Annotated in this window: 115 protein-coding genes (2 of these 115 only partly in view); 68 read left to right on the top strand and 47 right to left on the bottom strand. The window is 34.4% G+C overall.

Annotated features, from left to right (window positions below; genetic code table 11):
• The 10 genes from wzy to Q1A01_RS02295 all read left to right on the top strand — a co-directional run.
• Positions 1–427, top strand: the final stretch of a protein-coding gene (gene wzy, locus Q1A01_RS02340; RefSeq protein WP_299675368.1) for an O-antigen polysaccharide polymerase Wzy. 1,019 nt of this gene lie to the left of the window's left edge; only the last 427 of its 1,446 coding nucleotides appear in the window; its start codon lies beyond the left edge, outside the window; its stop codon occupies positions 425–427.
• Positions 397–1,620: an O-antigen ligase family protein gene (locus Q1A01_RS02335; RefSeq protein WP_299675365.1), complete on the top strand. Its 1,224-nt coding sequence runs from the start codon at positions 397–399 to the stop codon at positions 1,618–1,620. The genes wzy and Q1A01_RS02335 overlap by 31 nt, the downstream gene beginning before the upstream one ends.
• Positions 1,607–2,686 carry a glycosyltransferase family 4 protein gene (locus tag Q1A01_RS02330; RefSeq protein ID WP_299675362.1) on the top strand — a complete coding sequence of 360 codons (1,080 nt, stop codon included), beginning with the start codon at positions 1,607–1,609 and terminating at the stop codon, positions 2,684–2,686. Before Q1A01_RS02335 ends, Q1A01_RS02330 begins: the two co-directional genes overlap by 14 nt.
• A 7-nt stretch (positions 2,687–2,693) precedes the next feature.
• A complete protein-coding gene (locus tag Q1A01_RS02325) occupies positions 2,694–3,623 on the top strand; it encodes an SGNH/GDSL hydrolase family protein (protein WP_299675359.1) in 930 nt (309 codons plus the stop codon).
• Positions 3,620–4,165 carry a putative colanic acid biosynthesis acetyltransferase gene (locus Q1A01_RS02320; RefSeq protein WP_299675356.1) on the top strand — a complete coding sequence of 182 codons (546 nt, stop codon included), beginning with the start codon at positions 3,620–3,622 and terminating at the stop codon, positions 4,163–4,165. Before Q1A01_RS02325 ends, Q1A01_RS02320 begins: the two co-directional genes overlap by 4 nt.
• Positions 4,166–4,369: 204 nt before the next feature.
• Positions 4,370–6,535: a hypothetical protein gene (locus Q1A01_RS02315; RefSeq protein WP_299675353.1), complete on the top strand. Its 2,166-nt coding sequence runs from the start codon at positions 4,370–4,372 to the stop codon at positions 6,533–6,535.
• A 53-nt stretch (positions 6,536–6,588) separates the two neighbouring features.
• A complete protein-coding gene (locus Q1A01_RS02310) occupies positions 6,589–8,769 on the top strand; it encodes a hypothetical protein (RefSeq protein ID WP_299675350.1) in 2,181 nt (726 codons plus the stop codon).
• 126 nt (positions 8,770–8,895) lie between these two features.
• Positions 8,896–10,119 carry a WcaI family glycosyltransferase gene (locus tag Q1A01_RS02305; RefSeq protein WP_299675347.1) on the top strand — a complete coding sequence of 408 codons (1,224 nt, stop codon included), beginning with the start codon at positions 8,896–8,898 and terminating at the stop codon, positions 10,117–10,119.
• Between the two features lie 60 nt (positions 10,120–10,179).
• On the top strand, positions 10,180–11,487 hold the full coding sequence (locus Q1A01_RS02300; protein ID WP_299675344.1) for a UDP-glucose/GDP-mannose dehydrogenase family protein: 1,308 nt from the start codon (positions 10,180–10,182) through the stop codon (positions 11,485–11,487).
• 2 nt (positions 11,488–11,489) lie between these two features.
• Entirely contained in the window at positions 11,490–12,479 is a 990-nt protein-coding gene (locus tag Q1A01_RS02295; protein WP_299675341.1) for a UDP-glucuronic acid decarboxylase family protein, read from the top strand.
• Positions 12,480–12,484: 5 nt separating this feature from the next.
• Here the strand turns inward: Q1A01_RS02295 and Q1A01_RS23870 are convergent, their stop codons facing one another.
• Positions 12,485–12,643 carry a hypothetical protein gene (locus Q1A01_RS23870; RefSeq protein WP_366520082.1) on the bottom strand — a complete coding sequence of 53 codons (159 nt, stop codon included), beginning with the start codon at positions 12,641–12,643 and terminating at the stop codon, positions 12,485–12,487.
• On the opposite strand from Q1A01_RS23870, the gene Q1A01_RS02290 reads away from it, so the two are divergent.
• Together Q1A01_RS02290 and Q1A01_RS02285 are read left to right on the top strand one after the other, a co-directional pair.
• A complete protein-coding gene (locus Q1A01_RS02290; RefSeq protein ID WP_366520081.1) occupies positions 12,579–13,835 on the top strand; it encodes an undecaprenyl-phosphate glucose phosphotransferase in 1,257 nt (418 codons plus the stop codon). The two genes, Q1A01_RS23870 and Q1A01_RS02290, sit on opposite strands and share 65 nt — an antisense overlap.
• The gene (locus Q1A01_RS02285) at positions 13,819–14,613 is read left to right on the top strand and encodes a glycosyltransferase family 2 protein (protein WP_299675335.1); all 795 of its coding nucleotides are present in this window, start codon (positions 13,819–13,821) and stop codon (positions 14,611–14,613) included. The genes Q1A01_RS02290 and Q1A01_RS02285 overlap by 17 nt, the downstream gene beginning before the upstream one ends.
• 15 nt (positions 14,614–14,628) lie before the next feature.
• Here the strand turns inward: Q1A01_RS02285 and Q1A01_RS02280 are convergent, their stop codons facing one another.
• Both Q1A01_RS02280 and Q1A01_RS02275 read right to left on the bottom strand, forming a co-directional pair.
• Positions 14,629–15,309: a helix-turn-helix transcriptional regulator gene (locus Q1A01_RS02280; RefSeq protein WP_299675332.1), complete on the bottom strand. Its 681-nt coding sequence runs from the start codon at positions 15,307–15,309 to the stop codon at positions 14,629–14,631.
• 115 nt (positions 15,310–15,424) lie between these two features.
• A complete protein-coding gene (locus Q1A01_RS02275; protein WP_299675329.1) occupies positions 15,425–16,732 on the bottom strand; it encodes a phenylacetate--CoA ligase family protein in 1,308 nt (435 codons plus the stop codon).
• A gap of 247 nt (positions 16,733–16,979) precedes the next feature.
• Between Q1A01_RS02275 and Q1A01_RS02270 the strand changes: the two genes are divergently transcribed.
• The gene (locus tag Q1A01_RS02270) at positions 16,980–18,002 is read left to right on the top strand and encodes a hypothetical protein (RefSeq protein ID WP_299675326.1); all 1,023 of its coding nucleotides are present in this window, start codon (positions 16,980–16,982) and stop codon (positions 18,000–18,002) included.
• A gap of 478 nt (positions 18,003–18,480) precedes the next feature.
• Entirely contained in the window at positions 18,481–19,749 is a 1,269-nt protein-coding gene (purD, locus tag Q1A01_RS02265) for a phosphoribosylamine--glycine ligase (RefSeq protein WP_299675323.1), read from the top strand.
• Here the strand turns inward: purD and Q1A01_RS02260 are convergent.
• A complete protein-coding gene (locus Q1A01_RS02260) occupies positions 19,744–20,007 on the bottom strand; it encodes a uracil phosphoribosyltransferase (RefSeq protein ID WP_366520080.1) in 264 nt (87 codons plus the stop codon). The genes purD and Q1A01_RS02260 overlap by 6 nt on opposite strands.
• Positions 20,008–20,093: 86 nt before the next feature.
• Between Q1A01_RS02260 and Q1A01_RS02255 the strand changes: the two genes are divergently transcribed.
• From Q1A01_RS02255 to Q1A01_RS02230, 6 genes are all read left to right on the top strand, one after another.
• Entirely contained in the window at positions 20,094–21,020 is a 927-nt protein-coding gene (locus Q1A01_RS02255; protein WP_299675320.1) for a DUF6427 family protein, read from the top strand.
• Positions 21,021–21,107: 87 nt separating this feature from the next.
• Positions 21,108–22,097 carry a DNA adenine methylase gene (locus Q1A01_RS02250; RefSeq protein ID WP_299675317.1) on the top strand — a complete coding sequence of 330 codons (990 nt, stop codon included), beginning with the start codon at positions 21,108–21,110 and terminating at the stop codon, positions 22,095–22,097.
• Positions 22,098–22,102: 5 nt separating this feature from the next.
• Positions 22,103–22,714 (top strand): DUF4254 domain-containing protein, encoded by a 612-nt coding sequence (locus Q1A01_RS02245; protein ID WP_299675314.1) that lies wholly within the window; start codon positions 22,103–22,105, stop codon positions 22,712–22,714.
• A gap of 70 nt (positions 22,715–22,784) precedes the next feature.
• Positions 22,785–23,798, top strand: coding sequence for a glycosyltransferase family 9 protein (locus tag Q1A01_RS02240; RefSeq protein ID WP_299675311.1), 1,014 nt, complete (start codon positions 22,785–22,787; stop codon positions 23,796–23,798).
• 53 nt (positions 23,799–23,851) lie between these two features.
• Positions 23,852–24,802 carry a nitronate monooxygenase gene (locus Q1A01_RS02235; RefSeq protein WP_299675308.1) on the top strand — a complete coding sequence of 317 codons (951 nt, stop codon included), beginning with the start codon at positions 23,852–23,854 and terminating at the stop codon, positions 24,800–24,802.
• A 210-nt stretch (positions 24,803–25,012) separates the two neighbouring features.
• Positions 25,013–25,231, top strand: coding sequence for a hypothetical protein (locus Q1A01_RS02230; RefSeq protein ID WP_299675305.1), 219 nt, complete (start codon positions 25,013–25,015; stop codon positions 25,229–25,231).
• 57 nt (positions 25,232–25,288) lie between these two features.
• Here the strand turns inward: Q1A01_RS02230 and Q1A01_RS02225 are convergent, their stop codons facing one another.
• From Q1A01_RS02225 to Q1A01_RS02210, 4 genes are all read right to left on the bottom strand, one after another.
• Complete coding sequence (locus Q1A01_RS02225) at positions 25,289–26,944, bottom strand: sialate O-acetylesterase (RefSeq protein WP_299675302.1); 1,656 nt, start codon at positions 26,942–26,944, stop codon at positions 25,289–25,291.
• Positions 26,945–27,217: 273 nt separating this feature from the next.
• Positions 27,218–27,904 carry an ATP-binding cassette domain-containing protein gene (locus Q1A01_RS02220; RefSeq protein WP_299675299.1) on the bottom strand — a complete coding sequence of 229 codons (687 nt, stop codon included), beginning with the start codon at positions 27,902–27,904 and terminating at the stop codon, positions 27,218–27,220.
• Entirely contained in the window at positions 27,901–28,194 is a 294-nt protein-coding gene (locus Q1A01_RS02215) for a hypothetical protein (protein ID WP_299675296.1), read from the bottom strand. Before Q1A01_RS02215 ends, Q1A01_RS02220 begins: the two co-directional genes overlap by 4 nt.
• Positions 28,195–28,366: 172 nt before the next feature.
• Positions 28,367–29,422 carry a ferredoxin--NADP reductase gene (locus Q1A01_RS02210; RefSeq protein WP_299675595.1) on the bottom strand — a complete coding sequence of 352 codons (1,056 nt, stop codon included), beginning with the start codon at positions 29,420–29,422 and terminating at the stop codon, positions 28,367–28,369.
• A 95-nt stretch (positions 29,423–29,517) separates the two neighbouring features.
• On the opposite strand from Q1A01_RS02210, the gene Q1A01_RS02205 reads away from it, so the two are divergent.
• The 25 genes from Q1A01_RS02205 to Q1A01_RS02085 all read left to right on the top strand — a co-directional run bounded on the left by Q1A01_RS02205 (position 29,518) and on the right by Q1A01_RS02085 (position 52,960).
• Positions 29,518–30,990 (top strand): DUF5687 family protein, encoded by a 1,473-nt coding sequence (locus tag Q1A01_RS02205; protein ID WP_299675294.1) that lies wholly within the window; start codon positions 29,518–29,520, stop codon positions 30,988–30,990.
• Positions 30,991–30,994: 4 nt separating this feature from the next.
• A complete protein-coding gene (locus tag Q1A01_RS02200) occupies positions 30,995–31,702 on the top strand; it encodes an ABC transporter ATP-binding protein (protein WP_299675290.1) in 708 nt (235 codons plus the stop codon).
• 25 nt (positions 31,703–31,727) lie between these two features.
• Positions 31,728–32,192, top strand: coding sequence for an SPFH domain-containing protein (locus Q1A01_RS02195; protein WP_299675287.1), 465 nt, complete (start codon positions 31,728–31,730; stop codon positions 32,190–32,192).
• 247 nt (positions 32,193–32,439) lie between these two features.
• Positions 32,440–34,941 (top strand): hypothetical protein, encoded by a 2,502-nt coding sequence (locus tag Q1A01_RS02190; RefSeq protein ID WP_299675284.1) that lies wholly within the window; start codon positions 32,440–32,442, stop codon positions 34,939–34,941.
• Positions 34,942–34,961: 20 nt separating this feature from the next.
• Entirely contained in the window at positions 34,962–35,369 is a 408-nt protein-coding gene (locus Q1A01_RS02185) for a polymer-forming cytoskeletal protein (protein ID WP_299675281.1), read from the top strand.
• Positions 35,338–35,559: an AtpZ/AtpI family protein gene (locus Q1A01_RS02180; protein WP_299675278.1), complete on the top strand. Its 222-nt coding sequence runs from the start codon at positions 35,338–35,340 to the stop codon at positions 35,557–35,559. Before Q1A01_RS02185 ends, Q1A01_RS02180 begins: the two co-directional genes overlap by 32 nt.
• A gap of 6 nt (positions 35,560–35,565) precedes the next feature.
• Positions 35,566–35,949, top strand: a complete 384-nt coding sequence (locus Q1A01_RS02175; protein WP_299675275.1) for a hypothetical protein — start codon at positions 35,566–35,568, stop codon at positions 35,947–35,949.
• Positions 35,950–36,057: 108 nt separating this feature from the next.
• The gene (atpB, locus tag Q1A01_RS02170) at positions 36,058–37,176 is read left to right on the top strand and encodes a F0F1 ATP synthase subunit A (RefSeq protein WP_299675272.1); all 1,119 of its coding nucleotides are present in this window, start codon (positions 36,058–36,060) and stop codon (positions 37,174–37,176) included.
• A gap of 71 nt (positions 37,177–37,247) precedes the next feature.
• Positions 37,248–37,469, top strand: a complete 222-nt coding sequence (gene atpE, locus Q1A01_RS02165; RefSeq protein ID WP_299675269.1) for an ATP synthase F0 subunit C — start codon at positions 37,248–37,250, stop codon at positions 37,467–37,469.
• A gap of 89 nt (positions 37,470–37,558) precedes the next feature.
• Positions 37,559–38,059, top strand: coding sequence for a F0F1 ATP synthase subunit B (locus Q1A01_RS02160; RefSeq protein WP_299675266.1), 501 nt, complete (start codon positions 37,559–37,561; stop codon positions 38,057–38,059).
• Between the two features lie 6 nt (positions 38,060–38,065).
• A complete protein-coding gene (gene atpH, locus Q1A01_RS02155) occupies positions 38,066–38,608 on the top strand; it encodes an ATP synthase F1 subunit delta (protein WP_299675263.1) in 543 nt (180 codons plus the stop codon).
• 33 nt (positions 38,609–38,641) lie between these two features.
• Positions 38,642–40,219 (top strand): F0F1 ATP synthase subunit alpha, encoded by a 1,578-nt coding sequence (gene atpA / locus Q1A01_RS02150; RefSeq protein ID WP_299675261.1) that lies wholly within the window; start codon positions 38,642–38,644, stop codon positions 40,217–40,219.
• 84 nt (positions 40,220–40,303) lie between these two features.
• Positions 40,304–41,164, top strand: a complete 861-nt coding sequence (atpG, locus tag Q1A01_RS02145; protein ID WP_299675258.1) for an ATP synthase F1 subunit gamma — start codon at positions 40,304–40,306, stop codon at positions 41,162–41,164.
• 905 nt (positions 41,165–42,069) lie between these two features.
• Positions 42,070–42,612 carry a hypothetical protein gene (locus Q1A01_RS02140; RefSeq protein ID WP_299675255.1) on the top strand — a complete coding sequence of 181 codons (543 nt, stop codon included), beginning with the start codon at positions 42,070–42,072 and terminating at the stop codon, positions 42,610–42,612.
• Positions 42,613–42,649: 37 nt separating this feature from the next.
• Positions 42,650–44,128, top strand: coding sequence for a polysaccharide biosynthesis C-terminal domain-containing protein (locus tag Q1A01_RS02135; protein ID WP_299675253.1), 1,479 nt, complete (start codon positions 42,650–42,652; stop codon positions 44,126–44,128).
• Positions 44,118–44,552: a dUTP diphosphatase gene (dut, locus tag Q1A01_RS02130; protein WP_299675251.1), complete on the top strand. Its 435-nt coding sequence runs from the start codon at positions 44,118–44,120 to the stop codon at positions 44,550–44,552. Before Q1A01_RS02135 ends, dut begins: the two co-directional genes overlap by 11 nt.
• A gap of 8 nt (positions 44,553–44,560) precedes the next feature.
• Positions 44,561–45,838 carry a tetratricopeptide repeat protein gene (locus tag Q1A01_RS02125; RefSeq protein ID WP_299675249.1) on the top strand — a complete coding sequence of 426 codons (1,278 nt, stop codon included), beginning with the start codon at positions 44,561–44,563 and terminating at the stop codon, positions 45,836–45,838.
• A gap of 28 nt (positions 45,839–45,866) precedes the next feature.
• Entirely contained in the window at positions 45,867–46,886 is a 1,020-nt protein-coding gene (locus Q1A01_RS02120; protein ID WP_299675247.1) for a sugar phosphate nucleotidyltransferase, read from the top strand.
• 28 nt (positions 46,887–46,914) lie between these two features.
• A complete protein-coding gene (locus tag Q1A01_RS02115; protein ID WP_299675245.1) occupies positions 46,915–48,291 on the top strand; it encodes a tetratricopeptide repeat protein in 1,377 nt (458 codons plus the stop codon).
• On the top strand, positions 48,292–49,068 hold the full coding sequence (locus tag Q1A01_RS02110) for a DUF4292 domain-containing protein (RefSeq protein WP_299675243.1): 777 nt from the start codon (positions 48,292–48,294) through the stop codon (positions 49,066–49,068). It begins immediately after the preceding gene.
• Positions 49,058–50,290, top strand: a complete 1,233-nt coding sequence (locus Q1A01_RS02105) for a peptidoglycan DD-metalloendopeptidase family protein (protein ID WP_299675241.1) — start codon at positions 49,058–49,060, stop codon at positions 50,288–50,290. Before Q1A01_RS02110 ends, Q1A01_RS02105 begins: the two co-directional genes overlap by 11 nt.
• Before the next feature lie 39 nt (positions 50,291–50,329).
• The gene (locus tag Q1A01_RS02100; protein WP_299675239.1) at positions 50,330–51,067 is read left to right on the top strand and encodes a hypothetical protein; all 738 of its coding nucleotides are present in this window, start codon (positions 50,330–50,332) and stop codon (positions 51,065–51,067) included.
• Position 51,068: 1 nt separating this feature from the next.
• Positions 51,069–51,668: a hypothetical protein gene (locus Q1A01_RS02095; RefSeq protein ID WP_299675237.1), complete on the top strand. Its 600-nt coding sequence runs from the start codon at positions 51,069–51,071 to the stop codon at positions 51,666–51,668.
• Between the two features lie 118 nt (positions 51,669–51,786).
• The gene (locus Q1A01_RS02090; RefSeq protein WP_299675230.1) at positions 51,787–52,311 is read left to right on the top strand and encodes a porin family protein; all 525 of its coding nucleotides are present in this window, start codon (positions 51,787–51,789) and stop codon (positions 52,309–52,311) included.
• Positions 52,312–52,456: 145 nt separating this feature from the next.
• Complete coding sequence (locus Q1A01_RS02085) at positions 52,457–52,960, top strand: hypothetical protein (RefSeq protein ID WP_299675228.1); 504 nt, start codon at positions 52,457–52,459, stop codon at positions 52,958–52,960.
• A 6-nt stretch (positions 52,961–52,966) separates the two neighbouring features.
• Here the strand turns inward: Q1A01_RS02085 and Q1A01_RS02080 are convergent, their stop codons facing one another.
• From Q1A01_RS02080 to Q1A01_RS02065, 4 genes are all read right to left on the bottom strand, one after another.
• Entirely contained in the window at positions 52,967–54,025 is a 1,059-nt protein-coding gene (locus Q1A01_RS02080) for a T9SS type A sorting domain-containing protein (protein ID WP_299675225.1), read from the bottom strand.
• Positions 54,026–54,398: 373 nt separating this feature from the next.
• Positions 54,399–54,908: an acyl-CoA thioesterase gene (locus Q1A01_RS02075; protein ID WP_299675222.1), complete on the bottom strand. Its 510-nt coding sequence runs from the start codon at positions 54,906–54,908 to the stop codon at positions 54,399–54,401.
• Between the two features lie 144 nt (positions 54,909–55,052).
• Positions 55,053–55,466 (bottom strand): hypothetical protein, encoded by a 414-nt coding sequence (locus Q1A01_RS02070; RefSeq protein ID WP_299675219.1) that lies wholly within the window; start codon positions 55,464–55,466, stop codon positions 55,053–55,055.
• 56 nt (positions 55,467–55,522) lie between these two features.
• On the bottom strand, positions 55,523–56,458 hold the full coding sequence (locus tag Q1A01_RS02065; protein ID WP_299675216.1) for an SPOR domain-containing protein: 936 nt from the start codon (positions 56,456–56,458) through the stop codon (positions 55,523–55,525).
• Positions 56,459–56,681: 223 nt separating this feature from the next.
• On the opposite strand from Q1A01_RS02065, the gene dprA reads away from it, so the two are divergent.
• Positions 56,682–57,785: a DNA-processing protein DprA gene (gene dprA, locus Q1A01_RS02060; protein ID WP_299675212.1), complete on the top strand. Its 1,104-nt coding sequence runs from the start codon at positions 56,682–56,684 to the stop codon at positions 57,783–57,785.
• 143 nt (positions 57,786–57,928) lie between these two features.
• On the opposite strand, the gene Q1A01_RS02055 is transcribed toward dprA, so the two are convergent.
• The 8 genes from Q1A01_RS02055 to Q1A01_RS02020 all read right to left on the bottom strand — a co-directional run bounded on the left by Q1A01_RS02055 (position 57,929) and on the right by Q1A01_RS02020 (position 65,655).
• Positions 57,929–60,085: a prolyl oligopeptidase family serine peptidase gene (locus Q1A01_RS02055; protein WP_299675208.1), complete on the bottom strand. Its 2,157-nt coding sequence runs from the start codon at positions 60,083–60,085 to the stop codon at positions 57,929–57,931.
• Between the two features lie 190 nt (positions 60,086–60,275).
• Positions 60,276–60,653 carry a DoxX family membrane protein gene (locus Q1A01_RS02050; RefSeq protein WP_299675206.1) on the bottom strand — a complete coding sequence of 126 codons (378 nt, stop codon included), beginning with the start codon at positions 60,651–60,653 and terminating at the stop codon, positions 60,276–60,278.
• Positions 60,654–60,755: 102 nt separating this feature from the next.
• Positions 60,756–61,379 carry a CatA-like O-acetyltransferase gene (locus tag Q1A01_RS02045; RefSeq protein ID WP_299675203.1) on the bottom strand — a complete coding sequence of 208 codons (624 nt, stop codon included), beginning with the start codon at positions 61,377–61,379 and terminating at the stop codon, positions 60,756–60,758.
• 10 nt (positions 61,380–61,389) lie between these two features.
• Positions 61,390–62,124, bottom strand: a complete 735-nt coding sequence (locus Q1A01_RS02040) for a hypothetical protein (protein WP_299675200.1) — start codon at positions 62,122–62,124, stop codon at positions 61,390–61,392.
• 81 nt (positions 62,125–62,205) lie between these two features.
• Positions 62,206–63,195 (bottom strand): aspartate-semialdehyde dehydrogenase, encoded by a 990-nt coding sequence (locus Q1A01_RS02035; RefSeq protein WP_299675197.1) that lies wholly within the window; start codon positions 63,193–63,195, stop codon positions 62,206–62,208.
• A 207-nt stretch (positions 63,196–63,402) separates the two neighbouring features.
• Entirely contained in the window at positions 63,403–63,810 is a 408-nt protein-coding gene (gene mscL / locus Q1A01_RS02030; protein ID WP_299675194.1) for a large conductance mechanosensitive channel protein MscL, read from the bottom strand.
• Positions 63,811–63,894: 84 nt separating this feature from the next.
• Positions 63,895–64,992 (bottom strand): alanine racemase, encoded by a 1,098-nt coding sequence (alr, locus tag Q1A01_RS02025; protein WP_299675191.1) that lies wholly within the window; start codon positions 64,990–64,992, stop codon positions 63,895–63,897.
• A 6-nt stretch (positions 64,993–64,998) separates the two neighbouring features.
• The gene (locus Q1A01_RS02020; RefSeq protein WP_299675188.1) at positions 64,999–65,655 is read right to left on the bottom strand and encodes a thymidine kinase; all 657 of its coding nucleotides are present in this window, start codon (positions 65,653–65,655) and stop codon (positions 64,999–65,001) included.
• Between the two features lie 102 nt (positions 65,656–65,757).
• On the opposite strand from Q1A01_RS02020, the gene Q1A01_RS02015 reads away from it, so the two are divergent.
• From Q1A01_RS02015 to Q1A01_RS01990, 6 genes are all read left to right on the top strand, one after another.
• Positions 65,758–66,618 carry a hypothetical protein gene (locus tag Q1A01_RS02015; RefSeq protein ID WP_299675185.1) on the top strand — a complete coding sequence of 287 codons (861 nt, stop codon included), beginning with the start codon at positions 65,758–65,760 and terminating at the stop codon, positions 66,616–66,618.
• A gap of 10 nt (positions 66,619–66,628) precedes the next feature.
• On the top strand, positions 66,629–66,994 hold the full coding sequence (locus Q1A01_RS02010; protein ID WP_299675183.1) for a DoxX family protein: 366 nt from the start codon (positions 66,629–66,631) through the stop codon (positions 66,992–66,994).
• Positions 66,987–67,667 (top strand): 16S rRNA (cytidine(1402)-2'-O)-methyltransferase, encoded by a 681-nt coding sequence (rsmI, locus tag Q1A01_RS02005; protein WP_299675180.1) that lies wholly within the window; start codon positions 66,987–66,989, stop codon positions 67,665–67,667. Before Q1A01_RS02010 ends, rsmI begins: the two co-directional genes overlap by 8 nt.
• Positions 67,668–67,752: 85 nt before the next feature.
• Positions 67,753–68,328 carry a uracil-DNA glycosylase family protein gene (locus Q1A01_RS02000; protein WP_299675177.1) on the top strand — a complete coding sequence of 192 codons (576 nt, stop codon included), beginning with the start codon at positions 67,753–67,755 and terminating at the stop codon, positions 68,326–68,328.
• An 87-nt stretch (positions 68,329–68,415) separates the two neighbouring features.
• Positions 68,416–69,579 (top strand): helix-turn-helix transcriptional regulator, encoded by a 1,164-nt coding sequence (locus Q1A01_RS01995; RefSeq protein WP_299675174.1) that lies wholly within the window; start codon positions 68,416–68,418, stop codon positions 69,577–69,579.
• Positions 69,580–69,681: 102 nt separating this feature from the next.
• Complete coding sequence (locus Q1A01_RS01990) at positions 69,682–70,821, top strand: acyltransferase family protein (protein WP_299675171.1); 1,140 nt, start codon at positions 69,682–69,684, stop codon at positions 70,819–70,821.
• Between the two features lie 19 nt (positions 70,822–70,840).
• Here Q1A01_RS01990 and Q1A01_RS01985 read toward each other — a convergent pair whose 3' ends face one another.
• The 4 genes from Q1A01_RS01985 to gdhA form a co-directional block, all read right to left on the bottom strand.
• Entirely contained in the window at positions 70,841–73,261 is a 2,421-nt protein-coding gene (locus Q1A01_RS01985; protein WP_299675168.1) for a TonB-dependent receptor, read from the bottom strand.
• On the bottom strand, positions 73,262–73,981 hold the full coding sequence (gene recO, locus Q1A01_RS01980; protein WP_299675165.1) for a DNA repair protein RecO: 720 nt from the start codon (positions 73,979–73,981) through the stop codon (positions 73,262–73,264).
• Positions 73,981–76,257: a two-component regulator propeller domain-containing protein gene (locus tag Q1A01_RS01975; RefSeq protein ID WP_299675162.1), complete on the bottom strand. Its 2,277-nt coding sequence runs from the start codon at positions 76,255–76,257 to the stop codon at positions 73,981–73,983. The genes recO and Q1A01_RS01975 overlap by 1 nt, the downstream gene beginning before the upstream one ends.
• Before the next feature lie 164 nt (positions 76,258–76,421).
• On the bottom strand, positions 76,422–77,765 hold the full coding sequence (gene gdhA / locus Q1A01_RS01970; RefSeq protein WP_299675159.1) for an NADP-specific glutamate dehydrogenase: 1,344 nt from the start codon (positions 77,763–77,765) through the stop codon (positions 76,422–76,424).
• A gap of 217 nt (positions 77,766–77,982) precedes the next feature.
• On the opposite strand from gdhA, the gene Q1A01_RS01965 reads away from it, so the two are divergent.
• The gene (locus Q1A01_RS01965) at positions 77,983–78,807 is read left to right on the top strand and encodes a glutamate dehydrogenase (protein WP_299675156.1); all 825 of its coding nucleotides are present in this window, start codon (positions 77,983–77,985) and stop codon (positions 78,805–78,807) included.
• Between the two features lie 92 nt (positions 78,808–78,899).
• On the opposite strand, the gene Q1A01_RS01960 is transcribed toward Q1A01_RS01965, so the two are convergent.
• Entirely contained in the window at positions 78,900–80,039 is a 1,140-nt protein-coding gene (locus Q1A01_RS01960; RefSeq protein WP_299675153.1) for a cystathionine gamma-synthase, read from the bottom strand.
• A gap of 581 nt (positions 80,040–80,620) precedes the next feature.
• Between Q1A01_RS01960 and Q1A01_RS01955 the strand changes: the two genes are divergently transcribed.
• Positions 80,621–84,331 (top strand): T9SS type A sorting domain-containing protein, encoded by a 3,711-nt coding sequence (locus Q1A01_RS01955; RefSeq protein ID WP_299675150.1) that lies wholly within the window; start codon positions 80,621–80,623, stop codon positions 84,329–84,331.
• Between the two features lie 122 nt (positions 84,332–84,453).
• Here Q1A01_RS01955 and Q1A01_RS01950 read toward each other — a convergent pair whose 3' ends face one another.
• Positions 84,454–84,912 (bottom strand): DinB family protein, encoded by a 459-nt coding sequence (locus Q1A01_RS01950; RefSeq protein WP_299675147.1) that lies wholly within the window; start codon positions 84,910–84,912, stop codon positions 84,454–84,456.
• A gap of 83 nt (positions 84,913–84,995) precedes the next feature.
• On the opposite strand from Q1A01_RS01950, the gene Q1A01_RS01945 reads away from it, so the two are divergent.
• Genes Q1A01_RS01945 through Q1A01_RS01935 form a run of 3 tightly spaced genes read left to right on the top strand, consistent with a single transcriptional unit; the run spans position 84,996 to position 87,374 of the window.
• The gene (locus tag Q1A01_RS01945; protein WP_299675144.1) at positions 84,996–85,346 is read left to right on the top strand and encodes an ArsC/Spx/MgsR family protein; all 351 of its coding nucleotides are present in this window, start codon (positions 84,996–84,998) and stop codon (positions 85,344–85,346) included.
• A 2-nt stretch (positions 85,347–85,348) separates the two neighbouring features.
• Complete coding sequence (locus Q1A01_RS01940) at positions 85,349–86,245, top strand: DMT family transporter (RefSeq protein ID WP_299675141.1); 897 nt, start codon at positions 85,349–85,351, stop codon at positions 86,243–86,245.
• Entirely contained in the window at positions 86,238–87,374 is a 1,137-nt protein-coding gene (locus tag Q1A01_RS01935) for a hypothetical protein (RefSeq protein ID WP_299675138.1), read from the top strand. The genes Q1A01_RS01940 and Q1A01_RS01935 overlap by 8 nt, the downstream gene beginning before the upstream one ends.
• A gap of 52 nt (positions 87,375–87,426) precedes the next feature.
• Here Q1A01_RS01935 and Q1A01_RS01930 read toward each other — a convergent pair whose 3' ends face one another.
• Positions 87,427–87,864, bottom strand: a complete 438-nt coding sequence (locus tag Q1A01_RS01930) for a DUF1761 domain-containing protein (RefSeq protein WP_299675135.1) — start codon at positions 87,862–87,864, stop codon at positions 87,427–87,429.
• Positions 87,865–88,016: 152 nt separating this feature from the next.
• On the opposite strand from Q1A01_RS01930, the gene Q1A01_RS01925 reads away from it, so the two are divergent.
• Entirely contained in the window at positions 88,017–88,388 is a 372-nt protein-coding gene (locus Q1A01_RS01925) for a nuclear transport factor 2 family protein (RefSeq protein ID WP_299675132.1), read from the top strand.
• A gap of 108 nt (positions 88,389–88,496) precedes the next feature.
• Here Q1A01_RS01925 and Q1A01_RS01920 read toward each other — a convergent pair whose 3' ends face one another.
• From Q1A01_RS01920 to Q1A01_RS01895, 6 genes are all read right to left on the bottom strand, one after another.
• Positions 88,497–88,976 carry an acyl-CoA thioesterase gene (locus Q1A01_RS01920; RefSeq protein ID WP_299675129.1) on the bottom strand — a complete coding sequence of 160 codons (480 nt, stop codon included), beginning with the start codon at positions 88,974–88,976 and terminating at the stop codon, positions 88,497–88,499.
• On the bottom strand, positions 88,966–89,820 hold the full coding sequence (locus tag Q1A01_RS01915) for an alpha/beta hydrolase (protein ID WP_299675126.1): 855 nt from the start codon (positions 89,818–89,820) through the stop codon (positions 88,966–88,968). Before Q1A01_RS01915 ends, Q1A01_RS01920 begins: the two co-directional genes overlap by 11 nt.
• A gap of 47 nt (positions 89,821–89,867) precedes the next feature.
• Complete coding sequence (locus tag Q1A01_RS01910; RefSeq protein WP_299675123.1) at positions 89,868–90,458, bottom strand: TetR/AcrR family transcriptional regulator; 591 nt, start codon at positions 90,456–90,458, stop codon at positions 89,868–89,870.
• 111 nt (positions 90,459–90,569) lie between these two features.
• The gene (locus Q1A01_RS01905; RefSeq protein WP_299675120.1) at positions 90,570–91,322 is read right to left on the bottom strand and encodes an SDR family oxidoreductase; all 753 of its coding nucleotides are present in this window, start codon (positions 91,320–91,322) and stop codon (positions 90,570–90,572) included.
• 24 nt (positions 91,323–91,346) lie between these two features.
• Positions 91,347–91,931 (bottom strand): NAD(P)H-dependent oxidoreductase, encoded by a 585-nt coding sequence (locus Q1A01_RS01900; protein WP_299675117.1) that lies wholly within the window; start codon positions 91,929–91,931, stop codon positions 91,347–91,349.
• 51 nt (positions 91,932–91,982) lie between these two features.
• Positions 91,983–92,564, bottom strand: coding sequence for a TetR/AcrR family transcriptional regulator (locus tag Q1A01_RS01895; protein ID WP_299675114.1), 582 nt, complete (start codon positions 92,562–92,564; stop codon positions 91,983–91,985).
• 167 nt (positions 92,565–92,731) lie between these two features.
• Here Q1A01_RS01895 and Q1A01_RS01890 point away from each other — a divergent pair, with 167 nt between their 5' ends.
• The 3 genes from Q1A01_RS01890 to Q1A01_RS01880 are packed head-to-tail and all read left to right on the top strand — an operon-like array spanning position 92,732 to position 94,894.
• Positions 92,732–93,724, top strand: coding sequence for an alpha/beta fold hydrolase (locus tag Q1A01_RS01890; protein ID WP_299675111.1), 993 nt, complete (start codon positions 92,732–92,734; stop codon positions 93,722–93,724).
• 57 nt (positions 93,725–93,781) lie between these two features.
• The gene (gene azu, locus Q1A01_RS01885) at positions 93,782–94,285 is read left to right on the top strand and encodes an azurin (RefSeq protein ID WP_366520079.1); all 504 of its coding nucleotides are present in this window, start codon (positions 93,782–93,784) and stop codon (positions 94,283–94,285) included.
• Between the two features lie 15 nt (positions 94,286–94,300).
• Complete coding sequence (locus Q1A01_RS01880) at positions 94,301–94,894, top strand: hypothetical protein (RefSeq protein WP_299675105.1); 594 nt, start codon at positions 94,301–94,303, stop codon at positions 94,892–94,894.
• A 71-nt stretch (positions 94,895–94,965) separates the two neighbouring features.
• Here Q1A01_RS01880 and Q1A01_RS01875 read toward each other — a convergent pair whose 3' ends face one another.
• From Q1A01_RS01875 to Q1A01_RS01860, 4 genes are all read right to left on the bottom strand, one after another.
• On the bottom strand, positions 94,966–96,201 hold the full coding sequence (locus tag Q1A01_RS01875; RefSeq protein ID WP_299675102.1) for a S8 family peptidase: 1,236 nt from the start codon (positions 96,199–96,201) through the stop codon (positions 94,966–94,968).
• Between the two features lie 260 nt (positions 96,202–96,461).
• Entirely contained in the window at positions 96,462–97,409 is a 948-nt protein-coding gene (locus Q1A01_RS01870; protein ID WP_299675099.1) for a TIM barrel protein, read from the bottom strand.
• A 90-nt stretch (positions 97,410–97,499) separates the two neighbouring features.
• Positions 97,500–98,141 (bottom strand): gluconate 2-dehydrogenase subunit 3 family protein, encoded by a 642-nt coding sequence (locus tag Q1A01_RS01865; protein WP_299675096.1) that lies wholly within the window; start codon positions 98,139–98,141, stop codon positions 97,500–97,502.
• A gap of 1 nt (position 98,142) precedes the next feature.
• On the bottom strand, positions 98,143–99,819 hold the full coding sequence (locus tag Q1A01_RS01860; RefSeq protein WP_299675592.1) for a GMC family oxidoreductase: 1,677 nt from the start codon (positions 99,817–99,819) through the stop codon (positions 98,143–98,145).
• A gap of 190 nt (positions 99,820–100,009) precedes the next feature.
• On the opposite strand from Q1A01_RS01860, the gene Q1A01_RS01855 reads away from it, so the two are divergent.
• The 7 genes from Q1A01_RS01855 (at position 100,010) to Q1A01_RS01825 (ending at position 106,430) form a co-directional block, all read left to right on the top strand.
• Positions 100,010–100,999, top strand: coding sequence for a TIM barrel protein (locus tag Q1A01_RS01855; protein WP_299675093.1), 990 nt, complete (start codon positions 100,010–100,012; stop codon positions 100,997–100,999).
• 6 nt (positions 101,000–101,005) lie between these two features.
• Positions 101,006–102,217: a nucleoside permease gene (locus tag Q1A01_RS01850; RefSeq protein WP_299675090.1), complete on the top strand. Its 1,212-nt coding sequence runs from the start codon at positions 101,006–101,008 to the stop codon at positions 102,215–102,217.
• 212 nt (positions 102,218–102,429) lie between these two features.
• Positions 102,430–103,569, top strand: coding sequence for a Gfo/Idh/MocA family oxidoreductase (locus tag Q1A01_RS01845; protein WP_299675087.1), 1,140 nt, complete (start codon positions 102,430–102,432; stop codon positions 103,567–103,569).
• Positions 103,570–103,733: 164 nt separating this feature from the next.
• Positions 103,734–104,786, top strand: coding sequence for a sugar phosphate isomerase/epimerase (locus Q1A01_RS01840; protein ID WP_299675084.1), 1,053 nt, complete (start codon positions 103,734–103,736; stop codon positions 104,784–104,786).
• Position 104,787: 1 nt separating this feature from the next.
• Positions 104,788–105,261, top strand: coding sequence for a hypothetical protein (locus Q1A01_RS01835; RefSeq protein ID WP_299675081.1), 474 nt, complete (start codon positions 104,788–104,790; stop codon positions 105,259–105,261).
• Positions 105,262–105,273: 12 nt separating this feature from the next.
• On the top strand, positions 105,274–106,026 hold the full coding sequence (locus tag Q1A01_RS01830; protein WP_299675079.1) for a DUF1080 domain-containing protein: 753 nt from the start codon (positions 105,274–105,276) through the stop codon (positions 106,024–106,026).
• 53 nt (positions 106,027–106,079) lie between these two features.
• Positions 106,080–106,430 (top strand): SdpI family protein, encoded by a 351-nt coding sequence (locus Q1A01_RS01825; RefSeq protein WP_299675076.1) that lies wholly within the window; start codon positions 106,080–106,082, stop codon positions 106,428–106,430.
• A gap of 85 nt (positions 106,431–106,515) precedes the next feature.
• Here Q1A01_RS01825 and Q1A01_RS01820 read toward each other — a convergent pair whose 3' ends face one another.
• The 10 genes in view from Q1A01_RS01820 to Q1A01_RS01775 are tightly spaced (at most 34 nt apart) and all read right to left on the bottom strand, a layout consistent with a single transcriptional unit that may run on beyond the window.
• Positions 106,516–107,130, bottom strand: a complete 615-nt coding sequence (locus tag Q1A01_RS01820; RefSeq protein ID WP_299675073.1) for a PASTA domain-containing protein — start codon at positions 107,128–107,130, stop codon at positions 106,516–106,518.
• A gap of 6 nt (positions 107,131–107,136) precedes the next feature.
• Positions 107,137–108,408: a PASTA domain-containing protein gene (locus tag Q1A01_RS01815; RefSeq protein ID WP_299675070.1), complete on the bottom strand. Its 1,272-nt coding sequence runs from the start codon at positions 108,406–108,408 to the stop codon at positions 107,137–107,139.
• Positions 108,409–108,419: 11 nt separating this feature from the next.
• Positions 108,420–109,139: a hypothetical protein gene (locus Q1A01_RS01810; protein WP_299675067.1), complete on the bottom strand. Its 720-nt coding sequence runs from the start codon at positions 109,137–109,139 to the stop codon at positions 108,420–108,422.
• Positions 109,140–109,151: 12 nt separating this feature from the next.
• Complete coding sequence (locus tag Q1A01_RS01805; RefSeq protein ID WP_299675064.1) at positions 109,152–110,258, bottom strand: hypothetical protein; 1,107 nt, start codon at positions 110,256–110,258, stop codon at positions 109,152–109,154.
• Between the two features lie 3 nt (positions 110,259–110,261).
• Positions 110,262–110,762, bottom strand: coding sequence for a hypothetical protein (locus Q1A01_RS01800; protein WP_299675061.1), 501 nt, complete (start codon positions 110,760–110,762; stop codon positions 110,262–110,264).
• Positions 110,763–110,767: 5 nt separating this feature from the next.
• A complete protein-coding gene (locus tag Q1A01_RS01795; RefSeq protein WP_299675058.1) occupies positions 110,768–111,652 on the bottom strand; it encodes a hypothetical protein in 885 nt (294 codons plus the stop codon).
• A 34-nt stretch (positions 111,653–111,686) separates the two neighbouring features.
• A complete protein-coding gene (locus Q1A01_RS01790; RefSeq protein ID WP_299675055.1) occupies positions 111,687–112,136 on the bottom strand; it encodes a hypothetical protein in 450 nt (149 codons plus the stop codon).
• Positions 112,136–113,944: a hypothetical protein gene (locus Q1A01_RS01785; RefSeq protein WP_299675052.1), complete on the bottom strand. Its 1,809-nt coding sequence runs from the start codon at positions 113,942–113,944 to the stop codon at positions 112,136–112,138. The genes Q1A01_RS01790 and Q1A01_RS01785 overlap by 1 nt, the downstream gene beginning before the upstream one ends.
• 20 nt (positions 113,945–113,964) lie before the next feature.
• Complete coding sequence (locus tag Q1A01_RS01780) at positions 113,965–114,516, bottom strand: hypothetical protein (RefSeq protein WP_299675049.1); 552 nt, start codon at positions 114,514–114,516, stop codon at positions 113,965–113,967.
• On the bottom strand, positions 114,516–115,343 hold the 3' portion of the coding sequence (locus Q1A01_RS01775; RefSeq protein ID WP_299675046.1) for a hypothetical protein. The gene runs 213 nt beyond the window's last position; 828 of the gene's 1,041 nt are visible here — the last part of the coding sequence; its start codon lies off the right edge, out of view; it ends in the stop codon at positions 114,516–114,518. The genes Q1A01_RS01780 and Q1A01_RS01775 overlap by 1 nt, the downstream gene beginning before the upstream one ends.

The following is a 115,343-nucleotide window of genomic DNA, read 5'->3' as shown; positions in this document are numbered from 1 at the left end:
TGCTTTTCTATTCTTTGTTCCTAGAGGTTTATGGAAAGAAAAACCCCTTTCTACAGGAGAGTTAGTAGGGAATCATCTTATAGACACATATGATTTTACCTATAGCAATTTATCAAACCCATTGGTTTCAGAAGGCTTTATAAACTTTGGTGTTGTGGGTGTTATTATTGCTCCGATACTGCTTGCTATTGTTTTAGTAAGGGCTGTTGCGTGGCTACAAAGTGATGATTATTTAAAGAAAATGATTGCTTTTTATTTAGCAATCCATTTAATCTTTTTACTTAGAGGTGATTTTACAAATGGGTATACATACTACATTGGAGCATTTCTTGGAGTAGTTATAATTCCTAAATTTATAAGAACTCTTTTAGAGTTTTTTATGTATAAACAAAAAGTATGGAAACAAACAAAAGCCTTACAGGAATAAAGATTGTCAGGATTGCTATCGGGCTTCTTTTTGCTTTGGTAGTGTTGCCATCTAATTTAAAATCGATTGCAATTTTATTATTTGGGGTTGCTGTGCTAATTAATGCTTTACAACGACCGTGGCACTTTGATAAGCGCTTCTTTATTACAAATGCGTTATTATATGTTGTTATAGCAGTCACTTATTTTTATAGCGCTGATGTTGATTATGGGCAGCGAAAACTCACCCAAATGTCGTCACTTATTGTATTTCCATTTGTATTTGCAATGCTTACAAAAACGGAAGGCAAAGAGATTTTTAAAAACCTTACTACATATTTATGGATATATGTCACAGGGGTTTTCTTATTTAATGTGATTTCTTTTATATGGTTCTTTTCTACTCAGTATTCTTTTCCAGAAATGATGGAGCACTTTGGAACTGTACTAAGGGTAAAGACGGGTAAGTACAGCATACATCCTATTTATTTATCAATGCATTGTAGTATTGCTATTTTGTTTTCTTTTTATATACTTAAAGAGTTACAATCTAAAATTAAAATAGCTGTTGTTTTAGGAATGGATATTACACTAGTGTTATTTCTATTACTCTACGCTAAAAAAGGACCATTAATTGCGCTTATAATAGTGTTTTCTTTATTTGTAGTTTTTCAGAGAAAACAAAAATTATTGAAACCTTATTTGCTAGCAGTTATAACATTAATAGTTTTAACAATTGCCATTCCGAAAACAAGAGATCGATTTGTTGAATTACTTAAAATAGAACATTTAGATAAAGGAGAAGTAACATCAACTAATATTAGGTACACTATATATGATACTGCTCAAAGACTTATTTTAGAATCCCCACTATTAGGATATGGTATAGGAGATTATAATGATGCATTACAAGAAAAATATACTCAAGACGGAAATACGTTTTTAGCAGAAAGAAAGTATAATGCCCACAATCAATACTTTAGTTTATTGTTAATAGGAGGGGTTATATGCCTGGTCGTGTTTTTATGTTTTACAGGAATCAATTTGATTTATGCTATTCGTTTTAATAACCAGTTATTGATTTTATTACTCATCTTTTATGCAATTGTCATGTTTACTGAAAATATTTTAGAACGAGAAGCGGGTATTATTTTCTTTGCCTTCTTTTTAAATTTCTTTAGCCTTAAAAGCCTTTATCTACGTGAAGAAAACTAAATCAATACTAATCATTGGTCCGTTTCCAGAGCCTACTACAGGAGTTTCTTTAGCAAATAAAGTAGTACGGGATATCTTAAATGAACAATCTAATTATAACGTAGCTAGTATTAATACCTCCTATTCAAGATTTGATGAAGCTATTGGGAAGTTTTCATTTCATAAGCTTTTTTTTAATCTTTCTTTTTATTCTAAAGCATATAAGATTCTATCTTATAAAACTATTTATATTACACCTGGACAGACTTTTTTTGGTGTTATAAAGTATACAGGTTTTATTATAATAAGTAGTCTTTTAGGCAGAGAGATTATTGTCCACGTGCATGGCAATCATATGGGTAATGAGTATAAAACCTTACATGGAGTTAAAAAGAAATTATTTCACTACTTACTTTCTAAAACCACAAAAGGTATCGTACTTTCAAAATCTCTAAAAGGAAATATGACTCCCTTTATCGCAGAAGAGAAGGTAAAAGTACTCCCTAATTTTGCAGAAGATTACTTACTCAATACAACAATAAAAAAATCTTTTGAAAAGCTTCAGATTATATATTTAAGTAATCTAATGGAAGAAAAAGGAATTTTCGACCTTTTAGATGCGCTTACACTACTTGAAGAAAGTAAAATTCCTTACGAAGCTAAAATAGCAGGCGCAATAGATTATACACAAAAAGAAGAAATAGAAAAGCGTTTTTATACCCTTCAACACACTACTTATGTTGGTATTGTAAAAGGAAACGAGAAGAATGATTTATTAAATTGGGGAACTGTTTTTGTATTACCTACCTATTATAAAATGGAAGGCCAACCCATCTCCATTTTGGAAGCCATGGCTACAGGAAATGTAATTCTAACAACCACCCATGCAGGAATTCCTGATGTAGTGACAGGTGGAATACATGGTCGTTTTTTTGAAAAGAAAAACCCTAAAGAATTATATAAGGCATTGGCTTATTTTGATACAAATAAAGACGAGCTATCTCAAATGAGTAATTCGAATAAGCATTATTTTAAAAAAAACTTTACGAGATTACAATTTAAACAAAGACTTCTAGAAATCATATAATCGTCTTATGAGATATTTTCTTCTACTTTTTATACTATGTTTTATAAGTAGTTGTGATACGCTAAAACCCGTTAAGCTTGTAGGGTGGGGAGACAGTATGATGAAAGGGTCTGGCGGAGAGTTTTCTATCCTAGAAGTAATATCTGATGAGTTAGATATAAAACATAAAAATTTTGGAGTAGGAGGATTAAAATCTAATAGTATAGCGTTATTACAAGGAGGAAAACCTATGCGACTGGTTTTTAAAGATCAAGAAATAAAAAAATCAGGCTCTTCAGAAATAATATATTATGATACAGAACCTATAAATTTTCAGACAGAACAATATAGAGAAGGGTTTATAAATGAAATTGAAGGAAAAATAGAACGTTTTTCAGAAATAGAAAACCCTAAAAAGACACTTGGATATACATTTACAGCTAGTAACCTAAAAGAAGATCTTTTAGTAAAAGACACTCTCAATTTTACCTTTAAAAATGGAATTGCATATGCAAATACATGGACTATTATATGGGCAGGTAGAAATGATAAAAAATCTGGGGATGCTATTTATAAAACAAGAGATAATATTCAAGCAATGATAGACCATTTGGGAGAAAATGCAAAAAAACACGTTCTTGTATTATCTATTTGTAATGGAATTGCCGATAAAGAATCTATAGGAAGCAATGCACATACCAATATTACTAGATTAAATACAGTTCTTAAAGAATCTTTTGGAGCTCATTTTATAGATATACGTAGTTATATGATTCACAAAGCAATTTATGATATGGGTATGACACCCACACCACAAGATTTAGAAGACATAAAAAAAGACTGTATTCCGAGAAGTTTCTTTAAAGATAACGTACATTTTAATACCTTGGGCTACGAAGCCACTGGAAAATATATAGCAAAAGTGATTAAAGAAAAGGGGTGGATACTAGAGAAATGAAATACCAAAACTTAGATCAATATAGGACACCATCAGATTTTAGAGGTAAATCTAAACTCACCGTACAATTATGGTGGATAGTACAAGCCACATTATTTAGATGCTCTCCTCAGTTCTTATATGGATGGAGAAGGTTTTTGTTACGATCTTTTGGAGCCAAAATAGGCAAAAACGTTATTGTACGCCCCACGGCAAAAATTACATATCCATGGAAGCTCACGATAGGAGATTATAGTTGGATAGGAGATGATGTCGTTTTATATACACTAGGCGAAATAGAAATAGGAGCACATGCTGTAATTTCTCAAAAGGGATACATTTGTACAGGAACTCATGATTATGAATCTCCTGATTTTAGAATTTATGCTCAAAAAATAACGATAGAAGAAAAATGCTGGCTCGCTACAGATACTTATGTTGCTCCAGGTGTAACTATAGGAGCAGGCACAGTAGTAGGAGCAAGAAGCAGTGTTTTTAAAGATTTACCGTCTGGTAAAATATGTATAGGAAATCCAGCAAAACCTATTCGAGATCGTGTATAATTCAAAAAAAAAAACTATCTTTAGTATTGAAAATTAGATTACTACACTAATTTTTTAATTTATTCGCACCACACATTTATTTTCATAACAGGCACGCACGCCTGATTAAGTCATTTTTTACATGTATATAAAAAAGGGACATTCTATTAGTCTTAATGAAAATTAAGATACAACTATTAATATTAACTAAAACAGATAGACTTTATGAAACAAAAAATGTATTTCTTACTAATAGTTTTTATACTATTGATGGGTATTCCTATACATATGGAAGCTCAGGTTGATCATGCAGTTACTCCTATAGAACAAATTACAGAGCAAGAGCGATTTGAGATAGAAAAGCCTCGTATCGGCATGACAGTTTATCAGACGGATCATCTTTCTGGTTTATACACTTTTACGAAAGATGGTTGGGAAGCTGTTCCTACGACGAATAAGCAATTAAAGGAGGTTTTGGCTTGTTCTCAAATTACGACGGTTGAGACTGTTTTTGATTTGAATACGATACACGATGTTTGCGGTACAGATGTTACTACAGCAATTGTACTGGGATATTATACTAAAGGAGATGGCGGAGGTGGTATTTTTGTTTACAATCCAAGTTTAGATAATCCAGATGTAGATGGCGAAGGCGATGGAGGTTTGGTTTTTGATGGCTGGGAACGTAGTGTAATTGACCGTGGGATCAATGTAAAATGGTTTGGAGCTAGGGGCGATGGTTTTGGGTCAGTAGGAGATGTAGTGAATGGGGTAACCCTTACGGAGGCTATTATTGTAAGTGAGAATACGATGGCATTTCAAAAGGTAGTTGATGTAGTAGGATCAGGAAGAGTAGCATCTCTTAATGACCCATCCAATGATATACCAGGTAGTGATTCTAATGTAATTGAAGATGCGAGTCCATTGGAAGTTACCTATGGTGTATTTATTCCATCAGGTGATTATAGTTTGGGAGAACAAGCTTTATTCAGAGAAGATTTTAATATTGGAGGCATAAAAGGAATCACATATTATTCAGATGGTAACGCTACCTTGACGTTTACTAATACAGGCAACACCTATGGTTTTTTTAATGATAGTGATGGTTTATTTTTCACTTTTAGAAATATTACTTTTAGAGGAGTAGATGCCAGTACAAATTTGATATTTTCGGATTCTCAAGGAAATGCACAGGATTACTATTTTGACAGATGTACATTTAGAGGTCAGTTTGATAAGATTTTTACAATAAGAGGAGGTGATAACGGAAATACGAATTCTGAATGGGGCTTTAACAAATGTACATTTACTAGTCATAATGCCTTGATATTAGATATAAAGGATTCGGATCAATTTTTAAATTATTGGTTTGATCAGACAAAGTTTTGGATGACAGGTAATGCTCGAGTATTAAAAGCTGATAATGGAGGACATTTCAAGTTTGTGAACTGTGATTGGTCAGGGTTTTCACCTAATGAAGACACGTATTTATTTGAGTTGAACGGTAATGGTGGTGGAGGTATTAGTGATTTCAGGATCACCAATGGAAGATTTGAGATGAAAACGGACCACGCAAAGGTTTTAAAATCTGAATGGATAAACGGAAACATAGAGATCAATGCAGACTTTGGATCACAAGCATTTCAACCTTTTTTTGATGATCCTAATGAGATTAATCATTTTGATATTAGAATGCGGGAGACAAGTGGTTTGAATGTGTCATTTAAGAATTCTGTATTAATGGGAACACATACCTATAGATATAGTCAAGGTTCTTTTAGAGGGACAGCAAGGGTTAAATATGAGAATTGTCTTTTTGCAGGAAGAGAATCTTTAGATGGGTTTATTAAGATACCAGATAATTTATCAAACAAGGCAGGGATATCTTTAATATCTATTGAAGATGCGATTTTACAAGGTCGTTCATTTACTGACATGAATGGTAATGTAGTTAATATTCCAGCTATAATTTCAAGTAGTGGTGAAAATCTTATTCCTGTTACTAATGTTGATTACTTCCCTTTATATAGTAATAGAGGACTCAAAAAGAAAGAATTTAAATTGGGTAATCCTGCCAGAGGAGGAAACCCTATTAATTTTGAATCAATTATCCTAGATTTTCCAGAGGATGCAGAATCTATTATCACTAAAATAAGATGGTTTTTACCAAGAGGGGAAGTGGTTAGCTTTCGTTCCGTAAACTTAGTATTAGAAGACTTAGATGGTAATTTAATCTCTAATGTTGCGGGAAATCCATCTAATGGCTTTAATAAAATAGAAGAAACATTTATTAATGTAAAAAATTTACGTGAAGGAAAGCTTGTTTTAAAGAACACAAGATTGAATTCTGTGACAAGTCCTAATTTCTTTTGTGTTATAGAATACTTTTAAAAGTATATCTGATAATCGATACAATTAAAATTCAATTTTTAAATAAAAAAACAATGAAACAAAAAACATATTTTTTATTAGTAATTATAGTAGTATTAATCATAGGTATTCCTGTATCTATGGATGCTCAGGTTGATCAAGTTGTTACTCCTGTAGAACATATTACAGAGCAAGAGCGTTTTTCGATAGAAAAGCCTCGCATAGGTATGACAGTATACCAAACGGATCATCTTTCTGGTTTATATACCTATACGAAAGATGGCTGGGAAGCTGTTCCTACGACGAATAAGCAATTAAAGGAGGTTTTGGCTTGTTCTCAAATCACGACAGTAGAGACTGTTTTTGATTTGAATACGATACACGATGTTTGCGGTACAGATGTTACTACAGCAATTGTACTGGGATATTATACCAAAGGAGATGGCGGAGGTGGTATTTTTGTTTACAATCCAAGTTTAGATAATCCAGATGTAGATGGCGAAGGCGATGGAGGTTTGGTTTTTGATGGCTGGAAACGTAGTGTAATTGACCGTGGAGTCAATGTAAAATGGTTTGGAGCTAGGGGCGATGGTTTTGGGTCAGTAGGAGATGTAGTGAATGGGGTAACCCTTACAGAAGCCATTATCGTTAGTGAGAATACGGTGGCATTTCAAAGGGTAGTTGATGTAGTAGGATCAGGAAGAGTAGCATCTCTTAATGACCCATCCAATGATATACCAGGTAGTGATTCTAATGTAATTGAAGATGCGAGTCCATTGGAAGTTACCTATGGTGTATTTATTCCATCGGGTGATTATAGTTTGGGAGAACAAGCTTTATTCAGAGAAGATTTCGGTATTGGCGGTGTAAAGGGATTCACGTATTATTCAGATGGTAATGCTACCTTGACGTTTACTAATACAGGAAATACTTATGGTTTTTTCAATAATACTAATGGATTGTTTTTCACTTTTAGGAATATCACTTTTAGAGGTGTAGATGCCAGTACAAATTTGATGCTTTCTGCTTCTGCAGGAGTAGCACAAGATTACTATTTTGACAGATGTACATTTAGAGGTCAGTTTAATAGAATTTTCACGATAAGAGGTGCTGAAAATGGTGCTAATACGAATTCTGAATGGGGTTTTAACAAGTGTACATTTACCAGTCATAATGCTTTGATATTAGATATAAAGGATTCCGATCAGTTTTTAAACTATTGGTTTGATCAGACAAAGTTTTGGATGACAGGTAATGCTCGGGTATTAAAGGCTGATGATGGAGGACATTTTAAGTTTGTGAATTGTGATTGGTCAGGATTTGAGCCTTATGAAGACACCTATTTATTTGAGTTGAATGGTAATGGAGGAGGAGGTATTAGTGATTTCAGGATTACCAATGGTAGATTTGAAATGAAATCTGCACACGCAAAGGTTTTAAAATCTGAATGGATAAACGGAAACATAGAGATCAATGCAGATTTTGGATCACAAGCATTTCAAGACTTTTTTAAAGATAACCCTAATGAGATTAATCATTTTGATATTAGAATGCGTGAGACAAGCGGGTTGAATGTATCATTTAAGAATTCTGTATTGATGGGAACACATACCTATAGATATAGTCAAGGTTCTTTTAGGGGTACAGCAAGAGCTAAATATGAGAATTGTTTTTTCCCTCAAAGGCTTTCTTTAGATGGATTTATTAAGATACCAGATGATCTATCAAATAAGGCGGGGATCTCTTTAATATCCATTGAAGATGCTGTTTTACAAGGGAATTCTAATACTACCGCAGTAGTTGATGGTACTTTTAGTCAGATTCCTGTAACAAGTGTTGATTATTTCCCTATTTATAGTAATAGAGGACTTAAAAAGAAGTATTTTAAAATAGGGAACCCAGCAAGAGGAGGTAATCCTATTGGTACTCAAAACATAGCTTTAAATTTCCCAGAAGATGCAGAATCTGTTATTACTAATGTAAGATGGTTTTTACCAGAAGATAGATTAACTTCTACCAGAAATGTAAGATTTGAAATTACAGATAGATTTGGCGCACAATTGAAAGATGTTAATAACGATAACATTTTTGTACAAGGAGTAATGAGAGATGGATACAATAAATCCCAACAAACATATATTAATGTGAAAGATTTACCTGAAGGAAAGATCATTTTAAGATCAGTAAGTGGTTTTGGAATTTCTTTACCAAATCAAACAGCTCCAGAATTTATATGTTTAATAGAATATTATTAAGAAATATTTTTTATAGTATTAAACAAAGAGGTCAAGTTCAGAAATTTGACCTCTTGTTTTTCAATAGAAATAAAAGATTAAAGTTTTCTTCAAAAAAATACGTTCTTTGTATTTTAATTATTTTCTTTGAAGAAGCGTACTCATATCACATTTATTGGACTCAATTTCTACCCAGAGAGTACTGCGATTGGTCTATACTCTACACAACTGGCTCAGTATCTAGAAGATCATAATATTCAATTAGATATCATTACAGCATTTCCCTACTATCCACAATGGAAAATAGCGAAGGAATATCAAAATAAAAAATCATATCTCAAAGAAGAATTAGGTACTATAAATGTATATAGATACAAGCAATATGTGCCTAAAAACCCTACGTTTTTCAAACGAATCATTCATATTCTTTCCTTTACTTGGGGTTCTTTTTGGAATCTCTGGAAGATAAAAGAATGCGATATTGTTATTTCTATCGTGCCATTTACTAGCTCAACTCTTTTAGGATATATTCAGAAAAGACGTTTTAATGCAACATCGTGGATTCACATACAAGATTTTGAGTTTGATGCTGCTTTTCAATCAGGACTTACAAAAAGTGGAGAAGAAAAAGGAGGAATGGTCTATCGTCTATTGATGTGGATTGAAAAATCACTTTTTTCAAAAGCAGACAAAGTGAGTACTATTAGCCACACCATGATTAAAAAACTGGAGAAAAAAACGACTGCTCCTACGTATTTTTTACCTAATTGGATAGATGAAAAGCAAATTGATCCCGCTTTCGCGAAAGCGCACCCATACCTGAAATCTTCAAAATTTAAAATTCTATATTCTGGAAACATAGGAGACAAGCAAGATTGGGAATTTTTCATAAAATTTGCTAGAGCAATAGATACGGAGCGTTTTGAAATTATCATTGTAGGAGATGGTTCAAAACGGGTATGGCTTGAAGAAGCAATTGCAGCGTATTCCAATATTACTATGTATGCTCCTGTTGCATATGAAGAATTATCAGACTTATTGTGTAGTGCAGATGTACATATTCTCTTTCAAAAACCTGAAGTTTTAGATACTGTTATGCCTTCAAAAATATTAGGAATGATGGCAAGTGCAAAACCTTCTATTATCACAGGACATGCACAATCTGAAGTTGCTACAGTAATGTCAAAATCTCAAGGAGGCTATTATAGCTCTGAAAAAGAGGTGAATACCGTAGTAAATCAGTTAGAAAAACTTGTAAATAGTCCAGATATTGCTAAAGAAATGGGAGCAGAAGCAAGGCAATATGTGGTTTCAAACTTTGCTAAAAATCAAATTTTAGACGCGTTTTTAGAACAACTCATGCAATTATAACTCCTATAGGCATAAAACTGTAAATACTTCCCTATTTTTGTGCTTTAACTCAGTTAAGATATGAAGATAACCGTAGTAGGAACAGGCTATGTTGGTTTAGTAACTGGAACGTGCCTTGCCGAAACAGGTAATGAAGTAGTCTGTGTAGATATAGACGAAAACAAAGTACAACGTATGAAAAACGGAGAGGTGCCTATTTATGAGCCGCATCTTGACGTACTTTTTGAGCGTAATATCAATGCAGGAAGACTCTCTTTTACAACAAAACTACAAGAAGGTCTTGATCATGGAGAGATCATATTTTTAGCATTACCTACTCCCGAAGATGAAGATGGATCTGCCGATTTATCATATGTATTAGGTGTTGCTAATGATATTGGTGAGCAAATGAAAAGCTATAAAGTAATTGTAGATAAAAGTACTGTTCCTGTAGGAACAGCAGAAAAAGTAAGAGCCACCATTGCAGAAAAAACAACAGTTGATTTTGATGTAGTTTCAAATCCAGAATTCCTTAGAGAAGGATTTGCTGTAGATGATTTTTTAAAACCAGAACGTATTGTCGTAGGATCTTCTTCAGAAAGAGCAACAGCACTTATGGAGAGACTTTATAAGCCTTTTGTAAGATCAGGAAACCCTATTATCATTATGGACGAGAAGTCTGCAGAACTTACAAAGTATGCTGCAAATTCTTTTCTTGCGACTAAGATTACGTTTATGAATGAGATCGCAAATTATTGCGAACTTGTAGGAGCCGATGTAGATAAAGTGCGTAGAGGTATGGGAACAGACTCTCGTATAGGAAAACGTTTCTTATTTCCAGGTATAGGATATGGAGGTTCTTGTTTTCCTAAAGATGTAAAAGCACTTCATAAATCAGGAAAAGAATCTGGATATGATTTTCAGATATTAGATGCTGTTATTGATGTTAATAATCACCAAAAAGTAAAATTGATTCCTAAAATTTTATCACATTTTAAAGGTGATTTAAGTGGAAAAACAATTGCTATGTGGGGACTAGCGTTCAAGCCAGAAACAGATGATATTAGAGAAGCACCTTCTTTATATATGATCGATGCATTACTTGCAAAAGGAGCAAAAATTAAAACATTTGACCCAGAAGCTATGGATAATGTTAAGGCAAAATATAATGATAAAATAGAATTTGCGACAACCATGTACGGAGCTACCGAAAATGCAGATGCATTGGTTATAAGTACAGAATGGAGTATTTTTAGAACACCAGATTTTACAAAACTTAAAAATAATCTGAATCAACCTGTGATTTTTGATGGACGAAACTTATATGATGTAAACGATATGGAAAAAGAAGCGTTCACATACATATCCATTGGTAGAAAAGAAGCTTAATTATGAGTAAACGAGTTTTAATAACAGGAGCCGCAGGTTTTTTGGGCTCCCATCTATGTGATCGATTTATAAAAGAAGGATATCACGTAATAGGAATAGATAATCTTATTACTGGTGACCTTGCTAATATCGAACACTTATTTAAACTCGAACAATTTGAGTTTTATAATCATGACGTTACAAAGTTTGTACATGTACCAGGAAAACTTGATTATATATTACATTTTGCATCACCAGCAAGCCCTATAGACTACCTTAAAATACCTATTCAAACACTTAAAGTAGGGTCTTTAGGAACCCATAATCTTTTAGGTCTAGCAAAAGAGAAAAATGCGCGCATCCTTATTGCTTCCACATCAGAAGTATATGGAGATCCATTAGTACATCCTCAAACAGAAGATTACTATGGTAATGTTAATACTATAGGACCTAGAGGTGTATATGATGAAGCCAAGCGCTTTCAGGAATCTATTACCATGGCATATCATCGTTTTCATGGTCTAGAAACCCGTATCGTACGTATTTTTAATACCTATGGCCCCAGAATGAGACTCAATGATGGTAGAGTAATTCCGGCTTTTATGGGGCAAGCATTAAGAGGCGAAGATTTAACTATTTTTGGAGATGGTTTACAAACACGTTCTTTTTGTTATGTAGATGATCAAATAGAAGGAATATATAGATTGCTTATGAGTGATTATGCGCTGCCTGTAAATATTGGAAACCCCGATGAGATTACTATAAAAGACTTTGCAGAGGAGATTATAAAATTAACAGGAACAGATCAAAAAATTATTTATAAAGATTTACCTGTAGATGATCCGATGCAACGCAAACCAGATATTAGTCTTGCTAAAGAGATTTTAGGATGGGAAGCAACAGTACCTCGTAGCGAAGGAATGAAAAAAACATTCGAATATTTCAAAAGTCTTACAAAAGAGCAATTACACAAGAGCGAACATAAAGACTTTTCAAAGCATATTGTAAAATAAATGGCCTACAAAAAAGGAAGATATTCTGGCTTTATTAGGCCTATCGTATATAGCCTTGATCTTTTGATCATTGTTATACTCGCAAAGTTGTGTCTTGTGATGGAGGCACATCTATTCCTTTTTGTTGGATTTATAACATTTACCTGGATTGTTTCGGCGATCAAGTCTAATTTTTATGAGGTATATCGGTACACGCCTCTTATAAGAATCTTTTCTTTATTAGGAATTCAACTGGTTTTATTTACCCTATTGGTTTTTGCTTTTTTCGGATTCTTCCATGAGATTAATAGTACTCCTCAACAAATTATCTATTATATTATTTATGTATTTATAGGTATAACAATTGTTAAATTAGGCATCTTTTATCTTCTTAAAAAATATAGAACCGTTTTAGGAGGAAATTTTAGACGTGTTGTTATTTTAGGAGCCAACTCAAAAACAAAGCAACTAGAAAACTTCTTTAATTCTAATAAACCTTATGGATATCAAGTAATTCGTAAATTTGATATACGTCCCTCTGGAGATGATTCGTTAGAGTCATGTTTTGCCTTTATTGTAGAAAACAGTATTGATGAGATTTATTGCTCTATTTCAGAATTTACAAACGAACAAATACGAGAGATATCAGAATTTACAGATAATAACCTTAAGATACTTAAGTTCATTCCTGATAATAAAGAGATCTTCACAAAGAAGCTTAATTACCAATATATTGGAATTACACCCATATTATCATTACGTACCATACCTATAGACACCCCACTTAATCAGTTTATCAAACGTACCTTTGATATTGTGATGTCTATAGTAGTACTCGTTGGTTTACTTTCGTGGCTTACACCTATTATGGCCATTTTAATAAAACTAGACTCAAAAGGACCTGTGTTTTTTAAACAAAAACGAAATGGTCTTGATTACAAAGAGTTCTATTGCTATAAATTTAGGTCTATGCAACCTAATCCAACGGCAGATCTCCATCAGGTGAGTAGAAATGATCAACGTATCACACGTTTAGGACGTGCTATACGACATACAAGTATTGATGAATTACCGCAATTTATCAATGTTCTTAAAGGAGAAATGTCTGTAGTTGGCCCAAGACCCCATATGGTAAGTCATACACATATGTATGCAGAACGTATCGATAAATTTATGGTACGTCATTTTATTAAACCGGGTATTACAGGACTTGCACAAGTAAGCGGATATAGGGGAGAAGTAGAAACCGATCACGATATTATAAATCGCGTAAAGTTTGATATTTTTTATATTGAAAACTGGTCATTACTTCTAGATATAAAGATCGTTATTCAGACCATTATAAAGGCATTAGCAGGAGATGAAAAAGCCTATTAAAAATGTACCACTTGTTTCTATCATCACTCCACTGTATAATGCAGAAAAATATATCATAGCGACCTTAAAAAGTGTGCAAGCACAAACCCATACTAACTGGGAACAACTTGTTGTAAATGATTGTTCTACGGATAATTCACTACAGTTGGCAGAAGAACTTGCCAAAAAAGATACCCGTATTAAAGTAATTACGCTTTCGCGAAATAGTGGTGCTGCTCAATCCCGAAATAAAGCGACAGAACTCGCTACTGGAGATTATATTGCTTTTTTAGATGCAGACGATTTATGGCATCCTGAAAAACTCGAAAAACAACTGAAGCTCATGCAAGAGCACCATGCGGCAGTTTCCTATACGAGTTATACGCATATCAATGAAGAAGGAAACGCATTAGGAAAACGCATCAAAGCATTGCCAAAACTCACGTATCAAAAACAGCATAGCAATAATTACGTTGGTAATTTAACGGGTATGTATAAAGCTGCTGAAATAGGCAAAATAATAGCCCCTAACATACGAAAACGACAAGACTGGGCAGTATGGCTAGAAGCTATAAAAAAATCAAACAGACCTGCTCTAGGTATTCAAGAAGATCTAGCCTATTACAGAATTCATGAAAGCTCTATGAGTTCAAATAAACTCAATTTAGTAAAATATAATTTCAAGTTTTATAAAGAGTACCTTGGATACTCTTGGATCAAATCTGCGTTCTATTTATTGCGATTTTTTTATGAGTACTTTTTTGTGAGAACAACTTGGGTTGAGAAGACAGCATCTTAATTACAGGTCTAGCTTCTAAAAATGAAAGGAACGGTTTTGTTTCTTCATTTTTAAATCCGTAATTATAGCGAGGGTCATTGCTAAAATCAAAGCTAGAATCACACCAAATTTAATCGTATAGTCAATTTTATTTTGACTCATAAAACCAACTGTAAAAAAACTAACAGTAAATGAAATTCCAAAATTAGCTGTCCAGAATGTGTAAAAATTTGAAGGAACAAACCTTAATTTGTTTTTCAGATATTTTCTGAATTTAATAAGCTTCTTCTTATATATTTCATTGCTGAATGAAGGTATTTTTTCAAGTTCTAAATACCTTAAATAACTCTCAATTCCTTCAAGTTGTTCTGAGCTTAATTCTTTTTCTTTAAGCCTTTCTAAAATATTGATGAAATGTTTGAAGGTCCTGATTTCAGATTTTTTGATGGTTTTGCTAAGTTGTTTTTTTAAAAAAACAATCGTCGCTTTGATATCTACTGTTTCTGAGATAGTGCTTGAACCAGATAATTCGCTCAATGCTACATTTAGGGCACTTGTAATTCTTTTAATAGTCTCACCGGTAGGTGTAGATTCATTATTTTCTATTCTTTGAATTGTTCGTAAGCCGACTCGTGATTCTTCTGCTAAATATTCTTGAGACATTCCTCTCAAAGCCCTTAATTCTTTTAATTTTTTTGCTAAATTTTTAGTTTCCATATGTAAATTCTATTTCAGCAAATGTATTTTGAGTTTGCTATTAATGATAACGCCAAGTTTACGTCACATTTACGCCAACCAGATACAACGTTCTATATCAAATGTTCAATGCTTCTTATAACCTACTCACAAACTGCTTCAACTTCCCACGTTTACTACGATCCATCTTTTCAACTTTTTCAAAAAGCACCCTAAGACCTCCTTCTAGGTACTTATAAGTCGCTTGTTTGATCGTTTCTTCCTCTTCTGATGTCAATGTTCTTTGTGCTGTATAGATCACTTTAAACGTGTCTAAAGCGATTTGTTCAATGACAAATTCAGAGACATTTCCATCTTCTTCAATGACACTTTTAGTGACATAATAAAAGGTAAGACCCGGTACAACTTTTCCGCTAGGGAGGCGTGCAATATCATTGGTACGACCTGTGAGTTTTTTTAGAATGGGTTTTTTAGGCGTACTTTTTCGCGAAAGCGTGCCCACATCCCCAATATCATAGCGTATAAATGGATGTGCTTTATTATATAAAGAGGTGATGACAATTCGACCAGATTCTCCATGAGGAACAGGCATATTTTGATCATCCAAAATCTCAACATATAATAATTCGCTATCTACTTGAAATTCATCGGAGGTATTTTGAAATGCAATAAGACCTAGTTCTGAAGCGCCGTATTCATTAATGATTGGAATATCAAACTGAGTTTCCATAAGCACTTTATCACTTTCAAAAAGCATTTCACTAGTTACAATACACGCTTTAAGAGATGGACATATGTCTTTAAGAATAATCTTGTGCTGTTTTAAGTACTTGGCAAATAGTACAATACTACTCGTGTATCCGTTGAGGTATTCAAAAGCAGTGGTTGTAAATTTTTGATGTATTTTTTTGAGCTGGATATCACTTAAATCAAAAATAGGAAAGCGATATCTATTGCCTAACCAATCTTTAAGACGTTCTTTACGATAGCCTATAAAATCAAGCGGGATTCCATAAAAACGAGCTTGTTTTGAAGTATTTACATCTAGACCGAACCATGTATACCGATCCTGAAAACTTGCCCAAGAAAGTGCATGAGAGACCTTGTCTTTAGCAAAAATAAATGGATGTCCAGAAGAGCCTGATGTTTTATTTACATATACGTTTTTAGTAGTATACCTTGTAGAGAGTCGCTCTTGTAATGGCTGTTGTAAATGGGCTTTAGTGAGTACAGGTAACGAATTCCAAGTATCATTTTGTTGTTGCTTAGCAAGTTGTTTATAGAAAGAATTATGCTGCTTGTGATAGGCTACAATAGCTTGTTTTTTTTCTTCTACATAGGCAAGGTATTGATCTTCGGGAATAGATTGGATGCGAGCTAATTCCGCTTTCGCGAAAGCGATATCAAATCCTTTAAACTTTAATGTCCAATTAAATAAATTCACTAATCAAATGTACCGAATTTATTGGTGACATTCAATGTTGAGAAATCTGAAAATGAATTCAAAAATGGAGTAGTTTGATTGTTATATTTATATTCATAACAAGCTCGTTTTTAAAAGGTAACTTAAAAATAAGATTCTGTCGGATTGATAATTTTTAAAAGTAAAATTGTTTAACCTAAAGAGACAAATAAATATTTAAATTAGACAGAATCTAAAATAGCTATTTTAGTAAAAAACTAATTTGTATATGAGAATAATGCATAGATATTTAAATTCCAATAGTCATTTAAATGTCATTGGACCTGTTATGAAAATTCTTGATGAATATTCTCATAGCTATAAATATAAGGAAGACCTTAATTGCGTAATTCCAAGTTTTAAATATAATATTGAATTTTATTTATATGAAGACAATTCAGATTTTATCGTACTAAAAAAGAAGTTAAATGAATATCTAGAACCCCAAGTTATAGGAACCGAATATGATAAAGAAGATGAAAAAAATGCTGAATGGTTTTTAATAAGAACTGGAGAATATCAATACCCTCAACCTGAAAAAAAGTTTGTCTATAGAGAATCTACATTTAACTTAGAAAACTATTGTAAATTTTGCGATATAGGGAAAGTTCAGAACAATGTATATAGACTTAAGTCAGAACCTAAACAAAAGCAGCTTCAATTTTGGGGATTACATTGGGAGTTTGGAGCAGTTTTTGTTCGTGATGTTGCTAAAAAACTAATTGAAAGAGAGGGGGTTAGAGGGGTAAGGTTTACGCAACCTGTCTTACATAAAGAGAATGTTAAAATTAAAGACTTCTATCAATTACATATAGACACAGTTCTTGATAAAGGATTTAACAGTTATAATACTGATACTATTACCTGTAGATACAATAATGAAGAAGGGTTAAATAAAAGTAAAGAAAATAATTATTGTGGGCGAATCAAGTATCATCACCCTTTTATTGGAGGTTACTGCTTCGACAAGAATATATTCAATTCTAATTTTGATATTGTTGAGACATATGAATATTTTGGTGGTGGAGGTAGTGCTCAAAAGTTGCAGATAGTTTCTAAAAGATTTAAAAACTTAATAGAGAAAAAGAAACTTAAAGGGTTAATCTTTATACCTGTAATGCATGAGGAATATAATCATGTACTAAATATAAAGAATAATGTAGTCCATGCTAAAAAAAGTAGATATTCTAATTTCAGAATTAAAAAAAATATTTCATTAATAATAAAAAGGCTTCTTAAAATTGTAGATTAAAACTAAATAAGATTAAGTAATGACCTACTCAAAAAGCTTAAAAACCTCTAAACCACCTTTAGTTACTATTCTTTTGTCATATTACAAGAGAGGTACAATAACACGATTTTCAGTAATAGCAATATTGACGCTAATGGAATTAATTCTTTAATAAATAGTCTGAAAGAGATTTTTTCGAATCAAAAAGCCGATCGTTTGTATAAGCTTTTATACATATTATAGCGATAACATACTATTAGTTTTTGAAGTTGTGTTCAGATCCGTGGTAAAACGCACCGTTTCTTCTTTACGAAAATCAATAATATTGTACAGTTATTTGATAATTTTTGAATGATTCTTTCTCGAAATCATTACTTTAATACAGTTGTGGTGCAGTAAACAGATGTTTTTAAAAAATAATGTTATAATACTATCCTTTTGACTTGCCCTAAAAGTATAGACAAACTACTTTTGTATTTTGATACAAAAACACGACTCAATGAATATTTTAATCTTAGGATCTGGAGGAAGAGAACACACATTTGCATATAAAATGGCACAAAGTCAGCTTTGTGATAACTTGTTTGTAGCGCCTGGAAATGCAGGGACAGCTCAAATAGCAACTAATGTTGCTGTAGGTGTGACAGATTTTGAAGCTATTAAAGCGCTAGTGATTAAAGAAAACATTGAGATGGTTGTTGTAGGGCCAGAAGATCCTTTAGTGCAAGGGGTGTATGACTTTTTTAAATCAGACGAGGCATTAAAACATGTAGCAGTCATTGGTCCTTCAAAAGAAGGGGCAACGCTAGAAGGAAGTAAGGAACGTGCTAAAGAATTTATGATGGCTCATGGAATTCCTACAGCAGCATATCAAAGTTTTACTCCTGAAACACTTACTGAAGGTCAGGCGTTTTTAGAAACATTACAACCTCCTTATGTATTAAAAGCAGATGGTCTTGCAGCAGGAAAAGGGGTATTAATTATTCAAAATATTGAAGAAGCTAAAATAGAACTTGCCAATATGCTAGACGGAAAGTTTGGAGATGCAAGTACAACTGTAGTGATAGAAGAGTTTCTTGATGGAATAGAGTTAAGTGTTTTTGTACTTACTGATGGAAAAGATTATAAAATTCTTCCAACGGCCAAAGATTACAAACGTATTGGTGAAGGAGATACAGGATTAAATACAGGAGGAATGGGAGCTGTAAGTCCAGTTCCTTTTGTGGATGTTGCTTTTATGCAAAAAATAGAAGAGCAAATTGTAAAACCTACAATTAATGGTCTTGCTAAAGAAGAGATAGAGTATAAAGGATTTGTGTTTATAGGGTTGATTAAAGTAGGAGATGACCCTAAGGTGATAGAGTATAATGTTCGTATGGGAGATCCTGAGACAGAGGTGGTTTTACCACGTATTCAGAGTGATTTGGTAACCTTGTTTCAAGCAGTTTCTCAAGGAAAATTAGCTGAGCAGTCATTACAAATAGATGAGCGTTCTGCGACAACAATTATGCTCGTTTCAGGAGGATACCCAGAAGCTTATGAGAAAGGAAAAGTGATTACAGGAATAGAAACGATAGAGGATAGTATTGTGTTTCATGCAGGAACAACACATAAGAACGAAGCTGTTGTCACTAATGGAGGTCGTGTTATAGCAATTACATCTTTTAATGCAAACTTTAGAGAAGCCATAAAAAAATCCTATCAAAATATAGAAAAACTACACTTTGATAGGATGTATTATCGTACAGATATAGGTTTTGACCTATAATTCGTGTTCTAAATTACTGTCTTTGCCTAAGAAACCATGAGAGATGGCGTCTCGTCTCTCTTCACCTTCTTTATTATGATCTACAAGTTGACGCATCCAGTAACCAATGGCTACACAACAAATAATCATAAATATCCAGTTGATGCCGTTTGCACCCCACCAGTTTGTTAATTCTGTTTCAGCAAGAGCGTTAAACGGTGCAAATAATGTTTCTTCTGCAAATGCTTGAATTCCTTCAAAAAATCCTGTCAAACTCATAAGTTCGTATGTTTACAATAATGGTATCTTAGCTATACGTAGTTATATTATTTACTACGATAGCGCAAAAATAGAAAAAACCACCTATGCTCACAAGCTTTTTTAGCACATCAAAGCCTATACATACCATTATTGTTTTGGTATATATGTCTATAAGTTACTTTACGGCAAATAATCAACTGTTTTTTGGTGACTTTACATGGAAAGGGTTTTTACAAGTTTTAGGGATATGGTTGTTGTTTATTATGACACTATTTATACTAAATTTTGTATCTCAAAAAAATGAACTGACTAAGAGAACATCTTATAGAATTTTATTATTTGCTTCCTTTGCTTCTACGCTACCAGTAGCGTTACAGACACCTAACATTATCATTGCAGGGGTGTTTGTGATGTTAGCAATGCGACGTATACTCAGTTTTAGATCTGGGTTGCATATGGAGCGTAAATTGTTTGACGCAGGTCTTTGGTTATGCCTTGCAACCATCACTTATTTTTGGACAAGCACATTTTCTATTCTATTACTAGCAGGACTATTATTTTATGGAAGTACTATCTTAAGATATTGGTTTATTCCATTGCTTGCTATTATTTGTGTAGGGGTATTATGTACTTGCTATGTTATTTTTATAGGAGAAGACCAATCTTTTATACTTACCATTATAGACGATTTTTCTTTTGACTTTTCTTCATACACATCATTGACATTATTAGTTCCTATAGCTGTTTTTTCAACACTTTTTTTATGGACTATTCCTAGGTATATACAGGATTCAAAAAGAGCAGTTATCGCACAAAGACCCTTATACTTATTGGTTATTTTTATGGCGATTATCGCAGTAACTGTTGTGATTATTACAAATAATAAAACGGGAGCCGAATGGTATTTTTTCCTAATCCCTTTAGCGATTATAATGACAAATTATCTTGAAAATGCCTCTGGAAAATTTTTTAAAGAATTTCTACTATGGATTGTCGTGTTACTACCTTTTACGCATTATTTTTTATCATAGTCACGCATATACATGATAGAATATAGGAACTCCTTACATTTGCAGCCCGTAACTATATCACCTAAGATATAGTATCTAGGAAACACCATGAATTACATAGGATCAAAACATAGACTCTCTGATTTTATAAAAACAACTGTAAAAGAAGTCTGTGGAGATGATTTAAGTCAAAAAACATTCTGCGATCTATTTGCAGGAACAGGAAGTGTAGGGCGCAATTTCAAATCTATTGTAAAGTCTGTTATTGCAAATGATCTGGAATATTATAGCTATGTTTTAAACAGAAATTATATTGGGAATCATAAAGAACTTAATATTGAATCATATTTTCAAGAACTCAATACCATAAAAGGCACTCCTGGTTTTATATTTACACATTATGGAGAAGGAGGTGATAGTGATCGTTTGTACTTTTCAAAAGAAAATGCACAAAAAATTGACGCAATTCGCCAAAAAATAGAAACTTGGAAACAAAACCAAGTCATTACAGAAGACACTTATTTTTTATTACTGGCTTCATTGATAGAAAGTGCTGATAAAATTGCAAATACAGCTTCTGTATACGGCGCATTTTTAAAAAAAATTAAAGTGGCAGCAGCAATTCCTATACTATTGGAACCGGCATGTTTTGATACAACGCCTAATAGTCATATGGTATTTCAAGAAGATGGAAATGCACTTGTAAAAAAAATAGAAGGAGACATTTTATATCTTGATCCTCCGTATAATGTGAGGCAGTATGGCTCAAACTATCATATACTAAATACTATTGCAAAATATGATACCTTTGCACCCAGAGGAAAAACAGGTTTACGTAACTATGAAAGGAGCGCCTATTGTAGTAGCGTAAAAGTAGTAGCCGCTTTTGAAGAACTCATAAAAAATGCACAATTTAAATACATTTTTTTAAGCTATAATAATGAGGGACTAATGCCTCCAGACATTGTAAGAAAGGTAATGCAACGTTATGGAAAATATGACCTTGCTACCACAGATTACAAGCGTTTTAAAGCAGATATGAATAGAAAGCATAAAGCCAAGCGTACTACAGAATATTTACACATTTTAGAAAAGTAAGAACTATGTTTACAGACAAAGCAAACCGTATTTTTAGAGAAGCAATAGAAAATTACCATATTATCAATACGGTAGATCAAGCTTTTGAAAATAAGTATAACAAAAACGAAGATGTAATTTCTCATCTTTTATATCGTAAATGTTGGATTGATACTGTACAATGGCATTATGAAGATATTATTCGTGATCCTCAAATAGATCCTGTGGCTGCTCTTACTTTAAAACGTAAAATAGATGCTTCTAATCAAGACCGTACAGATATGGTGGAGTATATAGATAGCTATTTTCTAGATAAATATAAGGACGTAAAAGTTAAAGAAAATGCAACCATAAATACAGAAAGCCCAGCATGGGGAATAGATCGTTTATCTATTCTTGCGCTTAAAGTATTTCATATGCATGAAGAGGCTACTAGAGAAGATGCTTCTCAAGAACATCGTGATGCCTGCAAAACAAAATTAGATGTCCTTATTGAGCAACGTGCTGATTTATCTACGGCTATCGACACGCTATTAAGTGATATCGCACATGGTGATAAGTATATGAAGGTATACAAGCAAATGAAAATGTATAATGACGATGAGCTAAACCCTGTACTTCGTAATATTAAAAAGTAATTGTCCGTTCGAGCGCAGTCGAGTGGTCTTGGGTTCTCGACTGCGCTCGAGGAGACGTGGAGGTGATCCTATGCAAAAACCACAACATATCCTTATCATTCGACTTTCGGCTATGGGGGATGTGGCGATGTTAATTCCTGTGATATACGCTTTCGCGAAAGCGTACCCAGAAACAAAAATTACCGTACTGTCAAAACCTTTTTTTAAGGCTATTATAGACACCATTCCTAACGTACATTTTATAGCCGCCGAAACCAATACACGCCACAAAGGAATTGTAGGTATATGGAAACTCTCTCGCGAACTCAAACAACTAGGAATTACACATATAGCAGATACGCATAATGTACTTCGCTCTAAGGTGTTGCGGTTTTTTTTAAGACTTCCAAATGCCAAGATAGATAAAGGTAGAGCTGAAAAAAAGGCATTGACATCTCCCAATAATTCTTTTTTCAAACCCCTTAAAACGACTGTACAACGCTATGTTGAGGTTTTTAAACAATTAGGTTTTTCGGAGATAATACCTCAGATACTTTCTAGACCAAATATTGATAGAGAGGTAATTGAAATCGTAGGTAAAACGAAAAAGAAACTTATTGGAATTGCACCTTTTGCGGCACATCAAGGAAAACAATATCCGTTAGATCTGATGAAAGAAGTACTTCAGAAATTAGACCAACAATCCGGAATACAGTTATTTTTATTTGGTGCTCCTAATGAAAAAGAAGTTCTAGATTCACTTACAGAAGATTGTGAAAATGCTATAGTTGTAGCAGGTGTTTTGAGGTTTCCTAAAGAAATTAATCTGATCGCTCAATTAGACGCAATGCTTTCTATGGATAGTGGTAATGGGCATTTAGCAGCGATGTATGGAGTCCCTACAGTAAGTGTATGGGGAGTAACGCATCCTTATGCTGGATTTGCGCCTTTGTATCAAGAAGCACATTGTTTACTTTCTGATAGAGATCAGTATCCTGCCATTCCAACTTCTATTTATGGTCATAAAGTCCCTGAAGGATATGAAGAGGTTATGCGTACCATCACACCTCAAACGATCGTAGATAGATTAATGAGTTTGCTATAATTTGTTATGCATGCATACTATTTTTGTATCTTTGAATACATAAATCCATAGGTATGACCCAGAAAACACCACTTACAGAACTTCTTGATATAAAGTATCCTATTATTATGGCGCCTATGTTTTTGGTGTCTAATGTAGCGATGCTTACCGCTGGAATGGAGTCTGGTATTGCGGCTTGTGTTCCTGCACTTAATTATAGAACCATAGAAGAACTAAAGGAGGCAATTACACAATTGAAAGCTGCAAAAGTCCCAGGAGGCGCCTTTGGAATTAACCTTATTGTCAATAAATCAAATTTAAAATATCCAGCACAGTTAGAAGCTGCTTGTGAATTAGGCGTTGATTTTATTATTACTTCGTTAGGAAGTCCAAGACAAGTGATAGAGAGTGCAAAACCTAAAGGAATTAAAGTGTTTTGTGATGTCGTAGATCTTGCATACTCTAAAAAAGTAGAAGCTATGGGCTGTGATGCTTTAGTAGCTGTAAATAATCAAGCAGGAGGACATAGAGGTGATGCTACCCCAGAAGCATTAATTAAAGAATTGAATGAAAATTGTACCATCCCAGTGATTTCTGCCGGAGGTATTGCAGATAAGAAAGACCTTGATAATATGATCTCTTATGGCGCAATAGGTGCAAGCATAGGAAGTCCTTTTATTGCTAGTGAAGAAGCACCCGTTTCTCAAGAATACAAACAAGCCTGTGTAGATTATGGTGCTGATGATATTGTGATGACTCAGAAAATATCAGGAACACCTTGTACCGTGATTAATACGCCCTATGTTCAAAAAATAGGTACTGAGCAAACATGGTTAGAAAGTATTCTTAACAAAAATAAAAAGCTCAAAAAGTGGGTAAAAATGATCCGTTTTGCTAAAGGAATGCGCGACACTACAAAAGCAGCTCAAGGAGCAACATACAAGACTGTATGGGTGGCAGGACCTTCTATAGAAAAAACAACAGCTATTGAACCTGTTAAAGAAATCATTAAGCGATTTATTTAAAAGTAATCACTAATCTTTTATAATGCTTTAAAAAAGAAGTACGCTTTCGCGAAAAAATAGATAGAAGTACTAATTACGTATGCTTTTGTCAAAATAACAGCCTCTCAGAAATGAGAGGTTTTTTTATGCCTATTCATTCTCTAGATATAAAACTTTTTGCTGAAGATACTGATAAACAGTAGGCTAAAAATAATCATAAATGAATAAAAAATGTGCCAAATAAACTTTGAAATGCAAACAGAAAATGATGATTTTGTAGTGCCGCTTTTAAGAAATTACCACGGACTCTCTAAAACATTACACGTAACTAATACTGAGCTACAAGTGTTACAACCCATTTATGATAATGAAAAATTAGTAATTAACTTTTCTAAGTTTATAACTGTTAAAAATTATGAGGCCATTAAAGAAAGACTAATTAATTTATAATACAGCAAGTGGTATTCAATTTGATCTAGGAAACCTTATGTATAGGAATTAGGTACGTTAATACTTTATAATTTTTTTCACTTCCTGAGTTGCTTCTGTTAGAAAGTGCAAGTAGTAGATTCCTGAATGTAGTATTGATGTGTCTATTTCTAGTGTATGGTCATTAGTATGAGCAGTTTTAGTGATAATTAATTGACCAGTGCTAGCATATAGTTTCAATGTAATTTCTTCATTAACAGAAGGGTCAAAAGAAAGAAATACCGATTCTTGTACTGGATTTGGATATATAGAAAGATTGTTTTTTGAAAAGCTTGATGTAGATAATTCCTCATCTAAAGGAACAGCTAAATTGTAGAAATTTTGTGCAGGAAGATTTTCAATATCGTAAATAGCTGCATCCACCCCTTTGTTTAACGAAGCATAAGATAATGTAATAGGTTGATTAACATCTAATACAGATGTAGGAGTGATTTCTATACTATTATTAGTGATAGAAATAGAAGAAATAGATATAGCAATATTATCATTCATTAAATCAAAAGAATTTACAGTCACTGTAGATGCTTCATTAATAACAGGAGAAGTATTACCGCTAAACGGAACCGTAATCTTGTTTTCTGTCAGATTATAAGAAACATCATCAGTGATAACGATAGGGCCATATCCGTTTGTACCCCTGTAGTACGTATTATTAATCGCCATAAACCATCTTCTAGCAAACTCTTGTATATCATTGTCTGATTTATAATGAAGTGTGTCTCCTTCTTCATCAGATAAATTTATATCATAGGTCGCAGGTCCAATATGAGCATTGATATTAGAATTAGCTACATTAATTTGCGCAGCCCTAATAGGATCAAGATCATCAAAATTTGCTTGTCCAATCTGCCCTACAATTACACTAACTCCTGGGAAATCTGAAACAACAGTGTTTACATAGTTGTTCAGTAAATCTTCATAATCCATTTGTGTTGTATTCATTTGCGCATCAGATTCTCCCTGAAAAAATAAAATTCCTTTTATTTTTCCTCCAATTGCCTGAATACGCCTACTCATTGACCCGTATAAAGTAGACGGATCAAAATGATCATCTCCCGGCTGCCATTGAATAACTCGTGTTCCTCCTTGAGCTGTTGGAATAAAAGCTACAGGAATATTTTCTACTTCCATAATGTCTGTAGCAATCAGAGGCCATACAGAACCTGCTGCTATATAATCTATACTCACTTCATCTACTTGACCTATGTGACTATCTGAAGCGTCGGAGAGCTCTTTCCAAACATCATCATTACCAAATAACGTAGCTTTTAAACTTGGATGCGAGTAATTATTCAATGTCAGGCCTCTACCAGAAGCATTACTTTGCCCAGCAATAATAAAGATATCGCCAACACCTACATACTCTATAGAACTTTCAATAAGAGGATCATTAGAAAATCGAATCTCTAGTGTTCCCTGACCTTGGTTTTGATCTACTAAAGTTCCTGAAAATGTTTCAGAATCATTAATACTTAATGTTGTCCAAACATCATTGCTATTCCACCTCGCTTCAATGCTTTCAGGTGTTCCACTATAAGTGCCTTCTATTGGAATATCTGCATTTCCTGTACCGTTTCGTTGAAAAACTTGATATGAACTAATATTGGTTATAGTAATTTGGGAAAATGCAGTATATGAAAGTAATACAACTAATAAGAAGGTAATTTTTTTCATAGAGTTCATCAATTTTTGATAAGCGCTAAAATAGATTTTTTAATAACTAACTCCCTTTTTTTGTTGTATTAATTACAAACATCTTAATTGTTTCAATGTATTAGTTTCTTGGTATATAACATCTATCACTACTACACTAAGGTTAACAATATAAAATGCGTCTCTATAAAAAAGCAGGGATTGGGATTCTTTTTTTTCGCTTAAAGCGAAAATTTAAAATGGCTGTTTTGAAGAGTTAAGATGCATTGAAATTTTTGTTTAGAATACTGGCTATTATTTCAAATACCCTAAATGTTTCAAGTCTTCTAGTGTATTAGCTTCCTGACAGACTCCATCTACCATTACAAAATTACGATCAGAGATATCTAAAACATCAGTGTAGTAATGATCGGTGAGGAGAATTCCTTTTTTGGGAGCGACTTGTGTTGGACTTGCTTCAGTAAGTGAAATTAAAAACTCTTTGATCACCTCCTTATATAAAGGTTCTATCATAGAGAAAGGCTCATCTAGTAATAAAAAAGGATGTTCCAAATGTGCTACCAATAATAACTCAAGATACCGAAGTTCCCCAAGAGATAACGTGCCTATTTTACGAGTTGCTATCTTCTCTACAAAAGGAGCTCTAAAAATACGATCCTGATTATTTCCATCACTATGAAATAAAGGAATGATATCCCTTACTTTTAGGTGCTTAGGTAAAAAATTATCCTGAGGCAAATACCCAATCCATTGGTTTGGGATTACGTCCTTGGGATGTATATTTTTACTATCTATTTGTAATTGAATAGTGTCTGCTTTGAGGGTTCCAAAAAGTATTTTAAGGAAGGTAGATTTACCACAGCCATTGCGACCAAACAAGCTTACAATTTCGCCTTGAGCGAAATGCAAAGACACGTCTTTAAGTATCTTTTTTTTACCAAAACTTTTAGAAACATTCTGTATGTGTAGTACTTTTTTCATTGCAATACAGTGAGTATACCTATACCAATAATTGCGATGATTCCATTTACAAACCACGTACGCTTTATAAGATGTGATTTTTTAAACCCAAGGTTGTGATACATATAATACTGCGCCTTTTGAAAATAATTAAATGCAAGAACGCCTAATCCAGTTCCAAAAACACCAAAAATGATAAGCGCATTATACAAACTAGCTATAAAAGAATCGTACATCGCAGCACTTGCTAAAGAAGTGAGCAAAGTAATAGCTAGTGTGTATAAAGTAACATCTCTGTAATACGTCCACATGCTCGAAAAATACAAATTACAATCTCTAAAAATCTAAAAGAAATGGTAATTTAAAAAAGAATCAAGGCTAAAATAGAGTAACACTCTAAATTAGAGTATTACTCTATTTTTAAATTTTCTATACATATAAGTTCCTTCTCCTTTGGGAGAAGAAGGTTAGGATGAGGGGGTATCAAACATCATCATAATCTACCACCAGTTTTGCTGAGGTAGGGTGTGCTTGGCATGTAAGGATAAGTCCTTCTGCTACTTCACTATCTGTAAGAATTTGATTTTTTTCCATGACAGCAGTCCCTTCAGTCACACGTGCAATACAACTACTGCAAATTCCACCTTGGCATGAGTGCGGTGCATCAATATCTTCATCAAGAGCAGCATCTAAAATTACAGTATCCTGAGCCATTGTAAACTCAAATTCCTCATCATCTACAAGTACTTTAATATGTGATTTTCCATCCAGAGCTTCTTCAATTTCAGCTTCTTCTGTAGAAGCCGTAAAGAGCTCAAAATGAATCGAACTATCATTTATACCGTTTGTGGTTAATACATTAGAAACTTCTTTAATCATGGCTTCAGGACCACATAAATAATAGTCACTAAACTCATAAGAAGCATATTTATTTTTAAATACAAAATTGACAGTAGACTTCATAATACGCCCAAAATGTGCGCCATCTTCTCTCGACTGACTATAAATAAATTCTATAGAAAAACGATCGTTATATTGATCTCTTAATGCTAATAATGCATCCCTGAAAATAGCATCTTCTGGGCGTTTGTTTCCATACACAAGAACAAAACCACTTTCTGAAGAGTTTTCAAGCGTCGTTTTGATCATACTCATAATAGGAGTAATTCCAGAACCTGCCGCAAATGCTAAATAGGTTTTTTTTGCTTTCGCGAAAGCGGAATCCAATACAAACCTTCCTTCTGGTGGTGCCACCTCAAGTGTATCGCCTTCTTTTAATTCTCGATTTGCAAACGTAGAAAATGTACCGCCTTCTACTTCCTTAATTGCAACACGTAATTCTCCACTTTCTGGAGTACTACAAATGGAATAGGCACGACGTATTTCCTGACCATTTATAGTTGTTTTTAAAGTAATATATTGACCAGCTTGATAGCTAAAAATGTCTTTTAGGCCTGAAGGAATCAAAAAACCAACAGAAATTGCTTTTGCTGTTTCTCTGGTAATAGATTGTATCGTAAGTGTATGGAAATTTGACATCGTATATTTTTGAGCGCAAAAATACAAAGGATTACGATGAAGATGTAACATTTCACATTTTTTAAATACTAACTATCCGTAAACAATCAAGAGCAATGATTAAACGATTTCTAAATTTAGAATGGAAAGCCTTCTTTAGGAGTGCTTCTTTTCAAGTAAATGTATTTCTCAAAATCCTGATGGGACTGGGAGCACTCTATTTTATTGTTGTATTTGCAAGTTTAGGAGCAGGTTTATATTTTATATTAGAAAAAGCTGAACTAGAGCCCTTAAAAACTGTAAATAAGTTTTTAATCTATTATTTCGTTGTAGACTTAATAGCAAGGTATTTCTTTCAGAAAATGCCAGTAATCAACATAAAACCTATGTTGCTGATGCCTTTTAAGAAAAGTAAGATTGTAAATTTTGCTTTAGGAAAAACGGCCCTTTCGTTTTTTAATATCATACATGCCTTTTTCTTTATTCCTTTTAGTGTTATTCTTTTAACTCAAGGATATAGTCCATTAGGTGTTATAAGATGGCATTTAGGAATCATGGCATTGATTTATATTAATAATTTCATCAATGTGTTCTTAAATGATGAGACCGTTTTTGTAGTGCTTTTGGGAGCTGTATTTGTTGTTTTAGGAGGATTACAATATTATGGCTACTTTGATATTACTTCCTATACAGGTACTTTTTTCCAAGGATTGTATGATATGCCTTGGTTAGCAATTATTCCAATACTTGTTTTAGCAGGTGTTGCATATTATGCATTTACCTATTTCTTAAAACGTTTATATCTAGATGCTGGATTATCTAAAAAGACAAAAACGGCAACTACAGAAAATATGGAATGGTTGGATCGTTTTGGAAAAGGATCTACCTTCTTAAAAAATGACTTGAAACTCATTCTTCGTAATAAACGTTCCAAAACAACAGTATTCTTAAGTGTACTCTTTCTTTTTTATGGATTACTATTTTTTGGAGAAGGATTTATCGAAGTATATGAAGGACCTTTTATGAGAATGTTTGCTGCGGTGTTTGTAACAGGAGGCTTCTTATTTAGTTTTGGACAATTTGTGCCGAGTTGGGATAGTGCATATTATCCACTTATGATGACACAAAATATTCGATATAAAGAATATTTACGATCTAAGTGGTTACTAGTAGTCATTGCAACAGCAATTTCAAGTGTTTTAGCAATTCCGTATGTGTATTTTGGGTGGGAAGTACTTGCCGCAATTTTTGTGGGAGCCATTTTTAATATGGGCGTTAATGCACACCTTGTACTACTAGGTGGAGCTTATATTAAAACACCTATTGATCTTACAAGCGGAAAAAAGGCCTTTGGAGATAAGAGTGCTTTTAATATAAAAACATTATTAATTAGCCTTCCAAAAATGCTAGGGCCTATGGCACTATACGCAATAGGACATTTTACACTAGGACCTGTCTCTGGATTTGCACTTGTTGGAATTGCAGGTCTTGCAGGATTTGCCTTTAGAGATAAAGTATTTAATATGATCATTAAGATTTATAAGAAAGAAAAGTATAAAACATTACAAGCCTACAAGCAAAAAAACTAAGACTATGATTGAGATACATAATTTATCAAAGAACTATAATGGAGTATCAGTTTTAAACCTTGAACATATTAGTATTCCTAAAGGACAAGCTTTTGGATTAGTAGGAAATAATGGTGCTGGTAAAACTACGTTGTTTAGTAGTTTGTTAGATTTGATACAACCTACAACAGGTTATATAAAAAATGGCGGATATGAAGTGAATAAAAGTGAGGAGTGGAAAACGCATACGGCATCCTTTATTGATGAAAGCTTTCTAATAGGGTATCTTACTCCTGAGGAATATTTCTATTTCATTGGCGATTTACGAGGACAAAATAAAGCAGATGTAGATGCACTTCTTTCTGGTTTTGAAGATTTCTTCAATGATGAAATTATCGGAAAACGCAAATACTTACGAGACCTTTCTAAAGGAAATCAAAAGAAAGTAGGTATTGTCGCAACGCTTATAGGAAACCCAGATGTTATCATTTTAGATGAACCATTTGCAAACCTTGATCCGACAACACAAATACGTTTAAAAGGGATCATAAAAGAAATGGCGACAAATAAAGATATTACAGTATTAGTATCTAGCCATGACTTACAGCATGTAACCGAAGTATGTGAACGTATCGTAGTACTTGAGAAAGGAGAGCAAGTAAAAGATATCATGACGTCTCCAGAAACGCTTAAAGAATTGGAAAGTTATTTTTCTGGTGAAGCGGTAGTGTAACTTTTTATAAATTACAAAACAGATAATGAATTATAGGAAAATTTTCTTTTTATCCATTGTGTTGTTTAGTTTTTATAGCTGTGTTGAAAAAAGTAATACATCAAGACAGTTTGAAAAATCTATAGAAGCACGAGCGCTTAGCGCAGATGGAAAAGAGATGAGTACAAATATGCTAGTTTATTATTCTTTTGCGTCTAAAGAGAGTAAGCTTTTTGATGAACAAGGAGAGTTTATAGATAAAAAAGAAGAAGGACATTACATAGTGACTCCCATTATTCGTTCTGCTGTGAGAAGTATTATTGGTCGATATAGTCCACATGAATTATCAAAAAAAGATAAAAGTGAATTGAAAAATGAGATCTATGATTCAGTAATATCTACTCTTAAAGTTTCTAAGAATACAGATCAATTAGAAATACAAATTGATAGTATTAGTTTGAATAAATTACTTTTCTCAAAAGCAGCCCAACAAAGTATTTTAAAAGAATAAATATCCATAAAAGGGTATTTATGTGTTTAAATTGTATATCAGTAGTGTATAATACGTCAATTTTAAAGATGTAACTCTCGGTTTTTTCAAAAAGAAGTGTATTTTTACAGGCTTCCATACTAAAAATGGACATTTTCTGTTTTTATCAAAAAACAATGTGAGTTTGAAACTACTTATAAAATATACTTGTTGCGTCTTCTTTGCAGTTTTGTTCTTAACAAGCTGCTCTCGTAAAAAAAATTCTTTTGTGAGCCGTAATTTTCATGCGGTGACTACAGAATACAATACATTATACAATGGTGAAGTTGCTTTAGAAGCAGGACGCGAGTCTTTAATCTCTACGTTCAATGATAACTATTGGGACATCCTTCCCATAGAACGTATCGCTTTTAAAGATGAGATTTCTATTCGTTTAGATGAAGAAGATGGAGATCCTAATTTTACAAAAGCCGAAGAAAAAGCAATAAAAGCGATACAAAAACACTCCATGAAAATAGATGGAGAAGAGTATAATCCTCAAGTAGATGAGGCTTTTATGATATTAGGAAAGGCGCGTTACTACGATCAGCGATTTGTACCAGCCTTAGAAGCATTCAATTATGTGTTGGCGTATTACCCAAAAAGTAACAACATAGCACAAGCTAAAATCTGGAAACAGAAAGCAAATATTCGTCTTGATAATAATGAGGTTGCTATTGAAAACTTATTGAAGATTTTTAAAATAGAAGATAAACTTAAAGATCAAGATAAAGCAGATGCATATGCAATACTTGCACAAGCATATCTTAATTTAAAACACAAAGACACTGCCCTTATTTATATGAAAGAAGCTACGGAGCTTACAAAAAGAAATGAGGAACGAGGTCGTTATAATTATATAAAAGGACAATTATATAATAACTTAGGTCATAAAGACAGTGCAAATCTTGCTTTCCAAGAAGTTATAGATTTAAATAGAAAAATTCCTCGTAAGTATTTGATCAATGCACACATTGAACAAGCCCGTAATTTTGATTACGAAAATGGAGATGAGTTAGTACTATTAGAATTATTAGAAAAACTAGAAAAGAATAGAGAAAACAGACCTTTCTTAGATAAAATCTATTACGCTAAAGCAGAGTATTATCAAAAAACAAATCAAATAGATTCTGCACTTGCAAATTATAATAAATCACTAAGAGAAGACTCTCAAGATAAATATCTAAATTCTCGTGATTACCTTGCTATTGCAGAACATAATTTTGAAATAGCAGAATATCAAACAGCAGGCTCTTATTACGATAGTACCATGGGAGAGCTAGATGACAAAACAAGAGAGTTTAGAATCATTAGAAAAAAGAGAGAAAACTTAACAGATGTTATAAAGTATGAAGAGCTTTCTCAGCGCAATGATAGTATACTACGTTTAACATCGTTATCTGAAGATGAGCAACGCACATTTTTTGAAGAGTATATTGCAAAAATTAAAGAAAAAGAACTCCAAGACTCTTTAAGTCGTGTAGAAGATATTAGAAATAATGAGTTCTTTAAAAAAGGTAATAACGGGAATAATAGTGCAGGAGGAGGAAGTAAATTTGGAACTTCGGCTAGATCTGGAAATAGTATAGGAGAATTTTATTTCTATAATACAACCGCAGTAGCTTATGGAAGACAAGCCTTTAGAAAACGTTGGGGTAAAAGAGCCTCGGCTGATGGATGGCGTATTTCTGCAAGACAAGATATTCCTCTTAATCCAAGCGCATTACCATTTAGAGGTGATAATGGAGAAGAAGATACTGCATTAACTGTAGACGATTACTTATCGAAAATTCCAAAAGGAGAAAAAGAGCTAGATAGTCTTAAAAAAGAACGTGATTTTGCATATTTCCAACTAGGACTTATTTATAAAGAAAAATTTAAAGAATATCCACTGGCTTCTAATAGATTAGAAAAGCTACTAGACTTTGAACCAGAAGAGCAACTAGTATTGCCTGCAAAATATAATCTGTACCAGATATATGGTCAGATGGAAGATACAGGAAAACAAAATGGATATAAGCAAGACATTACGTCAAATTATCCTGATTCTCGTTATGCTTCAATTATTAATAACCCAGATGTTGCGTTAGAGCAAGATGCATCTTCTCCAGAAGCTATTTATAATGGATTATTTAGAGAGTTTCAAAATCAACGTTTTGGACCATTATTAGTAAGTCTTGATGAACGGATAGAGCAGTTTTATGGAGATCCTTATGTGCCAAAATTTGAATTGCTTAAAGCAATGACTTTAGGGAGATATAAAGGATACAAAGCTTATAATGATGCTTTAAAATATGTAGCACTTACATACCCTAGAGCAGATGAAGGTAAGAAAGCACAACAATTGCTTAATAGGGCTATTCCTAAAATGAAATTTAAAAGTTTCCAAGATGAAGCAACGGCTACTAACTGGAAAATTGTATATGTATTCAATAATTCTGATGTAGCAGGAGCAAATATATTAAAAGAACAACTAGATGAAGCTTTTGAAACTATAGGATACACAAACTATGCAACCTCTTTTGATGTCTATAATGACCAACAATCTTTTGTGGTTGTCCATTATTTAAACAGTAAATCACAAGCAGAAGGACTTGTAGAGTTATTGGCAGTAAATAAAGATATTAAAGAAAAAATCACAAAGGAGAATACGGTTTTAAGCTCCGAAAATTATAAAATCATCCAACTTCATAAAAACCTCGAAGACTATATACAGCAAAGTACTAAATAACCCTCTATAATCCCCTCCCTATGTTTTCAGATAATAAAAAAGGAAAAAACTTAGACCACAGTAATCAACAAAATAGAATAAGCCAAGGTACAAATATTGTAGGAGATATTACATCTCAAGGTGGTTTTAGGATAGATGGAGAAGTAGAAGGAAATATAAATACCCCAAACAAAGTAGTTATAGGAAAGACAGGTGTTGTCAAAGGATCTTTAATTTGTAAAGATGCAGATATAGAAGGATTGGTAGAAGGAACAATGCAAGTAAGCAATCTACTCTCTATAAAATCTACAGCGCGTATTGAAGGAGAAGTTACCGTTGGAAAACTTGCGGTAGAACCAGGCGCTACATTTAATGCCTCTTGTGATATGAAAGGCAGTTTAAAATCGATTGCTAAAAATGGTAAAAAACAAGGGGAACGCAGCGCTTAAAAATTGGGCCGTTTTTTCTGGAGTTGCTATTCAGATGGGGGCTATTATCTTTCTTTTTATAAAAGGAGGTAAGTGGTTAGATACTCATTATAATGCCGGAGGAAAAGCGTTTACTGTTATAGGGACATTGTCAGGAGTAGCTATATCTATGTTTCTCGTACTTAGAATGTCAAAAAAATTGAACCCATAAAACTTCATGAATTTTTCAATCATATCTTTTTCAACAAAACTTTTTGGGATTTTAGGAGCAGTTTTTGGAGCTCATATTCTAGCACTTTATGTTAGGAAGTTGCCTCTATTTGAAGATTATTTATTGATTTCTTACGCACTTAACTTCATTTTAACAGTTGCTATTTATAGTATGGTGATAAAAGCATCCAAAAAAGAAAGTGCACAAGGTGGTTTTGTTTTTTTATTTGGAAGTGCTCTAAAATTTATTCTATTCTTTATTATTATAAAGCCTCTATTTAAAGCTGATGGCGAGGTTTCTGGGCTAGAATTAGCTTCTTTTTTTGTGCCTTATTTGGTATGCTTAATCTACGAAGTTTACCTACTTTCTAAAGTGCTTAATAATAAGTAAAAAGATGATTTTTTAGAGATAGAAAAAAAAGCTTCACTATTCTTTTTTCATTAAGATTTATAAATGTATTTTTGCACCGATTTTAAGGACACTATTTATTTGTTCGATATGCAAAGAAAAACGTTGATTAGATTACTTTCGGCTTTAGTAGTACTTGTTTGTTTTGCCTCTTGTGGCGATAAACCAACAACAACAAGAGAAGAGCGTAAAGAAGAAGTAAAGGAGTATGTACAACATCACCTTTTAGATTCTCACGACTTTAGTTTATTTTCCAAAACAGACGACAAAGGTGAAGTTCACCACTATGGTTTTCCATTGCCTGTGATTTTATGGGATGGCGGACTTAAAGTGTTTTCATCATCAAAATTTCATCACGGTGAAACTGTGGCAGAAGTAGATGGAAACTATTATAAGTTAGAGCATGCAAAAATCTACAAGACAGATGCTGCTGGAACAATGAATTATGATGATCATCATCATGCTACTAATGACAAGCCTATAGATATCTCTATTACAAAAGGAGTATTTATGATGCTGATCACTTGTGTACTGATGTTTTTCCTTTTTAGTGGACTTGCAAAAAGTTATGCTAAAAATGGAGGAATTGCAAAAGGAGCAGGACGTTTCTTTGAGCCTATCATATTATATGTAAGAGATGATATCGCTAGACCTAATATTGGTGAGAAAGATTACAAGCGCTTTATGCCTTACTTACTTACTGTGTTCTTCTTTATCTGGTTCCTTAATATATTTGGATTAACACCACTTGGAGTTAACGTTACAGGAAACATCGCAGTAACTACTGCGCTCGCTGTTATTGTATTTTTTATTACCACTTTTTCTGGAAAGAAAGATTACTGGAAACACATTTTTGATCCACTAGGAGATGGAATGCCTTGGTACGGTAAAATATTTATTTATATCATACTCGTTCCTATAGAAGTATTAGGAATGTTTATTAAGCCTTTTGCACTTCTTATACGTTTATATGCAAACATGACTGCAGGACACGTAGTACTAGGAAGTTTGATAGGTCTTATTTATATATTCCAAACATGGTTAGGAGGAACCTTATCATTTGGATTAGCGTTTGCTATCTCATTAATTGAGGTACTAGTTGCTCTATTACAGGCTTATATATTTACAATGCTAGCAGCACTGTATTTTGGATTTGCAGTAGAGGAACATGATCATGAGCACGATCACGAAACAGAAGTTGCTCACTAATAAATAGTATAACGCTTTCGCGAAAGCGTATACATCAAAAATGAATTTTTAATTTTTTAAACTATATTTTTATGACAATTCCAATGATGTTACAAGACGCTGCAGGAATCCCTACAGTAATCGGAGCAGGTTTAGCCGTAATCGGTGCTGGTATCGGTATCGGTATGATTGGTGGAAAAGCTATGGAAGCTATTGCACGTCAGCCTGAGGCTTATGGAAAGATTCAAACAGCAATGCTTATTGCAGCGGCGCTTATTGAAGGTATTGGTTTTGCTGCGATTTTCGCAGGATAATCATTCATTATTCAAACAAACAGCTGTAACGGTTGGTTGCAGCTGCTTGTTTACATTAAAAGAAAAACACCACTTTAGTATATCATAAAATGGAAAAATTAATTCAAGAATTTTCATTAGGTCTTTTTTTCTGGCAAGCAGTTCTTTTTATAGGATTATTGCTTTTATTACGTCGTTTTGCATGGAAACCTATTCTTAACGCTGTAAACGAAAGAGAAGAAGGAATCAGAAATGCACTTGCTTCTGCAGAAGATGCAAAGAAGGAAATGCAAAACCTTCAGGCAGATAATGAAAAATTAATCAAAGAAGCGCGTGCTGAGCGTGAAGCAATGCTTAAAGATGCTCGTGAGATCAAAGCAAAAATGATCGAAGATGCAAAAGGAGAAGCAAAAGCAGAAGCAGATAAAATGATTGCACAAGCGCAATCTGCTATCGAAGCTGAGCGTAAGTCTGCTATTGCAGATCTTAAAAATCAAGTAGCATCTCTTTCTGTAGAAATTGCAGAAAAAGTTGTAAAAAGCGAATTATCAGATAAAGATAAGCAACTAGGTCTTGTAGAAGAGATGCTAGGTCAAGCCACTTTAAACTAAACCAATATGGGTAGTACAAGAGCAGCAATACGTTATGCAAAAGCAGTTTTGGATCTTACAAAAGATACAAAATCTACAGATGCTGTATTGAATGATATGAAAGCTGTTGTAACGACTTTAGGTGAAAGTAAAGACCTTCGCCTTGCGTTACAAAGCCCAGTCATAAAAGCAGAAGATAAAAGAGCTGTATTAAAAGAAGTTTTTAAAGGAACTTCAAAAGAGACCTTAGGACTTATAGATGTCTTAGTAGATAATAAACGTGTTGATATTATTGGGCATGTTGCTACTAGCTTTGTAGATCTCTATAATAAAAGCCAAGGGGTACAAGCAGCTACAGTAACGACGGCAACAGCATTAACTCCAGAACTAGAAGCTAAAGTACTAGCCAAAGTAACTGAGTTAACAGGAAGTACAGACGTAAAATTAGAAAGCATCATTAATGAAGATATCATTGGTGGGTTTATATTACGTGTAGGTGATACACAATATAATGCAAGTATCGCTAGCCAATTAGGCAAATTAAAAAGAGAATTTAGTAATAGTTTATAATAAACTTTCGCGAAAGCGTAAAACCAATATAAAATGGCAGAAGTTAAACCAGCAGAAGTTTCAGCAATTTTAAAACAGCAACTTTCAGGTTTTGAAGCATCAGCTTCACTTGATGAAGTAGGAACTGTATTAACCGTGGGTGATGGTATTGCTCGTGTATATGGACTTTCTAATGCTCAATATGGAGAATTAGTAGAGTTTGAAAGCGGCCTTGAAGCAATCGTTTTGAACCTTGAAGAAGATAATGTAGGAGTTGTACTTCTAGGTACTTCAACAGGAATTAAAGAAGGAGATACCGTAAAGCGTACACAACGTATCGCTTCTATTAATGTAGGAGAAGGTATTGTAGGACGTGTAGTAAATACATTAGGACTTCCTATAGACGGTAAAGGCCCTATCTCAGGTGAAACCTATGAGATGCCATTAGAGCGTAAAGCACCAGGAGTAGTTTTTCGTGAGCCAGTAACAGAACCATTACAAACAGGTATTAAGTCTATTGATGCAATGATTCCTGTAGGTAGAGGACAACGTGAATTAGTAATTGGTGACCGTCAAACCGGTAAATCTACCGTTTGTATTGACACCATTCTTAATCAAAAAGAATTTTATGATGCTGGTGAGCCAGTGTATTGTATTTATGTAGCGATTGGTCAGAAAGCTTCTACTGTAGCAAACATTGCTCAAGTATTAGAAGACGCTGGAGCGCTTGCATATACAACAATAGTTGCAGCAAATGCATCAGATCCAGCAGCAATGCAGGTATATGCACCATTTGCTGGAGCAGCAATTGGAGAGTATTTCCGTGATACAGGTCGTCCTGCATTAATTATATATGATGATTTATCTAAGCAAGCGGTAGCATACCGTGAGGTATCTCTTTTACTACGTCGTCCACCAGGACGTGAGGCGTATCCTGGAGATGTATTTTACCTTCACTCTAGATTACTTGAGCGTGCAGCAAAAGTAATTAATGATGATGATATTGCTAAGGATATGAATGATCTTCCAGATAGCCTTAAGCCTATCGTAAAAGGAGGAGGATCTCTTACAGCACTTCCAATCATTGAAACACAAGCAGGAGATGTATCTGCGTATATCCCAACTAACGTAATTTCAATTACAGATGGTCAGATATTCTTAGATGGAGATTTATTTAACTCTGGTGTACGTCCAGCAATTAACGTAGGTATCTCGGTATCACGTGTAGGAGGTAACGCACAGATTAAATCAATGAAGAAAGTATCTGGTACTTTAAAACTAGATCAAGCAGCTTTCCGTGAATTAGAAGCATTTGCTAAGTTTGGATCAGACCTTGATGCAGCAACATTAAATGTAATTGAAAAAGGAAAACGTAACGTTGAGATCCTTAAGCAATCTGAAAATACACCATTTACAGTAGAAGATCAGATCGCAATTATATATGCAGGTTCTAAGAACTTATTACGTGACGTTCCTGTAAATAAAGTAAAAGAATTTGAAGCAGAGTACTTAGAGTTCTTAAATGCAAAGCATAGAGGTATTCTTGATACATTAAAATCAGGAAAACTTACAGACGAAGTAACAGATACATTAGTAGCTGTTGCTAAAGATCTTTCGGCTAAGTATAACTAAGAGTACGCTTTCGCGAAAACTGTCTTAATCACAGTAGAAGTAGCGAAAATAGTAGTATAATAATAACCCTTAACAAGAGCGCCAATGGCAAATCTTAAGGAAATTAGAAACAGAATTGGTTCAGTATCTTCTACGATGCAGATTACCAGTGCCATGAAAATGGTATCTGCTGCAAAATTGAAGAAAGCACAGGATGCAATCACAGCAATGCGACCTTATGCAGATAAGCTTACAGAGCTTTTGCAAAACCTGAGCTCAGGACTAGATAGTGATTCTGGAAGCAATTATGCAGATAACCGTGAAGTGAATAAAGTTCTTATTGTAGCTATTTCATCTAATCGTGGTCTTGCAGGAGCTTTCAATTCTAACATTATCAAAGAAGCAAAACGATTAGCAGAAACAACATATGCTAATCAAGAAGTTAGTTTTGTAACAATCGGTAAAAAAGGAAATGATATTATTGGAAAATCACACAACGTGATTACAAATAATAATCAGATTTTTGACGATCTTACTTTTGATAATGTCGCTGTCATTGCAGAAGACTTAATGTCGCGTTTTGCTACTGGAGAATTCGATAAAATCGAAATTATCTACAATAAGTTTAAAAATGCAGCCACACAAATAGTAACTACAGAGCAATTCTTACCAATATTGCCAGTAGCGACAGAGAACACCTCTAGTGTAGACTATATTTTTGAACCTTCTAAGGAAGAAATCGTAGAAGGATTAATTCCTAAAGCATTAAAAACACAGTTGTTTAAAGGAATACGTGATTCTGTAGCTAGTGAGCACGGAGCTCGTATGACAGCAATGCATAAAGCAACAGATAATGCAACAGAGCTTAGAGATGCGCTTAAATTACAATATAACAAAGCACGTCAAGCTGCTATTACCAACGAAATCTTAGAGATCGTAGGTGGAGCAGAAGCACTAAATAATTAATTCATTCCCACGTAGGTGGGAATCTCAATACAAAATCCCAATCTTTTTTAAAGGTTGGGATTTTTTGTTATGCCCCATAAACACAGGGATTGTCTAGTTTTTGTACTTTAATTCGAAACCTTTATTTTGGAAACGATTATCGGGACTCACTGGTTTTGTGAAGGTTGCACATACATTTACAACACTTTCTTCACAAATATTTTGGTTTGAGTTATAAGCCTCGAGATGTAACATTCCTCGGGGCTTATCTTTTTTATTCCCATCCTTCGGCTAGGCTCAGGATAAACTCTGGTGAGAATCTCGTTATTGTTCATTTCAAATCTTTTTTATGAAGACGAGAATCTTACCTCTACTAACTTTTAAACCTATATCTAATAAAATATACGATATGCTATTGTTTAATTGTTTACAGGGCCTTAAAACACGATTTATTTATACTTATGAATGATATACTTTATTTGCTTTCGCGAAAGCGTATATAGAATCACTATTATTAGCCGGATGTATATCATATTTTAAATAAATTAAAGGAAACGATTATCGGGTTTCACTGATAGGATGTGAGTTAGCTATATATTTACAACACTTTCTTCACAAATATTTTGGTTTGAGTTATAAGCCTCGAGATGTAACATTCCTCGGGGCTTATCTTTTTTATTCATATGAAGACGAGAGTCTCATTCTTATATTTTTAGAACCATCTTTTTGAATACGATGATTTCCTCTTTTTTCATTGAAATTCTTTTATGCGAAAGCGTACATGAAAAATAGCTTCTAAAAAATAGAAGGTTGCGTCTTGTTATAGTAGTTTATTTAAAGTTTAACAAACCATCATAATCTATTCCTAATTAAGAAGTATTAACATTTCCCTCTTCTATATTTGAATCTCATCAACAAAAAAATATATGAAAAATCACATCTTATTTTGCGCAGTACTTTGCGTATTTTTTTATCAAAATGGATTTGCTCAATTAGAAAAGGGAGATCAATTACTTTCTGCTACAGTTGCTCCATATCCCACAACAACCAATGGAGAAAAAGACTTTGGTGTTATAGCAAAAGTTGACGCAGAATTTTTAGTAAGCAACCGATTAGCGATCGTAACAAGTGCTTTTTATTCTAATAATACCACATTTGATAATGCTAGTGGAGTTACATTTAATGCTTTTGGGATTATTCCTTCGTTGCAATATTATATCGTACATAAAGAAAAATGGAATATTGCTGGCTTTGCAGGATATGGTTTTGGCTTTACAGACAGAAGTTTCAGAGATTCTCAGAATAGTGCTATTACAGTGACTACCTTAGGAGCAAGTGCACAATATCAAGTCGCAAGTAAGTGGTATTTGAAATTACAAGTAGTCTATTTTAAAGCGCAAAATATATCATTTGACTTTACAGAAGTAGAAGGAATAGCTCCTTTTATTGGTATAAGTTATCTATTATAAATTTGTTACTTTTATCGCGCGATAATACTTCCTTTTTTTGAGTACACTTAAAAACCTTTTTAAACATACATTTGTCTATGGTTTAGCTACTGTATTACCAAGAGTACTTACTGTATTACTAACTTGGTTGCTTACCAAGTATTTAGATACAGAAAGTGACTTTGGAGAGGTGTCTATACTTTTTACATATATAGTCTTACTTAATGTATTGCTTACATATGGTATGGAAACAGCGTTTTTTAGATTCTATAATGGAGAATCAGCAACTGATAAAACAGTAAAAACATCACTTTGGGCACTTGCATTAACAACTTTAGTTTTTGCTGTAACGTCCATTTTTTGGATAGAACCTGTAGCAAGATTAAGTGATATAGATGTGTCTTATTGGAGATGGGTTATAGGGATTTTAAGTTTTGATACGCTTATGGTAATTCCGTTTGCTTTAATGAGAGCAAAAAATCAATCTATGAAATATGCGGTTATTAAAATGATAAGCGTAGTTATTTCAGTAGGAACATCAGCGGTATTCTTGATCGCTACTCAAAAAATGACTAGCATTTTTACTTGGTTACCTAATGATAAAAAAGAACTCTTTTTCATCTCAGGATGCATGGCTAGTGCACTTACATTATTGTTTGTTAGTAAGCCCTATATAAGTAAAATCTATATAGATATTTCTTTATTAAAAAGAATGTTACGGTATAGTTGGCCTATACTTATAGCGGGTCTTGCATTTGCAATAAATGAAGCATTAGATAAAGTGTTGCTTCAGTGGCTATTACCTCTTAATGAGCAAGAAGCAAAAGAACAAGTAGGAATTTATACTGCATGTTATCGCTTAGCAATTGGTATGACCTTATATGCAACTGCATTTAGGTTGGGGGTGGAGCCTTTCTTTTTTAGCCAATCTAAAGATAAAGACGCATCTCAACAGTATGCAATGATTACGAAAGCATTTGTAGTACTAGGAGCAATAGGCATGTTTGTTTACATTGTCTTGCTAGATGTTATAAAACCATTATTAATTGGAAAGCCTAGCTATCTAGTCGGTATGAAAATTACACCAATTGTGGTGTTTGCCTTTTTCTTTTTTGGAATCTATCAGACATTGTCTGTTTGGTATAAAGTAACAGATAAGACAAGATACGGAGCGTATATTTCTATTTCGGGAGCAGCATTAACAATTGTGTTAAATGTAGTATGTATCCCTACTATAGGATATACAGCAAGTGCTATTGCTACATGTGCAGCTTATGGTTTAATGATGATTGTTTCCTATAGTATAGGAAGAAAACACATGCCTATTCCATATGATCTAAAAAATATTGTTTTATATATTATTTTATCTGTAGGTTTTTCATCTGTTTTCTTCTATCTTTTAAGAGATTATTTTGGAATAGGCAGTATACAACTTTATCTTGCAGGTATCCTGATGACAGTAGTTTTAGTAGGTGTCATTTGGTATAGAGAGCAACCTTTATTACAACGAATATTACGAAGAAAGAATGAAAGTTAAAATCATAAATAAATCAAGCCACGCACTACCCCATTATGAAACGATTGCTAGTGCGGGTATGGATTTACGTGCACATATTTCAGAACCTATTACCATAGGTCCATTAGAAAGAGCTATTGTGCCAACAGGACTTTTTATAGAGCTTCCTATAGGAACAGAAGCACAAGTGCGTCCTAGAAGTGGTCTCGCGGCTAAAAAAGGAATTACAGTTCTTAACGCACCTGGCACGATAGATGCTGACTACAGAGGCGAAGTAGGTGTCATCTTAGTAAACCTTTCTAATGAACCGTTTACTATAGAAAATGGAGAGCGTATTGCCCAAATGGTCATTGCACAACATGAGCAAGCTGTTTGGAAAGAAGTTATCGAACTTTCAGATACTGAAAGAGGCGCTGGAGGTTTTGGAAGTACGGGAACTAAATAAGATAAATTATGAAAGGTGTTTTTAAAAAGCTACTTACTTTAAGTGTTTTTTGTGTAATTGTAACCATACAAGCGCAAACAGAAAAACAAAAGAAAGAAGAAGTAATGGCAACCATTATTTGTGAATGCTTAGAAAATGCATCTTCAGAAGATTTATCTAAAAATTTTGAAAAAGAATTTAATAACTGTCATAAAGCAAGTGTTTTAGGTGCTTTATTGTCCGGATTACCAACCGATAAAGATTCAACAATCACCCTAAACTCAGACGGAAGCTCTGATGAAGTATCTGAAGAAGATTCAGAAAAAGCAATAGCAATACTTGAGAATGATTGTGAAGTTTATAAAAATGCAGAAAAGCAACAAAAAAAGTCTCAAGAAAAAGAACAAACGGAATTTGAGGTAATTGCTCAAGATGCATGTGATAGACTTTCTAATGTCTCACTTAGCCTCCCTAGAAAAGAACGTTATAAAAGCATAAAACAAGAGATTACAGGAGCTATTATAGAAGCTCAAATCATGAATGATTTATTGAATAGTACTGAAAAAGCAATCGATTCTATTAAATCTCTTGTGGAAGCGGGTAATTTTAAAAATACAGACAGTATAACGTTTCCTGGTACGCAAAATGTAGTGATAGCAGATAAGAACTATGAAGAAATAGAGGCATATCTACTTGAAAATTGTGATCAAATGAAATCATTGATGACAAATAATGAAGAAAGCTCAGAAGTCTCTATATCTGACAAAAAGAAAGCAAGAAAATACTATGATGACGGACAAGCTTTTTTCCAAAATGCAGACTATGATAATGCCATAAAGAGTTATAAAAAAGCCGTTAGAAAAGACAAGACTTTTGCTTTTGCTTGGGATATGTTAGGGTATAGCTATCGCAAAAATGAAAACTATGAAGAAGCTATAACAGCATATGATAAATCTCTTGCATTAGACCCTAAAGGAAAAATGCCACTTACCAATAAACCAATTGCATATGCTTTATTAGGAAATTTTGATAAAGCAATAGAAGGGTATCTAGAGTATATTCAACTTTTTCCAGATGATCCAGAAGGATATTATGGTATAGGTAGAATATATCGAGTAAAAGAAGACTATGAAAATGCGCTAGATGCTACTATGAAAGCATACATAATGTATAAAGAAATAGAATCTCCTTATGTGAGAGATGCAGAAGCAAACTTGAGCTTATATTATAAAGAACTAAAAGAGAAAAATAAACTTGAAATTTGGAATAAAATAGCAGAGGAATATAATATTCAAATAGCAGATTAAATCAATAAAATAAACCTACTAACCTCCCATGAAAATAATAGTGCCAATGGCTGGACGCGGAAGCCGTTTACGCCCACATAGTTTAACAGTACCAAAACCATTAATTCCTGTTGCAGGAAAACCTATTGTACATAGATTGGTACGTGATATAGCAAAAGTATTGAATCAACCTATAGAAGAAATTGCTTTTGTATTAGGAGATCCTGCCTGGTTTGGAGAGGATGTTGTCAAGAGTTTAGAAGCACTTGCAGAGAGCTTAGGAGCAAAACCATCTATTTACCGTCAAGATCAACCATTAGGAACAGGACATGCCATTATGAGTGCTGAACCATCACTTTCAGGACCAGCCGTGATTGCTTATGCAGATACGTTAATACGTGCCGAGTTTGATCTTGATCCAGAAGCAGATAGCGTTATTTGGACAAAAAAAGTAGATAACCCAGAAGCTTATGGTGTTGTAAAGTTGAACGAAAAACAAGAAATTATAGAACTTGTAGAAAAACCGGAAACCTTTGTTTCTGATCAAGCAGTTATCGGAATATATTATTTTAAAGATGTAGCCGTTCTTAAAGGAAAGCTTAAAGAAGTTTTAGAAGAAAATATTATGAACGGAGGAGAATACCAAATTAATGATGGTATTAAGAAAATGATGGCAGATGGACGTATCTTTAAAACAGGTACCGTAGATGAGTGGATGGACTGTGGAAACAAAGCAGTTACTGTAGAAACAAACGGTAAAATGCTTCAGTTTTTGCACGATGATGGAGAAGAGCAATTGGTTTCAGATAGTGCTACTTTAGAGAATGCAAGCATCATTCCTCCTTGTTATATATCAGAAAATGTTGTTTTACGCAATGTTACTGTAGGTCCAAACGTTTCAATAGGAGCTGGCACGGTGATTGAAGATAGTACCGTAAAAAATAGTTTGATTCAATCTAATAGCGTTATTAAAAATGCAAAGCTTGATCAAGCAATGATAGGAAACCATGTAAAATATAATGGTAATTTCACACAAGTAAGTCTTGGTGATTATACCGTTTTAGAATAGCACGCCTTTTGAGGCAATACGAGATAAGATGAAAAAAAATCAGTACATACTATTATTGTTTTTGTGTCTGAGTATGCTTTCGCGAAAGCATACATATGCACAAGACCCAACGCCATTTGCAGATCAAAATGTAGATGATCTCGGAGATGTATCTGACGAATTTCAAGAAGCTTTTTTTGAAGCCTTAAAACAAAAAGGAATAGAAAATCACGAATTAGCAATTGCTGCGCTCAATGAGTGTGTAGCCATGGAACCTAACAGGGCTATCCTGTATTTTGAAAGAGGAAAAAACTATGAAGCGCTTAAAAAATATGATCTAGCCGAAGATGATTTTCTAAAAACGCTTTCTCTAAAACCAAATCAAGAACCTGTTTTAGAAGCACTGTATGAAGTGTACTATAAAAATCGAGATTATGAGAAAGCAGAAATGATAGTAAAGCAACTCATACCTTTTGATATTCAATACAAAGAAGATCTTGCTCGAATATATGTCGCAACAAAACGGTATGATGAGTCACTACAATTGCTAGATGAATTAGATATAGCAAAAGGAGGAGATGTGTATCGAGAGCAACTTAGAGATCGCGTGTATAGACTTTCTGGAAATAAAAAGGGACGTACAGATGCTATTGAAAAAAAGATTGCAGGCAATCCTACAGCTGAAGCAGATTACTTAAAGCTTATTTATCTCTACAGCGAACAAGGAGAAACTAAAAAAGCATATGATACTGCTTTAAAGCTAAAAGAAATCAACCCTGAAGCTGAAGAAGTACATCTTGCGCTTTATAAATTGTATTTAGAAGACGGAAAGGTAGCCGATGCAGTAACATCTATGAAAATCAGCTTACGTAGTAAGAAAATCACTCCTAAGGCAAAACATAGAGTGTTGAATGATTTCTTGCTATTTGCAAATAAAAATCCTGAGTATGAAGTACAGCTTGAAGAAGCTATTTCTATTTTTGATTCTCAGGTTACAGACTCAAAAATCTATCAAGAATTAGCCAACTATTATATAAATAAAGGCATTAAACATAAAGCGTTGCCTTATCTTAAAAAGGCGTTGGCAAATGATACGGAGAATATAGATATTATAAAAAGCACGCTCTTATTACAAATAGATACTGAAGCCTATACAGACGCTGAAAAAATAGCAGCAGATGCCTTAGAATTATACCCTTCTCAGCCGTTATTATACCTTACGTATGGTGTTGCGCTTAATAAGCAATCTAAGTTTAAAGAAGCTATAGAGCAACTTGAGGTAGGAATAGATTATATTATTGATAATGTCAAAATGGAATCTGATTTCTATCAACAATTAGGAGATGCATATATAGGATCTGGAGATGCTACTAAAGGGCAACAATATTTAAATAAAGCAAACGCACTCAAAGCACAAAACAACTAAATGAAAAGATTAGCCCTTCTCCTTATAATAAGTGTACTTGCTAGTTGCGGAGGCGTAAAAAAAACAACTAATAAAGTTACCACAGAAGATATTGCTACAGCACGCCTTATAGAGAATCACTATACCAATACGTTTGATTTTAATACACTGGTAGCGCGTACGCGTGTGCGATATCAAGATAACAAATCAAGACAGACGGTAACGGTTAGTATCAGAATAGAAAAAGACAAAAAGATTTGGATGAGTGCTTCCATATTAGGGATAACTGGCGCAAAAGCATTAATTACTCCTGAAAAAATCTCTTTTTATGAAAAGATAAATAGACGTTATTTTGAAGGAGATTTTTCATTTTTAAGTCAATATTTTGGAGTTCAGATGGATTTTGAGCAATTGCAACGTTTACTGATTGGACAAACCGTGTATAATTTAAGAGAAGGAGATTATCAGGTAGATCAAGTAGAAGGATTATATAAGATTACTCCTAAAAAACAACTAGATATTTTAAATCTGTTTTTCTTTATGGAGCCTCAAGATTTTCTGATTAAAAAACAACAGGTTACACAACCTCAAGACAATCTTTCATTAGACGTAAATTATACATCACATCAATTAGTGAAAGGAAAGGCATTTCCTAAAAGTATAGCTATTGAAGTGCTTGAAAACACAGACAAGACCAATATTGATATAGAATATAGAAGTGTAGAAGCAGATGTGCCTGTACGATTCCCTTTTTCAATACCCTCAGGTTATAAGAAAATAACATTAGATGAGCTCTAATACAAAAAACTATGTATGTATTTTAATTGTAATGCTTCTATTTGGAGGATTACAAACAAGTTATGCTCAAAAACCAACGCGTAAACAACTAGAAGAACGTAGAGCTTCGTTAATTGCAGAAATGCAACAATTAACACGCTTGCGCGAAACCAATAAAAAAAAGGAAATCTCTTTATTGACTCAAGTAGAAGATCTGGATCAACAAATAAAAGTACGTTCGGATATTATAAAAGTTACCAATCGTCAAGCAAATCTCCTTTCACAAGAGATCGATGAAAATCTCAATAAAATGGAAAATTTAAGAGATGAACTTAAAGATCTTAAAGACGATTATGCCTTGATGATTCAGAAATCATATAAGAGCAAAAGCGGACAAAGTAAAATAATGTTTCTACTCTCTAGCGAAAGCTTTAAACAGGCATATAAACGTATGCAGTATATGAAGCAGTATACAAACTATCGAAAAAAACAAGGCGAGCAAATAAAAGAACGTACAGCACTTTTACAAAAGGTAAATAGAGATCTTATTGATCAGAAAAAAGATAAAGAAGCACTCATTGCCGAAAATAGGTTAGCCAGAAAAGAACTCGATAAAGAAAAGCAAGCCCAAGATGAACTTGTGGCACAAGTACGTAAAAAGTCAAGTGTATATGCTTCTCAAATTAGAAAAAAACAACAACAAACAGATGAGATAGATCGTCAGATAGACAAGATTATTGCAGATGCTATTGCGGCAAGTAATGTAAAGGCAGGGAAGTCAAAGTCTAATAAGAAGTTTTCACTTACCCCAGAAGAAAAAACCTTAGCTTCAAACTTTGCAGCAAATAAAGGGCGCTTAATCTGGCCCGTAGAAAGAGGTCGTGTATCAAGACGCTTTGGTAAAACTAGGCATCCTACATTACCTAATATAACAACATATAGCAGTGGTGTAGAAATAGAGACATCTCCAGATGAAAAAGTGAGAGCCGTTTTTAAAGGAGAAGTATTAAAAATACAAGATGTTTCAGGAAGTAATTTGGCTGTTTATATAAAACATGGAGATTATATTACTGTATACTATAACATTAAAAAAATCACAGTAAAAGTAGGAGACAAGGTAGATTTTAAACAAGTTATAGGGGAGGTAGGTCTTAACGCCTTTAACGGAAAAACCATTCTTAAATTCTTAGTGAGAAAAAATAATACCAAGCTAAATCCAGCAGATTGGATAAAGGGCATGTAAGCTATTGAAATAAAACGATACGCAACCAAAAGGGTTTTTATGCATCTTACAAGTATGTATAAAAAAATAACATCACTACTTTTTATTTTTTATTTTCTCATAATAGGTTGTGACCCTATAGAAAACAATAGTCGAATTGTTTTTAATTTAAAAGTGACAGATGAAGAGAATCAACCTCTCCCTGATATAGACATAAATGCTTCTTTACGCGATACGTCTATTGGAGTTTCTTTTTTTATATTTCCTTCTTTTGAAGGTTTTGAAGGTGTTATAGGTGTTGGAAGTACCGATACTCAAGGAGAAATTTCTTTGATTTCTTTAGATCCAGATCTATTTCAAAATGAGATAGCAGTAGTCATAAATGGAGATGAGCAATTTGGGATGTCTTCTGTAAATCAAGAATATGGCATTGTTACTTATCTCCTTGATTCAATAGCAAATAAGGCAACATTATTACCCGATACCGTTTTAAAACGAAGTGCTACCTTGGAAATAGAAATTATTGATGTTCTTGACATGGAAGGAAGTCTAGCGTATACTATTACCTATTCCCCAAGGATCCAACAATTTCGATTTCCTTCTGGAGAAGAACTTACTAGTGATACTGTAGAAGGATTTGGTGAACCCCTATCATCTGAAGAGTTAACTTTTGAAACTCTTCAAAATACAATTGCATTATTTAGTTATACAATCACTTTAGATAGTGGAGTTGTAGAGACGAATACTATTGAAATTCCAATTAATCAAGACATTGTACAGTATGCATTTGAATTTTAAGATGATTATAGTAACACTTTTATGTGTTCAAGTAAGTTGGTCTCAAGAAAACACAGAAGATACTTCCATAACGAGAGATACGTTTGTTGAAGGATTTATAGAAGTTGCCTATATACAACCTATCTTTTATGGAAATAATTTCATTAGTGAAGGCTATGATGTAAAAAGTACTATTAATATAGGGCTCACTAAAGGTATCGAATTTATGGTATTACATGTTGATCTGAACATTGCATCGAGTGATGTTGTGAGACCTGATTTAGTAGGAAATGTAAGAGATGCAAACTTTACACGAGTCTCTGCAGGCGTAGGCTATCCATTAGATATTAATTCCAGATGGCAATTTTTACCCTCTTTGAATATAGGATACTTAAAAATAGGACAGCTTTTTAGGGATGAAAAGATAAGAGATGATGGTTTTTTTATAAATGCTGAAGTCGCTTTAAATTATAGAGTTTTTAAATGGGGAGATATTTCATTAGGTGCCCAAAATTACTTTGATTTTATTAGTATAGATGCACCATCAGAGATACAATCTTTTTTTAATAACGCACAATCTATATATCCCTTTTTAGGATTTCGATTTAGGATAGCTGAATGATTTTCAGATAGTTAATTCTTCACGTTTGTTTAACCTTTCCTTCGGTTTAATTTATGAAGAGGTTATAAATAATTAACAAACGCATATTTCATATTTGCATGAATCAAAAACTACAAATATGAAAAATACATTATTTATTTTATTATTGTTTATTGTCGCTAATACGACGTCAGTTATAGCACAAGAGGAAGAGACAGATAGGGAAAACAAAACTACTTTCGGAATAAGAGGGGGTATAAATGGCAGTTTTAGTAGAGATTTTACTGAAATAGAATTTCACGGAGGCCTATTTGCAGAAACAAGATTATCTAAACATTGGAGTATCCAAAATGAACTTAATGTTTCTTATGGAGGTGTTGGTAATATCTCTCTAGGAGTTCCTATATTTATTAAATATCATTTTACAGATAAATTTAGTGTTTTTGGAGGCCCTAGGCTTGATGTAGATATTTCGAGGGGGTTTATTACTCAATTTAATGATCCTACTCGACTTCCTAGTCCTGTAGGCTTAAGTGCAGAAATAGGAGCGCAATATAATATAACAAAACGCTTTTTTGTAGAAGCACGCTATAACTATAGTATTATTAATACCTCAAGATTGAATAATAATAATTTACAAATAGGCTTTGGATTTAAGTTCTAAAAACAATTCATTTTCTATAAATGATTTATGTAATAAAAATGGAGGGCTTAATTCAACGTTATATAGACGGTTCAAATGAATCTGGAGTCCTTTTTATAGGACTAAGGTTATTACATCTAGAGATGGGTTTAAATTTTTAATTCTTATGATGATGTTTAAAAAAATTATATTAACTATATCCTTAGTTGTTTTGTATAGCAGTCATGCACAAACGAAAGAAAAAATTGAGATAGTACCTACAGGAGCTACTGTCGTTAGTAAAGATAAAACACAATTTGAATTTTATGAGCAATACAAAGGAGTGTTCTTTAAAAAAACGATAAGCCCCTCTATAAGTATACTAGCGGGTTTAAATTATTCACGTATTGGGAAAGATGATTTTTTAGAATTTCCATTACTTTTTCAATATCAGTTTTCGCCAAAATTGAAAGTATCTGGAGGTGGTCAGTTTGAAGTAGTACGAGATATAAACACAGATATATTTACCGTAAAAGGAGTATCCTTCTCTGCTGGAGTTGATTATCAGTTTACAGAAAATTGGGATGCTGGAATACAGTTTGTACTACCCATCATTCAAAGGGAAATGTTTGATCGCTCAAGCCCTTTGGTGCCAAACCCTATACGATTACGTACAGGGTTTAAGTTTTGAGATCATTTATTGTATAATAAGTCGTTCTGTAAATCTTCCTTCTACAGTAGTAACCGCTAAAAAATAAGTGCCGCTAGAAAGTGTATAATCAAATACGTTCTGAACACTATCTTGAGGTGTATACTGTTTTACAATACGTCCTGTTACATCTATAATAGTAATATCATTGAAGGTCTTTCCTTGTAAGCCTCGTATAGAAAATTGTCCTTGACTAGGATTTGGGAAAACAGTAATTATATTTTCCAATGTTTGATCAGACACAGAAAGTACATTACCTTCAAATCTTGATAAGATACCAGCTCCATTTTGAACAAAATACAGATCGTCATTAAAAAAACTTACACCAAAGGGATTATCTTGATTACTTACAAGTTCTATTGCAGTTGGAGAGGTTTCAGACGTGTCTATTCTGAAAATAGATCCGTTCGTCACAAATTCAGTAACAAGAAGTATCGTTCCTTCAGCATGTATTCCTGCGGGATTATTAAGCCCTATAACAACATCTTCTAAGGTAGGAGTTGTATCTGTTACGTTAAACTTTGAAACGCGATTAGCGCCAGCGTGAGCAATAAATAACTCGTCTCCTATAAGCACAATCTGCTCAGGAAAGTTAAGCCCATTAATGACTGTCGAGATAGCTCCGGTGGTAAGATCAATACGACCAATTCTTCCACCTTGAAATTCAGAAAAATATAGATCGTTATCAATACGAACCATAGAGACGGGTGTTACCAGTCCAGAGGCAATGGTCACTTGATTTGACGTTAGGTCACTGGCATCTCTACGTGTAATAACACCACCCACTTGAGAAATATAAACATCATCTCCATCAAAGAGAAGACTCGTAGGTCCGTTAATGCCTGTAACCACATCTTCGGCAGTTGGATTTGTAGCTGTAAGATCAACACGTACAATAGCATTACCTGAAAATTCAGCTACGTAGGCGTCAGAACCTTGTATAACAACATCAAAAGGATCAGCAAGACCTGTAACAACAGGTGATACTTGTGAAATGGATATAAAAGGAATACAAATAAGTAAAAGCAAAAAGGTAGTTTTTTTCATAATTAGGTAGGATTATTGATAGTATATATCCAGAAAGGTATATGCACATTTACAGTGTAGTCACATTGCAAAAAGAATACTTACAAATATTTTTGTTTTTCTTGGTGTGCTTTAACGCTTTGCTCTCCCTTTGGTCGTGAATCTCGCAGGCTCGATTTCGCGAAAGCGTATAAACAATAGAGTTTGCTTTGCGCATAGAAAATAGAACATAAAAGAAGCTATCTCAGATGTAACTTAATGCGTTATTCTGAATTCATTTTCAGAATCTCATCATATCTGTTATATCAGTAATGGGAAGCTGAATTTGTTTCAGTTTGACGAAAATTATATTTTTTTAGGAAGCCTTTTTGGATACGTTGAATGTATGAGTTTCTTATGTAAACAACGCTTTAAGCTCTGTAGCATCGTTAGGTTTCATTTTTCCGGCAAGCACTAAACTTAGTTGCTTACGTCGTAAGGCACCATCATAACGCTCTTTTTCATCGTCGGTTTCAGGCATTACTGGCGGAACTGGAACGGGAGTTCCTTGTTCATTTACAGCTACAAATGTATAAATCGCTTCATTAGCCTTTGTGCAAATACCACTCTCACGATCTTCTATCCATACATCAATATAAATTTCCATAGAGGTTTTAAATGCTCTAGAGATTTTAGCTTCTACAGTGACTACACTCCCTAGGGCAATCGTTTTATTAAAAGCAACATGATTTACCGAAGCTGTTACCACAATTCTGCGAGAATGTCTTCTGGCAGCAATACTCGCTGCCCTATCCATACGAGCGAGAAGCTCACCTCCAAAAAGATTATTTAAAGGATTTGTTTCACTAGGTAAAACAAGATCTGTAAGTATTGTTTTAGATTCACTAGGTGTGCGTGCTTCCATAGGAGACTATTTTTTGGCAAAGGTAGGACGTATCTAACGAAAAATGAAGCATAGTTTTGGTTATGTTTTTTTTATGTTGAAGTAGCAAGGGAAAAGGGCGATTTATGATAGTAATTTCAAGTTGTAAATGAAGTAGCTATAATTTTATGAGATAGAAATCTTAGGTTGTATTTGCAAAATAATTAGATAACCGGTCAGTAATCCAACTACAGAAAATAGGAGATCATTCGTGTCAAAAACATTATTGCCTCCTAAATTATGAATCTTTAATTCTTGTGTTATTACGTAAATAGCTGAAAGTGTGGTTGCTATAAAATATATAGAAGTTACCTTAATTTGCGCTTTGATGCGCGTTGTTTTACTTCGAATATAAAGTAAAATAGCAGTTAGTGTAAGTACGCCTACAATACCCTCAAAAAAATTAGGGAGCGATAATAAGATGATTTTAAATAAATTAGGAGCATCACTATCCAATACCGAAGGTCTGATAAATTTAAAGAGTGTAAATAGGATAATAATCAGGAGTTGTATCCTAGCTAATTTTAAAATATCATTCATTCTAGCTTATTATTAACTAATAAGTAAACTATAAAATACCATAAAAGTAAAAGAAACTAGAGTTCCCTTACGTCAAGCCAAGCCGTTTTGTTATCTTCTTTTCGAACCTTACGAAGTATTGCTAATGCTTCTTGAGCATCTGTATAACTACCATAGACTACTTGGTGAAGACCAAATTTGTTAACGCCTACAAGTCTTGCTTTGTCGTATCCTTTATGCTGTAATTGCTGGATTCTTTTTTCAGCATTTTCTTGCACTCTAAAGGCACCGGCAACCACGTGATATTTTCCTTTAGGCTGTATAAGATCTAGCGTAATAGCAGGCAACGGATTTTCGATAACAAAAGTTGCTTCTTGTATTTTTTCATCCACCTGAGTTTTTGCTTCTTGCTCAGCTGCATAATTGTGCTCTTCAATATTTTTGAGGTATTTAAATCCTCCAAAACCAGCCATTCCAAGACCAATTACAGCTATAGCAGCATATTTCATCCATCCAGAAGAGGCTCTTCTCTCTGGTGTAAATGCAATAGGTGTTTTTTCCTCTATCGCTTCGACTTCTTCTTTATATACTTCTCGTGCAATTTGAGGAGAGGTAAATGAAGAAAGTCCAAAAGAAGACGTAAGATAGTTGAGGTGATAAGAAGGTTCAAATTGAAGTGCGTTTTCTACACTCATTTTAAACGAACCTATATTCTTAAACTCAACAGAAGTTCCTTTATGTAAATTATCAAATAAGAAACGCACATAAGATGCAATTTTAGTATTTGCATCTTCATGAGGAATCATTTCTTTGGTAGCAATGTAGTTTGCCAAGAGGCCATCGGTATCTGTAAGCTGTGCATTGAAAGAAAGCTTCTTTTTTGGCGGATAAAAAGCTTGTGTGCTTTCATGAATGATAGCAGATTGATACTGAGTTAAAAACGCCCCAAATCCAGGTACGATTACACACTCATAACGATATAAAAGGTCACTTATGTATTGGTCTAATTGCATAAAATAAAGATACTTTTTTTTAAAACTATGCAAACAGTCATCATGATATTTTATTAACAAAAATGAAATAAAAATATGGCCTCCTGATTTTGTGTAATGTACTGTATAAGTATGTTATTTTTTTGAACTATTCAATAGTATTTTAGTTGTACATAGAAAATAGTAATAACAACTTTTATCTCATCAATAAAAATTGTTTCTTGTGTGTTTGTAAATGATCCATATGCCTGAAAACGAATTCCTTTCTTTACTTACGCTTCAACATATTCCGCATTTAGGAGACGGAAGTATTAAAAAGTTGATTCAACATTTTGGAAGTGCCGAAGCCGTTTTACAGCAAAAAAAAGAACATCTTCTGAAGGTAGAAGGAATCGGGGAACATAAACTTCAATCGTTTTGGGATGAAAAGCATTCCGCTTTCGCGAAAGCAGAATTAGAACACCTCCAAACACATAAAATTGCCTATAGTTGTTACACAGATGATGACTATCCGCAACGGTTAAAACATTGTATAGATGGTCCTGTTGTACTTTTTCAACGTGGAAATATACAACTTCATCAACGTAAAATTATTAGCATTGTAGGCACTCGAAAAGTAACATCTTATGGTGCTGCATTTGTAGAAAAATTGATAGAAGAACTCGCTCCTTTCAATCCAATTATTGTATCTGGATTTGCATATGGAGTAGATATTACGGCCCATAAAGCAGCCCTTGCCAATAATCTGCAAACCGTCGGAGTACTCGCTCACGGTCTCGATAAAATGTATCCAAAAGTACATAGCAAATATGTAAAGGATGTAGAAAGCAATGGCGGTTTTATGACTGATTTTTGGACATCAGATACCTTTGTGCACACTAATTTCTTGCAGCGTAATCGTATTATTGCCGGGTTAAGTGAGGCGACTATTGTGATAGAAAGCGCAGCCAAAGGAGGTTCTTTAGTGACCACAGATTTTGCTAATGGATACCATCGTGATGTATTTGCCGTGCCAGGAAGAACTACAGATCCGTTGAGTATAGGATGTAATAATTTGATTAAACAACACAAAGCTCATGTGCTTACTTCGGCGGCAGATATTGGGTATATTCTTAATTGGAAATTGGAGGAAGAAGCACCATTACCAGTGCAGAAAAGACTATTTGTAACGCTAGAAGATGACGAAAAATTGATTTGGAATTTTTTAAAAGAACACGGAAAAGAACAATTGGATTTAATCGCATTGCATTGTAAAATGCCAACACATAAAATAGCAGGAACTTTACTCGCTATGGAACTGAAAGGGGTGATACGCCCTTTACCTGGGAAGTTATTTGAGGTGATTTGATTTTCTGTTATACGCTTTAGCACTTCGTTCTTCTTTATGGTTGTGAATCTCACAAGTTTGATTTCGCGAAAGCGTAAAAAAAAGAAACCCAAGCATTAACCTGAGTTTCTTTACTGTAGTGTATTTCTGTTTTCGTATTTTGATTACCCTTTTACTTTTCCAGGTAATACTTTATATCCCATATTGTATAGCGTAAATCCATAGATGTCTGCATATTGCTCTATAGTCTTACTCACAGGAGTTCCTGCGCCGTGACCTGCATCGGTTTCAATACGGATAAGTGTAGGAGCATCTCCAGCTTGTTTTGCTTGTAATTCGGCAGCAAATTTAAAAGAGTGTGCAGGTACTACACGGTCATCGTGATCTCCTGTTGTCACAAGTGTTGCTGGGTATGAAACTCCTTCTTTTACATTATGTACGGGAGAGTATCCTTTTAGATACTCAAACATTTCTTTGCTATCTTCTGCAGTACCATAATCATATGCCCATCCTGCACCTGCAGTAAAGGTGTGATATCTAAGCATATCCATAACACCTACAGCAGGTAATGCTACTTTCATAAGATCTGGGCGTTGTGTCATCGTTGCTCCTACAAGCAGTCCTCCATTAGATCCTCCACGTATGGCTAAATAATCACTAGAGGTATATTTTTCAGCTATAAGATACTCAGCTGCTGCTATAAAATCATCAAATACATTTTGTTTCTGCATTTTTGTTCCAGCATCATGCCATTCTTTTCCATACTCTCCACCACCTCGTAAATTAGGAACAGCGTAGACACCACCTTGTTCCATCCATACCGCATTTGCAATACTAAAACCAGGTGTAAGACTTACATTAAAACCTCCATAACCATATAATATAGTAGGGTTTTTACCATTGAGTTCGATTCCCTTTTTATGAGTAATAATCATCGGCACTTTGGTGCCGTCTTTAGACGTGTAAAATACTTGCTTACTTTCGTAATTATCAGAATTAAAATCAATCTCTGGTTTTCTAAATAATTCTGAAGTTCCTGTTTTTATATCATATTTATAAGTGCTCCCAGGCGTTTTATAATTGCTAAAACTATAATAGAGTTCTGTCTCTTCTTTTTTGCCCCCAAAGCCACCTACAGATCCTACTCCAGGCAGCGCTACTTCACGTATAAGATTTCCATCATAATCATATTGCATTACTTTAGATACAGCATCTACCATATAACTTGCAAAAATAGAACCCCCACCCGTACTTGCATTTAACACGTTTTTTGTTTCAGGAATGATATCTACCCAGTTTTCAGGACGTGGGTCGCTAGCATCTACAGTTACTACACGTTGGTTAGGTGCATTAAGATTTGTAGATAAAATAAGTTTTGATCCTACATTCGTGATAAGATACGTATCACTATTAGTATGATCAAGAATAGTAACCAAATCACTATTTGGTTTTGTAAGATCTTTAATATATAGTTTATTACCTGAAGTACTAACTCTTGGACTAATGGTTAAAAAACGGTTGTCTCTAGAAACGTTTCCATAAATATATCGGTGCTTCTCTTTTGGAGTTCCTCCGTAAATAAGTGCATCTTCAGATTGTGGTGTTCCAAGTTTATGATAATATACTTTATGTTGATCTGTTTTGGCAGAAAGCTCACTTCCTTCAGGTTTGTCATAACTTGAGTAATAAAAACCTTCATTTTTATACCAACTCATTCCTGAAAACTTAACATCTACTAGTGTGTCTTCTACAATCTTTTTAGACTCGGTATACATAATTAGGATTTTACGCCAATCACTTCCTCCTTCAGAAATACTATACGCAAGTACGCTTCCATCTTCAGAAAAGCTAGCACCTCCTAAAGAAATGGTTCCATCTTCTGCAAAAGTATTTGGATTCAAAAATACAGTAGCAGTTTCTGGGTCATCTCCTGTTTTATAGCGATAGATGACATATTGATTTTGTAGTCCGTTATTTTTATAGAAATAGGTGTAATCTCCTTCTTTAAATGGAGCCCCTATTTTTTCATAATTCCATAGTTTTTCTAGTCTTTCCTTAAGTTGTGCTCTAAAAGGAATCGTATCAAGGTATCCATAGGTTACTTGATTTTGGCGTTTTACCCAATCTTCAGTCTCTGGGCTACGATCATCTTCTAGCCAACGGTATGGGTCTGGCACTTCTGTTCCAAAATAGGTGTCTACGGTATCTGTTTTTTGGGTTTGGGTATACGTCACTGCAATAGGATTTTCTATAGATTTTACATCATTTTGACAGGAGAATAGTGCACTACTGATAAAGGCTAAAAAAAGAATTCTTTTCATAAGGATGGAGAATATTATTGAGATAGTGAAGATAAGGATTTGTTCGCTTTCACGAAAGTGAAGTTTATACTGAGATCGTCGAAGTACGAAATCGAATTTATGAGATTCACGACCAAAGGGAGAGCGAAGCGTTAAAGCATAAAAAACCCTACCTAAACATAGGCAGGGTTCTATAAATTATGTTGTTATGTTATTGCATTAAGTGTCTGTAGTTATTCCAGTTTTTATAAATAAAATAACCATTTACTATAGCAACTAATAATGCGGGTCCTATATTAGCTAAGTCTAAAACAGCATGAAAAAGTACGACGTTTACAGAGATAGGTAATAACGCAAGTACTGCTGCTGGAAATGCTTTTTTAGTGATAAATAAGAGGCCAACTACGACTTCTAATCCTCCTACTAATGGCCACATATAACCACTATCTGTAAATGCTTGAAATAAATTTGCAGCTCCTACATTCTCTCCGAATTCGAAATCTGGCATGAACCAGAAAAATTTATTAAGTCCAAATGCGAGAAGCATAATTCCAATGCCTATTCTAATAATTGTGTTTACTATTTTCATGAGTTTGTTTGTTTTGGTGATTATAGCGACTTAGACGCAACAGAACACCATCGATTACAAAAACCTCAAAAAAATTGTCAATTTAGCCTTTGTGGTATTTTTCTATTCGTTAAGCTTACTTTGAAAAATGTCTATAAATTGGCTTATATGAAGGACATCAACAAGAGCATGGTGTGTATATATAGCAACAGACATTGTCTTTTTTTCATTAACGACTATTACCTTTCCAAACGATATTTTAGGTTCGCTTCCTCTCGACTTGAACATTCTGGCATGTGTAATAGCACTAAAATTAAGCCAAGGAATTGCTGAGTAATGAATCACGTTATCAGGATTGTTAGGAGGGAAAAGTGATTCGCTTTGTTGAATACGTTCTATTTCTTTTTGTACTGATTTTGAAAATGTATCAAAACTTGCTGCATATGGAATATCACTAAAAGCAAATGTTTCATTAGGTCTCATGATGGTTGCCGAAGCTCCAATGTGGTCATATAAAACCACTTGATTGTCTGGAGTGATACGATATTTAAAATTTTCTATTTGATTGGAAGCGAGTACACATTTATGTAAGTAATAGGAAAAGAACGAATATCCTTTTTCCTTTGCTACTTGCATAGCTTTAGTTACATCTACAGAAACAGTTACTCCATAGAAAGGCTCTTCAAATTGATTGAAAAATTCGAAGTGTTGTCTGCGTTTCCATGTAGAAAGATCAATTGTTTTCAATGGGATTAATTTATTTTGAGAGTAATCTATATTTAAAATCTACTGTTTTTTCTCCTTTATTAAATTCTCCACCTTTAATATCAATATATAATTGTTTTGATGCATCTATATAGCCAAGAGTAATATTATATACTTTTACAACCATATTGTCTATGTTTTCAAAATCGATAGTTGTACTACTTGATTCTTCATTAATCCATTTATATCCTCTCCAGCTACTATTAAATACATTATCAGGAGATTCAATAATAACAGGACCATCAAATGCAAGTATCTTTTCATTAATACGTGCTTTTTTAGATTTTAGATCAATAACAATTGATGTAAAGTCTGTTGTGTCGGATGACTTCAGATAGATTTTGTTTTTAGAATAAGAAATATCAAAGTATAATTGTCCTGTAGAATTTATTTTTACATCAAATTTTTTAGTAACCATATATTCATATTCTTCCTTTGTAATTCCCATCCTTTTATCATAAGGCATAGGTTCTCCATCTTCTGCAATGGCTTTATTCACTTGTTGATTAAACCATTCTTTATTTTCTGATAACGCTTTTGTGAATTTTTCAATAATTTTTACTAACCTATCAGGCATAGAGACACCATTCATAATCTCAAAATCTACTCTCCCTTCAGGGAGTAAAAACGCTACGTCTTTATTAAAATCACCAGAATACTCAAAAGATTGTGCATTTATAGTAGTGTAACTATACAAAAGCAGCAAAAGCGAAAGAATCGATTTCATTATACGTGATATTTATTAGGCAATGTACTAAAAAAGAAAACCTCCGCAAGGGAGGTTTTTACTATATAAAAGTAAGATTCTTTATACCAATTTGTTTTCTACAAGATATTCTCCAATTTGAACAGCATTAGTTGCTGCTCCTTTTCGAAGATTATCAGAGACAATCCACATATTAAGTGAGTTTTCTTGTGAATGATCACGGCGTATACGTCCTACAAAAACATCATTTTTACCTTCGGCATAAATAGGCATTGGGTAGGTATTTGTATCTGGATTATCTTGTACGGTAACTCCATCAGTCTCACTAAGAAGCTTACGTACATCTGTAACATCATACTCATTATGAAACTCTAAGTTTACAGATTCACTATGACCTCCTACTACAGGAATACGTACAGCCGTTGCTGTAACAGCAATGGTACGGTCATCTAGTATTTTTTGAGTTTCATTTACCAGTTTTAGTTCTTCTTTGGTGTATCCGTTTTCTTGAAAAACATCACAAGCAGGAATTGCATTACGGTGAATAGGGTATGGGTATGCCATCTCGCCTTTCTCTCCTGCATATTCGTTTTCTAATTGCTGTACCGCCTTTACGCCAGTTCCTGTAATAGACTGATATGTAGAGATAACTAATCTTTTTATACCATATTTTTTATGTAACGGTGCTAGAGCCAATACCATTTGTATGGTAGAACAATTAGGATTTGCAATAATCTTATCATCTTTGGTTAATGCATTGGCATTAATTTCAGGAACTACTAGCTTTTTGGTTTGGTCCATGCGCCAAGCTGATGAGTTGTCTATTACAGTAGTGCCTACTTCAGCAAATTTTGGAGCAAATTCAAGAGAAGTATTCCCTCCAGCAGAAAAAATAGCAATATCAGGTTTGGCGGTAATTGCATCTTCCATAGAAGAAATGGTATACTCTTTCTGTTTATATACTACTTGTTTTCCTACTGATCGCGCAGAAGCAACAGGGATTAATTCTGTTATTGGAAAATTACGCTCTGCAAGCACTTGCAACATTACTTGGCCTACCATTCCGGTAGCACCTACTACGGCTACTCTCATGAGAATATGAATATTTTTAAATTAAAACCCCAAATTTAGGGAGATGTACTTGATTTATGGGCTTTAAAACAAATAAAAAAAGGATAATGTTTTAAGGATACACAAAAGAGTTACAAAATGTATAATTACTAACAAAAAACTGCCTTAGCTAGATTACTAAGGCAGTTTACAGTTAAAAATATGTACTGTAGCGGTGGCTACGTATGTTTATTTTTTAAGAGCATCTCTTATTTCAGTCAATAAATCAATTTCAGATGGCCCTGGATCTGCTGCTGGAGCTTCTTCAACAGGTTTCTTTGTTTTGTTGTAAGCTTTTACAATCATAAATAATACAAACCCAACGATAATTAAGTTTATAATCGCATTGATCCATTTACCATACATAATGGCGTTTTCAGCTTTTTCAACGGTTCCATCTGCAGCAACTACTGCCTCATCTAACACCATTTTCATTTCAGCAAAATCTACCCCGCCTGTAAAGTGCCCTACAATAGGCATCATTATATCAGATACAAATCCACTTACAACTAGACCCATGGCACCAGCTAATAATACAGCTATTGCAAGATCAATGACGTTACCCGTCATGATGAACTCCTTGAATTCTTTTAACATTTTAATTTGGTTTAAAGGTTAATGAGTCCCTAAGGTACTAAAAAAACAAACTCAATTAACAAAGTTTTAAGAACACTCACGTCACTATCGAAGAACGACACGTTTTACCCGTTGAGATACCGCTGTGAGGAGTTCATAGGATATAGAGTTAATGCTAGCAGACACATCAACGGCAGAGACGTCTTCTCCAAAAATAGTCACATCATCTCCTTCTTTACAATCAATATCTGTAATATTAACCATCAGCATATCCATACATACATTTCCTATAATAGGAGCTTTTTTCCCATGTATGGTTACATATCCAATACCATTACCATATGCTCTAGAAATACCATCAGCATGACCAATAGGAATGGTAGCTGTTTTTTCGTAATGCGTCGCTTTGTATGCACGGTTATACCCTACGGTTTCATTAGGCTCAATAGTATGTATTTGAGAAATGATTGATTTAAGGGAAGCAACAGGGCGTAAATGTTGATCTTCTTCAGGAGTATTACCATATCCATATAGTCCAATGCCTGTGCGTACCATGTCAAATTGTGCTTCAGGATAGTTAATAATGGCTGAGGTGTTACTCTGATGCAAGAAAGGCGCTCCGTCTAATGCTTGTAGTAATATATTTGCTGTTTTAGTAAAACTAGTAATTTGTTGTTGGGTAAATGCTTTTTCGGTTACATCTTCGCTGGCTGCTAAGTGGGAAAAAATAGAAGTGATTTTAATAGCTTCCGTTTCTTTAAGGCGCTCTAGGATCCAATCGGTGTCATTTTCCCAGAAACCTAAACGATTCAATCCAGTATTAAATTTTAGATGAACAGGATAGTGCTTTTGTGTATGCGCTTTCGCGAAAGCGGAAAACTCACGAAACAAACGGGCACTATATAAACTAGGTTCTAAGCAGTTTTCAATAATCACCTTAAAATTATCAGGTTGAGGATGTAATACTAAAATAGGTGCTTGTATTCCTGCTTTACGCAAGGCTTCTCCTTCATAAGCGTAGGCAACAGCAAAATAATCAATACCCAGTTTTTCTAGAAATAAGGCTACTTCACAAGCATCAGTTCCATAGCCAAACGCCTTTACAACGCCCATCATCTTTACACCTTTAGCAAGTTTAGCTCTAAGATAGGTGTAATTGTGCTTTAAGGCATTGAGGTTTATTTCAAGGCGGGTGACCCCCATAAGAGATTATTTATCGGTGTTTGTATTGGGTATTTTTTCTGAAGGTATTTCTTTAGGATCGGTTACTTCCATTTTTTTAAGACGATCACGTAGCATCGCTTTATAATATGCACCTCTGCTTAAAGGTTCATATTCTTCGGTTTCTCCTAAAAGAACAATATTGTCATTTTGTGCTTTACGGTAACTGTATTGAGCTAAATTACCAGTACGTGTACATACAGCATGTACCTTAGTAACATACTCGGCAGTGGCCATAAGTGCAGGCATAGGTCCAAAAGGATTTCCTTTAAAATCCATATCAAGCCCTGCGATAATAACTCTTACACCTCTATTGGCTAGGTCATTACAGACTTTAACAATCTCGTCATCAAAAAATTGTGCTTCATCTATTCCAATGACATCACAATCATCTGCAAGAATGGGAATATTTGCTGCTGCAGGAACAGGGGTAGACCGTATTTCATTAGCATCATGAGAGACTACCATTTCTTCGTCATAGCGTGTATCTACAGCAGGTTTGAAGATTTCAACTTTCTGTTTTGCAAACTGGGCACGTTTGAGTCTTCGGATGAGTTCTTCTGTTTTACCAGAGAACATAGATCCGCAAATTACTTCAATCCAACCGAATTGCTCCTTATGATTTACTGTGTTTTCGAGAAACATTTTGTACTTTTCAAGACCAAAACGTCATTTTTGACGTTTGGTTTTAGGTCAGGGTAAATTTATCAAAAAAGAGACGTAATCAACGTTAAGTATTCGAAAGTTATGAAGAAATCTATTAAAGCAGAATTAATAAGTCTCGCACACAAAATATTACAACTTAAAGATGATACTTCGTATGCGCAAATGACAGAGCAATCTAGAGCGCTTTATGAGAAATTAATGGTATTATCTTACGCAGAAAAGCTAGAAAAATCTGGACAACCTACCATAGGACTTTCTAAAATAGAAAATACAATAGATGAAGTAACAACAGAAAAAGAAGTGGTTCCTGTTGTTGAAAAAATAGTAGAAACACCTGTAGAAGACAAAATAGAAATACAAGAACCAACCCCAGAACCAGTTAAAAGAAAAACTCCTGCAGAGATCGTTGCTGAAAATGAAGCACGTTTTGCTGAAGTAAGAGCAAATGATAAGCATCGACCTGATGGAACTTTTTTTAATCAAGATGAACCTGTACATGAGCCCGTTATAGAAAAAATAAAAGATATGGTGGCCGAAATGCCTCCAGAAGCTTCTGTTATTGATGAGCTAGTAGAGTCTATAGAACCTCAAGATCGCTATCAGAAAAATGATATGCTAGAAATAGGAGGGGAGTTTGCTCAGATGCCAATTTTTGATCCTGTAGCTGTCGCTGAAGAAGATAGTGTGCCTAAAAACTTAAATGATAAACTTAAAAGCGGACTTAAAATAGGACTTAATGATAAGCTTGCTTTTATAAAACACCTCTTTCATGGTAGTGATACAGATTATAACAGGGTGTTATCACAATTAAGCACTTTTGGTACTTTAGATGAGGCAAAACAGTTTATACAGCAAATGGTAAAACCTGATTATGATGCTTGGGAGGGTAAAGAAGAATATGAAGAGCGTTTTATGCAAATCATTGAAAGTAAGTTTGCTTAATTTTTAATAGATGAAAATTCAAAAAATTAGCTATTGGATAGCCACGATCATTACTTGTGGTGTTTTTACATTTTCTGCCCAAATGTATTTTAGAAATACAGCGATGGTTGAAGGATATTTTGAAGCACTTAATTACCCAAGTTATATTGTAATTCCTCTTGCTATTGTTAAAGTGTTAGGAATTGCTATGGTATTATGGCGAGGTATTCCTTGGCTTACAGAATGGGCTTATGCAGGCTTCTTTTTTGATGCTGTGTTGGCATTTGCTGCTCATATGAATGCAGATGATGGAGGATATTTATTTTCATTACTAGTATTAATCTTCTTACCGATATCGTATTTCTTAGGAAAGAGAATACGTCCTATGTATGACTGAAAATAGCAAATTATACCTTGTTCCAACGCCTATTGGAAATCTAGAAGATATTACCCTACGCGCTATTCGTGTATTAAAAGAAGTAGATCTTATTCTTGCTGAAGACACACGAACTAGCGGTAAATTACTCAAGCATTTTGAGATTTCAACGCAAATGATGAGTCATCATATGCATAATGAGCATAAGACAGTAGAAGGGCTTGTAAAAAGGTTATTAGCTGGTGAGACTATGGCGCTTATAAGTGATGCGGGTACTCCAGCTATATCTGATCCTGGATTCTTATTGACGAGAGCTTGTGTAGAAGCAGGTATTGTCGTAGACTGCCTTCCTGGTGCAACGGCATTTGTGCCTGCGTTAGTAAATAGCGGTTTGCCTAATGATAAATTTGTTTTTGAAGGATTTTTACCTGTAAAAAAAGGAAGACAAACCCGTCTTCTCTTTCTAGCAGAAGAAACCAGAACCATTATCTTTTATGAATCTCCTCATAAACTCGTAAAGACCTTAGGACATTTTGCTGAATTTTTTGGAGAAGAACGACAGGTGTCTGTCTCTAGAGAAATTACAAAACTTCACGAAGAAACAGTGAGAGGAACCGTAAAAGAAGTATTAGTACATTACACAAAAAAACCACCTAAAGGAGAGATCGTGGTTGTACTCGCTGGGAAAAAATAAAAAGTACAATTTACATTCCTTTTCTAGTAGTTTGTAATCTCCTTGATCTCTTTATAATTGTATCATAAATAATGTACATTTTACTATGGAAACACTTTTAACATCTATTAGAGCTTGTGAAATTTGTAAATCACACCTTCCGTTAGGTCCTAACCCTATTGTAACGGCACATCCAGATGCAAGGGTTATTATTATAGGACAAGCTCCAGGTACAAAAGTGCATAAAACGTCCGTTCCTTGGGATGACCCTAGTGGAAAACAGCTTCGTAAATGGCTGAATTGTGATCCAGATATCTTTTATGATCCTACAAAAGTATCGTTAGTGCCTATGGGCTTTTGTTACCCCGGAAAAGGAAAGACAGGAGATTTGCCGCCAAGAACAGAATGTGCGCCTCAATGGCATGAGCAATTACTTGCTAAAATGCCTAATATCCAACTCATTATTCTTATTGGGATGTATGCGCAGAAGTATTACTTAAAAAATACAGCAAAAAAGACGCTTACAGAAACGGTGAGAAATCATGAAGCGTATGCTCCTAAGATTATTCCGTTGCCACATCCTTCGCCTCGTAACCGGTTTTGGCTCACAAAAAACCCATGGTTTGATGTAGAAGTTGTGCCTAAACTTCAATACGCTTTCGCGAAAGCGATCTCAGAATGATTTTAATAAGTGTTGTTGAATATTTTTGGACGGTACAAAGCCATGTAAAAATAGTATTCACTATTTTTATGTTAGGCAACAACACTATTGGAACATTTAATACAAATCATAGATCAAATACCTATTCGTCACAATATAGCTTCCCATCTTATGTTCTTAGGGATTGTACAGGCTTACTTCTTGAGCATATTAATTTTTATTTGCTCTAAACGACGATCTGCCATCCGTATTTTTGGTTGGTCACTCTTAATTCAGGCTATTGTATGCTCAGACACCTATTTATGCTATACTGGATTGATGAAGTATACCCTTCATTGGAATGATTCTACCGAGGTTCTGGTATTGCTTATTTTCCCATCCATCTATTTCTTTGCTTACGCTCTTTTAGAGCGTAAACCAGTATCACTTACTTCACATTGGATACATTTTTTATTGCCTGCTTTTTATTTATTCACACAAATAGGTTATTTCATAAGTCCTGTGGAAATAAAACTTAATGCATATTTAGATGCATATCATAAGAGTATACCCATGATAGAAGCTCCTGAAGGAACAAATTATGGATATCAGTGGATCAAAGATGAGTTCCGATGGCTTATCTTATTAAGTTCGGTAATATACCTTAGCTTAATAGGGCGTTTATTATTTAAAAAAAGACAATTGCATAAACGTACTACCCGAAATGTCAAATTGGGTAAATATGCATTTGCGCGCAATACCCTTGTCTCGTTCATATTACTTATAACAGTATTATTTATTATCTACATACGTTATGAAGATGATGCTGGAGATCATTACATTGTTATTTTTATGACTGTAATGACGTTTGCCAGTGCAGCCTTCATTCTTTCAGAATCTCGTTTTTTTGAACATTCATGGGTAGCAGATAAGTACGAAACCTTGTCTGCCAAGAGTATTTCATTTCAAGAAATAGAAGTTTCTTTACATAATGATGACATGTATCTCTCGACGAACCTGTCCTTAAAATCTTTAGCGGATCTTTTAAAAGTGAATGCGAATATTGTTTCCAAAGTAATTAATTCTGAAACAGGTCTCAATTTTAATGATTATATCAACCAGAAACGGATTCAAGTAGCTAAGGAAAAACTTTTGGATGATCAGTTTACCCACCTTACCATAGAAGCTATCGGGCAGTTGGTTGGATTTAACTCTAAGTCGACTTTTTATACAGCCTTTAAAAAACATGTAGAAATCTCCCCAACTCAATTTGTAAAACAAAATAAAGCGTAGTTTCCCTTAAATTCTTCCAGAATTGTAATTCCGAACGAATATAGCTAGCTAAAGTTAGCTAGATTTTATGTCCTACCTCAAATTTGCCTAAAATTTTTCGTCATGCAAAAAACAATGAGAAGACACGATTTAGACTGGTTACGAGTTTTGGTATTTGGGTTATTGATCATATATCATGTAGGGATGTTTTTCGTTCCATGGGGTTGGCACATAAAGAATGCTGTTATCTATGATGATTTACGATGGCCTATGATTTTTATCAATCAATGGCGCTTGCCAATTCTCTTTGTTATTTCAGGGATGGGAACCTATTATGCCCTTTCCAAAAGGAATTTACGTCAATTCAATATAGAACGAAGTTTGCGTTTAGGAATTCCTCTACTGTTTGGAATGCTTGTTATTGTCCCTCCTCAAGTCTATTTTGAACGTATAGCAAACGAACAATTCTTAGGTTCTTACTGGGATTATTATACTTCTATTTCCTTTTCGAGAGGCACGTATCCGGAAGGCAATATTAGTTGGCATCATCTATGGTTTCTACCATACTTACTACTATTCTCTATCGTATTGTCACCTTTATTTATTTACCTGAAGAGAACAAAAACTCGTTTTATAGAGTGGGTTAAGCGTCTTATTTCTAATTGGTACGGTTTTTACCTTTTTGTTTTTCCTCTATTTTTGGCAGAAGCATTTATAGAACCTTTCTTTCCTACAACACATGCCCTTATAGGAGATTGGTTTACGATCACATATTATATTCTATTGTTTTTTTATGGCTTTATACTTATTGCTACGGGCACTATTTTTTGGAATGCCTTAGTGAAAGTAAGAAAGAAGGCATTACTAATAGGTTGTATTTCATTTACGTTATTGATTCTTCGTTGGCTGTTTATTGAAGCCGATGATTGGCCGCAGCATTTGGCTGAAGCATTCTTGAAAATAATTAATGTTTGGTCGTGGATTTTGGTGCTCTTTGCATATGCGGCACAATATTTAAATAAACCAAGTAAATACCTTCAATATGCAAATCGTGCAGTATACCCTTTTTATATTTTACATCAAACAATTACTGTTATTCTAGGATATTATTTGATGGATCAGGATTGGAGCTTTATAGTAAAAGGGGGTATTATGGTAGTAGGTACTTTTTTAATAAGCTGGTTTATTTACGATTTGATTATTTTACGTATTCCTATGTTTTACCCTTTATTTGGTTTAAAGAACCGAAAGAAAATGCCATAAATGTTTTAGTAGGTGCAGATTAAAAAGAATACTTAGCAGAAAGAATTAAATTACGACCTGCCGCCGAAATTCCTGAAGCATAGGTCCTGTAACGTTGATCTGTTATATTTTCTAGGTTTCCTGTAAAGTGCCAATGATCGTTTAATCTGAATTGGCTAGATAAGTTTAGCGTATACCATTTAGGTGAAAATGGATTTCCATCTGCATCTACTGCAAATAGTTCTGGACTATCGCTTACTTCTGGAGATAAATCTTGAAAATCCAAAGCGCCATTATAGTTTACAAACGCATTTAAAGTCCATTTGTCTTTTTTCCAGATAAGATGTGTGTTCCCAAATGTAGGAGAAACGTGTCTTACTGGGAGTAATGATCCATCTTCTTCTTCTTGCTCACCTCTGGTGATATTAAATTGAGAAGTGACATTAAAGTTATAAGGTAGTTTGATGTCTATGCCGGCTTCAAATCCCCATACTTGTGCTGTGCCTGCATTTTGGATAGCTTCTATGTTAACGGTTTCTCCTTCAAATTCTATCGTTGAAGAGCCGTTAAGGGTAAAGTCTCTACGTACTAATGCATTTTCTAATTGAGAGTAATATACATTAGCATCAAAAGTTACCACATTACTAAAGTTAAGTACCGTACCTATTTCTGCATTATAAGCATATTCTGCTTTTAAATCAGGATTTGGAATGATGAGGTCTCCATCACCACTATCAAATACTTTTCCTATATCATCAATATTAGGAGCTCTAAATGCAGTAGATAAGTTGGTTTTAAGAAGAACTGTTTTAGAAAGTTGGTAATTAAGTCCTGCACTTCCTGTAACATTTCCAAAATTAACACGAGACTTTTCAAAGGGAAAATTAAAAAACTGGTTGTTACCTCTAAAATCTGTAAAAATAAAGAGTTGGTTATAACGCAAACCTGAGTTTAATTTTAGTTTTGAACTAAGATCAAATTGACCACTTACATAGGCAGCAAGTGATTGCCATTCGGAGCCATCAGGATAACGGGTGTCCGTAAGTTCAAAAAGACCTGTTTCTATATCTGTGATAGAACCATTTGAATTTATGTAATTGTAAACATATTCAAGACCATAGTTAAATTTAGTCTTTCTATTTTTTAAAGCTTTTTCAAAATCTAAGGCCCCAGAGAGTGCATTTACACGTTCTGTTCGGGTGCGAAGACCTGTTCTTCCTACACGTCTATCGTTTCTACTTTCTTCAGAGTTTTGAAAAGCAATAGTACCTTGCACTCTATCATACCAAGGACCTCTACCTTCTTTATTTACTTGTAAACTGGCTAAGAGCCATTTTTGAGGCCCATAAAACCACTGTGCAGATCGCAAATTTCCATCATCATCTCTTTGTGTAAGTCTATCATAACGATCATAATTTGAAGTAGTCGCGTACGAAACATTGAAGTTAAAATCCCAAGTGTTATTAGGAACATAGCGAACTTTCTGCATAAAATTATAACTGCTATAGCCAGTACTTACTTGTTGTAAAGGATCATCATTTTGTAGGACAACATCTTCTCCGTCAATACGACGTATAAATTCGTTACGTAAAAAGGCATCTGGGCCATGACTTCCTTGTCTTTGATCTCCATAATCAGAATAACTTGCACTGGTAAGAAATGCCCATTTTTTAGAACCTAAATTAAAATCAAAATGCCCAGTTTTTTCATTATTTGAAGTACTATAACGAGCAAGTGCATTTCCAGAAACCGTAAATCCTAGTGTGTCTGTTTTGGAAAGCGTTGGTTTTTTAGTGTAAAAATTTAAAACACCTCCCACGGCATCACTCCCATATACGACAGATCCAGGACCTAAAATTACTTCTGTTCTTTCTAAAGCAAAAGGATCGATAGATATAATATTTTGGACATTCCCACCTCTAAAAATGGCAGTGTTAAAACGGATGCCATCTAGGGTAATCAAAAGCCTATTGGTAGAATATCCTCTTATGGAAGGGCTTCCTCCTCCTAATTGGCTTTTTTGAACAAAAACTTGACCGCTAGTTTGTAGTAAATCTGCAGCAGTTTGTGGATTGTATAATTCAATATCTTCTTTAGAAAAACCAACAATCTTTTGAGGTATTTCACTTTTCTTTTGACCAAATTTTGATACAGATAAAACGATCTCGCCCAATGTGTTTTCTAACTTTCTTAAAAAGACATTATTTCCATAGGCAATTATTTGGGCTTTTGTGAGTATAACTTGTTGATGTGCTACCTCAGAGAAGATGATTTTTTCTGCTTTCGCGAAAGCGGAAATATCTGCCTTCCCATCAAAATCAGTAATGGTACTTACACTCTTATCTTCATTGTAAATAGCCACGCTAATAATGGGTTCTCTGGTATCTATATCAAGAACAGTGATTTGTTGTGCTTGCGATGCTATTGTTATCAATAAAAATAGAATAAATGTGTGGCGCATTTAGGTGAAAATTGAATTAAGCACAGCAAGTGAGCGGGGTTTTTTAAAACCGTGCAAATGTAACTCATAATACTGTAATAACATAGTGAGGAAATCACTACGTTGTTTTTGATTCAGCTTGATTTCTGGTAGTGTATCAAATTTTATGCCTAATAGCTCTTTTAGAATTTTTATTTGCTTACCACTTTGACAATAAATATTTATTTCTGAAGGTTCAAAGCTGCCTTCTATAAGGTTGAAATATTCATACTCAATATGAGTTTCATCAGGATAAAATCCAAGATACTGCGTAAGCTTTAATAAGAACAGAAGATGGAAATTTGCAATTGTATCATGAGTATCTAACCAAACGATAGCGGCAGCTAGAAAATCAAATAAGAAACTATTTTCTTCTTCTTCTATAATGACACTACGTAGCATGTCTGAAATAAAGAAGACTACTGCTGTTTTAGTAATGTCGGTATGTAAATTTCTAGATTGATAAGAAACCTTGGCTTCTCTTATGGTTTCTAAAGTTCCTTTGTCTTTATGATTTGCTTCTATTTCTAACTGCATAAGCGGTTGAAACATTGCTGTTCTGAGCTTTCCTTTCTTGGATTTTAAAATATTACGCAGTAGGTATGATTTGAGGCCACTACTTTTTGTATAGCATTTTACAATAAGATCTGCTTCACTATATTTTAGTGCTGAAATAACAATTGCTTGGGTAGTGATAAGCATTATCGTATGATCATCAGTTTGGCAATCTGTGTTTCTAATGCATCTGGACCAGTGATAAGGATAAGATATACACCAGAGGCTACGCGATGCCTTCCAAAGGCTCTGGTATCCCAAGTAATACTTCCTCCTACGGTATTTTCTTCATGAACAAGATTTCCAGTAAGATCTGTGATTTTTACATTCGTTCGGGCTGTAAGGCCTTCTATAGTTACCTCTCCACTAAAGGTGGGTCTTACAGGATTAGGATAGACAACTACCTCTTCTAAATTTTCTGTAGGTCCCGTATTAGACCCATCAAATGAAACGAGTCCTCGGAGTGTAGCAAAATAAACAGTGCCTGATTCTGGATCTAAGGCAATATCTTGAACATTATTAGAAGGTAACGGAGAGTTGTCTTCGGTAAAGTGCTGTAATGTCTCTTGTCCGCTTGGAGAAAATAGAAAAACACCAGAATCTACAGTAGAAATCCATTTGTTGTTGGCCCCATCTACTACAATTTCTGTTATAATCTGGTCATTCAATAATTCTTGAGGGATACCATCTTGTAAAATAATAATAGCATTGGTAGATACATTAGGTTCTGTAAAGATGGATGCGGGTGCAAATAGAACACGAAGCCCCCTTCGAGTACCAATCCATAAAGATCCGTTACGGTCTATAGTAAGTGCTCTAATATCGTCATTAGGAAGGTTTGCAGCACCTTCTTCTCCAGAAATACGTGCAAAACTTCCTGTATTGGGGTCATAACCTGCAACACCTTGGTTACTGGTTCCTATGTAAATCCTACCATCTCCTGCAATGGTAATATCATCAATACCATTTGCTTCTTCTACCAATGTAGGGAGATCATTTAAGAAATTGACAGTATTAAACTGACCTCCTGGAGAAAGTCTACTAAGAATATTAGGAACCCTAGAATTTGAAATCCATAAATTTCCTTCTCTGTCAAAAGCAGATCCATTTATTCTAACACTATTGTTATTTGCTCCAATACCTTCTAAAGGACTATTATTTTCATCAAATAGGACGGTAGGAATATCGTCATTAACTTCTAATAAACCACCTCCAAACGAACTTACAAATACTTGATTTGTATTTTGAGGGTTAATAGAGACAAAAGAGAGATCTCTAGCACCGAAAATACTATCTTCAGAAATATTATTCCACCCTGTTTCTGTGTTGAGGTGACTGATGCCTCTTCTTCTATTTCTAGGTGCATATGAAATGCTGTATTCACCATAAACAACCCATAATTCATTTACCGACGCACTAATATTGAATGGATTATTAAATAAAGGTCCATTGGGAAGTATTTGCGATACTTCATTTCCATTAAGAGGGACTCTGATTACCCCAGCACCTAGAGTTGAAATAAATAGCGATCCATTTAAAATAACAGAAGCGCTATACGGATCATCAAAATCAGGTATGTTCGAAAATGAATTTGTAAGGGCACCATTTGTATTATATATAGATGCAGTGTTTTCTGTAACAACGCTTAATTCGATGCCGTTTGACTCAAGATCCTCTATAGGTTCCGAAAATGCCTGAAAAGGTGTGAAGTTTGTTCCTGTAGTAGATTGTAGTAATTGTGTTCCATTTGCTACATATATGGTATTATCAAGAGAAGAGATTGCTTGAAAAGAACCATTTAAAACGGTAGACCAATTATTAAAATCTATAATATTTGTATTATTTACGATAGCTCTTCGTACACCTCCTTCAGAACTAGACGCATAAATATAATCATCAAGAATAGTTGTTTGCGTGATATCCAATAAAGAACCATTATCTCCAATAAAGTAAGAGTCATCAAACTCTAATTGGCCTAAATCATATAAAGAAATACCAAATCCTGTAGAGATATATACAAATCCATTAAACTCAGAAAAGTGATTGATTCTTTTTGTATCTGGAGGAATAGAAACTCTATTAAATATGTCTACAACAGTGATTACATTTTCACTATTCGCTACAATAACATCGATAATGCCATTTTCATACCCTACTAAAAGTGTGTCAAATGCCTCACTATAATAAATAGATGAAATAATGTTTCCAGAAAGACCATTAATAGTGGATCTGGTTGTGATACTTCCATCAATTGTGGAAAAGATAAATACAGCGTTTTCAGAAGCGGCGTATATTCTTCCATTTCCTTCAGCAATATCACCTACTGAAGCAAAAGAAAAATAACCTGTCCATTCGTCAGAAAAATCCTGACCGTAAATGGGTAGGGAAAACAGGACTATTAAAAGTAGATAGAGTTGTTTCACGTGTTTTATTTCTTCTTTTTAAACCGTTCAAAAATACAATTATTGTCTTAGGGTTTAAATTAAGATAATGAGATAGTATGTTTTTTTACTTAAAGTGAAAATAGATTTAAAAAAAATAGGCGACACATGTCGCCTATTTATATCTATTATATATTCTTTAAAAGTTAGACAACACCTTGTGCCATCATTGCCTCTGCTACTTTTACAAAACCAGCAACATTGGCTCCTTTTACATAATCTACATACCCATCTTCCTGTGTTCCATAGGTTACACAAGCTTCATGAATGTCTAGCATGATGTTATGAAGTTTTTCGTCAACCTCCTTCGAAGTCCAATTGTATCTTAAACTGTTTTGTGACATTTCAAGACCTGAAGTTGCAACTCCTCCTGCATTAGAGGCTTTTCCAGGAGAAAATAAGATTTTTGCATCTTGGAACACTTCAATAGCTTTTGGTGTAGAAGGCATATTAGCTCCTTCTGCTACACAGATACATCCGTTTGCAATTAATGTTTTTGCAGCTTCGTGATCCAACTCATTTTGAGTTGCACAAGGGAGTGCGATATCACAGGTAATACCCCAAGGTTTTTGACCTTCGTGATACTCGGCAGATGGATATTTGTCTAAATATTCTTTTATTCTACCACGACGCTCATTTTTGATTTCCATCACATAAGCAAGTTTTTCTGCGTCAATACCTTCCTTGTCATATATAAAACCACTAGAATCTGATAGTGTTACTACTTTTCCTCCTAATTGCGTAGCTTTTTCTGTAGCATATTGAGCAACATTTCCAGATCCAGAAACAAGAACTGTTTTTCCTTCAAAAGATTGCCCTTTTGTTTTAAGCATACTTTGTGCAAAGTATACATCTCCATATCCAGTTGCTTCAGGTCGTATTAATGATCCTCCATATGAAAGACCTTTTCCAGTAAGTACTCCTGTAAATTCATTGCGTAATCTCTTGTACTGACCAAACATATATCCTATTTCACGGCCACCTACTCCTATATCTCCAGCAGGAACATCTGTGTTAGGTCCTATGTGGCGAGATAGTTCTGTCATAAAACTTTGACAAAAACGCATTACTTCTGCATCAGACTTTCCTTTTGGATTAAAGTCAGACCCTCCTTTTCCACCTCCCATAGGAAGTGTTGTAAGACTGTTTTTAAATACTTGTTCAAAACCTAAAAATTTAAGAATACTTAAGTTTACAGAAGGGTGAAAACGTAATCCTCCTTTGTAAGGACCTATTGCGCTATTAAATTCAACTCTATAACCACGGTTTACCTGGATCTCTCCATTATCATCCGTCCAAGGAACTCTAAATATAATAGTGCGCTCTGGCTCTACCATGCGCTCTAATAATTTTTTTCCTTGATATTTTGGGGTTGCTTCTATAAAAGGAATAACTGTTTCTGCAACTTCTTGAACAGCTTGCATGAATTCAGGTTCATTTTGATTACTTTTAGCAACATAATCGACAAATTTTTTAATGCTGTCTGACATATCTTTTGAGTATTAGATAATTTTAATCTTAAAAATGCGTTTTTAATAGGATGCAAATATAGCGTATCCTGAAAAATGAGTCGTTTTTTTTTCGAAATTCGTAAAAATAATGCGTTTTTTTCGAAATTTACTCTGTTTTTGGAAACCCAGTGGCTATAAAATTTCGCTGTTAACCTAGTTTTTATATATTTGTTGCTGTCTCAAATTACCTATTTTCATGAAAGCCAGATACCTACTCATGGCAATTATTTCATTTTGCTTTGCTCACCAGGAGCTAAAAGCGCAGTTAGGCTTTTCCCATGAAGTCGGCGTTATCACTGGTCCCGTAGCATTTCAATCTGATTTCGGATTGCGTAATAACTTCGATACAAACCGTGGAAATATCGGTTTTGGTATCGGAATTGTACATTATTTAAACTTCGCTTATAGAGCAGATTGTAACTGCTATTCTAGGGATACTTATTTCAATGACCACTTTAAAGTGAGAAATGAAATAGATTATCATGTCACAAATCTCGATCATTTTGGAGAAGAATCGGAAGATAACGATCTAGGAGGATTACAGCTTAGAGGACATAAAGGAAGAGCCAATGTCTTTGAGATTGGTTCTCAATTAGAATACTTTCCTATGAGTATTCGAGATTTTACAGCAGGTGCTTATAGAGTAGCCCCCTATGTGAGCCTCGGTGTTCATTTTGTATCATACGATCCTGAAGCTACTTCAGAGTTAGGAGATATTCAAGGGCAATTTATAAATCCTTTTAGCGGAGAGCTAGCTCCTACACTTTTTCAAGGCTTTTCTCAAGGAGAAGGGCAGAATAATAGTGGTATAGATGATAGACCAGGTTCTACTTGGGCAATTACTTGGAGTGCGGGTATTAGATATAAATTAGCACCTCTTAGTGATTTGGTGTTAGATGCTAGATGGCATTATTATACCTCAAACTGGGTAGATGGATTAAACCCAGATCCTAGACCCGTAAACCGAGCAAATGATTGGATTTTCTGGTTAAATGTAGGATATATCTATTATATAGAATAGTGTATACGCTTTCGCGAAAGCGTATAAAAGTATAAAACAAAAAATGGTTGCTAACTGTAGCAACCATTTTTTGTTTTATGATACTATAGAGATTAAGTTAGTGCTTGTGTAATATCTGCAATAAGATCATCTATATCTTCTATTCCAACACTTAATCGAATTAAGGAATCGGTAACACCTATTTTTTCACGTGCTGCTTTAGGAATTGATGCATGCGTCATAGAAGCAGGATGTCCTGCAAGAGATTCAACACCTCCAAGACTTTCAGCTAGTGTAAATACCTTTAGTCTTTCTATAACTTTTATAGCACCTTCATAAGAATCTTCTTTTGTGCTAAAAGAAATCATTCCTCCAAAATCATTCATTTGTTTTTTAGCAATGTGATGATTTGGGTGATCTTCAAATCCAGGCCAATATACTTTATCTACCTTGGGGTGTGTTTTTAAGAAATGCGCAATTGCTTTTCCGTTTTCGCAATGACGTTGCATACGCACATGCAATGTTTTAATACCTCTTAATGCAAGAAAACTATCTTGAGGACCGCAAATAGCACCACTAGCATTTTGAATAAAATATAGCTTTTTTGCAAGCTGTTCATTTTTAACAATAAGTGCTCCCATCACAAGATCACTATGTCCTCCTATATACTTTGTAGCACTATGCATCACGATATCTGCACCTAAATCTAATGGTTGTTGTAAATAAGGTGTTGCAAAAGTATTATCTACAGCAAGAAGAATATGGTGTTTTTTAGCTACTAAAGAAGCTGCTTTAATATCTATAATATTCATCATGGGATTTGTTGGGGTTTCTACCCATATGAGCTTTGTATTTTCATTGATGTAATGTTCTATGGCACTAGTGTTTTCCATACCCACAAAATGAAATTTGATACCAAAACCTTCAAATATCTTTTTGAAGATGCGATATGTTCCTCCATAAAGATCATTTGTAGATATAACTTCATCTCCAGGTTGTAAAAGCTTTAATATAGCGTCTATTGCAGCAAGACCAGAGCCAAAGGCAAGACCATGAGTTCCATTTTCAATACTAGCAAATGCATTTTCTAATGCATTTCTAGTTGGGTTGTGAGTCCTGCTGTATTCATATCCCTTATGGCCACCTGGAGTAGATTGCGCATAGGTGGAGGTTTGATATATAGGAGGCATTACGGCACCATAAGCTTTGTCTGGTTGCTGACCTCCATGTATTGTTTTGGTGTTGAATTTCATATGTGATGTATTAAGAAGACGAAGTGTATAGCTTTCTTCTTATTCAAAAATACGATTAAACACCTCTTTACACAAGGTGGTTGTTTTATAGATAACCCTAGTAGAAGTGTAAAACCTCATCATTACTATATTCAATATGGATTACCCGTTGTGCATTTTGAATAGATTTCTTGATTTTTTCCCCTCCCTGAAGGGTGAATCGAAGAAATCTTCATCACTTCCTTTAGGATTTGAGATATATAATGAAGATTAATAGGACAATTACTAGTTATTTTATCAAAATGCACAACGGGTTGGATTATATAATTATACGCTTTCGCGAAAGCGTATTTATGAAAACAATTTTTTAAATATATATGATGAAATTTAGGTCTCATTTTCTTTAACATGTCTGGATGAAAAAAATAGCAGAAACGCTTTTTCTGTGTTAATGTTGTGACTTTTTCTTAAAAATTTATGTTTTATAGCGATCAATAGGTGTCACTCATCGAAAATACGCTATATTTTTCTTAAAAAAGATTTAGAGTATTTATCTTTTAAGCCCGCATTTCTTGCGGTTTCACTTTAAAAATAAACCAAACATGAAAAAAATTACATTATTACTATGTCTTTTTGCCGCCGCGGCATTTGGGCAAAATCCTCTTACTCTTCAAGAGTATGTAGACGCTGGCCTGCAAAGAGAGGTAGCAACTATTGAAAAACCCGATGGATATATTGCTTCTGTTCAAGCTAAGGGAGCTAATGTAACTACATTTGATGACAGAGATGATTATTTAGCAAACTGTTCAGATGGAGCTATGCTAACACTAGAAGATTTTGCAGGAGGTCCTGGAGCTCTTATAGGGTGTGGAGAAATATTAAGCTCTGCAGGTGATACTTGTTATCCAGCTGGTGAATTACAAGAAGGGTTTGAGATTACTGCAAATACTCCTGGAAACGTAACTGTATATTTAGATCCAAATGATGGATTTGGAACGCTAGATCCAGCTGTAGGGTCTAACACGTTTACAGATTTTACAGTAATTAACTTTACAGGTGATGATGCTGTAACAAGTACAGGATTTGATTTATATTCACTTACAGGAGGATCAAGTGTTGATGTTAGAGTAATTGGGGAAGCAGGTTTAATAGACACTGTAACAGTAGATGTTACTACTACAGGACCAGTATTTGTTGGTATTTTAGCAGCAGAAACTATTGTAAGTGTAGAAATAGAAGATCTTACAGGAGCTAATGTGGAGCTTGTAGCTCAATTCTTATATGGTACTTGTGCGCCACCGCCACTTAATGATGATCCTGAAACGGCTGCAAGTTTAACAGTAGGATTAGTTTTTGAAGATTTCCCAGTGATTGCAGATAATACAGAAGCAACAGCAACTGCTATTGATGATCCATCTTGTGGAAACTTTACTGAGGCAGATTTATGGTATAGTATTGTGGTTCCTGAGAGTGGATCTGTTAGTGTAGAATCTCGAGAAGATGATGGTTCTATTACAGATACTGCTATAAGTATATATGAAGGAGAAATAGGAGCATTAGTTGAAGTAGTTTGTAATGATGATGGAGGAACTGGTTTGTTCTCATTAGCAGAATTAGAAGGTCGTACACCAGGAGAGGTACTTTATGCACGTGTATGGGAATGGAACGGAGGTTCTCTAGGAACTTTCCAGATGTCTGCATACGATACACCACCACCAACAAATGATGATCCAGAAGGAGCGATTACATTAATGGTAGGATCTGTGTTTACAGATTTTCCTGTAACAGCTTCTAACGTAAGTGCTACAGATACAGCAATAGATGACCCTTCTTGTGGGAACTATGGTGGAGCTGATGTATGGTTTAGCGTTGTAGTACCAAGTACGGGACAATTAAATGTTGAAACAGATACAGCTGGTGGTATTACTGATACTGGAATGTCAGTTTACAGTGGAGAAATAGGTGCTCTTGTAGAAGTATCTTGTAATGATGATGATGGAAACGGATTATTCTCTCTAATTGCTATTGACGATCCAGCATTAGCAGGTATGACATTATTTGTTCGTGTCTGGGAATGGGGAGGCGGAGGCTTCGGTCCTTTCCAAGTTGCTGCATATAGTGATTGTGCTGTAGATGCTGTTAGTATAGAAATTACAGGTTCTGGAAACACAGAAGCTAATATTTGTGTTGGTGATGATATGCCAGATCCAATTGACGTAACTATTGTTGGAGATCCTATCGGAACTAATAATGGATGGGTTATTACAGATAATGCCACAGGTGAAATCTTAGGATTACCTATGGCACCTCCATTTGATTTAGATGGTGTTGAGCCAGGAATATGTGCTGTATATTATATTCGTTACGAAGACGGACTAACAGGACTTGATATGGGATCTAACTTAGATGGTCTTGACGGATGTTTTGATCTTTCTAACCCAATTCTTATAGAAAGAGTTAATGAGGGTGGAGCTTGCTTAATGTGTGAGTATACACTTGAAATGAACGATTCATTTGGAGACGGATGGAATGGAGCTATTATGGATGTATTAGTAGATGGTGTTGTTGTATTAGACGATGTTACTCTAGAAGATGATCCTAATAATAATGGAGCACAAGGAGTTGTTACATTCCCAGTAAATAGTACTGCAGATGTTACTACTGTATTTGTTGATGGAGGAGGATTCCCAGGAGAGGTTTCTTACAGAATCTTAGATGCAGAAGGAAATGAAGTAGCAATAGGAGATGTAGAAAATGATATCCAGCCAAATACACTTACAGCTGATTGTCCTTCTTGTTTCGCACCAACAGACTTAATGGCGGCAAATGTTACAGATACATCTGCTGACTTAAGTTGGACAGATAATAATGACCCTACATCACCAGAATTTACAGTTGAGTGGGGACCAATTGGATTTGAATTAGGTACAGGTACCATGGAAACTGGAATTACAATGGCTTCATTTATGCTTACTGGATTAGATGCTGGTACAGAATATGAATTCTATGTTACAGCAAACTGTGCTGTAGATGATCCAAGTAATCCTACAGGACCAGTACCATTTGTAACAATGGCACCTCCAGGAGAATGTTCTTATACACTACAGATGAATGATTCATTTGGTGATGGATGGAACGGAGCTACTATAGATGTACTTAGAAATGGTATTCTTGCATTGAATGATGTTTCTTTAGATGACGATCCAAATAATGACGGAGCAATAGGTTCATTAACTTTTGAAATTAACCCAGGAGATGACATTACAACTGTGTTCGGAGAGCCAGGAGGATTCCCAGGAGAAATTACATATAGTATTTTAGATGCTAACTTTATTGAAGTAGCAACAGGAGATGTAGATAATAACATTGAAACTGGAACAATCACTGCAGACTGTCCTACATGTTTTGCACCGTTTGATCTAGCAGCTGGAAACTTTGCACCAGGATCTGCTGACATATCTTGGGCAATGTCAATGAATGCATTAGGATACAACTGGGAAATTCAAGATGTAGGAGTTCCTCAAGGAGATCCAGGGGCTATCGCTGTTGGAAATACACTTGTAGATACTTTTGATACTGCATTTGGACCATTTGTAGATGGAAACTTCTATACATTATACGTTCAAGCAGGATGTACTGTAGATGACTTTAGTATTTATAATTCAATAGATTTCTTATACTTCTTACCACCAGCAAACGATGATTGTGAAAATGCAATCGAAGTATTCTGTGGTGATATCGTATCTGGATCTACAGTAAATGCTAATGATTCTGGACAGAACCCATCTGGAGATGTATTCTATACATATGTAACACCTGAAACTGCACAAAATGTAACATTATCTTTATGTGACGGAACAACAGATTATGATTCGTTATTAAGAGTATTTGATGATGAATGTAACCTTGTAAATGAAATCGCTGTAAATGATGATTCTTGTGGATTACAATCAGAACTTACATTTACTGCTACAGTAGGAAGTTCTTATACTATCATGGTTGAAGGATTTGGAGCAGGTGTTGGTAACTTCACTATGGAAGTTACTTGTGAAGAAGCTCTATCTGTAGATGATAATACATTAGAAGGATTTAATTTCTTCCCTAACCCAGCACAAGATGTAATTAATCTTGATGCTAGAGCAGGAATTGAAAATGTAACAATGTTTAACCTATTAGGTCAAAAAGTACTTGAGCAGAGAGTAGATGGATTATCTACGTATCAACTAAATGTTAGTACAATGGCTAAAGGAACTTACTTAATGCAAGTAACTTCTAATGGTAAAGCAGGAGTATATAGAGTAATTAAGATGTAATACATATCTTAAAAACTTAAAAGAAGAAACCCATCACTTTTTAGTGATGGGTTTCTTATTTAATCATGTATCCCGTCTTGAAACAGAGATATGATAAATTGTAGTGAATTTCTACGAGTGTATTAAATAGCTTTTATTAATGCCAAAGCATATCCTAAATGCAATCCTTCATGAAAATTATTAAATGCAATAGCATCCTCAACCTTATGAAGTGTTCCTCCACTCGTGCTTAATGTATAGGTCTTAAAAGACTTGAAGAGACCATCTTTATAGTCTTTCTCTAGTTGGGCTATAGTAGAAAATAATAAAGATTTTATCTCATCTATTTCTTCTAGAGTTGCAACCTTTTCAGGCTTAGTACCTTTTTTGTAAAGGTCAATAATGTATTTTGGGACTTGGATTTCCTCTCCAGATAGTCCATATACTAACAATTGCTGTGTCGCTATACTGTGTCCAATATTCCAAAGAATATTATTGTTATAACCTTCAGGAATTTTATTAAGCTGTTCAGGGGTTAACTTCTCTATTAGATTGTGTAGTAATTGTCGGTTTTTTTGACAAATATCAAAGTCGTAAAGCATGGTGTGAATTTTTTATTAAAAGTAGTTTATTTCATAATAAATGAACGAATTTTGTGAGTGATAACTCATATAGCGATTTTATTGTGAAAAAAATTTACCATCTCTCTAGCTGTAATACTTGTCAACGTATTATTCAAGAAATTAGTCCAAGTAATGATGTACTATTACAAGACATAAAAACAGAAGCAATTACTAAAGAACAATTGGAAGCTATGCATGCTTTTACAGGAAGTTATGAAGCATTATTTAGTAAAAGAGCACAGTTATATCGTCAGCGTAATTTAAATGAACAAACACTGTCTGAAGAAGCGTATAAAGATCTTATTTTAGAACATTACACCTTCTTAAAACGTCCTGTGATGATTGTAGATGACGCTATTTTTGTCGGGAATAGTAAAAAAGTAGTAGCACAAGCCGTAGAAGCGTTTAAATAATCATGAGTAAGCGTCATCTAGCTTTGTTAGCAGCGTTTGGAGCTAGCTTTATTTACGGGGTAAATCATACGCTCGCTAAAGATTTAATGCCTACTTATATTAAACCTTTTGGGTTTATTATGTTGCGAGTTTTAGGAGCGGCTTTGCTGTTTTGGCTTACCAGTTTATTTTTCCCTAGAGAAAAAATAGATCGTAAAGATTGGACACGTATTGTGCTTTGTGCATTATTTGGAATGACAATTAATATGCTTATGTTTTTTAAAGGTTTAGCACTTTCTACACCTATAAATAGTAGCGTTGTTATTACATTATCACCAGTTATTCTATTAGTGCTATCTGCTATTTTTTTAAAAGAAAAAATCACGTGGTTTAAAGGATCAGGTATTGGGATAGGTCTCGTAGGGGCACTTGTTTTAATTCTCTTTGGAGCAAAAACACAAGAAAATGCACCTAATATCCCCTTAGGGAATATCTTGTTTATTGTAAATGCTACAGCATACTCTGTATATTTAATTATTGTAAAACCTCTTACAGCTAAGTATTCCTCTATTACACTGATGAAATGGTTTTTTTTAATAGCAGTTTTTACAAACTTACCTGTGGCATTACCCGAGTTTATGGAAGTACAATGGTCTACATTGCCAGTGTCTGTAATAGGTGTAATGATTTTTGTAGTAGTAGGAACTACCTATTTAACATATTTGTTTAATGTATTTGCATTACGAACACTCAAGCCATCTACTATTGGAGCTTTTATTTATCTTCAACCATTATTAGCGACCCTAGTTGCTATTATTTTAGGAGCAGATACACTTACTGGAGTTCGCGCCTTTGCTGCAGGATTGATTTTTTTAGGAGTATATTTAAGTACAAAACGGAAAACAATTGCAGTTGAGTGATCTAAACGTTACATATTATACAACTATAAAAGAAGTTCCAGAGACTGTATTTACAGTTCTAGGGTGTAAAGATACTTTGTATTTTACTAAGGAATTTCTTCAAGCTTTTGAAGAAGCAAATCAAAAAATAGAATATTTTTATTTAGTACTTTCTCAAGAAAAAGATGTTGTGTCTTTAGCCATTTTACAACGAATGAGTGTCGCTATAGACAATGCACAAGAACATCTCCCTTTTTCAGAGCGTATTGCGCGCTCTTTACAATGTTATATAAGTGCTCATAAAGTACATACAATCGTATGCGGAAATGTATTTCTAAGCGGTAATTACGGTGTTATCGTAAAAGAAGGAATCGTACAAGAACCTATTTATAAGAAAATAGCAGAAGAGGTAAAAAAAGTACAAACACAAAAGAAAGCTTCTGTTTTCTTTTTTAAAGACTTTATAGAAGATGAGCTTTCAGTAGTTTCTGAAGTTGAAAAACATCAATTTCAACCCTTTGCAGTAGAACCTAATATGCGTCTTAGCATACGCAAAGAATGGACAGATTTTGATCAATATAAAGCTGCCCTAAAATCAAAGTATCGTGTTAAAGTAAATAAGGCTGATAAAAAGAGCGCACCATTAATCATGCGACCTTTTGATGTAGAAGATATAGAAAAGTATCAAGAGGATTTGCAACAGCTATATTGCAATATCACAGACCGAGCATTATTTAAGACCATAGATTTACAAATAGAAACGTATAAATTATTAAAAATACGCTTTCGCGAAAGCGTACTCATAAACACTTACTGGCTTGAGAATCGTATAGTAGGCTTTGCTACTGCATTTAAAGTAGAAAATAAAATAGACGCCCATTTTATAGGCATAGATTATGACTATAATAAAAAATTATCAATCTATCCTAGAATTCTAAATGATTACGTTAGATTAGGAATCGAAATGAACGCTGAAGAAGTTAATTTTGGAAGAACTTCTTCAGAAATTAAAAGCACATTAGGAGCCGTTCCTGATAATCTAACTTGCTATGTAAGACATCGCAGAACGTTAGCGACCTTATTGTTTAAACCATTAGTAAGGCAAATTAAAATGAAAGAATACAAACAACATACACCTCTTAAAGTATAAAGAGACTATATGTTAACTTATGATATAGACTCTTTTATGTGTATTGTTATTATTATACCCAAGCATTAATAATTCCTCCCATTACAGCTAAGGTAACTGTCCAATATCCTACAGCAATCAGGACATATTTGATAGATTTACGTTCATACAAAGCAATAGTTCCTAAAACAGGAAGTATCATAAAAACCCCCATAAGTACACCATGGAAAGCACCATGTTTAAAGGTGAGATACGGATCTTGTCCATGAATCTCGCCTCCACCTCCACCTACCATTACTTGCGCCCACATAGAGAATGCTAAGAATAATCCGAAAACAAAACTCAATCCAAAGATGAATGCCATATTCCCACTTTTAACTTTTTCTTCAGTCATGCCAGATGCTGTCATCCAAGCCTTCCCAAATAACGGCCCATACCAAATAAACCCTACTACTAGGGAAGAAGCTGCAGCTGCAAGTATTGCAAGCCAATTAATGTCAAAACCTTCCATAAATTCTATTGTCTTTTTGATTAGTTATGAATTAAAGTTACTAAAAAAAGTAAACTTTGTTTAACACAATCAACTTGTAATCAACATTTATAGGTTGTAATTTTAAACAAAAAAAGAAGCTATATAAACAAATCAAAAACAACTCAATCATTATGGAAACTAAAGAAATCGCAGAAAAATTAGTGAACTGGTGTAATCAAGGAGATTATGCTAGCTGTTATCAGAACTTGTATAGCCCAAATATTGTAAGTATTGAACCTAAAGGGGCTCAGATGGAAGAAGTACAAGGAATGGAAGCTGTAGCCCAAAAGGGACAGTGGTGGGAAGAAACTTTTGAAGTACATAGTAGTAAGGTAAGCGAACCTACTGTAGCAGATAATTGGTTTTCTGTTCGTTTTGAAATGGATACGACACATCGCCCAAGCGGACAGCGTTCACAATCTTCAGAAATAGCTGTATATGAAGTACAAGATGGTAAAATTGTAAAGGAACAATTCTTTTATGATATGCCACCTAGCGAGTAGTTATATAAAAGCCTGCGTATAAAAATATTATATACTCAGGCTTTTTATTGGCATTCCCGAAGGTTGTAATACTCTGAGGCTTGTATTGAGGTAGCTTATATTATGAAATTATTCTTCTAAATGCACAGGAGCCTGTCCATGTGCTCTCATGTCTTCTTTGGTTAGTATCTTATAGTCTGGCGTTTTTGGAGCATTTTTTAGCATAGGTATTAATGACTCTGGAAGACCACACAACTTTCGAGTTGTTAGATCTATCCATCCCCCTTGCATAGTACCACGCGCTATATTACGCCCTTTATGATCATAAAAATTATGAACAAATTTGAAAAACATACCATCAGGACTACTTCCTCCTAATTCAAAACTCACACGAATAGGTTTTCCTTGAAAAGCTTCTTTGAAAAAGAATAACTGCTCATGAAAAACAACAGGACCAATATTGTGAATCACCATTTCTTTTTGGCTTAGTCCATTTTCAATCATAAAACCCATACGTGTATGACTCATGAAATTTACATAGGCACTATTGGCTAAGTGTCTGTTAGCATCTATATCGCTCCATCGGATATCAAACTCTTTAAAGTACATAATTGTTTATCTTTTTATATTTTAAAAATTCTTTAATAACAGCTACTGTCTCTTGTTCTTTAAGCATATGATCTTGATTATTCATATACACACGGTCAATATGTAATAAATGCTCAATAGCTTCTTTTATAGGGGCTATCGGAGTAACATTGTCAGATCTCTCATGGATAACCATACAAGGTTTATCTACCTTTTGAAAGAACTGTTGCAAAGTTACTTCGTCAAAAGATATTTTAAGTATAGTATCTATCTTAAAACGTAAATTTTTTAATGTGCTCTCTGAAAGAGAAAGAAGATTTTTAAAATACACTAAAATAGCATCTAAGCCAGATGGCGCACCCATAATAATATAGGAATCTATTGGAATCTCTTGATTCATTAAATATAAATAACTAGTAGACAAGCATCCTAATGAATGACATATAACACAATCTATTTTTCCTACGTGATATATAACAGATTGAATAGTCTCTCTATAAAACTCTACATTGAGATGATTTCCTTCAGAAGCCCCATGAGCAGGAGCATCTAATGCATATAACGTATACTCATTAAGATCTAATTGTTCTACATAAGGTTGCCATTGCTTACTATTACTCTTCCAACCGTGTAAAAACAAAATGTTTTTAGCACCAGTACCCCAGCTATGTAAAGCTACATTTGTTCCTTTAGAAGTAGGTAATAATGTAGTAATACCTGTTTCATAAAAAGCTTTTGTTGTAGTTTTTAGAGGGGTTCTTTTTACGTTACAAAGTAATTTAAATGAGAGCTCTTGATTATATTTTGGGAAAATGGAAGTAGCATTTAAATAGAATCCAATAAGCTTCAGTACTAATTTTTCCATAATGATTTATTTCAGATACCAATTGGTATCTTGTTTGTCAAATTTTTTTATGATACAATTTCCTTTATAAGGGTTCTTAGGTGTGTAATAGCATGTGTAATGGCTGTTTTAGTACCTTCTAGCTTGCTCATCATAATACCTCCTTCAAGTGTAGCTATAAAGATGGTTGTATAATAATCAACATTGATAGCTGATTGTATCTGATTGTTTTTTATACCGTTATCAAATAAGGTTTGTAATGACAAACGTAAACGTGATAACATATTAAAAGCTTGTTGTTTTAAAATAGGATTTGCATCATCAGATTCAATAGCGACATTAAGTAAAGGGCAACCTCCTTTGTATAATGGAGTTTCCATATACCCATCAAAAAAGGTGAAAATTGCCTCCATTTTGTTTTCAAAATTTTTAGCTTCTTTTATAGAAGTGCTTATTTCTTGAAACATACGTTTGGCAAGACTATGTAACGCTTGCTGCTCTAAATCTTCTTTATTCTCAAAATGACGATAAATGGCTCCTTTTGTAAACCCAGTAGCTTTAGTAATGTCAGATAATGAAGTAGCCTTGTATCCCTGTGTATTAAAGAGATCGGCGCTTTTTAAAATGATATGTTCTTTTGTTGCTTCTGGATTTCGCATACGCAAAGATACCAATTGGTATCTATATGTGCAATGTTTTAATGTCAGGATGTGTTTAAATAAAAATACCCCCTTTTTTAGGGGGTATATATAATGTATATGATTAGGCAATTAAATTTGACTCATTCCTCCGTCAATTTCAATTTCAATCCCATTTACATAACTAGCATCTTCACTTGCTAGAAAAGCAGCGGCTCCTGCAATTTCTCTAGCTTCTCCAAAACGTTTTAATGGAACGCCTTGTGCAAAACTTGCGCCCATTTCTTGTACTTGTTCTTCTGTCATACCTTCCATTTTACTATAAATAGGCGTTCCAATAGGACCAGGAGCAATACTATTTACTCGGATGCCTCTAGGAGCAAGTTCGCTTGTTAAAACACGCGCATAGGAGCGTAAAGCACCTTTTGTTGCACTATAAACTCCAGCACCCTCAAATCCTTTTTGATGTACAATAGAGGTGTTAAAAATAATACTAGCGCCATCATTCAGGTTTGGAATAGCCTCTTTTACAAGAAATGCAGGGCCTTTAATGTTTGTATTAAATTGATTGTCAAAAAAGTCTTCTGTAATTTGATCTGATGGTGCAAATTGTGCAACACCGGCATTGGCAAAGAGCACATCAATCTTCCCGTATGTATTTACAGCTTCTTCGATAAGACGCTTACTATCTGCTGGATTCGATTGATCAGAAAGTACTGCTTTAAAGTCGCCTTCTAATAAAGAGGAAGCTTCATCTAAAGCTTCTTGTCTCCTTCCAGAAAAAACAACTTTTGCACCTTCTTCTAAAAAACGTTGTACAGTTGCAAGTCCAATTCCTGAATTACCTCCTGTAATGACAGCAACTTTGTTTTCTAATTTTTTCATAGTATTTTTTGAGTTTTTAATTGTTTATAGTATTGATATTTGTTCTTTAGCCAAAGCAATAGCCTGCTCTTGATTTGCGACAACTTCATCGGCGGAGATAAATGTGATATCTGTAATACCTAAGAAATTTAAAAAAGTAGTTAGGTAGTTCGTTACATGATCTACTGGTGAGTTTAGCTTTGTACCCCCAGTCGTTACAATAACATATGCCTTTTTGTTCTTTAATAATCCTACAGGCCCTTTTTCTGTATATTTAAAACTAATACCAACCCTAGATATAGCATCTATATAAGTTTTCAGTCCAGCAGTAACAGAAAAGTTATACATAGGTGATGCAATGATATAGGTATCTGCATTTGCAAATTCTTGAGCGAGTATATTAGAATTATGTACAGCAGCTTTTTGTGCTTCTGTTTGTTGATCTTCTGGTATAAAATAGGCATCTACCTGATCTTGATTTCCTAATTGTACAAGATCATCATAATAAAGATCTCGATGTAAAAGAGAGTCTCCCTCTCGTTTAAGATGTTCTTGAAGATTATTAGCAAGTTGACGACTAATGGAGGTTTCTTTTCTAGGACTACCGTCTATTCTTAAGAGTGTTTTCATAGTTTAAATGTTTTATTTGAAACAATCGTTTCAAAATGAATCAAAAAAATTTCAGTTTAATATTTTTAGGGTGTTAGCTACTATTTTTTTTAGTTTTTCCTCATCACGTGTTAACATACCTGTCATTCTAAGACCCTGGAAAGCGCTAAACAAATAATAGGCATAATTATTTGAAGAATCTTCTTTGTTAACTACTCCTTGTTGTTGCCCTTTATCTACCAAATCCTTAAAAATAGAGATAGTATATTCTTGTCTAGACGTTAAAAACCCTCTGATACTTATATCAACACGAGATAATTCTGTTGTGCAATTCATATTAAAACATCCTTTACCTTCTACATCTTGTAAAATAGCTTGAATCATACTCTCAAAGACAAGACAGATTCCTTCAAAAGCATTTTCAGTTTGTGATAATGCGGTTTTAAAAAGTGCTTTTCCTTCTTCTTGATATTGTTTTAAGACAAGCTCATAAAGGGCTTTTTTATTTCCAAAAGAATTATAAATACTGCTTCTGTTAAGCCCAGTAGCATCTACAAGATCTTGCATAGAAGTACCGTTGAAACCTTTGTCCCAAAATAAGTGCTTTACTTTTTCTAGCACCTGAACTCTATCAAAAACTTCGACTCTTGGCATTTTATTTGAAATGATTGGTACAAATATAATTGAAACGATTGGTTCAGAATAGATTTTTAGAAAACTTTAGGATTTAAGTTTTCAGAAGGTGTATGCTAAACTCTTTGATTTCTGTGTATCAAATGTGTACTTTTATCGTCTTGTAGAAAATCACTTATACTCACTTAATGCCATTAATATCATCTGAGTTTCGTGCAAACGGACTTTTTAAAAACACACATTTTTCTACCATTTATTCTGCTAAAATTAGGCAAGTGAAGGGTGTGCACCAAGAGCGAGAACGGTTTGTGTTACCTGATGGTGATTTTTTAGATGTGGATTGGTCGTATACGCTCCTGCCTGCCTGCAAGGCAGGTTCGCGAGAGCGTACCCAAAAAATTGCCCTCTTATTTCATGGATTAGAAGGAAATGCGCAACGCACCTACATGCTTGCTATGGCAAAATTATTGAACCAAAAAGGATACGATGTAGCTGGTGTGAATTTTAGAGGGTGTAGTGGAAGTGATAATCTTTTATATCGTTCTTATCATAGTGGAGAAACAGATGATATGCGTTTTCTTATACAAATGATTGTAGAAAAAGATGTCTATAATGAGATGTATTTATATGGCGTTAGCTTAGGAGGAAATGCATTGCTTAAATATGCTGGCGAAAAAAAAGACATACCATCTCAAGTCAAAGCAATAGCTACTGTAGGTGTTCCAGCCGATTTAAAAGCATCTCTTGAGCAATTAAATTATAGTGAGAACTGGGTATATCGCACGTCATTTCTTTTAGACTTACGCGGAAAGTATCGAAAAAAAATGGTAAAATATCCTGAGGTCATGACTACAGAAGACTATAAAACCATAAAAACGCTTAAAGATTTTGATGACTTATATACGGCACCAGCACATGGCTTTAAAGATGCATTAGAATATTATGAAAAAGCAAGTAGCTTTGATTTTCTTCCTGAAATTGAGATCCCAACACTTATTTTAAATGCAAAAAATGACTCTTTTTTGCATGGAGATTGTTATCCTTATGAACATGCTTCTTCTTCTAAATCCCTGTTTTTAGAAACCCCAGATCATGGAGGTCACGTAGGATTTTATAAACGAGGTGATTTTTATTATAGTGAACAGCGTACACTTGACTTTTTTGAAGAAAAAACCCCGTAAAATAAGGAAGTTTAGTATCTTCGATATTCTATAATAAAACGACTAAAAAAAATGAAAATGACAAGAATTTTGATGGCATTTGCTCTTATGGGGCTGTTAATGAGTTGTGGTGGTGATAAAAAGGAAGATAAAAAAGAAAAAGTAACTATAGGAGGTGCTAAAACTGAAAAGAAAAAAGACGATTCAAAAGTGAATCTTGCGATTTCAGGAAATGACCTTATGCAGTTTGATAAAAAAGAATTTAAGGTAAAAGCAGGTCAGGAAGTAACACTTACATTACGACATACAGGTAAGATAGACATAAAGGTGATGGGACATAATTTTGTGCTTTTAAAACAAGGAACTGCGATTCCTGCATTTTCTGCAAGTGCAGCTTCTGTAGGACAAGAATCAGATTGGATTCCTGATGGAGGAAAAGATGTGATTGCACATACCAAAATGATAGGTGGAGGGCAATCTACAACAGTTACATTTACAGCACCTGCTGCTGGAACATATGATTTTATCTGTAGCTTCCCAGGGCATTCAGGTCTTATGAAAGGGAAGTTTATTGTTGAGTAATTTTACTTTTTGATTTTGACGCAAAAAGCAATAATTCCTTTAGTCTATCTTTTACTTTTGTGTTTTAGCATTCAAGATATTTATGGACAAGAAGCTCCTGTAGAAATTATATATAAGAATGGTGCTACACTAAAAGGTGTCGGTCGCTTGGCTTCAAAGCGAAGAATAAAATTCACTACACACCCAGAGGTCAAAGCAAAAAAAATAAGCTTTGATCTAATTGATTATGCCATGATTGGAGGTAAACGTTATGAACAACACCCTGTAAAAGATAAAAAAAATAAAATAGTAGTAGAAGTAAAAGTCGCTGGAGCAGTATGGCTTTATGAGGTTTCAAGAGTTGGAGGAAGTCCATTAGTACCCTCTACCACAGGTGTAGGTTTTACTGGGGGAGGACAATTTGATATTAGTAATTATTATGTAAAAAGAGAGGGTGATTTGGAATTAATACATTTAGGATCTAATCAACTATTTACAAAAAATTTCAAAAAAGGAGCTAGTGAATTTTTTAAATCGTGCCCTAAATTAGTTGAGAAAATTCAGAGTAGAGAGTATAAGAAAAAGCATATTAAAAGAATTGTTAGATATTTTAACCTTAATTGTAATTAAAGTTAAATTGTTAAGAATAAAAAAAGAGCGGCTATCTTATTAAGATAGCCGCTCTTGTGTTATATATTCTCTTATAGATGAATGATTGGATCAGGATTTCCATCAGGATCGTTGTTTACAAAACCATCAGTAGAACCATTACTCAATAAAAGAACACCAGCAGCATGTGGTGCAGCCATTGATGTACCACTTATGGTATTATATCCTCCACTTTTCCAAGTTGAGAATACAGCAACTCCAGGAGCGGCATAATCTACAGGGGATCCAAAGTTTGAGAAATTTGCAAAGTTATCATTGATATCCATTGCAGAGATCGTATATACATTGTTTCCATTAGCTCTCGCAGGAGAAGAATTATTAGCGTCTTGAGACTCATTACCAGCAGCAAGTACAAACTTCACACCTGTTGAAGCTGCCGAAATCACAGCATTATCAAGTGCTGTAGAAACACCACCACCTAAACTCATATTTGCTACATCTCCATTAGCTCCATTTGCAGCTACGTAATCTACACCTGCAATTACACCAGAGTTAGAACCACTTCCTCTTCTATCTAATACTCTTACAGCAACTACAGTAGTTCCTGGAGCAACTCCTACAGATCCTATTGCGTTATCGATAGCTGCTATTGTTCCAGCTACATGTGTACCATGACCATTTTGATCATTAGGAGATTGGTTACTAGGAGATCCAGAAAGAAAAGATATACTACGTCCAGTATCAACATTTAAATCTGGGTGTGTTAAATCAATACCACTATCAATTACCCAAGCAGTGTTAGAAGAAGCAGTTGTACCGCCGCCTACTCTTGTTGTACCATAAGGAGTTACTTGCGCTGGATCACCACCACCATTTCCATTTCCTGGTTTACCCATTTTGATGGTAAAATCTTGCTCAATACTAGCCACACGAGGATCTTTTCTTAGCTCGTTAAGTTGTACATCAGATAATTCTGCAGCAAACCCATTAAAAGTATATCCGTAAGTAGCTTTAATGTTTTGTTCAGTAAGTCCAATTTTAGAAAACTCACTAATAAAAATGTCCTTTTTAGAATTAATTTGCGTTTTGTAATCCTGTATTGAAGTTGCTTTTTTTAATGAAGGCATTCGGTTATTGATATCGTTATAAGTGATTATATAACGTCCTTCTATAGGTGATACATTATCACCAGTAACAGTTTCTACTTGTACTTGAACTTCTAAAGAAGCACTATCGGTTACCGCACCATCTTCACTGTCTGGTTGACAACTAATTACTGCTACACCTAATGCTGTTAACATTGTGTACTTAAAAAAATTAATCTTCATAATAAATATTTTGATTTTGTTGTTAATAGTTGAACAATATATAAGAATAATTGTTAAAAAAATTAACAGCTGTAGTATTTTTCGATGAAATACACAATTTTAATTAAAAATATATAAACATATACGAAATCGATTGCGTATGATGTTTATTTTGTTTAACGTTATTGGTTTTTGCTTCATCTAAATGAGTGCTAGGTTTCATGCAAAAAGCACTGTTATTGTACAATAACAGCGCTTTTTGTATTGAGAGGAATTTGTGTTTATAAAAACTGATCACACTCTTTATATGCGTCGATCACACGTTGCTCTCCAGTTGTACCATCTATAGAATTTCCATGCTCCATACCCAATACACCATTAAAGCCTTTACTATGAATGTATTTAAATACATTTTTATAGTTAATTTCTCCAGAGGTAGGTTCATTACGTCCAGGATTATCCCCAATTTGGAAATACGCGATTTCATCCCAACATTTTTCAATATTCGGAATCAAGTTTCCTTCTTGGATTTGTTGATGATAAATATCAAAGAGTATTTTACACGAAGGACTATTTACTGCCTTACATATCTGATACGCTTGCGGAGACTCCGATAAGAAAAGCCCAGGATGATTTCTAAAATTCAAAGGCTCTAACACCATCGTAATACCGTGTGGTTCAAGGATAGCACTGGCTTGTTTGAGAGCTTCAATTACGTGAGCAGTTTGATATGCCATATTCTGGCGTAAGTCTATATGACCCGGTACAACAGTCATCCATTTTGCTTTTACACGCTTGGCAACATCGATAGAGCTTTTAATATCAGCTAGAAACTCATCACGCCATGCTTGTTTACCACTGGCAAGATTAGGTTCTGTCCAATAGATTTTATGTGCTACAAAAACACCCATAGTCATACCATGTTTTGCCATGGTTTTTGCCATGGCTTCTTGTTGTGCTACAGGTCGATTACGCATTTCATTATCTTCAAAAGCAGTAAATCCTTGCGAAGCCATAAATTCCAGTTGAGCAATGGGATCTTGACCTGCATGCTCTTTAAACATGCCTATGTGAGGTGCATAGTTCAAATTGAAATGGTGTTTTACTGTGTTCGCTTTCGCGAAAGCGTACTTATCTACAGTCGTTGCCATTGCATCGATACTTAATCCTCCTAAAGACAAAAAGGAACCTGTTAAGGCTCCTTTTTGAATAAACTTTCTTCGTTTCATAATGTGTTTTCATATCCGCGAAGGCGGATACCTTATACCGTCATCGCTGTTAGTAATCATATATGAGATTCCCGCCTACGTGGGAATTAATTATAAAGAATATACCTTTCCTCCAGTCGCATCTTCTACAGAAAGGCAACCTACTTGTTGTCCAGGAATAGGCTCATAAGCTAGTACATTTTCTCCAATTTCTTCAGAGTTTTTCCATCCCCAAATAGTCATCCCTCTTAATTGCCCAAATAATTGATTACAGGCGAGGTCGCTATCTAGTTTAGTGCTTGGGTCTTTAGTAAACGCTTGATAAAACTCTCCAAAACGTTTGTCAAATCCTTCTTGTTCTTCTTTTCCAATAGCTAAGTATTTTCCAAGCAACTGATCAAATTCTTCAGACTTTCCAGCTTCTATATCTTTTGAAAATGTCTTGGTGAACTCTTCTGCGAGTCCTTTGAATCCCATACGTACTTGTGCTTTTCCCTGTTCTGGAATTACTTCATTCCAAAAATTGTCTATAAACTCATGTACACCTACATCTACTGCTCCAGGAACAGTAGCATCAGACGGAATGATAAGATCTACAATACGACGTAATGCATGTCCTTCTCCTTTCGTTAAAAAGTTTGGAATAAACTCAGGTTCATTTGAACAGCTTTGTAATAAACTTAATACGGTAGGTGTTGCAACAAGTGCCGTTGCACCTAATCCTAAATTTTTAAGTACTTGTCTTCTATTCATCTTATGCTTCTTTTTTTAGTTGGGCAGCAGCGTGATTTGCAGCACGTGCAGTAAATGCCATATACGTAAGTGAAGGGTTTACACAACTAGCAGAAGTCATAAAGGCTCCATCAGTAACATAAACGTTAGGTACTGCATGTAATTGGTTGTTTCCATTACAAACAGAAGTTTTAGGATCTCTACCCATACGAGCAGTTCCCATCTCATGAATTCCATTGCCTGGTGCGCTTGGATCATCCATGGTTTGGATATCTTCAAAACCAGCATTTTTTAGCATATCTTTTGCAGAGGCAATCATATCTTTACGCATCTCCCATTCGTTTTCTTTCCACTCTGCATCAAAAGTTACAGTAGGTAATCCCCATTGATCAAGCTTATTGTAGTCAAGAGTCATTTTATTTTCGTGATATGGAAGACATTCTCCGAATCCCATAAGACCAATTGTCCAGCCTCCTGGTTCTTGAATAGCCTTTTTAAGATTTGCTCCATATCCTGCTTCTGCAATTTCTGGCTGATAATTTCCACGTCCTGCACCTCCTTGATATCCATACCCTCTTTTGAAAGTAGGTTGATCTGTATCTCCTCCTATATTTCTAAAACGAGGAATATAAATACCATTTGGACGGCGTCCTTTATAATATTTGTCTTTATCTCCAGACCATTTTGCAGTAGCTCCTGCTTTAAAGTGATGGTCCATAAGGTTATGCCCTAATTCACCACTATCATTCCCCATTCCATTAGGGAAACGTTTACTTTTAGACTGCATTAAGATACTCGCACTCGCAATAGCAGAAGCACATAAGAATATTACTTTTGCATTAAATACTTTTTCTTCTTTTGTTTCTGTATCTATTATTTTAACACCTGTTGCTTTTCCAGATGCTTCATCATATATCACTTCTTTTACAATAGAATATGGACGTAGTGTCATATTCCCCGTACGTTCTGCTGCAGGAAGCGTAGATGAGTTACTACTAAAGTATCCTCCAAACGGACATCCGCGCATACATCTATTTCTAAACTGACATGCAGAACGACCGTCATACGTCTTAGCACCTGTAATATGTGCTACACGACCTATCGTAAGTAAACGATCTTTATAATTCTGAGCCATATTCTTTTTAAGATGCTCTTCTACACAGTTTAATTCCATAGGAGGACTAAACTTTCCATCAGGAAGTACTTCTAATCCTAAATTTTCACCACTTACAGAAATATATTCTTCTACTTTATCATACCAAGGAGCAATATCTGCATAGCGCACAGGCCAGTCTACTGCGATTCCTTCTTTTTTATTTGCTTCAAAATCTATATCACTCCATCTATAACTCTGACGTCCCCACATAATAGAACGACCTCCAACGTGGTATCCACGTATCCAATCAAAACGTTTTGTTTCATTGTATGGGTGATCAATATCATCTACAAAAAAGTGACGGCGTTCAGCTTTATGTACATACCCAGTTCTTGATTGTTTCTCATAACGAGCTTCAATTTCTGCTGTATTTTCACCTTTAAATTTAGAATCCCAAGGGTCCATATGCATGGTAGGATAGTCTTCTATATGCTTTACCATACGACCTCTTTCTAAAACTAATGTTTTTAAGCCGTTTTCGCATAACTCTTTGGCAGCCCATCCACCACTAATTCCTGAACCTACGACGATCGCGTCGTACATTTCGTTTTCTGTACCTGTATTCACTTTGATATGTGTTTTTGAAAAAATATTGTGATATATGTTACCAAATATATAAATTTTAAGTTGTTTTTTGTCAATTTTAAAAAAAGACTAACTTAGTCAAACCGTAGATTTAACAGTTAATCACAAGCGAAAACGTTATAGTACGGCATTAATTAATTAGAACTCCATGAAAAATTATTTTACGATTGCATTAGTATGCGTATTTGTCCTTGTTTCTTGTAAAAATGATGCAAAAAAAGAAGAGGAAACTACCCAAAAAGAAGAACCAAAAACAGAAGTTGTGGCAAAAAACAATGATTTTAAACATTCTTTAGCGCAATGGTCACTCCATAAACCATTTTTAGATGGATCATTAGATCCCATGAATTTTGCTCCTGTAGCAAAAGATTTAGGGTTTACAGGAGTAGAATATGTGACACAATTATACCCTTCTGTACGAGAAACTGGTGATAATTACAAAGAGCGTGTAATGACATTGGCTAATAAATTGAACGAAATAAGTAAACAAGCCGAAATGGATAATGTCCTTATTATGGTAGATCATGCGGGAGAGCTCGCAGATCCTGATCCAGAAAAACTAAAAGAAGCCATAGAAAATCATAAAATATGGATGAATGCAGCAAAACTTATGGGAGCACATTCTGTAAGAGCCAACCTTTTTGGAGAGTTAGACCCAGAAAAATGGCACAAACTATCAGTAGCTTCCCTTTCTGAATTAGGGGCTTATGGAAAAGAAATAGGTGTTAATGTAATTATCGAAAACCACGGTGGATGGTCTAGCGATGGTGCAAAACTAGCAGCCGTTATGAAAGAAGTAGGTATGGAAACCGTAGGTACACTTCCAGACTTTGGAAACTTTTGCGTAAAACGTGAAGGAGGAGAGCGCTGGGGAGCACCTTGCGTAGAAGAATATGATACCTATAAGGGAACCATGGAGTTAATGCCATATGCAAAAGGAGTATCTGCTAAATCTTATAACTTTGATGAAGCAGGTAACGAAACAAAACTTGACTACGGTCGTTTACTACAAATTGTAAATGATGCTGGTTTTAAAGGATATGTAGGAACAGAATATGAAGGACCTCTTGAAGATCCTAAAGAAGGCATTAGATTAACCAAAGCATTGGTTGAAAAATCAATCAGTAACCTTAAATAATATACTATGAAAGCATCAACTAGAGTACAATTATCCATTATGATGTTCCTTGAATTCTTTATTTGGGGAGGATGGTTTGTAACCATGGGAACTTTTCTTGCAAAGTCATTTAGTGCCACAGGAGGACAGATGGCAATGGCATATGAAACGCAATCTATAGGTGCTATTGTAGCTCCCTTTATTATTGGTTTGATTGCAGATCGTTATTTCTCTGCACAAAAAATATTAGGAGTATTACATTTATTAGGAGCAGGGTTATTATATATGGCAGGATCGTCAGATAATTTTGATGCATTCTATCCATATATTTTAATATATATGATTTTATATATGCCTACGCTGGCATTGGTAAATTCAGTTGCTTTTAGACAAATGAAAGACCCTGCAAAAGACTTTGCACTTATTCGTGTATTAGGGACTGTAGGATGGATTGTAGCTGGACTTGTGATAGGTTTCCTTGCCTGGGAGTCAGACAATGTACTTCAAAATACATTTATGATGGCTGCAGGAGCAGCAGCGCTATTAGGAATATTTAGTTTTACACTTCCTGATACACCACCAGTAGTAGATAAATCGGAAAAAGTAACAGTGCGTGATATTTTAGGACTCGATGCTTTAGGTATGCTAAAAGATAAAAAGTACTTAGTCTTTTTTATTGCATCTATTTTAATTTGTATTCCATTGGCATTCTATTATCAGCACGCAAACCAGTACTTAAACGAATTAGGAATGGAAGGTGCTGCAGGAAAAATGACCTTTGGACAAATGTCTGAAATTGCATTTATGTTATTACTCCCTATCTTTTTAAAGAAATATGGTATTAAAATGACATTACTTGTAGGTATGATTGCTTGGGTGGTACGTTATTTATTATTTGCTTACGGAGACGCAGGAGAAAATACGTGGATGCTTATTTTTGGAATTATCCTTCACGGTATTTGTTATGACTTTTTCTTTGTGTCTGGACAAATTTATACAGATTTTAAAGCTGGAGAGAAATTTAAAAGCTCTGCCCAAGGATTAATTACATTGGCAACTTATGGTTTAGGAATGCTTGTAGGATTTAGACTTGCAGGATACATTACAGATCTTAATGCAATAGCCGAAGGAGGTCATAACTGGTTTGGTATATGGGTGCTTCCTGCAGGAATTGCTGGAGCTGTGTTCATATTTTTCTTAATAGCATTTAAGAATGAAAAAATAGAAGTAAAAGAATAAACGAATGGGTTTTGAACTTCGATAAGCTCAACCATACAAAAAGAATACGTGAGTAAAATATTTAATAAGAAAAGTATAGGAGTCGGCATAGGAGTCGGCATAGGACTATTACTATTTGACTTCTTTGATGGAGGAGGAATCGCTTGGGGAAAAGGTATTTTCGCCTGTCTACTCACAATAGGATTATTCTATCTATATGAAAAAATTAAAAAATGAGTAATAAAATAAAATGGGGCGTCCTCGGGGGCGGAGGCGATAGTTTAATAGGTGTATTACACCGTGTAGCAGCTAGTATGTTTGATGCGTATCAACTTACAGGAGCTGTTTTTAACCCCGATGTAAATGTGAGTCTCGCTTTCGCGAAAGAAATAGGTATTTCAACAGATCGTATTCATGTCAATATAGATGATATGATCGCTGCAGAATTAGCACGTCCTGAAGAAGATCGTATTCAGGTGTTTTCAATATTAACACCTAACTTTTTGCACTTTCCAATGGCAAAACAGCTCTTAGAAGCTGGATTTCATGTGATTTGTGAAAAACCAATGACCATGACATATGAAGAAGCATTGGAGCTACAGACCATTCAACAAAAAAACGGAAATATCTTTGGATTGACACATACCTATACAGGCTATCCAATGGTACGTCAAATGAAACAGATGATTGCTAATGGAGAGATCGGTGCTATTCAAAAAGTAGATGCACAATATTACCAAGGATGGATCAACTCATTAATACATGATGAAACTCAACGTGCTACTACATGGCGTTTAAATCCTGAAAAATCAGGAATAAGCTGTTGTATGGGAGACATAGGCGTACATGCATATCAAATGTTAGAATATGTAACAGGACAAAAAGTGAAGTCAATTCTAGCAGATTTGAATCATCTCTATGCAGATAATCAAATGGATATTGATGGCACGGTATTACTTCGTTTAGGAGAATATACCAAAGGAGTACTTCGCTCAAGTCAGATTGCTACTGGAGAAGAAAATAACTTTACGGTTGCTATATATGGTAAAAAAGCAGCGTTAAAATGGGAACAAGAAAACCCTAATTATCTATATCTTTTAGAAGAAGGACAACCGTTACGTGTTTTAAAACCAGGGCACGGGTATAATAGCGAATTCTCATTAGATGGAACAAAGCTTCCTCCAGGACATCCAGAAGGAATATTTGATGCGATGGGTAATATTTATAAAGGCGTTGCCAAAGCCATACGTGGAGAAAAATTCCATGAAGGAGAATTCCCAGGTATGACTGATGGCGTACGTGGAATGAATTTTATTGAAAAGTCAGTGCAGTCTCATCGTGATGGGAATGTTTGGGTGGAATTAGAGAGTTAATGTATACGCTTTCGCGAAAGCGAACTCGTGAGACCTGCCTGCCGGCAGGCAAGTTCACGACCATAAGGAGAGTGAAGCATTAAAGCGAATAAAGGAACATAAACAAGACTCCCATTTGTATGGGAATGAAAAGATATCTGCCTTTGCGGATATGAAAAGAAACTATGAAAACAATAAAAGGACCAGCGGTATTTTTAGCGCAATTTATGGATGATAAAGCACCGTTTAATTCGTTAGATGGACTTTGTAAATGGGCAGCAGATTTAGGATATAAAGGTATTCAAATCCCTACTTGGGAAAGTCGATTGATAGATTTAACCAAAGCTGGAGAAAGCAAAACCTATTGCGATGAATTAAAAGGGAAGGTTAATGATTATGGCCTTGAAATCACAGAGCTTTCTACGCATTTACAAGGACAATTAGTAGCAGTGCATCCAGCATATGATTTGATGTTTGATAATTTTGCACCAGACGATTGTAAAAACAATCCTAAAAAACGTACAGAATGGGCGCGCCAGCAAATGATAAGTGCTGCACGAGCAAGTAAGCATTTAGGATTGAATGTAAGTGCTACGTTTAGCGGTTCTTTATTATGGCATACTATGCACCCATGGCCACAACGTCCCGCAGGATTGGTAGAATTAGGATTTGAAGAGCTTGCAAATAGATGGCTTCCATTATTAAATGAATATGATGAAAATGGTGTTGATGTTGCGTATGAAATTCACCCTGGAGAAGATTTACATGATGGTGTTACGTTTGAACGTTTCTTAGAAGCGACCAATAATCATAAACGTGTCAATATACTCTACGACCCAAGTCATTTTGTATTACAACAATTGGACTACATAGAATATATAGATCATTACCATTCCTTTATAAAGGCTTTTCATGTAAAAGATTCTGAGTTTAAACCCGATGGAAAGCGAGGCACTTTTGGAGGTTATAGTGATTGGCAAGACAGAGCAGGGCGTTACCGTTCTCCAGGCGACGGACAAATAGATTTTAAAACTATCTTTACAAAATTGACCGAGTATAGTTGTGATGTATGGGCTGTTATGGAATGGGAATGTTGTGTAAAAAGCCCAGAACAAGGAGCTAGAGAAGGAGCGCCGTTTATTGCGAGCCATATTATAGAGGCTACACAAAAACGATTTGATGATTTTGCAGGTGCCGATATTGATAAAGAATTATTAAAGAAAATATTAGGCCTTTAATATGAAGATAGCAACGTTACTCTTCCTTTTAATACTATTTCTTTTTGGAACTACGCAAACTATTTTTGCACAAGAAGAAGGGATACAAATAACACATCATAAAGGAAAGCGAGTAAAGTTTGTAAAAGAAGGAAAAAGAATTAAAGTTTTTACTGATTCTGGAGAAAAATATAAAGGGCGTTACACAATTATTGACGAAGAAACAATTCAAATTAAAGGACAGGATATTAAACTTGAAGATATATATCTATTTAAGAAAAAGAGTTTATTTAACACGATAACAAAATCTGTTATTTTCGTAGTAGGTACATCTGTTATGATTGGCGGAATAGCTTCAGGAGGTGTTTTCGGTCCAGCAATAGGAGTTTCTTTTGGGGTTGTTACGTATTTAGTTGGATTAATTGTTCCAGAGATTTTTGTAAAAAATCTAGATGAAGACCGATGGTCTTATAAAATAATAGCGAATAGTAATTAATATAAATAACCAATGAAAAAATTAATCATACTTTCTGTAGCACTGGCTATTTTTAGTTGTAAGAATGAAACTTCAGAAACTAAAACAGAAGCAGTAAAAGAAGACACAAAAGTAGTTGAGAAAAAAATGGAAGAAACCTCATCAGAATGGGTTACGTTATTTGATGGAACCTCTATGGATCAATGGAGAGGGTATGGTTCTGAAACAATGCATTCAGAATGGGCAATTGTAGATGGAGCAATGGCATTTACTCCAGGAGAAGAAGGAGGTAAAAATATCATTACTAAAGACACCTATGAGAACTTTGTATTATCATTAGAATGGAAGATTTCTGAAGCTGGAAATAGTGGTATTTTTTGGGGTGTACATGAGTCTCCAGATTTTAGAGAGGCTTATGAAACAGGACCAGAAATTCAAGTATTAGATGATGCGAAACATCCAGATGCTAATAGAGGAGGAAAAACACATAGAGCAGGTGCTTTATATGATATGATTGCTCCTATGGATAATATTGTAAAACCAGCAGGAGAATGGAATGCTGTCATTTTAGAAGTAAATCATAAAACAAACCTTGGAAAAGTAACCATGAATGGTACAGAAATGTATACATTTCCAGCTCATGGTACCGAATGGGACGCTATGGTAGCAAAATCTAAATTTGCTGATTGGAAAGGGTTTGGAAAATATCAGAACGGTCATATAGGATTACAAGATCATAGTGATAAAGTATGGTACCGTAACATCAAGATTAAAAGAATAGACTAATACTTTCTTAAAGAGAAGAGTAAGCAAGTGATAAAAATAAATCTAGATCGTGTATGACGATAGAAAATAGTGCACTTTTATTTCAAGGTATTTTATTTTTATCACTTGCTTATTATTACTTGAAAAAGCCACCCAAAAAAATCAATCATTTCTACGGATATCGTACAAGACGATCTATGGCTAATCAAGATATTTGGGATTTTGCAAATCATCAAAGTGCTAAAGATTTATGGCACCTTGCTATAGTCACAATGATTACAGGAATTATTTTACTTCCTTTTGACATTTCTTTTAAGGTTCTTATCCAAGTTGGAGTACTGCTTATAGGCCTAGGTATTTCTGTGTGGCATACAGAGAAAGAGATCAGTAAACGCTTTGATAAAAATGGAAATAGAAAACCATAAACAAAGTAATATGTTTATATAAATACACTTTTATACTTCGATGCTGCTCAATATAAATTCACCTCTGTGAAAGCGTATACTACTCCTAATTAGTATCCGTATTTGTATTAAATGTAAGCTCAACCGTATTTCCTAATCGTGTTGTGCTTCCTTTTAGAGGTGATTGTTCAGTAATAGTCGTTTCTGAATCTCCAGCAATAATCTCATAGTTTAAATTAAACTCTCCTAAAAGCTCTTCAGCTTCACTAAGCGTTTTCCCTATAAGATCAGGTGTTCTTCTAAGTTCGGCACCTTCAGGTGCGGGAATAGGTTTGATCGTAAAATCTAACTCAACACTTGCATTTACATTAAGGTTATATTTGTTTGTGTTGGTTGCGTTAATAGGTGTTGCATACATTTTTACCTTCGATAATCTGTTAGATTGTATTTGAGAAGAACTTCCCGATTGAGACATTGCTAATGATATTTTAGCCTTTACTTTTGTTTCTGGAATGGTATAAAAAGTAGGTTGATATCCAATTTCGCGTAAGCGTTTATTCATAATATCTCCATCCTCATTATCATATAAGGCAAGTGTTTGTGCTAATGAACCTGCATCAAGTGCCGCTTGTGCATCTGCGACGCCTTCACCTATAGAAGCAATAAGATTGCCTAAAGGTGCTGCCATTGTATCATTCATAAATTCTTTAGGATTTGACATAATCTATTAGTTTAGGTGTTGGTTATTTTTTGCAAAAATGACAGTAATTGTGGTATCTGGCGTTGTTATTGTTCCTGGCTCTGGAGATTGCTTAAATGCTTGCCCTTCAGAAAGGATACTGTTTTCAGTATCTATTAATTGATATACAGGATCTAAACGTAAACTGAATTTTTCAAGGTAATTACGAGCTGCAGTCTCTGTAAGGCCTATAAGTTTAGGAACAATAAGTTCATTTACGATAGGAGTTTCGTCTTCTGTAATATCAATTTTTATATCACTAATAGCTGCTCCATTGATAGCAGAAGCATTATTGATATCAATTACTTGAAAACGTAATCCTCCTTCATCTTTTTCAGCGACAGTTTTTAGATTAATTGAAATGTTAGAAAGTTTAAAACCAGAAGCTACTGTGTTCTCTTTTGCTATTTTAATTTCGTCAATGACATCAGTATATAACTTGTTTGCAGAAACAGACTTAGGAATATATTCTTCTTGAGCAGTCTCTTGAGATAATAGATCTAATTGATTTTGTATTGTTTGCTTTTCAGTCTCTAATATTGAAATAGTATTTAGTTGTTGCTGTTCTATATCCTTGTAATGATTAATTTCTCCAAGTTGGGTACTTATTGTCTGACCTTGTTGTGTTATCGTAGCTTCTAATGCTCCTTTTTCTGCTTCCAGTGTATTAACGTCTGCTTCTAAAAAACTAACCCTACGGTTAAGGAAATCAATTTCTTCGACCTGCTCACTAGAAGTTGTATTTGTTTCGTTATTGGCCTCTTGCTGTCTAAGTTGCTCTTTTAATTCATCGACTTCTTTTTGTAAGTCTTCCATTTCAGGAGTAGTATTCTGTACTGTCTTTGTAGTGGCAATAAGTACAGATGGTATTTTAGGATTGTCTAGTCCTTCTATTTGTTCTTTTTGTAAGAGAAATAGATTTCCATAATCATAAGAGATCGTATCTTCAAGCATCGTATAAACTCCTTGCTTTGAAAGAATATGTACTTGCTCTTTAGCATTATCATCTGTCAGTCTAAACATAGGCATTCCTCCTGCTTGTAGTACTTCGCGTACTTTACGTAGTGTAGGTTGGTCACCATATATACGTGAAGGGATATCATATTCAAAGCTATAAGCGTCTTCTTGGTATCCTGTGAGTTCTGAATCAATCTTTTCCCAGACTTTGGTTTCGGTATTAAAGAATTGAATGGCAAGGTTCATTTTTTTAGGAATCTTACCCAGATGATCTCGTAGGGTTACTTTAAAAAATAGTTTCATACTTGATAAGATTATAATTTACTAATAGAAATTTTTTTTAAAATTGTTCCCGCATTTATATCAAAAAAGAGCACTTTACCACTATTGTAATCTATAGGATCAATAGTAATCGTATTAGTCGCAATACCTAATCCATTTGTAAGTACTTCTTGTGCATCAAAGCTTGGCGTAGTTGTTAATGCAGTGCCATTAACGAGTGTTGTTTTATCTTCATTAAAGTTAAACTCTACACGCATGCCTGATAGTTTTTCTCCAGCGGCATTTTCCATGACGACCTCAATAGGTACGCTATAGATATTATTTTGTAGTACAGGTTCTTGATAGTTACAACGTAATACTATTTGTGGTACTCCTTCATTAGGCATTGTAGCCACAAAACGACCACTAATAGTACTCACCACTTCACTAGATGTTTGAGAAGTTTTTTGCTGAGGTTTCATAGGCCTAAACATCATTTTAGGTTTGTAATACACAGCACTTTTAGAAGGAAATGCATCGTCATTTGCTGGTGATTGTGGAGCAGTTGTTGATGTCTGTTGAGGAGTGCTTTCAAACTCTGAAGTGACTTGTAAATTAAAATCCAAATAGGGGATTTGATACATGGTATTAGGGCGTCCATACTCATCGTAGGGTTCCATGTTTCTTAGTTTATGTTGTGCTTCATTAAGACTGTCTGTGATTCCTAGTAGAATCTCTTTAAGTGTTAATGCACCTGATGATTGATTATCCATAGTATATATAGGTTAAAAAAACCGATCGTCTTTTTTTTGTTGTTTACGTTCTTGAGCTCTTGCTTGCTTTCTAGCTTCGGCTTTGAGTTCTTCTTTTTTAAGTGCTAGCGCTTCTTTTAATCGCTCTTTTTTTAATAAATCTCGTTTCTCCCAAAGACCTTTTGCGATTTTAGGAGCTACATTCATTTTACGTTCTATTTCTTTTTTGTGCTTTTTTGTTTGCGAAACAGCGTCTCTTTTTTTATCAAGAATATCTCCCCAATTCTTTTTGATATCAGGTTTTTTAAAAGGCATTTCTTTTTTTGAAACTACCTTTTTGATATCGACAGTAAGCTTATGTATAGCTCCTTTTTTATTTTTTGAATCTAGGTATGCATACGCATCTTCTACAGGCTTCTTTATACGTTTAGGAATTGCTTCTTGTACTCTTTTATCTTTGAGTATATCTAATGCCTTTTGCTTTGTGGTCTCTTGTTTTTGAATCCATTTTGAAACAGTCTCTTTTTGTTCTTTGAGTTGCGCTAATGAACGTTGTGTGGTTTGCTCTCTTTTTGAAAGCCATTGTTGTGCCTCTTGCTTTTTTTCTTTAATGACTTTATTAGTTTCAAGACGTTCTTTAAGCCATTGTTCTATATCATTTTTGGTATGCTTTTTATGTACACGATTTTTTGGCTTTGAAAAAGAGGAATCCTTCTTGTTAACAGGTCTTTTTTTTCTTGTTGTTTCTTTTTTTGAAACAGGAGCAACTCGCTTTCTTTTAGGTTTGGTTACTGTTGGTTTTTTGGCATGTTTTTTCTCCCATGCAGCAGCTTCCTTTTTTTCTTTTTTCTTTTTTTCTAAGAGAGAGGCTCTGTTATCAGCCCATTTTTTTTCATCTTTTTTCTTTTTTGAAATGGGAATAATTTCGCTTTCGCGAAAGCGTGAATCTCCAGCATCCTTTTTTTGTGTACCAGGAGCATTTTTAAGAGCGTGTTCTAGCTGTTCTTTTTCTTTAAGTAATGCTTGAATATCCTCATGATCTTTAAGAATATCTTCAAAATCTAAGGAAGTCGCTTTTTGCTCCTTCGTTTTATGTTTTGGAGTTGTGTCTTTTAGGAATGAGGTCCACTTTTTTGCCATTATCTATGATGAAGGGTTTTCAGTACGTAATAATTCTTTTAATCGTTGTTCAAAAATTGCGGGAGAAGGTACTGTTACCAGTTTGGTGCGAATCATCGAACTCCCTTCTGCCGAGTATTGATACTTTTGAGAGTAACTCGCATTTACAGATGCCGTTACCATAAAGGCTCTCACTTTTACCTCAGCACCAATCTTAAATTCGCTTGACTGAGACATAGAAAAAGAGGTTTTAATTTCCATAAGTGTATCTACATACTGATAAAATGTAGGTGTAAATCCTAAAGCAAGCAGACTGTACCCTGGCTCTCCTTCTTTTAGCTTAATAAGTGTATTAGGATCTTGAACTAGTTTACCATCATCATCTTCTTTAAAACCAGACATCATCTGAGCGATCTTAATAGATACTTTATCCAATGCATATTGTGCCTCAGCAATCCCAGTCCCGAGATTTTTAACCATCTCGGGAAGGGGTGCATTCATGAGTTCTTTGGTGATATTAGCCATTACCTCTAGTTATTAGTAGCTTCTCCTCTTGCAATTTCCATTTGTTCTTGTATACGCTGTTCCAGAATTGCTGGTGGTGGGATAGGAACAAGTTTGGTACGCATCAAACTAGAACCTTCTGCAGAATAGCTAAACTTCTGCGAATAGTTTGCATTTACTTGTGTTGTTGTGATGTTACGACTTGCTCTAATTTGACCTCTTCTAAAACCAATAGATGCACTTCTGGTTTTACTATCTCTCTTAATATTTACACTAGAAGACCCTTCTCTTGTAAATTTAATAGCCACTTTTGCTTCTATGATGGTATCTACAAATTGGTAAAACGTAGGTGTAAACCCTAATTCTAACATTGAAAGACGTTGTGGGATGAAAATCTCGGTCAATACTGGTGAAGCAGAAGCGAGAAGTTCTATCTTAGTTTCATCAAGGCTGAATGTACTAGGATTACTACTAGTATCTTCATCACGTACATATCGGAATATATTTGCATTATGCGCATCTGTATTTACTATATGTGTTTGACTAGAAGCAGCAGTATCAAAATTACCATCGGTAGTATCAAATACATGAGTACCTCCAGTAGCTGCTTCAACATACATAGGTCTAAAAATCTGATTTTTTATACTATCATCTGTTGTGGTATTGTAAATGGTAACAGCATCAGAAATAGACACTCTTTCTTTTCCAAAGAAGACGCGACTATCTGTAAATGTTGTATTCCCATTTTCATCGGTGATGGTGTCAAGACCTCCCATCATTTCGGCGACTTCGATAGAGTTTTCGTCGAGTGCCATTTGCCCTTCTGCGATTGCAAACGCCATCTGGCGTATCATATCGCCCATAGGTACGTCAAGAATTTCTTGACCTATACGTGGATTGTTATTAAACATAGTTTTTATTTTTAATTATTAGTGATTTAAATCGTTATGAATCTGCAGCGAGTTCTTTTAATAGTTCATGATACGTGTCTGGTGCAGGTATGGCAACAATACGAGCAGCAATAGAAGAAGCACCTTCAGCACTCATTTCAAACTTCCTAGCATAACTTGCGGTAAGACTTGCACTAAACATTTCTGTCTTTTTCTCTATACTTCCGCCTATACTAAAGGATTCTGATTCTGATAATGAGAATTCTAGTTTTGCCTCTACTGTGGCTTCGGTAAACTGATAAAAGGTAGGTGCAAATCCTAAAGCAATCAGACTATATTGCTGATCTCCAATAGTTACTTGATTTGCACTCATCGCATTTGAAAGTTGTATAGAATTTTTATCTAATGCAGCCTGTGCATTGGCAATAGAAACTCCCAATTGCTCAATGAGCTTAGGAAGTGGTGCATTGACCAATGTTCTTGATATTTCAGCACCAACAGACATTAAGAGGCATTATTTGAATTAGACAATACCTGAGTGATGTAATCCAAAAATTCTTGCGGTGCTGGTACTGATTTCATTCTAGCGGCAAGAGAAGCATTTCCTTCTACAGACATATCAAATTGTCGCGAAGTTCTAAAATCAATACTTCCACTTACGGCAAATGTTTTGTTACCATCTACTTCTTTTGAAGACGTATTTAAACGTGTCTTAGAAGTCTCTGTTTCACTTACAAATACTTTTGTTTTTTCTTTGTCAAGTTCGGCAGAGGCAACACCATCTACAGTCACATCAAGCTCTTCTGATTCACTATTATATACGGTATAGTTTACCATAGACTCTTCGTGTAGTAAGTAGCTAAGTTCTCCCACTTTTTCATGATGGAATCCTGCAATCAAACTTTTGCTAGAGAGTTTAGAGCTCTCATCTACAGCAGCTTCTTTAATAACAACTTCTTCGCCTCCATAGGTAAATTTGATAATTGTAGGAGGAGTAACAGCTGAGGTGTCTTCCAGAACAATAAATTTATTTGCATCAGTAGAAGCTACATTAGGAGTTGCTTGAGCAGCATTGATTTCTCCCCCTTTAAAGAAAATGTAATCATTATCTGAGATGACCTCTATAGATACATATCTAAGATTTTCATCTCTTGCAGTAGCTCCATTTGCTAACTTTTCACCTTCATAGAGTGCGCTTTTAATTCTATCTTTAAGCGTAGGATCATCACTTATTTTTCCAAAGAAATGACTTGTGATAGCATCTACTCTTCGTTTACTAAGATCTTTATTATAATCAGCATCACCACTTCCATCAGTATATCCTATGATATTGATTTTTGAGTCTGTATCCTCTCTTAATACTTGTCCTAATACATCTAAGTATAGAGATAACTCTGGAGTTGCATTTGAAACAGTTCCTTCCTGATAGGTTGGATCAAATACATCTTTATCCCATCCAAAATAGATTTTAGGTTTTTCAAATGTACTCCCATCTGTTGTAAAACCATCTTCTGTTAGACCGTATACAGTGCCTGTATTTTCTGTTTTTGCTCTATTGAATGTTGTATTGAATGTTCCGTATTTTTTGAAACTCTTACTAGTGTTTAGGTTAATATCTATTCCACTAGCACTTGTTGTTGGATAGACACTATCTAATTTTAGGAGTCCATAAGAACTTGTAGGTGTTTGAGGAATATATACTGTAACATAAGGCCCTGCTTTGCGTATAATAACTCCTGTTGACGATTGGTTTACGACTTCTTTAGCCTCTTCGATCTCTTTACTTACACGATACTCTTGGTTATTAGTACGTACATTTTCTCCAAAGGTTTCAATTCTTGAAATTGCTCCATCTTCCTGATGCATGTTGTAAGAATCAGCATTAAGGGTGATGTTGCTTTCTATTTTCGCTTTAAGCGAAATGTCTTTTACAGACTTAAACTCTTTTCGGGTTTTCTTCTTCTTTTTGTCTTCTAGACTCTTAAAGAAATCTTTATCAAAATCGGCATTACTTTTATAGTCTGCACTTAGTTTTAAACTAAATTCATCTGATTTTTTTAATGCCATACGTAAGCTTATAGAAGCGCTTACATCTGCATAATCAAAAGAATAAAAAGCAGGTGTGAATCCTAATTCTAATAAAGATTTATCGCCTACTTCGGTTTCAGAAAGCTTGGTCAATTGTTTGATAGAATTATCATCCAATTTTTCCTGGGCTTCTGCAATGCCAAGTGCAAGCGATGTAATAATATCTGTAACATCTACTTGCTGTAAAATGCTAGCACCGTTTGTAATATCTTCGGTATAACTCATAGTTTTTGTATTTTAAATAATTAAGAAATGATTTCTGGAAGCTCAAAAGCTATTTTAGGGTTGATAAGATCTGCACGAACAATAAAGTATTGGTGCTTCTTTTGTAAGGCCGCGATTTGTTGTTTGGTAATCATAAAACCACGTTGCAACCAGTTTACTAATTGATCTGTAATAGGTTGTTTTCCATTGCCTACATGACTTTGAGCCTCTTTAAGTAGCTCTAATGAGATATCTTTCTCATCTTTATGCAAGTACTGTATAGCTTTCTTTTCTAATACAGTAGCGTAGTGCTTTTTTATAAGTGCACTATCGTCACTTTTCTGATCCAGAAAATCTATATAGCGTTCACAAAAACTAATCACCTCATCATGAGCGCCAGATAGTTCTAAAGCTTCCATCACGCACTGACTATAATGCTGAAAGAAGATTTCGCTATCCTTAGATTGTTGCATCATTTTGATAGCTTCTTTATAATGACGTAAGGCTTCTTTGTAGTTTCCTTCCAGACTATACATCTTTCCTTTTTCAGCAATACGTATATGTAATGTTTCGTTTTTAGTATGTGTTTCCATTAAGCAGTGATTTCTATAGATGTTTGTATCTCGATTAATTTTGATTCGATATAACGAGCGATCAATTTTTTGATGAATGGCGAACTCCAAGATTGACCTTCTTTTGAAGGAAGTTGGTCTTCGGTAATAAATTGACTTAGTAAATTTCGTGTGGCCTCTAGATCGATTATTGGATCTATATGTACTTGCGTATCTGTGGTAGCTAAAGCTCTACATGCACAGTGTAATCCCGTTGCTTTATACGTTTCTATTTGTGTAATAGCTTCTTGTATCGTGATTCCTTCTTCTAGTTGTACGGGAAGGTTTGTTAGTACAGTATCTATAATTTCTTCTGGCATCCCAATGGTAGTCATAAGAGTTTCTTTATGACGAGGATTGGATGTCGTTACTTTTTCCAGAAGTAGTTCATAACGAAGATGACTCTCATTGCAAATCGTTAGTTTATTACTGGTGCCATATTTACGCCATATATGCTGACTGTCACTGTATGAAATATTAATAAAGGGGTATTCTTTTGTGTTTAACTCTTTAGAAATCTGTTCTTGTAATAGCTTTTCATCAGGTTGCACCGTGATTGTATAGGTGTCTTTTGCTACTTGAGAAGCTACTACTCTAGCATCCACTCTTTTTGAAAATGCATCTACTGTTGCTTTTGACACGTTACCAAGTACAATACCTGAGGGTTCTGCTAGGAGATGAAAAGCCTCTTTAAGGCTACATCCTAAAAATTCGCTTACTTGACGTGTTACGGTAGGCAATGCTTCTATGTCTTCTATGTATACACTTATTTCATAGCTCGCATTACTAACGGGTATGGATACTGAGGC

The organism is uncultured Dokdonia sp. (assembly GCF_947492815.1).
Lineage (GTDB): Bacteria > Bacteroidota > Bacteroidia > Flavobacteriales > Flavobacteriaceae > Dokdonia.
This window is presented reverse-complemented; position numbering and strand designations above follow the sequence as displayed.

Excerpts from the sequence above, each read along its gene's own strand:
- Q1A01_RS01845 (WP_299675087.1), top strand. The coding sequence starts at position 102,430 with ATGAGTAATAAAATAAAATGGGGCGTCCTCGGGGGCGGAGGCGATAGT.
- Q1A01_RS02290 (WP_366520081.1), top strand. The coding sequence starts at position 12,579 with ATGGAGGCACATCTATTCCTTTTTGTTGGATTTATAACATTTACCTGG.
- Q1A01_RS01780 (WP_299675049.1), bottom strand. The coding sequence starts at position 114,516 with ATGGAAACACATACTAAAAACGAAACATTACATATACGTATTGCTGAA.
- Q1A01_RS01850 (WP_299675090.1), top strand. The coding sequence starts at position 101,006 with ATGAAAGCATCAACTAGAGTACAATTATCCATTATGATGTTCCTTGAA.
- recO (WP_299675165.1), bottom strand. The coding sequence starts at position 73,981 with ATGCTTATCACTACCCAAGCAATTGTTATTTCAGCACTAAAATATAGT.
- Q1A01_RS02205 (WP_299675294.1), top strand. The coding sequence starts at position 29,518 with ATGATTAAACGATTTCTAAATTTAGAATGGAAAGCCTTCTTTAGGAGT.
- Q1A01_RS02000 (WP_299675177.1), top strand. The coding sequence starts at position 67,753 with ATGGAAACACTTTTAACATCTATTAGAGCTTGTGAAATTTGTAAATCA.
- mscL (WP_299675194.1), bottom strand. The coding sequence starts at position 63,810 with ATGTTAAAAGAATTCAAGGAGTTCATCATGACGGGTAACGTCATTGAT.
- Q1A01_RS01785 (WP_299675052.1), bottom strand. The coding sequence starts at position 113,944 with ATGAGTTATACCGAAGATATTACAAACGGTGCTAGCATTTTACAGCAA.
- Q1A01_RS01990 (WP_299675171.1), top strand. The coding sequence starts at position 69,682 with ATGCAAAAAACAATGAGAAGACACGATTTAGACTGGTTACGAGTTTTG.
- dprA (WP_299675212.1), top strand. The coding sequence starts at position 56,682 with ATGCCTGAAAACGAATTCCTTTCTTTACTTACGCTTCAACATATTCCG.
- dut (WP_299675251.1), top strand. The coding sequence starts at position 44,118 with ATGAAAGTTAAAATCATAAATAAATCAAGCCACGCACTACCCCATTAT.
- Q1A01_RS02040 (WP_299675200.1), bottom strand. The coding sequence starts at position 62,124 with ATGAAATCGATTCTTTCGCTTTTGCTGCTTTTGTATAGTTACACTACT.
- Q1A01_RS02110 (WP_299675243.1), top strand. The coding sequence starts at position 48,292 with ATGAAAAGATTAGCCCTTCTCCTTATAATAAGTGTACTTGCTAGTTGC.
- Q1A01_RS02090 (WP_299675230.1), top strand. The coding sequence starts at position 51,787 with ATGAAAAATACATTATTTATTTTATTATTGTTTATTGTCGCTAATACG.
- alr (WP_299675191.1), bottom strand. The coding sequence starts at position 64,992 with ATGGGGGTCACCCGCCTTGAAATAAACCTCAATGCCTTAAAGCACAAT.
- Q1A01_RS01985 (WP_299675168.1), bottom strand. The coding sequence starts at position 73,261 with ATGCGCCACACATTTATTCTATTTTTATTGATAACAATAGCATCGCAA.
- gdhA (WP_299675159.1), bottom strand. The coding sequence starts at position 77,765 with ATGTCAGACAGCATTAAAAAATTTGTCGATTATGTTGCTAAAAGTAAT.
- Q1A01_RS02210 (WP_299675595.1), bottom strand. The coding sequence starts at position 29,422 with ATGTCAAATTTCCATACACTTACGATACAATCTATTACCAGAGAAACA.
- Q1A01_RS02315 (WP_299675353.1), top strand. The coding sequence starts at position 4,370 with ATGAAACAAAAAATGTATTTCTTACTAATAGTTTTTATACTATTGATG.
- Q1A01_RS02175 (WP_299675275.1), top strand. The coding sequence starts at position 35,566 with ATGAATTTTTCAATCATATCTTTTTCAACAAAACTTTTTGGGATTTTA.
- Q1A01_RS01930 (WP_299675135.1), bottom strand. The coding sequence starts at position 87,864 with ATGGAAGGTTTTGACATTAATTGGCTTGCAATACTTGCAGCTGCAGCT.
- Q1A01_RS01820 (WP_299675073.1), bottom strand. The coding sequence starts at position 107,130 with ATGTCAAATCCTAAAGAATTTATGAATGATACAATGGCAGCACCTTTA.
- Q1A01_RS02020 (WP_299675188.1), bottom strand. The coding sequence starts at position 65,655 with ATGTTTCTCGAAAACACAGTAAATCATAAGGAGCAATTCGGTTGGATT.
- atpG (WP_299675258.1), top strand. The coding sequence starts at position 40,304 with ATGGCAAATCTTAAGGAAATTAGAAACAGAATTGGTTCAGTATCTTCT.
- Q1A01_RS01810 (WP_299675067.1), bottom strand. The coding sequence starts at position 109,139 with ATGGATAATCAATCATCAGGTGCATTAACACTTAAAGAGATTCTACTA.
- Q1A01_RS01920 (WP_299675129.1), bottom strand. The coding sequence starts at position 88,976 with ATGTACTTTAAAGAGTTTGATATCCGATGGAGCGATATAGATGCTAAC.
- Q1A01_RS02095 (WP_299675237.1), top strand. The coding sequence starts at position 51,069 with ATGATTATAGTAACACTTTTATGTGTTCAAGTAAGTTGGTCTCAAGAA.
- Q1A01_RS01815 (WP_299675070.1), bottom strand. The coding sequence starts at position 108,408 with ATGAAACTATTTTTTAAAGTAACCCTACGAGATCATCTGGGTAAGATT.
- Q1A01_RS02200 (WP_299675290.1), top strand. The coding sequence starts at position 30,995 with ATGATTGAGATACATAATTTATCAAAGAACTATAATGGAGTATCAGTT.
- Q1A01_RS02300 (WP_299675344.1), top strand. The coding sequence starts at position 10,180 with ATGAAGATAACCGTAGTAGGAACAGGCTATGTTGGTTTAGTAACTGGA.
- Q1A01_RS01955 (WP_299675150.1), top strand. The coding sequence starts at position 80,621 with ATGAAAAAAATTACATTATTACTATGTCTTTTTGCCGCCGCGGCATTT.
- Q1A01_RS02115 (WP_299675245.1), top strand. The coding sequence starts at position 46,915 with ATGAAAAAAAATCAGTACATACTATTATTGTTTTTGTGTCTGAGTATG.
- Q1A01_RS02335 (WP_299675365.1), top strand. The coding sequence starts at position 397 with ATGGAAACAAACAAAAGCCTTACAGGAATAAAGATTGTCAGGATTGCT.
- Q1A01_RS01915 (WP_299675126.1), bottom strand. The coding sequence starts at position 89,820 with ATGGAAAAATTAGTACTGAAGCTTATTGGATTCTATTTAAATGCTACT.
- Q1A01_RS01900 (WP_299675117.1), bottom strand. The coding sequence starts at position 91,931 with ATGAAAACACTCTTAAGAATAGACGGTAGTCCTAGAAAAGAAACCTCC.
- Q1A01_RS02085 (WP_299675228.1), top strand. The coding sequence starts at position 52,457 with ATGATGATGTTTAAAAAAATTATATTAACTATATCCTTAGTTGTTTTG.
- rsmI (WP_299675180.1), top strand. The coding sequence starts at position 66,987 with ATGACTGAAAATAGCAAATTATACCTTGTTCCAACGCCTATTGGAAAT.
- Q1A01_RS02260 (WP_366520080.1), bottom strand. The coding sequence starts at position 20,007 with ATGAGTTTGACAGGATTTTTTGAAGGAATTCAAGCATTTGCAGAAGAA.
- Q1A01_RS01875 (WP_299675102.1), bottom strand. The coding sequence starts at position 96,201 with ATGAAGATTAATTTTTTTAAGTACACAATGTTAACAGCATTAGGTGTA.
- Q1A01_RS01805 (WP_299675064.1), bottom strand. The coding sequence starts at position 110,258 with ATGGCAAAAAAGTGGACCTCATTCCTAAAAGACACAACTCCAAAACAT.
- atpA (WP_299675261.1), top strand. The coding sequence starts at position 38,642 with ATGGCAGAAGTTAAACCAGCAGAAGTTTCAGCAATTTTAAAACAGCAA.
- Q1A01_RS02310 (WP_299675350.1), top strand. The coding sequence starts at position 6,589 with ATGAAACAAAAAACATATTTTTTATTAGTAATTATAGTAGTATTAATC.
- azu (WP_366520079.1), top strand. The coding sequence starts at position 93,782 with ATGACAAGAATTTTGATGGCATTTGCTCTTATGGGGCTGTTAATGAGT.
- Q1A01_RS02065 (WP_299675216.1), bottom strand. The coding sequence starts at position 56,458 with ATGCAATTAGACCAATACATAAGTGACCTTTTATATCGTTATGAGTGT.
- Q1A01_RS02105 (WP_299675241.1), top strand. The coding sequence starts at position 49,058 with ATGAGCTCTAATACAAAAAACTATGTATGTATTTTAATTGTAATGCTT.
- Q1A01_RS01870 (WP_299675099.1), bottom strand. The coding sequence starts at position 97,409 with ATGAAACGAAGAAAGTTTATTCAAAAAGGAGCCTTAACAGGTTCCTTT.
- Q1A01_RS02015 (WP_299675185.1), top strand. The coding sequence starts at position 65,758 with ATGAAGAAATCTATTAAAGCAGAATTAATAAGTCTCGCACACAAAATA.
- Q1A01_RS01835 (WP_299675081.1), top strand. The coding sequence starts at position 104,788 with ATGAAGATAGCAACGTTACTCTTCCTTTTAATACTATTTCTTTTTGGA.
- Q1A01_RS01790 (WP_299675055.1), bottom strand. The coding sequence starts at position 112,136 with ATGTCTGTTGGTGCTGAAATATCAAGAACATTGGTCAATGCACCACTT.
- Q1A01_RS02250 (WP_299675317.1), top strand. The coding sequence starts at position 21,108 with ATGAATTACATAGGATCAAAACATAGACTCTCTGATTTTATAAAAACA.
- Q1A01_RS02295 (WP_299675341.1), top strand. The coding sequence starts at position 11,490 with ATGAGTAAACGAGTTTTAATAACAGGAGCCGCAGGTTTTTTGGGCTCC.
- Q1A01_RS01860 (WP_299675592.1), bottom strand. The coding sequence starts at position 99,819 with ATGTACGACGCGATCGTCGTAGGTTCAGGAATTAGTGGTGGATGGGCT.
- Q1A01_RS01910 (WP_299675123.1), bottom strand. The coding sequence starts at position 90,458 with ATGCGAAATCCAGAAGCAACAAAAGAACATATCATTTTAAAAAGCGCC.
- Q1A01_RS02180 (WP_299675278.1), top strand. The coding sequence starts at position 35,338 with ATGGTAAAAAACAAGGGGAACGCAGCGCTTAAAAATTGGGCCGTTTTT.
- Q1A01_RS01960 (WP_299675153.1), bottom strand. The coding sequence starts at position 80,039 with ATGAAATTCAACACCAAAACAATACATGGAGGTCAGCAACCAGACAAA.
- Q1A01_RS01905 (WP_299675120.1), bottom strand. The coding sequence starts at position 91,322 with ATGAAAAAATTAGAAAACAAAGTTGCTGTCATTACAGGAGGTAATTCA.
- Q1A01_RS01890 (WP_299675111.1), top strand. The coding sequence starts at position 92,732 with ATGCCATTAATATCATCTGAGTTTCGTGCAAACGGACTTTTTAAAAAC.
- Q1A01_RS02280 (WP_299675332.1), bottom strand. The coding sequence starts at position 15,309 with ATGGAAACTAAAAATTTAGCAAAAAAATTAAAAGAATTAAGGGCTTTG.
- Q1A01_RS02195 (WP_299675287.1), top strand. The coding sequence starts at position 31,728 with ATGAATTATAGGAAAATTTTCTTTTTATCCATTGTGTTGTTTAGTTTT.
- Q1A01_RS02075 (WP_299675222.1), bottom strand. The coding sequence starts at position 54,908 with ATGGAAGCACGCACACCTAGTGAATCTAAAACAATACTTACAGATCTT.
- Q1A01_RS01830 (WP_299675079.1), top strand. The coding sequence starts at position 105,274 with ATGAAAAAATTAATCATACTTTCTGTAGCACTGGCTATTTTTAGTTGT.
- Q1A01_RS02050 (WP_299675206.1), bottom strand. The coding sequence starts at position 60,653 with ATGAAAATAGTAAACACAATTATTAGAATAGGCATTGGAATTATGCTT.
- Q1A01_RS02160 (WP_299675266.1), top strand. The coding sequence starts at position 37,559 with ATGGAAAAATTAATTCAAGAATTTTCATTAGGTCTTTTTTTCTGGCAA.
- Q1A01_RS02320 (WP_299675356.1), top strand. The coding sequence starts at position 3,620 with ATGAAATACCAAAACTTAGATCAATATAGGACACCATCAGATTTTAGA.
- atpE (WP_299675269.1), top strand. The coding sequence starts at position 37,248 with ATGACAATTCCAATGATGTTACAAGACGCTGCAGGAATCCCTACAGTA.
- Q1A01_RS02245 (WP_299675314.1), top strand. The coding sequence starts at position 22,103 with ATGTTTACAGACAAAGCAAACCGTATTTTTAGAGAAGCAATAGAAAAT.
- Q1A01_RS01840 (WP_299675084.1), top strand. The coding sequence starts at position 103,734 with ATGAAAACAATAAAAGGACCAGCGGTATTTTTAGCGCAATTTATGGAT.
- Q1A01_RS02270 (WP_299675326.1), top strand. The coding sequence starts at position 16,980 with ATGAGAATAATGCATAGATATTTAAATTCCAATAGTCATTTAAATGTC.
- Q1A01_RS02140 (WP_299675255.1), top strand. The coding sequence starts at position 42,070 with ATGAAAAATCACATCTTATTTTGCGCAGTACTTTGCGTATTTTTTTAT.
- Q1A01_RS01895 (WP_299675114.1), bottom strand. The coding sequence starts at position 92,564 with ATGCCAAGAGTCGAAGTTTTTGATAGAGTTCAGGTGCTAGAAAAAGTA.
- Q1A01_RS02285 (WP_299675335.1), top strand. The coding sequence starts at position 13,819 with ATGAAAAAGCCTATTAAAAATGTACCACTTGTTTCTATCATCACTCCA.
- Q1A01_RS02035 (WP_299675197.1), bottom strand. The coding sequence starts at position 63,195 with ATGAGAGTAGCCGTAGTAGGTGCTACCGGAATGGTAGGCCAAGTAATG.
- Q1A01_RS02240 (WP_299675311.1), top strand. The coding sequence starts at position 22,785 with ATGCAAAAACCACAACATATCCTTATCATTCGACTTTCGGCTATGGGG.
- Q1A01_RS02055 (WP_299675208.1), bottom strand. The coding sequence starts at position 60,085 with ATGAAAAGAATTCTTTTTTTAGCCTTTATCAGTAGTGCACTATTCTCC.
- purD (WP_299675323.1), top strand. The coding sequence starts at position 18,481 with ATGAATATTTTAATCTTAGGATCTGGAGGAAGAGAACACACATTTGCA.
- Q1A01_RS01940 (WP_299675141.1), top strand. The coding sequence starts at position 85,349 with ATGAGTAAGCGTCATCTAGCTTTGTTAGCAGCGTTTGGAGCTAGCTTT.
- Q1A01_RS01800 (WP_299675061.1), bottom strand. The coding sequence starts at position 110,762 with ATGGCTAATATCACCAAAGAACTCATGAATGCACCCCTTCCCGAGATG.
- Q1A01_RS01825 (WP_299675076.1), top strand. The coding sequence starts at position 106,080 with ATGACGATAGAAAATAGTGCACTTTTATTTCAAGGTATTTTATTTTTA.
- Q1A01_RS02125 (WP_299675249.1), top strand. The coding sequence starts at position 44,561 with ATGAAAGGTGTTTTTAAAAAGCTACTTACTTTAAGTGTTTTTTGTGTA.
- Q1A01_RS02235 (WP_299675308.1), top strand. The coding sequence starts at position 23,852 with ATGACCCAGAAAACACCACTTACAGAACTTCTTGATATAAAGTATCCT.
- atpB (WP_299675272.1), top strand. The coding sequence starts at position 36,058 with ATGCAAAGAAAAACGTTGATTAGATTACTTTCGGCTTTAGTAGTACTT.
- Q1A01_RS02120 (WP_299675247.1), top strand. The coding sequence starts at position 45,867 with ATGAAAATAATAGTGCCAATGGCTGGACGCGGAAGCCGTTTACGCCCA.
- Q1A01_RS01925 (WP_299675132.1), top strand. The coding sequence starts at position 88,017 with ATGGAAACTAAAGAAATCGCAGAAAAATTAGTGAACTGGTGTAATCAA.
- Q1A01_RS02100 (WP_299675239.1), top strand. The coding sequence starts at position 50,330 with ATGCATCTTACAAGTATGTATAAAAAAATAACATCACTACTTTTTATT.
- atpH (WP_299675263.1), top strand. The coding sequence starts at position 38,066 with ATGGGTAGTACAAGAGCAGCAATACGTTATGCAAAAGCAGTTTTGGAT.
- Q1A01_RS02070 (WP_299675219.1), bottom strand. The coding sequence starts at position 55,466 with ATGAATGATATTTTAAAATTAGCTAGGATACAACTCCTGATTATTATC.
- Q1A01_RS02325 (WP_299675359.1), top strand. The coding sequence starts at position 2,694 with ATGAGATATTTTCTTCTACTTTTTATACTATGTTTTATAAGTAGTTGT.
- Q1A01_RS02080 (WP_299675225.1), bottom strand. The coding sequence starts at position 54,025 with ATGAAAAAAACTACCTTTTTGCTTTTACTTATTTGTATTCCTTTTATA.
- Q1A01_RS02255 (WP_299675320.1), top strand. The coding sequence starts at position 20,094 with ATGCTCACAAGCTTTTTTAGCACATCAAAGCCTATACATACCATTATT.
- Q1A01_RS02010 (WP_299675183.1), top strand. The coding sequence starts at position 66,629 with ATGAAAATTCAAAAAATTAGCTATTGGATAGCCACGATCATTACTTGT.
- Q1A01_RS01865 (WP_299675096.1), bottom strand. The coding sequence starts at position 98,141 with ATGAATAGAAGACAAGTACTTAAAAATTTAGGATTAGGTGCAACGGCA.
- Q1A01_RS01950 (WP_299675147.1), bottom strand. The coding sequence starts at position 84,912 with ATGCTTTACGACTTTGATATTTGTCAAAAAAACCGACAATTACTACAC.
- Q1A01_RS02185 (WP_299675281.1), top strand. The coding sequence starts at position 34,962 with ATGTTTTCAGATAATAAAAAAGGAAAAAACTTAGACCACAGTAATCAA.
- Q1A01_RS02215 (WP_299675296.1), bottom strand. The coding sequence starts at position 28,194 with ATGTGGACGTATTACAGAGATGTTACTTTATACACACTAGCTATTACT.
- Q1A01_RS01965 (WP_299675156.1), top strand. The coding sequence starts at position 77,983 with ATGAAAGCCAGATACCTACTCATGGCAATTATTTCATTTTGCTTTGCT.
- Q1A01_RS02225 (WP_299675302.1), bottom strand. The coding sequence starts at position 26,944 with ATGAAAAAAATTACCTTCTTATTAGTTGTATTACTTTCATATACTGCA.
- Q1A01_RS01855 (WP_299675093.1), top strand. The coding sequence starts at position 100,010 with ATGAAAAATTATTTTACGATTGCATTAGTATGCGTATTTGTCCTTGTT.
- Q1A01_RS01795 (WP_299675058.1), bottom strand. The coding sequence starts at position 111,652 with ATGTTTAATAACAATCCACGTATAGGTCAAGAAATTCTTGACGTACCT.
- Q1A01_RS02220 (WP_299675299.1), bottom strand. The coding sequence starts at position 27,904 with ATGAAAAAAGTACTACACATACAGAATGTTTCTAAAAGTTTTGGTAAA.
- Q1A01_RS02230 (WP_299675305.1), top strand. The coding sequence starts at position 25,013 with ATGTGCCAAATAAACTTTGAAATGCAAACAGAAAATGATGATTTTGTA.